The following is a 115,343-nucleotide window of genomic DNA, read 5'->3' on the forward strand; positions in this document are numbered from 1 at the left end:
TTAGAGAACTATTTACGCTTTGATAAAGACTTAATTGAAATTATTCCGATTAGCATCGTTCATGAAAAAGATTTAACGAAAATGATCGAGAACATAAAAAAAGAGCGTAATATCATTTGTATCGTCACGAATTTCGATATGCAAATACCTTGCTTAACATATCATTTCCAAGACATTGTGAACTACACAGCTATTCAACCAATTCAAGAATTGATTACGTATGAAGAAACATATGCAAAAATGGCTGATATTCTTGAACAACAAATGCAGCGTAACGATGGAGCATTACTTATTAAAACAATTCGTTATGCATTAAATACAATTCAAGAATTGATTTCTTTACAGCTAACTCCCGACAGTTTAATGGGTGTGATTTTGCATATGAGCTGTATGGTTGACCGTCTTCAAAAAGGCGAAAGTCTCCTCCCTCATCCTGATAAAGAGAAACGAAGACAAGATGAGTACTGGATGTATATGAAAGTGAAAAAAGCATTGCAACCTATTGAAAATACATTTGAAATACAAATCCCAGATGACGAAGTATTTTATATAATGGACTTCTTCATTAAAAATCAGCCTGTAAAAAATTAAACTAGGGGATATTGTAGCACTCTATATAATTAGAAAAGGCTGTTCCAAAATGTTTTTTGGACAGCCTTTTCGTTTACTTCTTTACTTCCCTTATTCTCCCCCTTATTTCTCCCTTTTTATTAGATTTCGTATTAACATTTACATATACATTTGCTTGCATTATCTCTTGAAACAAGCTGTCAAATGCTCTCCCCTGTAAAGGCCCTTCAAAATCCTCTACTCTAGCTACACCAGTAACGACTCCTTCATTCACACTAATTCCTTGCTCTAACGGACCAAACAAACTTAAAATAACTGGACCAATTTGATTCGCTTTTCCTAAATGAATTTGGCATGACGTGATTTTTTTTATATTTTTTAATATGACCCGATATTGCAACTTCTTTAAATCTTCACTAAAAATGAGCTCTGTTACACCGTAAGCTTCTGTATTTACAGGAGGTACTTCCCTCTTCCCTGTTAACCTAGCAAAGAAATGTGTTGTCATACGGGCATTCTCCTCATATAAATTTCCCAGCACTACTTCTACTACTTTATGGTTTAGACATAATCATTTATGACTTTTTCAAATTTTAATTACGAAGAAAAGATTCACACAATCTTTACATTGAAATCGTTTCTTTTGCTTTACTCCCTCTTGTATAATGCACTTAGAAAAACAGTCTAGGAGGAAATTTTGAAAAATAATAACTACTCTTTCCAATCATTAATAGAGATTTTTCTCGTATCATTTAAATTAGGACTTACTTCATTTGGTGGTCCCGTCGCCCATCTTGGTTATTTTCATCATGAATACGTGCAAAAAAGAAAATGGATGGATGAACGAAGTTACGGAGACTTAGTAGCACTATGTCAATTCCTTCCTGGCCCTGCTAGCAGCCAAGTCGGTATGGGAGTTGGCTTATTACGCGGCGGATTATTAGGAGCCATTATTTCATGGATCGGATTCACTCTCCCATCTGTGCTCGTTTTAGTTTTCTTCGCTTCATTTCTTAACCAATTCGAGCTTGGAAGTACTGGCTGGATTCACGGACTGAAACTTGTAGCGGTCGCAATTGTCGCTCATGCAATATGGGGAATGGCTCAAAAGTTAACACCAGACCGAAACCGTGCAACAATCGCAATTGCAACTGCCGCAATCGCCCTATTATGGCCAAGTAGCTGGACACAAGTAATTCTCATTATAGTATCTGGTTTCATCGGTTGGTTTTTATATCGTGGCCAGCCAGTTAGCCAAGCTCATAAAATAAACGTACCTATTTCAAAAATGGTAGCCATATCTTGTCTCGTCTTATTCTTCGGACTATTAATACTGTTACCGATGTTACGACCATACTCTTATTTCATCTCTTTATTTGACAGCTTCTATCGCTCTGGTGCACTTGTATTTGGCGGAGGGCATGTCGTACTTCCTCTTCTTGAAAGTGAGTTTGTACAAAACGGGATGATGACAAAAGAACAATTTCTTGCTGGATACGGATTAACACAAGCAGTGCCAGGGCCACTATTTACATTCGCTTCTTATATAGGAGCAGCGCTAAATGGAACCGCCGGAGCAGTTGTTGCAACGATCGCTATCTTTCTTCCTGCCTTCCTGCTCGTTGTTGGCGTTTTACCATTTTGGGACAGTGTAAGGAGAGTATCTTACATACAAGGTGCACTACTTGGAGTAAACGCAGCCGTTGTCGGCATTTTACTTGCAGCTTTTTATGATCCAATTTGGACGAGTACAATTATGAATTCTGTAGATTTCGTTTTTGCTTCTCTTCTATTTTGCTTACTCGCCTTTTGGAAAACACCACCTTGGGTTATCGTTATAATCGGGGCCTTCGGTGGATATGTTCTATCCATTTTGTAAGCACAAAAAACGACGGCCCCATTTAGCCGTCGTTTTTTCTATTAAAACTTCACAAGCTCCATTCCCTCAGGCAACTCGCTCTCCGTTAAAATACGCAACTCTTTCACTCGATCCATTACGTAAGAAGAACGCTTCACAAGCTCTGGGTCAATATAAGCTGGATGCACCATAATTTCTACCGTTTGCTCGTCCTGCACTCTTTCCTTTAACTTCACAAAGTAATCTTCCGTCACACCGTCAGCGTAAAAGTCACTGTAAAACACATCTGAAAATGGGCGCACCGCTCGCTCTTCTTCACAACGACGAATTGGAACATTATATTTACTTGCTAATCTCTCAAGAACGTCGTGTAAAAGCGGTAATCCATGCACGTGATGATGACTATCTAAATGAGTTGGTGTTAATCCGTAAGATAAAAACTTCTCAATTTGAGCAGTCCATTCTTTTTCTACCTCTTCTGGATTTATATTTCCTTCCCATACAACACTTTGTTTATGAAACAATCCATCGCTACTTACAAGTGATGGAACATCTTTAAGAAGGGGTTCTCCTGCCGTTAATACGAGATGAACTCCTATCCCTAACGTTTTATACTCTTTCGCTAAGCGTACGGCATGCTCTGTCCCTGGCATATTCATCATCATCGTCGTTGAATTTACAATCCCGTTTTTATGTCCATCAATAATTCCGTAATTTGTACCTTCCGTAAGACCGAAATCATCTGCATTTACAATTAGTTTAATCATCGCAATACCTCCTACTAGAATTAAAAAAAGCGGGCTAAACAGCGCCGCTTCTTATTTCTCTATCTTCTTAAAGAATTGTGGAAGATGTTCTTTATGTGCTTCCAACATTTCATCTAAAATTTGTTTTGCAACTTTATCTGATGGTACAAGTGGGTTAATTGTCATAGCAAGCAGCGCTTTATGATAATCCCCTGTAACAGCAGCTTCAATTGTTGTGCGCTCAAATGATTTAATTTGCTGTACTAAACCGCGAACTGGTACTGGAAGATCTCCGACCGCAATTGGTTTTGGACCTTCTTTCGTAATAATACAGTTCACTTCAACAGCCGAATCATGTGGCAAGCTTGCAATTGTTCCGTTGTTTCGTGTATTAACAGGCTGGATATCACCTTTATTATTGTAAATAGACGTAATTAAGCTACATGCTGCGTCACTATAATAAGCTCCACCGCGCTTTTCTAATTGTGGTGGCTTAATATCTAAATTTGGGTCTTTATATAGCTCGAATAAATCATCTTCTAATTGTTTTACTACTTCTGCACGTGTACCTTTTTCAATCGAAGCTGCTTTCTCTTCTTCCAACATTTCACGTGTTTTATAGTAGTAACGATGATATGGACACGGAATTGCACGAAGACCGCGAATAAAGTCTGGCTCCCAGTTAAGCGCAGCAATGTTTTCCATCGTAATTTGCTTTTCTGGATCTGTTACAAGTTCTAATACACGATCCATTACGCTTACGCCATCCAAGTATACATCTAATCCGTATACCATATGATTTAAACCAGCGAAATCAACGTGTACCCGGCTTGCATCTACTTCAAGTAATCTTGCAAGACCCATACGAATTCCGATTGGAACGTTACATAGACCAACTACTCGTTGAATGTTCGTGTAGCGAAGTACAGCTTCTGTTACCATACCTGCTGGGTTTGCGAAGTTAATAAGCCATGCATTTGGACATAGCTCCTCCATGTCCTTACAAATATCTAAAATAACAGGAATCGTTCTCAGCGCTTTGAACAAACCACCAGGACCATTCGTTTCCTGACCAATTACATCATATTTTAATGGAATTGCTTCATCTTTTGCACGTGCTTCTAACAAACCAACGCGAAGCTGCGTTGTTACGAAGTCAGCATCTTTTAATGCCTCACGGCGATCAAGTGTTAAATGAATATCAATTGGTAAACCTGATTTTTTCACCATACGTTTCGCTAAGTCACCAACGATTTCTAACTTCTCTTTTCCTGCCTCAATATCTACTAACCAAATTTCACGAACAGGAAGCTCGTCATAACGCTTAATAAACCCTTCAATTAACTCTGGTGTATAACTAGAGCCACCGCCGATTGTAGCAATTTTAATTCCAGTCATGTTTTATTCCCCTTTCGCTTCTAGCTTTTTATAAAGGTCAATAAATTCTGCTGCTAATTCTTTTACTGTAATAGAATTCATTAAATGATCTTGTGCATGAATTAAAAGAACACTAATCTCTGTTTTTTCCCCTCTTGCTTCTGATTGTATGAGCTCTGTTTGGAAATGATGCGCTTCATTAATCGCTTCTTTCGCCTTTACCATCGCTTCATCAGCTTCTGCCATTTTCCCCTGTTTGGCAAATTGAAGTGCCTCCATTGCAAAGCTTCGTGCATTACCACTATTTAAAATCAATTGGAATGGAATTTGTTCTGCTGTAGTCATCATAATTACCGTCCTCTCTATTATGGTTCAACCGATTTAAATACCCCTTCAGTTTGAACATTTCTATTAAATTATTATTTTATTAATGATAGTTTGGTGTTCTTGTAGATGGGTCTCATCTTTCTGAACATGATATAAAAGTTAGTTGTTCTGACGAGCTATAAAAACTCGTCAGAACAACACTTTTTAAAGTGATACTGAATTGTCGTTTCCTTTTGTTTCAGCTTTCGCAGCTTGTACATACGTACGGTCACACATTAATACGAATGGATAGTAAATAACTACCGCGATTGCAAAGTTTACTAGCTGCAATGCAGCACCAGCAATGCTTCCGCCTGCTACAAGATAACCACTAAAGATTGGTGGCATTGTCCACGGAACTAAAGCAACTGTTTTTGGCACCCATCCTAAGGAAATTGCTGTATAAGAAGTAATAACTAATACAACTGGTGTAAGTACGAACGGGATAATTAACGCTGGGTTTAATACAATTGGTGTACCGAAAATAACTGGTTCGTTAATATTGAAGAAACCAGGACCAATAGATACGCGACCTACACCGCGAAGCTGCGCACTTTTTGCAACAAGCATTACCGCTACTAAGAATGCTAATGTTGCACCTGATCCACCGATGTATACGTATACATCAAAGAATGGCTTTGTGAAAATGTGCGGTACATCATATGCAGACATACCATCGTTAAATAATTTAATGTTCTTTTCTAGTGCTGGTAAATAGATTGGGTCGATAATACCACCGATAATATTAGGACCATGTAATCCGAAGAACCATAATACGTGAATAAGTAATGCGATAATAATTGCACTTGGTAACGTACCTGCTAAACCTTGTAATGGTACTTGAATTGTTTCAAATACGAATTTATGAATACTTGTTCCTGCTAATTTCACTGCTAATTGAATACTTGCTGTTGCGATTAAAATAACAAATGCTGGTACTAATGCTGCAAAGGATTTCATTACTGCTGGTGGAACACCATCTGGCATCTTAATTGTAATATCCCTTTGAACAAAGAACCTGAATACCTCCGTTACAAGAAGAGCTACAATGATAGAAACGAATAAACCTTGTGATCCTGTCCAAGCTAAATCAATACCGCCTTCTTTTGGCGTTGTCGGAGATATAATAATTAATGCACCGAATGTAATAATTGCTGCTGACAACGCGTCTACACCATAAGATTTTGCTAAATTATAACTTATCCCAACTGCGGCTATGAGAGCCAATATTGCAAAGGATCCTGTCCACATACCACCGCCGACATCTTTCCAAACATCCCCAAATGCACCCTTCATAAGTTTTTGGAATGCATCAACTGGTAAATTATTTATAAGTACCGCAAACGATCCAACTAAAATAAGAGGCATAACTGCGATAAAGCCATCACGGATTGCAACTAAATGGCGCTGCGATCCGATTCTTCCTGCGACTGGAACTAAATATTTCTCCATAAATGCAATAAACTTTTGCATTTCGCTTCCCCCCTAATTATTTTTTAAGTGTTAATGCGTGATCTAAAACTGCTTCTCCATTCATCATGCCGTAGTGCATTGGATTAATAACATCGACTCCAACATTTTTCTCATCGGCAAGCGTTTTCATTGTAGAAAGCATGTAACGAACTTGTGGTCCTAATAATAGTACATCTGCTTCATCGATATTATTTTTTACTGCATCCCCAGATACAGCCCAAATCTTACCTTCTAGACCACGAGCTTTTGCAACCGCTTCCATTTTTGTAACTAGTAAACTTGTAGACATCCCTGCTGAACAACATAATAAAATATTCATTTATAAATCCCCCTTGTGTGGTATAAAAAATTTATGTTTTTTATTTTTCTTTACGCTATTTATTAATGCAATTACCGTGCCAACTTTTCAAAACGCCTAAAATCAGCGTTTTTTCGAGTGATTTCTTTGTGTGTTACCGCTTTCAATCAGTGTGTCCCCAAAAAAACACACAGTGTGTTATAAAACACCTCACTTTTAACACATAACTGTATGAAAATAGATTAGTGTTTAGTTGTCTAGTTGTGTTTAAAACAAAAAAACACTAATTTTTTTAAAAGTGCGAAAATATAGTACCAAAAAATATAATATTTCAACTCAAATCAAAACAAATACCTATTCAAGACACTCGTCTAGTTATTGTCCAGTCAAACTCTATTAAATTACATAGAATAGAATAGAATAAAATACAATAAAGTATTTTGAAAGGGGATTCCAATGCCAAAGCATAGAAAAAAGAAGAGAATGAAGATTTATAGAATACAGGTTCAAAATAAATGGTATAAACAAGAAGAGGATTCTGAATTAAATTCCAACACGGATACACTAGATCGACAGGACACTGAAGATAAACAAGACAGACCTGACAAACACGACAAACCAGATAAACACGACGAGGATGAAGACGATAAACAAGTACAATCGGAAAATGTAATTATAGTACCCACAGATTCACACAGCTTAGATGTGTGGGATGAAATTTCTCTAAAGGAAATACAAGCTGGTGAACATACGAATTTATTTGAAGAAAAGAGTAATTATCAAAATATTAATTTAGTCCAAGTAAACGATGTTCGCTTATACTTGGACAAGCAACTACAATTCAGCTCCGTTGATGAGCAAATTTATCATGAAGCGCTTGTACATCCGATTATGGCAAAAGTAATTGATCCAAAACGTGTTCTCATATTAGGTGGTGGCGATGGTCTTGCCTTACGAGAAGTTTTGAAATATGAAACTGTGCTACACGTAGACCTTGTTGATTTAGACGAGGCAATGATTAATATGGCACGTAATGTTCCAGAAATAGTATCTTTAAACAAAAACGCTTTTTTTGATAATCGCGTGAACGTGCACGTATGCGATGCAAAAGAATTTCTAAATTCACCTTCATCTTTATACGATGTAATCATCATTGATTTCCCTGATCCAGCGACAGAGTTATTAAGTGCTTTATATACAAGCGAACTTTTTGCTCGTATAGCTACGTTTTTAACAGAAGATGGTGCGTTCGTCTGCCAATCTAATTCACCTGCTGATGCACCTCTAGTATATTGGAGCATCGGTAACACTATTGAACATGCTGGATTAACTGTGAAAAGTTATCATACAATCGTTCCTTCTTTCGGAACTGACTGGGGATTTCATATTGCTGCTAATTCTGCCTATGTACTCGATCAAATTGAGCAATTATATGTAATACCAACTCCTCGAACATTACCTTCTCTTCTTTCTCCTTTGTTTCAATTTAAAGAAGAACATTTAGAACAACGTAATCTCGCTCTTTTAAACTCAGAATCGAATCTTATCCTACATCAATGTTACAAAAAGGAAATGGAGTTTTGACAATATTATAGTAAGGAGTGCTACCCTATGGAATATTCTACTTTTGGTAAGCATATAATAGTAGATTTATGGGGAGTGGACTTTCCCCTATTAGATGATGTTCACTTTTTAGAATATCATTTAGTTAACGCTGCAGATTGCTCTGGTGCCCATATTTTAAACGTAAGTACAAAAGAATTCGATCCGCATGGCGTTACTGTTTTAGTTTTACTATCCGAAAGCCACCTTTCAATTCACACTTATCCAGAAAAAAACTTTGCAGCCATCGACTGTTATACGTGCGGTACGACCGTTGAACCGCAAATAGCGATTGATTATATCGTAAGTATATTAAGACCAAACGAGATGCATATAAAAAAACTAATTCGTGGTACAGGAGAGATTATTACTGCCGATTAATTATCACTCTTACTCATCCGTAAAAAGGAGGATTGTAAATACCATCAGTGGAACAAACACTCCACTGATGGTACGGACACATACATAAAAAAACCTCGCATAAGCAAGGTTCATTCATCCACCGACATCTTCCTATATAATTCTACAAACTCACTCGCCAATTCCTTCACTGTAATTGCGTTCATTAAATGATCTTGTGCATGCACCATCAGAAGGGTAACTTCGTTTTTTTCCCCGGCAGCCTCTTTCTGTATGAGCTCTGTTTGTAAGCGATGCGCCTCTTGCAATTCATTTAAAGCTTCTTGTAGTTTCGCTTCTGCCTCCTGAAATTCACCGCGCTTTGCGCAATCAATTGCTTCCATTGAGCAGCTTCTCGCATTACCACCATGCAAAATTAAGTGAAAAGCTTTCGTCTCTATCGTATCCATTTTAGTTATTTACTCCCCCTTTTCTTCCGCTACTTTTTGTTTATCCCATATTTTTAAGAACGGTAAGTAAATAAAGAATGCAAGTGCAAAGTTAACAAGTTGTAAAACAACACCTGAAATTTTCCCGCCTGATCCTAAATATCCACTAAAAAGAATAGGTGTCGTCCAAGGTACAGCCGCTCCGCTCGGACGTGCGACCCATCCCCATTCCATTGCAAAGTAAGAAACAACCGTTAACACAACTGGAACCAATATAAATGGAATAAGTAAAATTGGATTCATTACAATCGGCATACCGAAAGTTACCATTTCATTAATATTAAATATACCAGGCGCAATTGACAATCGCCCTAAACTTTTTAATTGCTGACTTCGCGCAAATAGTAACATTCCTACAACTAAAGCGAGTGTTGCACCAGAACCACCCATATAAATCCATAAATCAAAAAACTGTGCGGTAATCGTATTCGGTACATCTTGCCCTGCTTGGAAAGCAATTCGGTTTTGATCCATTAACGACAACCAAACGGGGCTCATTACACCACCAACAATAGTAGCACCATGAATTCCACACGACCAAAGAACATGAACGAGAATAACTGCTATTATTGCGCCCCAAAGACTAGCACCAAGTACACTAAGTGGTTCCTGTAAAATTTGCCCCACAATATTATGGATACTGCCAAAAGAAGTATTTTCTATAATTAAGCGCAAAATCCAAATAACCGTTACAACAATAAAACCTGGAACAAGTGCCGCAAATGAACGTGTCACAGCTGGCGGAACTGTCTCCGGCATCTTTATAATCATCTTTTTTTGTACAATAAACCGATAAAGTTCAGTAGATATAATTGCAATAATCATCGCTACAAATAAACCTTGGCTTCCCATTAGCGCCGCTGGGATTGCTCCATCTACAATCACACTTTCCTTCGTGCTTGGTATAATATATGCAACTTGAAATGGAGTTGCAAGTAAAAACGTCACAAGCGACAATGCTCCGGATGCTAAAGCGTCCACTTTATAATATTCTCCAAGTCTGTAAGCGATTCCAAAAACAGCTATTAAAGCCATTATATTAAAAGTTGCACTAACTGGATACCCTAAAGCCCTCTGCCAATTCTCACCAAATAAACCTGCCATAAAATCATTATATCCTGTTATTGGTAATGCACTAATAATAAGGAAAAATGATCCAATAATCAAGAAAGGCATCGTCAAAATAATTCCATCACGAATCGCTTGCAAATGCCTCTGCTCTGCAACCTTCCCTGCCACTGGCATCACATATTTCTCTAAAAACTTTATCATCTATCCCACTCTCCTCATGGTTTCATGGACAAAGCTGCTTGTAAGATAGCCTCTCCATTACAAAGTCCGTAATGGACGGATTGAATGACATCAACAGGTATTCGCTTCTCCTTACATAATTCTTTCATTTTCGGTAATAAATAACGTACTTGCGGTCCAAGTAAAAGTACATCTGCAGTATCAATATGATTTCGCACTTCTGAACCTGATACTGCCCAAATCTTTACCTGTATCCCTTTTGCCTCTGCTGCTTTCTCCATTTTTGTAACAATCAAACTGGAAGACATTCCCGCTGCACAGCAAAGTAAAATATTCATCTCGCTCCCCTCCCCCTTTTTCCAAACCTAAGTTATGGTGTAGCCCTTGCCACCACTAGGTTACAAATATATATGTCTAGATTTCTAACTGTATGCCGAGCTTAAAAACAAAAATTTCTCGGTTTTCACGCTATTCCATCTATCCGTATTTTCCTAGTAAAGAAGTCTCTAACTCGCTATAATGATTCAGTATGATTTTTTATAATCGATAGGAGGATATATTTATGAAGGCATATCGCTTTCCGCTTATTTTATTATCTTCTATCCTAATTGGTGGTTTCATTGGTTATTTCATGGGTGCCGATGCAGTTGCTTTAAAGCCGCTTGGTGACATTTTCTTAAACTTAATGTTTACGATTGTTGTACCGTTAGTGTTCTTTAGCATCGCGTCATCTATTGCTAATATGGATGGATTAAAACGTTTCGGTAAAATTATGTCTAGTATGGCTGGAACTTTCTTATTTACAAGTATTTTAGCTGCTATTTTTATGATTATTATCGTGAAAGTATTCCCGCCAGCACAAGGTGTTGTATTAGAACTAACGCAGCCTGATAAAGCTGAAAAAGCAGTTAGTGTTGCTGATCAAATTGTCGGTATCATAACAGTATCAGACTTTTCAAAGTTACTATCTCGCGAGAACATGCTAGCTCTTATTTTCTTCTCTATCTTAATGGGGGTTGCAACTTCAGCAGTTGGTGAAAAAGGGAAACCATTCGCTACATTCTTACAAGCTGGTGCAGAAATTTCAATGAAAGTCGTATCTTTCATTATGTACTACGCTCCAATCGGACTAGCTGCCTACTTCGCAGCATTAGTTGGTGAATTCGGACCACAACTTCTTGGAACTTACTTCCGAGCAGCAATGGTATACTATCCAGCTTCTCTTATTTACTTCTTTGTATTCTTTACATTCTATGCGTACCTTGCAGGTCGCAAACAAGGTGTACAAATATTTTGGAAGAACATGGTCTCTCCTACAGTTACATCACTTGCAACTTGTAGTAGTGCCGCAAGTATTCCAGCGAACTTAGAAGCAACGAAGAAAATGGGTATTTCTTCTGACGTTCGTGAAACAGTTGTCCTTCTTGGATCTACACTTCATAAAGACGGATCTGTTTTAGGCGGGGTATTGAAAATTGCTTTCTTATTCGGTATTTTCAACATGGAATTCGAAGGACCGAAAACATTAGCAATTGCACTTGTTGTTTCTCTATTAGTAGGAACAGTAATGGGTGCTATTCCGGGCGGGGGTATGATTGGTGAAATGTTAATCGTTTCTCTATACGGATTCCCACCAGAAGCATTGCCAATTATCGCAGCAATTAGTACAATCATCGACCCTCCTGCAACAGTGTTAAACGTAACAGGAGATAACGCTTGTGCCGTAATGACAGCTCGCCTTGTAGAAGGTAAAAACTGGATCAAAAATAAATTTGCTTAATATATAGAAAGAGGATGCTCGTTTTGAGCATCCTCTTTTTGTTGTCATTTGTCAGTGAATCGATATATTTGAAGTTGTGATAGATATATTAGCAAAAGCGTTAATATAATCCCATCCCGCCACAAATTTGTTATAATCTTCACAAACATTCCACACCTTTCATCCTTTCTCCGTACTATAATCATGTATGGAAAAGGAGATGGACACGATGACACAAAGCGCACCAGAATTTAAAGTTTTGCAAAGCATTGCATTTCTTGCTGTCGTTTTGCAAAGTTCCTTATTATATACAATGAATCAAGGAAATGTCTTACTCGAGCAATCCCTAATTATGGGCATACTATTTAATCTTGCAAAATTTTCAGCACCTGCATTCATATTTATCGTCGGCTTCCATTTAATTCGGCTATATACGAAGCAACTCGTTTACAGAGAATATATTTATGAAAAAGCCGCACATTTACTCATTCCTTATTTCTTCTGGTCTATTCTTTACCTATTAACAACAAACGATGTCATTACACTACAAGGCGGAATAAAAAGTTTATTACTCGGAACAGCTGCACCTCATCTTTGGTACGTTATTATGATGTTCCAAATTCACTTATTGTTCCCGTTACTATGCACACTATTTTATTGGTTTCAAAAACGAACAGAAAATAAAAAAGACATATATAAATATATGACCATTTTCGCTTGTCTATATTTCTTCTTAATGTGGTACTCTTCTCACTACATTTTTAATGGAGAGAAACTGACTAGTTCAACCATTTTACATTATACAGATCGTTCCTTCTTCTTCTACTCATTCTATTTCGTCATGGGAGGAATAGCTGCTGTATCATTAAAAACTTGGCGTATATTTGTCATGAAACATATTCCGCTTATAACAATCTTATTTTTCATCTTATTTTTATTCATCAATTATGAGTTATTTAGTTTTTACGGCGCCAATTCTATTCATTTAACGGTTTCTACTTATTTAAAACCGTCCATGTTTTTATATATTGTTTGTGAAATTATGATACTGTACGTGTTATCTATTACAATTGTACAGCGACGTGGTTTCTTATATAAAGCTCTACGTTTTATCGGGAATTACACGTATGGCGCTTATTTAGCTCATTTTTTCTTCTTGCAACTATGTACAAAATTTCTTTCTTTATTCACACTGCAAGAAAACACAATATTATATAGCGTATTATTATTTACAATAACGGCCACAATCTCGATTTCAGCAATGGTCATTTGCAGTACACTACCATTTCATACATGGATTACAGGACCTTCTCCTACAACAAATATGAAATGGGCTAAGATTGTACTTCGAAAAAATCACGAAAAGGTATTCAAACCATATCTTTGATATAATAGAATTCCATATAAGAAAAGAAAGTAGGACACACCTATGATTAATCAAATTGGGCAAATTATGTTATATGTAAATAACCAGGATGAATCAGTACAATTTTGGACAGAAACAGTAGGATTCCAAATCGTTGCGGAAGAAAATAACGGTCAAGGATTTCGCTGGATTGAAATTGCGCCGGCAAAAGAAGCTGGAACAAGCATCGTCCTTCACGATAAGGCGTTAATTGCGAAGATGCAACCTGAATTAAACTTAAATACCCCTTCACTTATGTTCTTCTCTAATAACTTAGATCAACTGTATAAAGATCTTTCTGAGAAAAATGTTACAGTTGGACAAGTTGTAGATTTACCTACAGGTAGAGCTTTTAACTTCGCTGATAATGAAAGTAATTACTTTGCGGTTATGGAAAAGAAATAAGAAAAAGCTATCCGGAAAAATCGGATAGCTTTTTTCATTTTAAGAAACTTGCTCTGCATTCGTCTCCTTATGCTGTATATGACTCGTAACCCATGTGATTCCGCCAGCAACAACGAGATAGCATAATAAAATTAAAATTTGCATTCGCAATTGCGACCAATCTCCTAAAGAGATAACATCTTGTAATCCTCTAAGAGAATGAGACATTGGGAGAAACTGTCCAATTTTGCTAAGCACAGCTATATTTAACTCTCCTGGGAAAGTACCTCCGCTCGTCGCTAATTGAAGAACGAGAAGCGTTACCGCTGCGAACTTCCCAACAATGCCGAATACCGTTACTAACATAAGAATAAATGTCATGAACGTAAAGGAAATAACAATACTTGATAAAACAAAGAGTGATACACTTGCAACTTCTAATTTCATAACTCCTAACACTACCACATCTACAAGTAGTGCTTGAATGAGTCCAATTAAATATACTAATCCTAGTTTATTAATAAAATGTACTGTTCCGCTTACCTTCATATTTTGTCTACGGCCAAGAGGTAAAATATTCGATGCCATAATTCCGCCAACATAAAATGCCAGTGATAAAAAGTATGGTGCAATACCTGAACCGTAGTTAGGCACATCAGAAACTGTCGACTTCACTAATTGAACCGGCTCTGAGAACATCGTATTGCGTGCATCATCATTGCGAACATCCGCTATCTTCTCTGCGCCCTCTCCCAATTTCGTAGAAAGTTCTTTCGCACCATCGTCAAGTTTAACAAGTCCGTTCGTTAACTTATCAGCACCATGATTCAGCTCTGTTCCGCCACTCGCAAGGTGATTTACACCTTCTTGTAATGATGTAAATCCATTTCCCCACTTCGTAAATCCATCAGCTACATTCTCAGCACCATCTGCTATCTTTTTCGTTCCAGCGGTAGCTTCGTTTAACTTAACTCCGAATGTATTCATGCCTTCCTCAATCTTATGCTGACCATCAGTAAGCTTCCGCGCACCTTGTGTCAATTGTTGTTGGCTATTATTTAAAGTGTTTGTTGCTTTAGCTAATCCGTTAGAAGTAGCAATGATCTTTTGAAAAGCAGGATCTTGCTGCACTTCTGGATGACTTTTCACGTACTCTTCTAATTGTTGTTTTACACTATTTGCTGCATTGTCCGCTTTCACTTGCCCTTCAGCAAGTTTCTCACTTCCGTTCACCCATTCATTTGTACCAGCACTTAATTCACTAACTCCTGATTGTAAAGACTTCTCACCCTGTGCTAGCAGCTCCATACCATTATGAAGTGATGTCGCTCCTTGACTAAGCTCATTTGCTCCCCCAGTTAAGGCCGATTGACTAGAGGCAAGCTTATCACTTCCTTCTTTTAACTTCACTGTTCCATCATTTAAACGATGAATACCATCTGTAAGCTGATTCGCCCCATTTTTTGCATCCGTCGTTCCTTCATGTAACTTCTCAGCGCCATTACTTGCATCACTCAACCCTTGTGCCAAATCTTGAAACTTTGAAAAGACACCTTCTGTATAAGATTTCGTAATACTATTTGAAATTTTTGTTTTCATATTTTCAACAGCTGTCGTTCCAATTTGAGCTGCTACAAAGTTTTTACCTGGATTTACTTTATACTGCAATTGTGCCGGCTCTGGTTTCTCATCCATTAGTGTACTTACCTTTTTAGAGAACTCCTCCGGAATCGTAACCACCATATAATACTTATCTTCTTTTAGCCCTTCATCAGCATCTTTTTCTGATACGAAATGAAACGCCAATTCCTTATTCTCTTTTAAATTTTTAACAAAATCGTCTCCAGCCTGGATTTTTTTTTCATCCATCACAGCACCCTTATCTAAATTAACAACTGCAACAGGTAATTTATCTAATTTTCCGTACGGATCCCAATATCCAGCTAAGAAGAATCCTGAATAAATTAAAGGAACGATTAATAAAAAAATTAAAGCGATACGTCCATGTTTATGGTTCCACATCGCCTTCCAATCTTTAAATATAAGTTGAATTCCCTTCATGAAACATACTCCTTCTCCTAATTTAACACCCTTCGAATGGTTTAACAGATTTACTATACACGTCACTTTCCATACTGTATAATACATCTTTAATTATCAATTCATTCCTTTTGGTCTATAGAAAGGAGATTCGAAGTGGAACTTCTTCAATTAAAATACTTTCAGACAGTCGCACGACTAGAACATATGACAAAAGCAGCTGAAGAATTGCATATTGCGCAGCCTTCACTCAGTAAAACAATCGCTAGACTAGAAAAGGACTTAGGCGTCCCCTTATTTGATCGCCAAGGTCGACAGATTACATTAAACTCTTTCGGCAAAGTATTTTTAAAACGAGTGGAACGCATTTTTCATGAATTAAGTGAAGGGGAACGTGAAATTAAAGATTTAGCTGAATTACAACAAGGCTCTATTACACTTGCAGTTTCTATTCCAAGAATATTACCCGAGCTACTCGGTTCTTTTTTACTAGAACACCCTAACGTTCGATTCCAACAATTTCTCGCATCTACTCCTTCTATGAAACGGCAACTAGATAATATGGAAATTGATTTTTGTATCTCCTCTATACCAATTGAAGGCGAGGAAATGGTTTGGGAACCACTTATCACAGAAGAAATTTTCTTAGCTGTTCCTTCAGGACATCGGTTATCAAACCGCGAAAGTATCTATTTGCATGAAGTAAAAGACGAATCGTTTATTAGTATGAACACTGGTTACGGATTTCGGCACTTAACAGATGAATTTTGTAAAAAAGCTGGTTTCACTCCACATATCGCTTTTGAAGTAGATGAACCAACCGTGATTAGCGATCTCATTAAGCAAGGTCTTGGCATCGCCTTTGTCCCAAGTTTAACTTTATTAAAAAACTCTACTTTAGCATCAAATAAGTTACGTATTATTGAACCTAATTGCGAACGAACTATCGGCTTAAGTTGGTCGAAGAAGCGCTATTTATCAAACACCGCCCAGCAATTTCGTGAATTCGTGATTGATTACTTCTCCAATATTAGGGCGTAAAATTATATCGCTTTACAAACAAATAACGACACAAATAAAAGGTACCATCCCCATAGGGTGGCACCTTCTATTTTTTACTCTTATCCAATTCCATTTCCGCTAAAAGCGGCAATACGTTATCGAAAATATGTGTATTATTATTCTCACCTGTTACATATCCACCATAATATCTACTAAATACATTATCATTTCGGAATGTAGTCATCCGCTCATACAATTCCTTCGCAAACTTTGTATCACCTGTTTGTAGTACGTACAAAATTGTTAATCCGTAAGATGCTGGTGATTCATAGTTCACAGCTTGTTTTCCCGTTTCTAAGTTATAACGACCATATAACTTTTCGTCTTCGCGAAATTTCTTCTTTATAAATTCCAAATAAGCATCTGATGAAAGACCGCCTAAACTACGATGATAAGCAACGTATGATTGATCAATAAGATTCACTTCTTTATCGTACGTAAATGTCCCATCATCTTTATACTCTTTCGGGAATGCCCAACCCTGCCTTGGATAATCCGCTAAAAACTGAACAACTTCCTGATACTGCTGTGCAGAAATTTTTCCATACTTTTTCATATAAGAGAATGCATGCGGATTTATGTAAGATGTTGTTGCAAAGTTATTTTGTTTTCCTGTATCTGCATCGTAATAATCAACGTAATAATTACCTTTTTTATTATAACGAAGTACAGAATCACTCAATTGATCTGCAAGGTTTTTATAGCGATCTTCCTTGTACATTTCATAAGCACGATATAATTGTTCTATAATACGAAGATCATCGATAAGTGCATTAGTAGCTGACTGCATTTCTCCCTTTTCAGAGATTTTCCATATAACGATGCGATCCTTGTGTACAAAGTTATTTTGAATAACCTTCACTTGTTCATCAAATAAAGCTTGATCATCTTTATCAAGTGTATATTGTAGCCATAACCCTGCAGATTCTGATAAAGCTTCACGGCCCTTCGCTTCACCCTTACCTGCCTTTGTATCCTCTAAGCGATACGTTGCAAGTGTTCCATTTTCATTCACCATATGTCGTAAAATAAAATGCTCGGTACGATTTCCTTGTAAAGCTGACCAAAATACAACTCCACCTAAAGCGATTAAGAGAATAACCCCAATCCCTATATATAAACGTTTTCGCAAGCTTTTCACCTCCTTTTAAGGCTAACCTTAATTTTACCAGAGCATACGCAAATATAAAAAAGACAATCCTTTAGATTGTCTCTCTCACCTTATCCTTCGCAAGCCTCTTTAGAAGGTCTATATAGCGATTCCACAAGTCGATCATATTCACGACGCGTAATTTCTTTATTATACAACTTTAATAATAAATCTCTATGCTCTCTTGAAAATGCCATCTTTTTAATGACTTCAGGATACATAAAACACCCTCTCCATTTCACATAAACTTCTTCATCCCAGAAATAGAACTTACGTTCGCATAAAAGATTATAAAAGATTCAGCCCTAAAAAACAAATAAAATATTACCAAATATCATTTTCTTTCTCTTTAGAATATTTAAACACTATATTACCGTACTCATTTTTTAAATACATATATATTTTTGGTAGTTTTTTGAATAAATTTTCCAATTCAATCAGAAAATAATGGCAAAAAGAAGGGGAGTATACATATGGATACCGTAACATTAGCAAGGGCATTTTTTGGTTCTTCATTAGCATTCCACATTATCTTCGCAACGCTTGGAGTCGGGCTTTCTTTAATGATTTTTATAAGTGAAATACTCTATCACTGGAAGAAAGATTCCGACTATGCCATTATGGCAAAAAGATGGACAAAGGCTTTTGCTATCCTTCTCGGTGTAGCAATTCCAACTGGAACAATTGTTGGTGTACAAATTTCACTTCTTTGGCCTGGTTTCGCCAAAATTGTTGGGCAAGTTATTTCCGTTCCGTTTCAAATTGAGATTTTCGCCTTCTTTTTAGAGGCTTTATTCATGTCTATTTACGTATATGCGGCTGATAAACTGCCTCCAGTTATGAGATTAATCTCGCTATTTTTCGTTATGATTGGCGCCACTGCATCTGCCGTGCTTATTACATCGGCAAACACATGGATGAATACACCTGCGGGCTTTTCAATGAATCCAGATGGCTCAGTTTTTAACGTTGATCCGTGGAAAGCTTTCTTTAATCCGAGCTTTGGCACAAGTGCATTCCACGTCGTTATTACGGCCTATACAACTGGAGCAGCTGTTATTGCTTCTATCGCTGGATTTAAATTATTAAAGAAAAATTTAAGTGCTCGTGAAATTGCTTACCATAAAAAAGGATTACTGTTAGGGCTTGTCGTTACATTTATCACAGGTGCTACGATGTGGCTTTCAGGACATGAATCTGCTATTGCCTTACATAAACATTCACCTGAAAAACTAGCATCTGCTGAAGCTTTGTTTGAAACGACATCACACGCGCCTTTATCGATTGGCGGGGTTGTGGACCCTAACACACTTGAACTAAACTATGCCCTTGAAATTCCGAACATGCTTAGCTTATTAGTGGGACTAGACCCTAACACCGTTGTAAAAGGTCTAAAGGAATTCCCGCAAGAAACATGGCCACCATTTTACACACATACACTGTTCAATTTAATGGTCGGCACCGCTGCCTTTACCTTTGCAGTTGCAGCTATTGCCCTCTTATATTGGTACTTTGTTTACCGAAAAAAAGGAGTAGAGTTACCGAAGTGGCTTCTTTGGGGAGCTGCCGCCTGTGGACCCGTTATGTTGCTCGGTATTGAATTCGGATGGATTTTTAGTTGTAGTGGTCGTCAGCCATGGACAATTTATGGCATGCAACGCACGGTAGATGCTTCTACGCGCGCTGATTTCGTCGGTCCTTTATTTGTTTTATTCATCATTTTATATATCGGACTCGGTATTTTAACAGTCTTTGTACTACGGACATTCTTTAAGAAACATCCGTTAAAGAATGATTTACATCACGAAGGAGGCGATTCTCGTGCATGAGGAAAGCATTGCAATCATCATCTTATGGGCTCTTATTTTCGTATATAGCATACTAGGGTCTATTGATTTTGGAGCTGGTTTTTGGGGCATGGTATACGCTAAACACCCGACGCTTGCTGCCAAGCTTGCTAATCGGTACTTATCACCAACTTGGGAAGTAACGAATACGTTTCTTGTCTTTGTCGTCGTTGCTTTTCTCGGTTTCTTCCCAAAAGCGGCCTTTACCCTTGCAACCGTTATGTTTGTACCAGTTATGTTAATTTTAGTACTCGTTGCGATTCGTAGTACATTTATGGTATTTGCTTACTCCCTGCCAAAATACCAACACCTTCTTCGGATTATTTCAGGTATTACCGGGCTCTTAATCCCAGCTCTATTAATTACCGTTCTACCAGTTACAGAAGGTGCCTATATTACGATGTCTGAAGGAAAAGAAGTGCTCCTTTACGGAAAACTTCTTTCTAGTCCCGTTATTTATTGTTATATGCTCTTCGGACTAACTTCGGAACTATTTCTATCATCTCTCTTTCTTGCTGATTTTGCTAGGGAACAAGGTTCTGAAGATACGTACCGAATTTATAGAAGAAATGCCATCATACTTGGTCCTGCAACGCTCGTGACTGCTATTATCGCTCTCGTTGTAATGGACCCTGAAACACACTGGCTTATGCAAGGACTAATAAAGCAATTCCCATGGTTTACAGTCTCTATCATTTTATTTGTTATCGGATACTCTTCTCTTTGGTGGACAAATAAGAAATATGGCACACTAGGCTTTCCTCGCATTGCAGTTTTAGCTGTCGTCGCTCAATATGCATTTGCAAGCTACGCTTACGGCGTCGCCCATTTACCTTATATCATTTACCCGGACGTAACTGTATTTACAAGCTTTACGACGGTCGAAACATTCTATGCACTTCTTATTCTTTACGCAATCGGGATTGCAATTTTACTACCAGGATTTATTTTCTTCTGGAATTTATTCTTAAAAGATCGAACATTTTTAAAGGAAAAATAGTAAATTAGGGGCATTCACACATAGAATGCCCCTAATTTATTAGACTCCTCTCCTAATAGTTATTACACTACCCCTTATACTTGCCTTGTTGCTCAAAATACACATATTCACTAGATTAAGGTAGATGCCTAGTTCTTCTTATTTTCTTTTGAATATAATGCTATATAAACTTGAGACAAGCTACATTTGTTCAAGGGAAAATAGAAAGGTAGGTTAAATATGAGCATTGAAATATGGATTACTATTATTGTATTCTTCTTAACGATGATTGTTATCTTTTGGCGACCTCGCGGTTTAAATGAGGCGTGGCCGGCAGCAGTCGGCGCTAGCATTATCCTCATTACTGGACTTGTATCAAAACCAGACGTCATGGACATTATAAGTAAAATCGGCGGTGCCTCTATAACGATATTAGCGACCATCGTTATGGCGGTTATATTAGAAAGCTTCGGCTTCTTCCACTGGTCTGCAGCGAAGCTCGCAAATTTAGCGAAAGGTTCCGGACGACGCCTATACTGGTACATTCAATTACTATGTTTTCTTATGACTCTTTTATTTAATAATGACGGTAGTATTTTAATTACAACACCGATTTTGATTTTACTTCTGAAAAACCTTCAATTAAAACCTCATCAACAAATCCCTTATTTATTAAGCGGTGCTTTAATTGCCACTGCATCTAGTGCACCAATCGGTGTAAGTAATATCGTAAACTTAATCGCATTAAATATTGTTAATATGACTCTTTATATGCATACAGCTATGATGTTTGTACCTGCAACACTAGGACTACTGTTTATGTCATGGCTCATGTATACAGTTTTAAAGAAAAAACTTCCAGAAAGATTACCTGTTTCTTCATATGATATTGAAGAAATTTTCTTCACGAAAAACTTCCATCCGTTAAAAGGACAAAATTCTGTTAATACGAAACAAAAACGTACGAAATTCATGTTAAAAGTATTAGGCTTCGTTTTCCTTATGCGCTGTCTTCTATTCGTTGCATCCTTCTTATCGATTCCAATCGAAATCGTTGCCGTACTCGGTTCACTCGTTCTTCTCATCTGGAGATGGTACTACTTACGAACAAACCCAGTCGATATTTTGAAAAAGACACCGTGGCACATTTTAATTTTCGCTTTCTCTATGTATGTAATTATTTACGGGCTTCATAACGCAGGGTTAACAGCGGCACTTGTAAGTTGGCTCGAACCAGTTGTAAGTCAGCATCTACTCTATGCCAGCTTTGCAATGGGCGGACTCGTTTCCCTCCTCTCTAACATCTTCAATAACCACCCTGCACTTATGATTGGTACAATCACATTAACAGAAATGGGACTAGATCCAGTCACATTAAAAACTATCTATCTCGCAAATATCATCGGTAGTGACATCGGTTCACTATTATTACCAATCGGTACACTAGCTTCCCTCATTTGGATGTATATCTTAAGACAAAACAAAATTAAAGTGAAATGGAAAGATTATTTAAGCGTATCTCTCATCGTAATCCCACTCACAACAGTCGTCACATTATTCCTCTTATACTACTGGGTACAATTATTCTTCACCTTATAGACAGCAGAAGCCCCCTTTGCTACCGTCTTAGCAAAGGGGGCTTCTTCTATATTTAAGTTAGGTACTACAGTGTGATCAATCAAGTAAAGAGGTGTAACGTATTATTGGTATAAATGACTACCAGTGTCTTTAAATTCTTTCGCTTTCGCTTTCATCCCTTTTTCAATTGCTTCTGTCGTTTCTAAATCATTGTCTTTCGCATATTCACGAATATCATGTGAAATTCTCATACTACAAAACTTCGGTCCACACATTGAACAGAAATGAGCCGTTTTCGCACCTTCTGCTGGCAGTGTTTCATCGTGATATTCCATCGCACGTTCAGGATCTAAAGATAAATTAAATTGATCGCGCCAACGGAATTCAAAGCGAGCTTTTGAAAGTGCATCATCACGCTGATGAGCCGTTTTGTGCCCTTTCGCAAGATCAGCTGCATGTGCAGCGATTTTGTACGTAATAACCCCCGTGCGAACATCATCTTTGTTCGGTAAACCTAAATGTTCTTTCGGGGTTACATAACAAAGCATCGCCGTTCCAAACCAACCGATCATCGCAGCACCAATCGCTGAAGTAATATGATCATAACCTGGTGCAATATCTGTCGTTAACGGCCCAAGTGTATAGAACGGCGCACCCTGACAAATATCAAGTTCTTTCTCCATATTTTCTTTAATTAAATGCATCGGTACATGCCCAGGTCCTTCAATCATAACTTGCACATCATGTTTCCAAGCGATTTTTGTTAATTCACCAAGTGTCTCAAGCTCAGAAAACTGCGCTTCGTCATTTGCATCTGCAATAGAACCTGGACGTAATCCATCTCCAAGAGAAAACGAAACATCGTACTGCTTCATAATTTCACAAATCTCTTCAAAGTGAGTATATAGGAAGTTTTCTTTATGATGGAATAAACACCACTGCGCCATAATCGAACCACCGCGCGAAACAATACCTGTCATACGCTTTGCAGTAATTGGAATGTAACGAAGTAATACACCAGCGTGAATCGTGAAGTAATCAACGCCTTGCTCCGCCTGCTCAATTAACGTATCACGATATACTTCCCACGTTAAATCTTCTGCAATTCCGTTTACTTTTTCAAGCGCTTGATAAATTGGCACAGTTCCAACTGGTACCGGAGCATTACGAATAATCCACTCACGTGTTGTATGAATGTTTTTACCTGTAGATAAATCCATAATCGTATCTGCACCCCAGCGAGTCGCCCACGTCATCTTCTCTACTTCTTCTGCAATAGAAGACGATACAGCAGAGTTTCCGATATTTGCATTTACCTTCACGTGAAAATTACGTCCAATTATCATCGGTTCCGCTTCAGGATGGTTAATGTTCGCCGGCAAAATCGCACGACCTTCTGCAATCTCCTTACGAACAAATTCAGGCTCTACCCCTTCACGAATCGCAACATATTCCATCTCAGACGTAATAATGCCATTACGCGCATAATGCATTTGCGAAACATTTGCACCTTGCTTCGCTCTAAGCGGCTTACGATCCATTTGCGGGAAAACAGGTGTATGTTTTGAAGCCACTTTCACACCGTCATCCTCAGGTTTAATTTCGCGTCCTTCATAAGCTTCCACATCACCACGCCCCAAGGTCCAAGAGTGGCGCGGCGCCTGCAACCCTTTTTCCAGCTCCACTTTATACTCTGGATCTGTATAAGGTCCACTCGTATCATACACACGGATTGGCGGATTTTGAACACCGTTCGTATCGCTTTGTTCAATCTCGCGCATTGGTACTTTCATACCTTCACGTGTTCCATCCACATACACTTTCTTACTTCCTGGTAAACTCGATTTCAATTCAATTTGCTCAGCTGAAACAGAATGTTTCATAACCTTTGTTGCCCCCCTGTTCGTGACAAGGACGAGATATGGCCAGCGCATGCCAAAATAAAAAGAGCCAGGTCCATAAAAGAATAAGGACCTGGCTCATAAAGGCATAATTATGTAAAGCCGTTAACTTCCCTACGCTGGTACGAGCCAGATCAGGTCCAAAGGGTTAAGAAGTTCACACGCTTCTCTCTCAGCCTACGCATACGTTAGGCACCCCTAGTTTATCACTGATTTAATTTTCAATACTTTCCCATCATACACTATAATCTGAAAAATGCAAAGTTTATTTCTTTTGTTGCTTATGGAATCATCCAAGTTAAATAATAAGCCTGCACATACGTCATAATCCCAACAATAGTAACGAAGAATAAACTATGCTTCAATGTAAAGCGGAACAAATCTGACTCTTTCCCAGCAAGTCCAACTGCCGCACAAGCAATCGCAATTGATTGCGGAGAAATCATTTTACCTGTTACACCGCCCGTTGTATTTGCTGCAACAAGAAGCACTTCAGATACACCGACTTGCTGCGCTGTAATTGCTTGTAAATTCGAGAACAGTGCGTTCGCTGACGTATCTGATCCTGTTAAGAATACGCCAATCCATCCTAAGAATGGTGAGAAGAACGGGAATAATCCGCCAGTTCCTGCAAGTGCTAACGCTAATGTAGAAGATAGACCAGAATAATTTGCGATAAATGCGAATCCTAATACGAATCCAATAGATAAAATTGGCATTTTTAGTTCGTTTAACGTTTCTTTAAATGTTGCTACTGCATCTTTTGCACTCATTTTCAAAATAAAGATAGAAATGATACAAGCAATTAAAATTGCTGTTCCAGTCGCTGATAAAATATCTAATTTCAAGATTGCTTCATAAGGTGTTGGTTTATTTACAATTGGCTCTGCTTTCATTACTAAATTGTGCAAGCTTGGAACTTCAAATTTAAATACGAGACTTTCTAAAGCGCCGCCCGGAGCGAATAACGCTTTAAAGAAACTCTGGCTCCAGATGACTACCATCACAGTCAAAATAATGAACGGAGACCACGCTTTTACTACTTTTCCTACCGTTAGTTTCGGCATAGATGTCGCCGTCGTCGTTGCTGCTACTTCACTATTCGCTTGCTTAGTTTGATAAATTTCTTTCGGCTGCCAAACTTTTAAGAATAGCGATAAACTTACTAAACTTACAAGCGCTGACGTAATATCCGGAAGTTCTGGTCCTAAAAACGTCGCTGTAATAAACTGTGTAATTGCAAATGAACTACCCGCTACAAATAAAGCAGGCCACGTTTGTTTTACTCCTTTAAAGCCATCCATTAAAAATACGATAAAGAACGGAACAAATAAAGATAAGAACGGTAATTGATGCCCAGCCATTTGTCCAATTTTATGCGGATCAATGCCTGTTACTTGTCCAGCAACTGTAATCGGAATCCCCATCGCTCCGAACGCTACTGGTGCAGTATTTGCGATTAAACAAAGACCTGCTGCATATAAAGGATTTAGCCCAAGACCTGCCAGAAGCGCTGCCGTAATCGCTACTGGTGCACCAAATCCTGCTGCCCCTTCCAAAAATGCTCCAAATGAAAATCCGATTAAAATAACGAGTAAACGATGGTCATTCGTAATGGATAATACAGATGCACGAATGACATCAAATTGACCTGTTTTCACAGAAATTTTATATAAAAATACTGACATAATGATAATCCACGCAATTGGCCATAATCCGTATAAGAAACCGTATCCGGTCGCTGCCATTGCCATTGTGAATGGCATTTTATACGCAAATAACGCCACCAAAATCGTTAATACAACTGTAATAAATCCTGCCACATACCCCTTCATGCGGAAAACCGCTAAAGCTAAGAAAAAAAAGATGATTGGAATAAGTGCGACTGCTGCCGAAATCCAAATGTTACCGAACGGATCGTAAACTTGTGTCCATGTGTTCATTGTTCTCTCCCCCTAAAGAATCCCCTTTTAAATAAGATATAACCTTATCAATAGACTACCAGGTCATCATACCTTTAAGTCTAAAAAATACAAAACGTTCAAGAAAACGTTTTCAATAATTTTATCACAACAATTTTCATTTAAAAAGATTTTTTTGAAAATTTCATTATTTAAAAAGGAAATCTTACAAAAGCGTCACGTTTTTGTAATGTTAATCGATAGGAAGGTTGCCAAATTTATCGCATACTAAAAGTATAACAACGGACATTACTTATGAGGTGATATATATGAACGGAAACAAAATATTAGCAGCTTTATCATACTTTAGTGTATTATTTGCACCTATCTTATTCCCTATTATCGTGTGGATTGTGGGCGATTCTGAAACGAAACCACATGCGAAACGTGCTCTATGGACACATATCGTTCCAAGCATCGCTTCATTTATTGGATTAGTTATTTTAGGAATTATGGGCATCGGATCTGATCAACCAGACGTAACACTTGGAATTGGAGCAATCATCGTCTTATGCATTTGCGGAATCATTAGCTTATACTACTTCATTTGGAATATCGTGAAAGGTATTAAAGTACTGAAAGCTTAGTTTTAAACAAACGTTTAATTAAAAAGGAACTGTTCAAAAATTGATGTCGCATGATCGTAAATGAAATTTTATCGGCGGTTCAACAAGAGTAACCTACCTATTAATAAGAAAAAAACCGTCCCAAAATACCTTTTGGGACGGTTTCTTTATCTTCTGCGTTTCTTCTTTTTTCTCATCATTTTCTTTCGGCGCGTATTCGCTTTATCCGCTATAATGTGAAGCGTACTCGCCACAACAATCCCCATTACAAACGTTACAATTTCAACCTCGTGTTCCTTCGCAATTTCTATTAAATTTCCACCGAATGCGATTATATTTAATAGGAATAAAAACGGAGAAAACACGATTAACATGTATGCAATACGAATAATATCACCAATTATAATCGTATGTGTGAAGAAGGAACGATGGGGCATTACGCTCCTATATGGATACCAAAAAATGCGGAGGAATCCCCATTTATTATACGCATTACTGTACGTATCTAAATCCGGTGTTAAAAATGAAGTACCTACTAAAAAGCCAATTGCAAAAGTTAATAAAAAATCAAAACTTGTTAATCCATACGAAAAGAGCATAAACAAAACAACCGGAAGGGATATTAAGTTTATTTTCGTATGCGTTCTTCCTGATGGCATAATGCACTTCCTCGCTTACGTTCGCCCTGTCATCCTATGACAGTTCTCACCTATTGATCTAATTTTTGATCGATAAATGATGTGTCTATATCCGAACCAAACCATTCTGCCAACTTCACTCGTGCCTTATCTTTCACATCTTCATTTACGTATATCGATGCTTGTAATAGTGCGGCCATTAACGCACCTAAATCATCCGTATAACCGACTCCAGCAATGAAATCTGGAATGGCATCAATCGGTGCAATGAAATAAGCAAGTGCTCCGATTACAATAATTTTCACTCGTTTTGGAACATCCGGTCTTTGCAACACGTAAAACAACAATAAACTCGCATAGATTACCGACTGCCCTGCCTGCTTCGCAACATGTTTTATTTTCTTCCAAAACGCTTCAACTGAAAATTTTTGTTTCATTCAAAAGCCTCCCTATTTTCAAAAGAAATAAGCTACAATATGTTATGTTATCAGTAAAAGTTCATCAAAATTACACATAATCTATCAATGAAATTTCATTGTAACAAACAAAGCCAAAAAGAACAAGTGTTCGTTAATTTTTTCGTATTTTCCTTCATATAATAGTTTTCTAGACAACCACTTAAAGATTTCTATTCCATATTTCTCAACCAAAAAACTTTCAATTCCGCTTAACATTCTTTTCTATTTTTGTTATATTTTCTAGTTGACGAGCCTATAAACGAATGTTAAAGTTTTCTCTGGTAGTGACAAATCACATACAAAAAATGTAAAATGTTATAGTGTTTCTCAGAAATGAATTTTGTTGTATAATACAGAAATGACGTTATGCTTATGAGCAGCACAAGAAACCAAAAAGGGTATGCATAGTTAAAGTCGTATATGGGTGAATATAGAAACTCTAATTATGACCAAGAAAACTATGTATTTTTTATTTTAACATTTTTCGCTCCAAAATCGACCAAGCCTGATAGAGAAAGGGTGGAAATGAATGAAAGAAACCATGAAATCACAATTTCAAAATGTGCGTTTCACTTTATTCGTAGCTTTGGCCGTATGGCTAAAAACCTACATCATTACACGCACTAGCTTCGATTTAAAACTTGAATCTTTCATGCAAGAATTCATTTTATTCATTAGTCCATTAGCAGCATCATTACTGTTTGTGGGTCTTGCATTATTTGCAAAAGGGAAAAAACGTAACTATATAGCACTAGGAATTAACTTTATCTTAACGTTCATTCTTGTTGGTAACGTAATGTTCTACGGATTCTACAATGACTTCGTTACTTTACCAGTACTAGGACAAACGTCTAATTTCGGAAGTTTAGGTTCTAGTGTGAAAGAATTATTTAACTACAAAATCATCCTTGCATTTGCGGATATTATCGTATTCTTCGTTCTATTGAAGAAGAAGAAAGATTTTGCACCGACAGAACGTGTAGCACGTCCGATGCGTTCTCTATACTTCGTGTCAACGGTTGCTATTTTCTGCGTAAACCTAGGATTTGCAGAAGCTGAGCGTCCAGAACTATTAACACGTTCATTCGACCGCGTTATGCTTGTTAAAAACCTAGGATTATATGTACACCAAGCATACGATCTTGGCTTACAAGCAAAATCAAGTTCACAAAAAGCGTTTGCTGATAGTAGTAAATTGCAAGAAGCAGAAAACTATGTGAAAACAACACAAAGTAAACCAGATCCAAATATGTTTGGTACTGCAAAAGGGAAAAACGTAATTGTTGTCTCTCTTGAATCATTACAAACATTCTTAATTGGTGCGCAAGTTAACGGACAAGAAGTTACACCATTCCTAAACCAATTTGCGAAAGAAAGTTATTACTTCGATAACTTCTTCCATCAAACTGGGCAAGGTAAAACGTCTGATGCTGAATTCTTAGTAGATACTTCAATGTATCCACTAGACCGTGGTGCTGTATTCTTCACACACGGTAATAACGAATATACAGCAACTCCAGAAATTTTGCGTCAGCAAGGATATCACACATCAGTATTCCACGCGAATAACGCAACGTTCTGGAACCGTAACATTATGTATCCGGCACTTGGTTATGATCGTTACTACAACGAGCTTGACTACAAAATTACGCCAGAAACAAAATTAAATTGGGGATTAAAAGATATCGAATACTTCGATCAATCTATCGATATGTTAAAAGAAGTGAAGCAACCGTTCTATACTCGCTTCCTTACTTTAACAAACCATTACCCATTCACTTATGATGACAGTACGAAATTAATCGATGAATACAATTCTGGTGATGGCGTATTTGACCGTTACATGGTAACTGCTCGCTATTTAGACGAAGCAATGAAACACTTTATTGAGCGTCTAAAAGCAGAAGGTATTTACGACAACTCAGTTATCGTATTCTACGGTGATCACTATGGTATTTCTGAAAACCATAACCGTGCAATGGCACAGTTCTTAGGAAAAGAAGAAATCACTACATTTGACCATATGAACTTACAAAAAACACCGATGTTTATTCACGTTCCAGGTCAAAAAGAAGGTAAAACAATTTCAAAACCAACTGGTGAAATTGACATTAAGCCAACAATTCTAAACTTACTTGGTGTAGATTCTACGAATCAAATTCAATTCGGTCATGATGTATTCTCACCAGAAAATAAAGGATTCGTTGTTCTTCGTGACGGTAGCTTCGTTACAGATAAGTACATGTACACGAACAGTACATTCTACGACCGTACTACTGGCGAAGTTGTGCAATTACCGAAAGAAGAATCTCAACCACTAATTGATCGTGCCCAAAATGAATTGAACATGTCTGACAAAATCATTGAAGGTGACTTACTTCGCTTCTCTGAAAGTAACAAGATCAAAACTGGTGAAGTAAAGACAGCTATTAAAGAAGAAAAGAAGAGCGCTGAGTAATAATCTGTACCCTTTGTAAAGGACATTTTGAAAAAAGTTAGGCAACATCAAGGAGATGATTTCTGTATCCAACAGGAGTCATCTTTTTTAAATTCCATTGATATCTATAGTGATTATAGTACGTCATATATTTCTTAATCTCTTGTTTCAACTCAGTAAAAGACTCGCAAGGTTTTATATGTGCTTCATCTTTCAGATGACCAAAAAATGATTCCTGTGGAGCGTTATCCCAACAGTTTCCTCTTCTTGACATAGATTGTCCGAGCTTTAGCTTTTTGACTAATTTTTGGTAGGTAGGGCTTGTGTAGTGGGCTCCTTGATCTGAATGAATATATGCACCGTTAGTCAATCGAATCCTCTTATTCCGTTTTAGTTTATGAAGAGTTGTTGTTACGAGGTCTAATGTCATCTGTTCTGAAACATGGTAAGCTAAAATTTCATTGGTTGAGCTATCTAAAATTGTAGATAAATAAGCTCTTTTATTCTTACCATAAACTAAATAAGTGATATCTGTAAGAAGTGTTTTTCCTGGGGTGTTTTGTTTAAATTCTCGATTTAATTGATTCGGCACTACTCGATGTTCTTTTGAAGCTTTCAGCATTCTTTTATAAGGGTTTGCTTTCCGAATCGGACAGACAATCTCATATTTCTTCATGATTCTACGGATACGCTTTAAATTGTAGACAACTTGAAAATGACCCGCCAATGTCATTTTTATTTGACGAGCCCCTTTCTTTCGATTTCTAAATCGAAGTGCTTTTAATATGATTTCTTTCACGATTTCATCTTGATCGTTCTTTTGTTTCCGTTGTTCTTGAGATGAAATGGAAAAATAATTATAGTATCCCGAACGGGATACACCAGCTACTTTACACAAGTAACTCACCATATTTCTTAAGTTATATTTTATGATAACAGAACGAATCAGGATATATTTCTGACTAGGTGATAACGTTATTTCCTTCTCATCCTCCCTTCCATAAGTTTGATCTTTTTTAACAATTCATTTTCTGCCTTTAGTAAGTTCCGTTCGGCTTCTAAACGAGCATACTTCTCTTCTAACGTAAGCTCTCTCTCAAGAGTTCTTCCCGCGTTTTCGGTGCGTGTATCTCGTAAACCAAATACACCATTTTTTCTGTAAGCAGCACGCCATCTACTTCCTGATGACATAATTCGTTTCATTCCAATCATATCTATATCAAAACCACATTCTTCAAAAATATTTCGGGGTAGTTTTCCTTTCGCATTCTCCTCAATAAAAATACGCTTAAATTCATCTGTATAAGTGATACCTTTCTGACTTACAGATTTTATATATGGGTTATTTGATAGAATTTGAATGTCTCTTTCTGTAAATAGCTTTTTTGTCATTTTAAACCTTCTCCGATTCCAATTTTCTCTCATTATACAAGAAATACCCTATAGAATAGACTTTTTTTCAGTGTCTATTCTATAGGGTACATTTTATAATCTCAGCCTCTTTTTTTATTTTCTGCTATCCTTCCTCTCCTATTCATTAACTTTAAAATTACATAACCTTCACCTAATATTTACACCACATTAACGAAACATCTTTATAATAAAATATGTAAACAAGGTTCCACATATTTCTTATCTCTCATCTTCAATAGGATCCCTTAGAGAAATGTGTGCATCATTTGTTTTCAACTTTCTTATAATTGTCTTTCCAAGTGTTTTGTTTGCATAAATGAAACCTTTAAAGACGATGTCCCTATGAATGATAGCTACCCTCCTTGTGCAGCATTCCATACGAATGTTGCTTTTTTTTTTCAAAAAGCAGGATTCTTATTTCTCATTTCCGAATTTGTATATACAAAATGCTATAAAGTGAAACTTTAATCAGTGGGGGTTTTGTTCATCCCCCACTGATTATTAGCCCTCACCAATCGGGCGTTTACGAGCAGTTAATGCAGGATAAATCGCCACTACTTCTCTGTGATTTACAAATACATATACGTCATATGTAGAGAATTGCTTACATAAAAATTACTATAGTGATTTTTATTCATGTACTAACGAAAGGATGGGACGAAAATTGGCATACGAAAGATTTGTACTATGGAATGATGCAGTTATTGATACAACAAAACATCGCGCGTACATAGAACTTGAAGAAAGAGGTTTACAATTTGGCGATGGCGTCTATGAAGTTATTCGCCTTTATAACGGAAACTTTCACTTATTAGACCCACATTTAACAAGATTATATCGATCCCTTGAAGAAATAGAATTATCACTTCCTTTCTCAAAAGCCGAACTCATCATCTTACTCTACAAATTAATTGAAAACAATAATTTCCACGAAGACGGAACAATTTACTTACAAGTATCTCGTGGTGTACAAGCTCGAGCACATGCATTTTCATATGACATATCTCCGACAATCTATGCTTATATTTCAAAAAAAGAAAGACCATCTTTATGGATTGAATACGGTGTACGTGCTATATCAGAACCTGATACACGCTGGCTCCGCTGTGATATTAAATCGTTAAATTTATTACCAAATGTATTAGCTTATACGAAAGCTGAACGCAAAGGTTGTAAAGAAGCACTTCTCGTACGAAATGGTATTGTAACTGAAGGTAGCCACTCTAACTTCTTTCTTATAAAAAACGGAACACTGTATACGCATCCAGCCAATCACCTTATTTTAAACGGCATTATTCGTCAGTACGTCATTTCTTTAGCTAACACTCTTCAACTTCCTGTAAAGGAAGAGCTTTTCAGCGTTCGCGATGTTTATCAAGCAGATGAATGCTTCTTTACGGGAACGACTATTGAAATTTTACCGATGACCCATCTCGATGGAACTGCGATTCAAGATGGTCAAGTTGGCCCTATCACCAAATTACTACAAAGGTCATTTTCTCAAAGCCTTTTAAAATCCAACAGCACATCTTCCTAAATACGAATAATCTTCTCATTTTCCACATCAAATATATGTATTTAAATGGAAATCAAGGTGCAGATTTATACCTTGATTTTTTTTTTGTAACCTTTTTGTCATATTCAGATTACCACATAAGTCTTGACAGTAATCGACATGCTCTTTAGAATTTTTAACAGTTGGTAAATATTTCTTCACTACATTACAGACAGAAAGGAATCGACAAATTATGAAAAAATACCTTGCCGGTCTTGCGGCAGTGTCTGTAGCAGGAGGAGCAGCCCCTACACTTGATAGCGTTCAAGCTGCCCCTGAACAAAAAGCTGCTACACAAACTGTCCAAGCTTCCGCATCAAACAGTTCATCATATACGGTGAATGCTAGCGTACTACATGTTCGTGCAGGATCAAGTACTTCTCACGACGTTATCTCTCGCGTTTATAATGGTCAATCATTAAACGTAATTGGAGAAGAAAATGGTTGGTTCAAAATTAACCATAATGGACAAACAGGCTATGTTAGCGGCGAATTTGTATCAAAAAATGGTGCAAAACCAAATAACAATGTAAGTACAGGTGGAAACAATAAAGTTACTGCTGATGTATTACGTGTTCGTACAGCTCCTAACACTTCTAGTTCTGTTTCAGGACGTGTATATGAAGGACAAACTTTAAACGTAATTGGAGAAGAAAATGGTTGGGTGAAAATCAACCATAACGGACAAACTGGTTATGTTAGTAGCCAATTTGTATCAGGCGCTTCTTCAAATACTGGCTCTACAAGCAATAACAACAATAGTAACAATGAAGCAACTGTTCAACCAGCAAGTGGAAACTATACAGTAAATGTATCTTCCCTTCGCGTTCGTACAGGCCCTAGCACTTCTCATCCAACTGTAGGTTCTGTTAAACAAGGACAAGTAGTACAAGTTGTAGGCGAAGTTCAAGATTGGTTCAAAATCAATTACGCAGGACAAACAGCTTACTTAAGCAAGGACTACGTAACAAAAGGCGGTTCTAACGAAAACGTCAATCAAGGTAACAACCAAGAGCAAAATAATAATGGAACTATTCAAACTGGTGGTACTTACGTTGTTAACGCAACATCTCTACGTGTTCGTACAGGCCCTGCTGCTTACCATAGTGTAATTGGCGGCGTGTTAAATGGCACAACATTAAACGTAGTCGGATCTGAAAACGGCTGGTTTAAAGTAAACTACCAAGGAAAAACAGGCTATGTTAGTAGCGAATTTGTAAAATTCGTCAAAGGTGGCACTGCTACTCCTGAACAACCGAAACAACCTGAACAAGGTGCAATTGGTGACTACTACATTAATGCTTCTGCACTAAATGTACGTAGCGGCGAAGGTACAAATTATAGAATCATAGGCGCACTTCCACAAGGACAGAAGGTTCAAGTAATCTCTGAAAACTCTGGATGGAGCAAAATTAACTACAATGGTCAAACTGGTTACATCGGAACACGTTACCTTTCTAAAACACCAGTTGGTGGCGCAGTAGATAATAAGCCTAACGACAACCAAAATAACAATCAAAACAATAACAACAATAACAACAATAATACAGGCAATAATAGCGGTGACAGTTCTTCCATACTTGCATATGCAAAATCAATGCAAGGCGTACCATACGTTTGGGGCGGTACTTCTGCTAACGGTGTTGACTGCAGTGGTTATATCTACCACGTATTTAAGAAATTTGGTCATAACATTAGCCGCCAAAGTGTTGCTGGATATTGGAGCAGCTTACCACAAACTTCAAGTCCACAACCTGGAGACTTAATTTATTTCAAAGATACTTATAAAGCAGGTCCTTCTCACATGGGTATCTACCTTGGCGGGGGATCATTCATCCAATCTGGAGATAAAGGTGTAGCAATCGCTTCATTAAACAACTCTTATTGGAAAAGCCATTTCTTAGGGTATACGAAAGCACCTTAAGTTATAGTTTCAGAGCCTTCTAGTTTACTAGAAGGCTCTTTTTAAAAGACTCAACATAGTAATCCCCTTTCATTCTCTCTACGAAAAAATTATGCGTTCATTCTCCTATTTCATACACTATATTCTATAAAAATTGTCCAAAACGTTATCATAATGAATATATTTCAACAAAAAACATAACATATTTCATGTCTATTCATTTTATATGTGTTTTTTCAAAGAATTTTCTTTTTATTTAAACTTTTCGTTAGACGTTTGACCTCCGATGTCCATTATGATAAGTTACTTAAGATGTTATATTCGCAAAAGTATAGACAACTGGTTTATACACTTTTTTACTATGAGGAAGGAGCATACACTGCATGAATGTTTTATGGGGAATTGGCGGTGTGATTGGAGTATTAGCAATTGCTTTCTTACTATCTTCCAACCGCAAAGCTATTAATTGGCGCACAATTTTAATCGCGCTAGCATTACAAATGTCATTTTCATTTATCGTATTACGATGGGATGCCGGAAAAGCAGGTTTAAAATACGCTGCTGATGGTGTTCAAGGATTAATTAATTTTTCTTACGAGGGAATTAAGTTCGTTGCTGGGGATTTAGTCAACGCAAAAGGCCCTTGGGGATTTGTCTTCTTTATTCAAGCACTACTTCCAATTGTATTTATTAGTTCATTAGTAGCAATCTTATATCATTTCGGTATTATGCAGAAATTTGTTAGTGTCGTTGGTGGTGCATTAAGTAAACTTCTTGGAACTTCAAAAGCAGAAAGTTTAAACTCAGTAACAACTGTATTTTTAGGACAAACTGAGGCACCAATTTTAATTAAACCATACTTAGCACGTTTAACTAACAGTGAATTCTTCACTATTATGGTAAGTGGTATGACAGCTGTTGCCGGGTCAGTTCTTGTCGGCTATGCAGCGATGGGAATTCCGTTAGAACACTTATTAGCAGCAGCAATTATGGCAGCTCCATCAAGTTTATTAATTGCAAAACTAATTATGCCAGAAACAGAAGAAGTAGATAATAACGTTGAGCTTTCTACAGAACGTGAAGACGCAAACGTTATTGATGCAGCTGCACGTGGTGCATCTGAAGGTATGCAACTTGTTATTAACGTAGCAGCAATGTTAATGGCTTTCATCGCATTAATCGCTTTATTAAATGGATTACTAGGATTGGTTGGTTCTTGGTTCGATATTAAACTTAGCCTAGATTTAATCTTCGGTTACTTATTATCACCATTTGCAATCTTAATCGGGGTTTCTCCAGGTGAAGCTATACAAGCAGCAAGCTTTATCGGTCAAAAACTTGCAATCAACGAATTCGTTGCATATGCAAACTTAGGACCACATATGGCAGAGTTCTCTGCAAAAACAAATCTGATTTTAACATTCGCAATCTGTGGATTCGCAAACTTCTCTTCTATTGCAATTCAATTAGGTGTAACTGGAACGTTAGCTCCTACTCGCCGTAAACAAATTGCACAATTAGGGATTAAAGCAGTTATCGCTGGTACACTAGCGAACTTCTTAAACGCAGCAGTCGCAGGTATGATGTTCCTATAGACTCATGTAAAGTCTCCTCTTTTAAAGAGGAGGCTTTTTTATATAACATAAATATAATTTTTATATATATTAAATACTTTATGTATAGATGTATAGACGCTATGTTACAATAATTAGTATGTATGTCTGTTTATTTTTTCTTGTACAAGAGGGATACTACCTGATGTCGCTCACTAAAAAAAGACTTCCAGCTACATGGTCCATTTCTTAATAATTGTGCATACTACAAATATCCAGCACGAATTAGCTTTAAGGAGGAACGTTTCGTGAAAGATAAGTCCTATAAAGTCCTCTCTATGTGGATTTTACAAATTTTATTTTATTTTACTACTGTACATGTGACGAAATATGAGCACGCGCTCATTTTTACAATTATATATGTCATCATAAATGTACTATTCCTATTTTTAGCTGATAAAACAGCATTTATTTTCTTCATACTAGGAACAATCATTTCAGTATTCTATTTATTTTATCAAGCATGGCTTCACTTATGGAGTACATCAGATCAATGGGAATATATTATTACCCACTTCCTGATGGCAGCTAACTTCTTCATTGTTTATATTTCAGCCCACCTATTAAAAAAGGTTATCCTTAAAAATAAAGAGTTAACTGAACGAGTGAGAGTGCTTGAGCAATACATTGGAGAATCAAAATTATTAACAAGACAAGAATTCGAAAGACGACAAGCATTATTAACAACTGCGATGAATCGTCGTAATGAAACAGGCATTATCATTTTCTTCGATTTCACTTCCTTTAGTAAATATACGAAGGAAAGTGTCATGGATCGTGTAGCTTCATTATTAGTTAATACAATCAGAACTGACTTTGACCTTGCTGCTGAATATGACAGCAACACATTAGTCATTTTATTACAAAATACAAATGAAGCCGGTGCTGACATTGTAATGAACCGTCTACATCCAAAAATGGAGCAATGGCTTGCTGCTGAAGCAATTCAAGACATTAAAATAAAACGAGAACAAATCACGACAAAAGGACAGACATTATTATGATGACACTCGTTATACTCCTTTTATTCCTTCTGTTTTGCGTACTCGTATTTTGGATTAGCATCACATTTTCAATCAAATATGTACTTATTTTTACTGCCTTTCTATTCTCAGGCCTACTCGTTTACTACTCTCTCTTAACACTCGCAGGCTTAATTCATCGAAATAGTAAGCGAAAAGATCGTACGCTAGAACATTATCCAAGTGTAGATATTTTAATACCTGCCCATAATGAAGGGGTGGTTATTAAAGATACATTAGAAGCAATGGCAAAGATTGAATACCCAGGCAAACTAAACGTTTATTTATTAAACGATAACTCTCAAGATGAAACACCTGAAATTGGCGATGATTTCGACAAAGCTTATGCTCATATTCATCACATTCGTGTACCACCTGGCGAACCGAAAGGAAAATCGCGTGTATTAAACTACGGCCTTAGCATTTCGGATGGTGAATATTTCTGTGTTTACGATGCAGATAATCAACCTGAACCACATGCACTGCGAATGCTCGTAGAACATGCTGAAACAACAAAGGATGCCGTTGGAGCAGTTGGACACGTTCGTACAGTAAATGAGAAAAGAAACTGGCTTACACGAATGATTTCATTAGAATTTCAGATTTTCCAGCTCCTTATGCAATCTGGACGCTGGCTATTATTCCAAACAGGTTCACTAACCGGAACAAACATGCTTCTTCGTCGTTCCGCATTAGAAGAACTTGGCGGCTATGATCCTTATGCAATTGCAGAGGATGCTGAATTAACATTAAGAATTACCCAAAAGGGCTATCTCTTACCAATCGTCCCGGAATCGATTACATGGGAACAAGAACCTGAACATTTAAAAATTCTTATAAAACAGCGGACACGTTGGCTTCAAGGAAACTTATACATTTTAGAAAAAATGTTTTCTTCATTAAGCTTTTTTAAAGGGAAACTTCTCGTCCATTCCTTACAACAAGTTTTAGTGTATGTCGTATTTTGGCTATTCCTAATCATTTCAAACGTTTGGTTTATAATTGGACTGCTCGGCATATTCCAAATTCAATATAGCATTCCATTACTATTTATGTGGTATGTCGCATATATTACATATGTTTCTCAATTATTTAGTGCTCAGAGCGTCGAACGAACCTTTACACCGACCAATATTTTCATAAGCGTCATTATGTACTTTACGTACGCACAGCTCTTTACGTATTTGTTTATTCGCAGTCTCATTCTTTACTTACGTGCAAAGAGCAAGAAACAAGTAATTGGTTGGGATAAAACAGTACGATTTAAAAAAGAAAAATAGATTTCATTAAAAAATAAGCACAGAGCGCCGTATGCTCTGTGCTTATTTTTTACCGTAATACTATATATATCAGACAATACCCCTTAGCTGAAAGTTATTTCACGTCCATCCCCCAACGAACGATCGACCTTCATTTATATACGAAAAAGTGATTGCTATTTTTGTAGAACCAATTGCTTCTCTTGATGCTCTTTACGAGTTTCAGTCTTTGGTTCCGTGCTTTCTTGGGCATTTCGATGTGCCACACGTTTCAAACAAATATGCTTCCACTTTCTTTCGTAACGTTTCATTATTCTAGTTGTCCCCCTTGAATGCGCTTTAAAACTATTTGAAATCGCTTACAGGAAATAATATAGCACATATACATAAAAGTGACAACACATTTCCGACATATTTTTGTCAAAAATATGAATATAATGTGTAAAACATCGGATAATGTCGAACTATATCGATTTTTCTTTTTAAATTACCGATATCTATAGTATTCCGCAACAAAGTAATGCTTTTCCTACAATAGTATAGAACAGTGAAAAAGGACTGCCGAATGTCGGCAGTCCTAATACTATTTATATATACATAATTTTTTTCTTCTATTATTAATGTTGTTTCATACGTCCTTCTTTTTGCAACTCTTTAAATAGTGCTGCAATCATAAAGAAAATAACAAATACGAACGGGAAGGCCGCAATAATCGAAGCAGTTTGCAGCGCCTCTAATCCTCCGACATACAATAAGATCGAAGCTAACGCCGCTAGAACAATACCCCAAACCATTTTAATACGATTTGGTGGGTTTAAGCTACCATCTGTCGTTAACATCGCTAGAACAAACGTAGCAGAGTCTGCCGATGTAATAAAGAATGTTGAAATAAGTAAAATAGCTAACACACATAAACCCGGTCCCATACTACCCATCTGGTCTAACATAGCAAACAATCCTACTTCTGTGCCCATTTCTTTAATTTGTCCATATATATTTGCACCATCAAATAGCTCCATGTGAATACCTGTTCCTCCGAAAACAGAGAACCAAAGCGCACCAATTACTGTTGGTACGAGTAACACACCAACAACAAATTCACGAATTGTACGCCCGCGTGACACACGAGCAATAAACGTACCTACGAATGGTGACCATGCAATCCACCATGCCCAGTAGAAAATTGTCCATGACTGAATCCATTGATTTCCGCCTTCATTTAATGGACTTAAACGGAAACTCATACTCGGCAATTCTTGAATGTAGGAACCGATTGTTGAAGTGAAATAATTCATAATAAAGTTTGTTGGACCTGCAAATAATACAATTATCATAAGTGCAAACGCTAAAATAATATTCGCATTACTTAAATATTTAATTCCTTTATCGAGTCCCGTTTGCGCAGATAGCATATAAAGAACAGTTACAATTCCGATGATTACTAGCTGTGTCGATAATGAGTTTGGAATGGATGTTAAATAACTAACACCACCCGCAATTTGCTTTGCCCCAAGTCCTAATGATGTCGCCACACCAAATACTGTCGCAAATACAGCTAGAACATCAAACATATGGGCAATACGGCCATGTTCACCGCCTTTAAATAGCGGACCCACTGTCGCACTAATTGTACTTGCTCTTCCTTTTCTAAATGTAAAATACGCAATACATAATGCTACAAGTGCATATAATCCCCACGGATGTAATCCCCAATGGAAAAATGAGAAACGAAGTGCAAGGCGTGCACTCTCTTCAGTCGCACTCTCTCCAAACGGAGGTGTGTATAAATGGTTCATCGGTTCTGCGACACCCCAGAAAACCAAACCGATTCCCATACCGGCACTAAATAACATAGCAAACCATGTCATATAACTATAATCAGGTTCATCATCATCTTTACCTAAACGAATCGAACCGTACTTAGAAACAATTAAGAAAATAGCAATTCCTAAGAAAATAGAAACGGAAATAATATAGAACCATCCAAACTTACTAACTAACGCAGCTTGAATTACAGTCGTTACATTTCCTAAGCTACCTTTTCCAATAATAGATTCGGGAATAATCCCCCAAAGTGTAAATGCAATACATAATGTTAATGAGACAATAAATGTTTTCGTCAGTTTCCTCATCAAATCCCCCTTCGTATGTTTCATTTCTTGTAAAAATCATAAATTCCGATATGTTAAATCGGATAGAAAACCATAGTTTTTTGTGGTGATTTTCTTTCGGCTCTCTCAAGTTTGCCTTCACCAATTAGAGTTCTTATGGACAGCCTTACCTTCCGTACAACCTTTCCACTCTGCAAGAGCTACAAGATTGGAATACTACTGTCAAATTGTGTGAGAAAAATGCGGATGGGAAGAGATTTTCCCAAAAAAGGATGTGTTACAGTTTTAAAAAAGGGCAGATTTATTCTTTACAACCCTCTCTTCTTGTAACAATTATGCGGTTTTTTGCTAGTATATAGCGCGTGTTTATAACTTCACAAACGAGATGTTTATGTTTATATAACTATATTACCCATAAAACGGGAAAATACTCAAGGAATGTAACTGTATAGTAATCATTATGTAACACCCCTGTAATATTTTTATTTACACCGAAAAAAATATGTTGTATTAAATATTTTGAATATAACTAGAAACCTACTAATTATATGGAATGAAAAACGCTTTCCTCTCATTCTAGCTATATTACAAAGTGTTAACGACTTATTACGAATGGTTTGTAATTGTGTGTTTTCCCAAAATCCGAAAAAATCTGTTGCTATAATGAGGACACGAAAACAAACGCAATGGAGGCTATCATGAAAAAATTAATTGGAATAGCAACAGCAGCAGTTTTTGGTCTTGGGATTTTCACCGCATCTGCTAATGCAGAAACTGTTGTAACAACAGACGTACTAAACGTACGAGAAAACCCTACTACTGAATCAAAAGTTGTCGGTAAATTACAGAATGGTCATAAATTAGATGTTCTAAATACAGAAAACGGATGGTCACAAATCAAATTAGATGGTAAAGACGCATTCGTAAGTGCAGAGTTTACAAAGAACTCTTACTATGTAACAGCTAACGTATTAAATGTACGTGCTGAAGCGAACACAAACTCAGAAATTCTTGGAACGCTTAAGAAAGACGATATGATCGAAACAACGAACCAAGTACAAAATGAGTGGTTACAATTTGAATATAACGGGAAAACGGCTTATGTTCATGTTCCTTTCTTAACAGGTACAGCACCTGTTATTGAGAAACAAGAAACGCCTGCTCCTGCTCAAGCACCAGCTAAGGCACAAGCACCTGCACCAGTAAAAACAGCTGCTAAGCCTGCTGTGAAAGCTGCTGAAACTAGCGAACCTTCTAATGGTCGTGAGTTAACAGTTGTAGCTACAGCATATACAGCTCATCCGAGCGAAAACGGTGGCACATACGGCGGCCGTGTATTAACTGCAATGGGTCATGACCTAACAGCGAACCCAAACATGAAAATGATCGCTGTTGACCCAAAAGTAATCCCATTAGGATCTAAAGTATGGGTAGAAGGTTATGGAGAAGCTATCGCTGGTGATACTGGCGGTGCAATTAAAGGTAACCGTATCGACATTCTACTTGGATCAGATAGCGCTGCTCAAAAATGGGGACGCAAAACTGTTAAAGTGAAAATTTTAAAATAACCAATGACTGCTAAATTACAGCCGGTTCTCTTTATTGAGAGCTGGCTTTTATTTTTTATATAATACATATAAGGAGGTGACGTCCATGAATTTACAAGCTAAGGTAGACTGGGTCGGTACACCAAAACCGTACATATATAAAGATGATATAACATATGATGCAATCGCAATTGACTTCTCACTAACAAACGATGACAATCGCTATAAATTAATTGTGCTCAAGTCTGAAGAAAATACACATTACAAACTCGTACAATACGGAATAAAACCAGGCTCTCAAAAGCCATTCCCTATTGATATTCCATTCGAGCAAGAAATGCTACCGCTCATAAAGCAAATATTAAATGATCCATATGTACAAGCGATATTAAAGGAAGCCCGCTTCTAATTGCAAAAAAGGATATCATCTAGTAGAATTTTCCAACTAGGTGATATCCTTTTTACTTTCCCTTCATGAACACGAGTAGAGAAAATTATATCAACGGTTCAACATGGAATATCGATTTACCGACAAAGATTGACAATAACGGCAAGCTACCTAAAGAAAGAGGCTGTTCAAAATTGAACAGCCTCTTTCTTATATTAACGAGTCGGACCAGATACTTCCTCTGATTTCAGCGTATTATTCGCTCCAAGAGAATGGTACAATATCTTTCCATTTCCATTAACAGTAACGATATGGTCATTATTAAAGCTCTTGAATTTTACAGAGCCGTCACCGTAACGAATATGATATTCTTCATATGTCGTTACTTTATATTTCGTTGCACTTTGACGTTCTACATTGCGAATATTCATTGTCAATAAATCTTCTGTAATTCCTTTTTTGTGTAGATATTGTAAGTAATCACGGTCTTCCTTATACGATTTCCCGCTCTTATCATAATCATTTTCAATTAAACTAAAATCGTTTAATGCAATTGCACGCACGTTATTATAAATATGATTTTGTACAAAATCTCCAACCGCTGAACTAGAAGCTTCTTTTGGGAACTTTAAGTAATATGTACTTTGATCTCCAACTTTAATAATTTCAGATTTCATCACACCAAATTCAGCGTTTTTCTCTAAATGTACTTCTACCGTTTCATCCGTTGGTACAGGACCAAGTTTATAACTTCCGTAATTTAACTTTCCACGTTTCTTGCCATTAACAAATACAGTTGCATCATTTTCATCAGATGAAATGGTTACATAATTTCCTTCAAGTGATAAATTCACTTCTACTGTCCCATTCTTTTCATCTGCTAAATCCACTTCTTTTTCTGTCTCTAATTCAGCAAGTTCCGTCTTCGCCTTTGCCTTTACAACATAAGCACCCGGGAAGTATGGACCTAATTCTTTCGAAGTTTTATCACTAGAAAGCTCTGTTTCTTTTTTATCATTCACATATATTTCAGCATTCTTTGCAGTTGTGCTAACATTCATGTAATACGACTTCATGCTGAACTTATACTTCGGATACAAGAACCATTCTTTCCCGTCTTCTATAATTTTCCCATCTTTAAAAGATGCTTTATCACTTGCTAACTTTTGATCTACTGTCTCTCTTTGCAAATATGATAACAGTTCTTTATTATAAGAAGGATTCTCTTTTAAATAACGGATATACGCCTTAATATCTTCTGTCTTAACCTTTAAGGTTGGATCGTCTACTTTCAAAATCTCATCGATTGCATTCACATCTTTATTTTGGAATGCTTCAATCATTGCATTTACTTGCTTTTCCTTCGAAAACTTGCTCGCACCGAATTTATATGCGCCAAACAAAATAGCAAAAACAATGACAAAACCTATAAGTAAAAACATGTTCTTCTTACTTTTCACTGACTTTGTTTCTCTACGCATTTCTGAGTGAGAAGAAGCTGTTTGATCAGCAATTTCTTCTACTTTACTTCCGCAATCAGGACAAAAGTTCAAATGATCCGCAACTTGTTTATTGCATGTTCCACAAAACTTCAAGTATTTCTCCCCCTTATTTTTTCACTAATTTCATACCCGCGAATGTTAATACGTAAGAAATAAGAAAACTACCTACTATTAAATATAGCGTGTTACTTTGAATAGATAATATCGGTCCAGAAATCCCAGCGAACTCCTTCATAATTTCCTTACTTCCTGAAGCTGTAATATGAATTTTTGCTAATCCATTTACACAAAGCATCATCACTGTATAAACAGCACTAAACACTGCTATAGTTACGTACATATTTCGCATACGATATTGAGCCAATTTCATTCCAGCCCTAACTAGTAGAATACATGGTAGAAGAATTAATAATCCCCACCAATGTAAATACGAATTAAAATCATCAATATCTTTTATACGATCAGCACTAGCACCATTAGCGATTTCCAGGTCTTTTAAAGATGTACCCTGTATTGATATGCCTGACATATACGATACATGCAGTGGCCCTTTTTCGACTGAATATCTATGCATTTCTCTCTCCATATTTCCCCACTCAATTTCAGTTGGAGAAAGGTGGGCCATATTCCACATGAAAGGTGTTGCTTCTAAAGAAAGTAATACTTTATACGCCTTCTCTGGAAAATCAATTGGACCCATTGATTTTGAACTACTAAATAAAATCGTAATAAGTATAATACCAAATGTAATAAGTAGTCCTTTCAAAACAGTCACTATACTATAATAAATAGACGTTACATACGGGACAAACTGACTAGTAGAAGAAAGCATACGATGTGGTCCTGCTTCAATACTCATACCAATAAAGCTGAATAATAGGCCAAATATAATACCAAACAATAAACTAACAACATGAGAATATACAACATCAATAGTCATCGTTTGATAGAAATAAGAAATAGATGTAGAAGAACTTGCCATAAAGCTTACAATACATAAGAAAATACCGTATATCATGCCAATTACACATGATGTCATGAACTTCTCTCGCCAACTAATTGAAGGTTTTTTTCTTTCAACAAAAAATCCACTTCCACCTAATATAAGTGCCGGAATAGTTACCAAGATGAATAATGGCATATGAAGAAGGAATGACATCGTGTATGCCCCGCTCCCGCTAATTTCAATACCTATTAAATGACACATTAAAATTAATGGTGCTATACCAATAAATGATTGATTAATGGTAGTCATATTCAACATACCATCCGTATTTCTAACCGCTGTCTCCACTACATCATTTATAGCAGAATCTATTATTAAACTGCCAATGAAGCCTGCAATGAACATACATACAATTGCAAAAGCACCACCGAATAATCCTTTTTTCAGCATACTTCCTGATGCATTTACATGTAATTGTGCTCCTGCATTTGGTAATTTCATGTTCGATTCTTTTTGGGCGACTCCTAATAAAGAATCACCGCATTTCTCACAATATGTAGCATATTCTTTACTTTCCTGTCCACATGTTCGGCAATACTTCGAAGATTGCGGGACTAACATAACATGGCTATCTATACTATCCGTACTTGAGCCGTCATGTGTACAATAGTTTACTGCCTCCGGCTGTTCTAAACCGCAAATTTTACAATACATGTTCCTCACTCCTTACTTTGCTTCATACCACATGCTGGACAGAATGTAGCTTCCGTTGCAATTTGTTCACCACATGAAGAACATGCTTCTTTTTCAATATTTTTTGATTGAAGGAGTAACTCATTTTCTTTACCGCACTGCCCGCAAAATTTATCATTTAATGATAATGGACCACCGCAACTACACTGTCCTTTTTGTTCTTGTCTCTGTAAATTAGAAATTTGTCTGCGCGTGTTATAAATAGCAACATCAAGCTCTTGCACTGGTGCTACAATAGCTTTCAACAAATCTATTCGAACTTCATCATCACGAAGTTGCATATATACCGTTTGACCAAGTTCAAGTAAAATTTCAGTTTTTTCTTGTAACTTCTCTTGTGTAATCTTCTTTAATTGTGCCATTTCCTGTGCTACTTGCAACTTCATCTTGCCTTGCTCAATTCCCTCTTGCAACTTATTCATGCCATTACCAAACTTCGATTGTAAATCTGACAAACAAATTCTCTCCTTTTAATTACATAGTAATATACAAAATTAACATTATATATATTACCATGATTTTCTAATTGTGTAATTAGAATTTCATTTTTTCTGTTTTGAGCATTTTTTGTTTATAATGGTAAAGGAAAGAAATCTGTGTACGGAGGAATATTATGCTGCAAGACTCAATTACGAAAGATGAAATTATGATGATTGCGAATGAGTTCGTTCAAGGACTTGATCCACAGCAAGTTGCTGATCAAGAGCATGTCGCTACAGCTCGGCAACTATATCGTAGTGGTGTTGTCTATAACGTTGACTTTGATGGCTATACGCTATCCGGAACTGTAAATGCTGAAGGCAGTGTATATAGCGTTCACATCCCGATTCGTAATGTCACTGAAAGCTATTGCGATTGCTTCGCGCCGACGCAATGTCAGCATATGCTTGCTGTGTTACTATCTGCAGCTTCTAGTTTTGGGCAAGTAGGAGATGTATTAACTTTATTCAAAAATAATACAAAACCTTCTCTTCCTCCTATTCGAACTGCACGACAAGTATTGCAATCATCAGCTTTTGAAGAAATGGATTATAAAAGTTGGCAAACATACTTTGAAAATGAATATGAATCATTTAAAAAAGAACAAGCGCGGCTCACTTATAAACAAATGTATTTTCTTATGAGTCTTTTTACAGACTTCTATACAAAATTAGAACGGAAAGCTCCGCGCATCGTTGCTATTCATGAATTATTTAAGTTGCACGCGGCACTTTATTGCTTTCAAAAATTATTAGAAGAAATTCAAGAATTTGAAGCAAACAAACTATATTCTTATCACCAACCAGTTAACGTCGTTCGCCTATTCGTTGATAAAGTTGAATCTACCGTTAGGGACCTAAAAACAGAGGCGATTCCAGAAGAATCCAAACCGATTTTAGAAGAAACAGCGCGGCTCATACATGAATCATTCTTCTCTACCGATGCCTATACACAAGAGCGATTCTTCATTTATCGTCACGTATGGGGTGAACTGTTAAGAACAGAGGAGCAGCTACAAGAAGAAAAAAAACGAATCGATACTAAAATCAATCCACTTTCCAAAGCATTAGCATCTTCTCACCTGCTCTTTTTAAACGGTGAAGATGTATCGGCAATGGAATTACTGGAAAAACAGCCTTCTTCTGTTGTGAGCCTTTACTTCTATTGGTTAGAAGAGTTATTAAGTGCGATGGAGTGGGACCGCGGGAAAGATTGGCTTTCCTTTACTTATAAACAAGTAAAGGAAACGATAACGGAACAAGAAAATACCGTCTTCATACAAGATATCGTTCGATTATTTGTGATGATGTATGAGACATATGCAACACATACGAATGAACAAGCGGGATTAGAAATGATTTTACAAGAACTATTACCGTATAGTTTCACAAATTATGAACAATATGTACTTGCGAAGAAACAATACCATGCATGGACGGAACTTCAGCTCTTATATGGATTCGAAGTAATCGAACTTTTGAAAGAACCATTGAAAGATATTGAAAAAGAAGCGCCCGAAGCAGCACTTCCTCTTTATCACCATGCTGCAATGGAAGCAATTGAAGAGCGAAATCGCAAATCATATAAACGTGCCGTTCGTTACTTAAAGAAATTACGTATGCTTTATAAACGACTGAAGCGAACTGATGAATGGGATGCTTTCATTATTCATATCGCTAACTTACATTCACGTCTGCGTGCACTACAAGAGGAATTACGGAGAGGAAAATTAATCGATGATCATACAAACTGAAGTAACAATTAGGCTCCAGCACGTTAGTCAAGGTTGGTTCCTTTGGGGAGAAGATGATAGCGGTACGCTCTTATCCGTAGCAACTTGGAAAAAAAATGCATTCGCATGGCACTCTACTTCTTTCTACGGAACGTTTTTAAAAGAAGCAACGTATGAGGGAAAACAAGGCGTTATGTTAACGAATGCACAGGCATTTGAATACATCGCAAATAAACCGATGAATTCATTTGCAAATATGCAAATGAACGGTCCTATTACGGCACTTACAAAGGACGCAAGTGAATTATGGGACGCTTTCGTCAGCGGCAGCTTCGCACCTGACATGAAGCATTGGTCTCAGCAGCCATCTTGGAAAGTTCAGAATACTTCAATTGAAGATGACATGTTAGCATCTCTTTTCTCTGCCGCTGTGAACGAAAGTATTTTGCAAGATGCTCGCTCAAATGACGGATGGGAAGATGCAAAGAGACTATACGAACATTACGACTTTACGAAAAGGCAATTGGAAGCAGCACTACATGAAGAGGATTGGCTTCGAAAAATTGGTTACATTGAAGATGATCTTCCATTTACAGTCGGCTTAAGACTACAAGAACCACAAGAAGAACTTGAAATGTGGAAGCTTGAAACAATCGTTACACCAAAACGTGGTGCACATCGCATATATGTATATGAAAGTATCGATTCCTTACCAAAACGATGGCACGATTACGAAGAACGTATCCTTGAAACACAAGAAGGATTCAGTAAGCTCGTACCGTGGCTAAAAGAGGACGACAAGTTCCGAGAAGAACTCTTTGAAACGGAAGCTTGGAACTTCTTAACCGAAGCAAGTAATGAATTACTGGCAGCAGGCATTACAATTTTACTACCATCATGGTGGCAAAATTTAAAAGCAACAAAACCGAGGTTGCGTGTACAGCTGAAGCAAAGTACAGCACAAACACAGTCTTTCTTCGGCATGAATACGCTCGTTAATTTCGACTGGCGCATTTCAACGGACGGAATTGATTTATCAGAAAGCGAATTTTTCGAACTCGTTGAACAAAACAAACGTCTTTTCAATTTAAATGGTCAATGGATGAGACTTGATCCTGCCTTTATTGAAGAAGTAAAAAAACTAATGCACCGTGCCGATAAATATGGACTTGAAATGAAAGATGTGTTGCAGCAACATTTATCTAATACGGCAGAAACAGAAATTGTAGAAGACGATAGTCCGTTTACCGATATTGAAATCGAGCTAGATGGATATTACGAAGAGCTTTTCCAAAAACTTCTACACATTGGAGATATTCCAAAAGTAGATGTACCATCTTCGCTACAAGCAACACTCCGCCCATATCAACAACACGGTGTTGAGTGGTTACTATACTTACGAAAGCTTGGATTTGGAGCGTTATTAGCCGATGATATGGGACTCGGAAAAAGTATTCAAACGATAACTTACTTACTATACGCTAAAGAAAACAATCTCCAAACAGGTCCTGCATTAATTGTGGCACCAACATCAGTCCTTGGAAATTGGCAAAAAGAATTTGAGCGTTTCGCACCAAGCTTACGTGTTCAGTTACACTATGGAAGTAACCGATCTAAGGATGAGTCATTTAAAGATTTTCTTCAATCAGCAGATGTTATATTAACTTCTTATGCATTAGCTCAGCTTGATGAAGAAGAACTTAGTACGTTATGCTGGGACGCTGTTATTTTAGACGAAGCACAAAATATAAAAAACCCACATACGAAACAGTCGAAAGCAGTAAGAAACCTACAAGCAAATCACAAAATTGCTTTAACCGGTACACCGATGGAAAACCGACTTGCTGAGCTTTGGTCTATTTTCGACTTTATCAATCATGGGTATCTCGGAAGCTTAGGACAATTCCAGCGTCGCTTCGTCACACCGATTGAAAAGGACCGCGATGAAGGAAAAATCCAGCAAGTTCAGCGGTTTATCTCGCCGTTTTTACTGCGTCGTACGAAGAAAGATCAAACGGTCGCATTAAACTTACCAGATAAACAAGAACAGAAAGCTTATTGTCCACTAACTGGCGAACAAGCTTCCTTATATGAACAACTTGTTCAAGATACATTACAAAATGTAGAAGGATTAAGCGGAATTGAAAGACGCGGATTTATATTACTTATGCTGAACAAGCTAAAACAAATTTGTAATCACCCAGCCCTTTATTTGAAAGAAGAAGAACCACAAAATATCGTCGAGCGCTCTATGAAAACAAAAACGGTAATGGAGCTCATCGAAAATATAAAAGACCAAAATGAAAGTTGCTTAATCTTCACTCAGTACATTGGCATGGGGAACATGCTAAAAAGTATGTTAGAAGAAACATTCGGTCAGCGCGTCCTCTTCTTAAACGGGAGCGTACCGAAGAAAGAGCGTGACAAGATGATTGAGCAGTTCCAAAACGGAACGTATGACATCTTCATCTTATCGTTAAAGGCCGGCGGAACAGGATTAAACTTAACTGCCGCCAACCATGTCATTCACTATGACCGTTGGTGGAATCCAGCTGTAGAAAACCAAGCAACAGACCGTGCTTATCGCATCGGTCAAAAACGCTTCGTTCACGTTCATAAGCTTATTACAACGGGAACACTTGAAGAGAAGATTGATGAAATGTTAGAACGAAAACAATCATTAAACAACGCCGTCATTACAAGCGATAGTTGGATGACCGAACTATCAACCGACGAACTAAAAGAATTACTTGGCGTATAAAGTGAAACTTTAATCAGTGGGGTTTTGTTCATCCCCCACTGATTATTAGCCTTCACCAATCAGGCTTTTACGGGCAGTCAATGCGGGATAAGATGGATGTTTCTATTCCCACAAATAGCGGGATAAATGAAAAAGGAGCAAATCTCTAACTGAGATTAGCTCCTTTTTCTATTCCAAAACCAATTGCTTATTATAATTCCTGTTAACCCGCCGCACGTATCAAGCAATGAATCTTGCCACATCGGTGTACGGTCTCCCGTAAACCATTGATGAATTTCATCAAATGTTGCATACCCCGCAACGAAAAGGAGGGCGTATGCAAAGCACCTTTTTCTCGAATAACCCGATCGATGAAAAGCATAATACGTCAATGAACCGAGCATAAAGAACACCATAAAATGAGCACCTTTACGAAGGAAAAACTCAACAAATCCACCTACACCTTTATTTGCGATACTAACAGGTGTACCTCCCCCATAATCGATAGATACCCATGAAAAATGCTCTTTCACAAACTCAACATTTATATATTGCTCAATATCCGAGCGCATATCCTGTTTTTTATATGGCTGTGCTGAAGAATAGAAAATAATCCCCATCCATAGTAATACAGGAATCCAAAATAACCATTTACGATTCATTCTCCCGAAAACCCCTCTCTTAGTCTTTTAAGAGTACCAAAAAAAAGAAAAAATTTCACGCCAAAACATGACATTTACACCCTATTTATAAAGTGAAAGGGGGTGATAAACATGGCAGTTGAAACAATCGTAATGGATTTAACTTTACGCCTTGTATTAAACGGAGGATTAGACAAAAACGGTAAAACAGTTTTTAAGAACAAACAATTCAAACGTGTGAAAACAAATGCAGATTTAGGAAAAGTACATGAAGTAGCACGTGCTCTTGCTTCACTACAACAATCATCACTTCACGCTGTACAACTTGTAAGCACGTCAGATCTTTCTAATCTATAATTAAAAAGGAGGGAATAAAGCATGCAAGTACTAGGGTTAATTTTCGTGAAAGAAGATGGAAAAACAGTTGCCTTTTCAATCGAAAATCCCATCACACCAGTAAATGAACTAGTCGTAAATCAAGTAATGGATACCATTCTTTCTTCATCTGTATTTTCGTCAATTAGTGAAAATACTCGTAAAAAAGGGGCTCGCCTCATAGAAAAAAACGTATCTGAAGTTCAGATTACTCCGTAAATCAAAAAGACGAATCTGCATTATTTTGCAGATTCGTCTTTTTTCTTCGGCATTTCAATTGGAATAAAGATGTTTGAAAAACCAACACAAACATACTTATAATTCTCTCCGCCTAAATCAAACTCTGTCGTATATGTTGAGAAGAAAATATAATCATTTCGCTTTGTATAATGCTCAATTAATAATCCAACTTGTGGTTCAACATACTTATTTGCCAATTTTTTTCCCGCCGATGCTAAGTCGCCAAGTATACCCTCTTTGTTTTCTTTCTCAACCTCTTCTAGCTTCTTACTCACATCATTACGCTTCATAAATTGTTTTGCTGCCCAATCCGTATATTCTCCCTTACCCGGATTACTGTTTGCTAAATAAACTAAGAGAACAACAGCTAGAGCCATAATAATATACTTTTTTTTCATGCTATATCACCGCCTACTCTTTTCTATTTTCATATATATGTACAAGCGATGCAAATTAGAAAGACTATCATCTATTGATTGTAAACGAACCGTAAAAATTTACAATACGAAACAAAAGGTTAATAATGATTTTACATAATTCGTATATAATTATATTCGGAATAATAATTTTTATAAGGGAGGATTTTAGAATCATGGATAATGAGAATGATATTTTTATTTCTAGTTCTACAATGATGCTCGAACCTTGCAAACACCCTTATTACCGGACAAAAATTATCGACAGTAGCGGAAACCCTCTGTACTCTTGCCAAACAGCTATCCAACTCATAAAGAAATCTTGTCTAACACATGTTCATTCTACTTATCAAGGTAGACGTCATGCAGTCCAAATAAACTTTAAGCTCAAACAAAATGTTCCAATTCCGATTAATCACAAAGAATATATTTGCGTTTTCCCAACAGAATCTCCTTCTTCTCCAAGCTGCATTTGGTTGTTCTATAACCATATAGATGAGATAGAGTTTCCAAAAAAAACTAACAAAGCTAACATTCGTTTTTTTAACGGAACTACCATAACAATACAAATAGGTTCTCATAAGTTACAGCAACAATTTTTCAAATCTGGACATGTATTATCCCGAATGAACATGAAAGATTCATTACCTTAAAAAACCTCTTGCCACATTTACTGCCTTAATGTAAATAGAATGGAACGCAATATTTCCTTTGCCTTCCATTCTACTTATTATTCTTATCCCCTTACACTATCTCTCATTTTCTCAAGTGCTTGTCGATATACCCATCTCACTTGATAGTACGTCATCCCCATTTCAATAGCTATCTCCCCCATCTTTTTACCTACAAAAAATCGTTCTGAAATGATGTGCCTCTCCCTCCCATCTAACACACTCATAAAGTCCTTCGCTCTCGTTCCCGCATCTTCACACTCAAATCGTTCCTCATACTCGCCCGTGCATACATACCTCTCTTGCACTACGCATTCTTTCTTCAACCTCTCCAATATATAACCACGTACTGTTACGACAGCATAAGCAGGAAAACTTCCTTTCTCTTCCTCATACCTTTCATAAGCATGCCAAAGACCAATCAAGCCACATTGGTAATACTCTTCATAATCTTGATAAATATTTAACCTCTTTATTTGATTTACAATCATACCTTCATACAAAACAACCGTATCTGCAAAAGTCTCTGGCTTCACACAGTGCCCGTTTCTAAAAGGTATACCTCTTTAGTATTCCGCGGTACCTCTACAATATAAAATGAGAAAGGAAATTTCATTGTGGGTAATTTCAAGTACTACTGCCGGAATTTGAAATTACACTAGGCAGTATTTGAAATTCTGCTGGGGGTATTTGAAGTAAGGGTAAAAATAAAAAAGGTGACTCTAGGAAGAGTCACCTTTTCAAAACAACATGTTATGCGCCAAAATCAGAGAACATACCGCCTAACATACTAAAGCCAATTGTAAGGATAAAGAATATAGAAATTAAAATTATTGCTTGTTTTTTACTTAAACCAGCAACGATATGCAAGCCTAAGCCAGTTAAAATTAAGCTCCAAATATTAAAAACTTCAAATGCAGAACCAATGCCATATGCAATTGTTCCTTGTTCAAATAAAGGCCCTAAACTTGTATATTTATCAGCGCCATTCCCACCAAGAATATATCCTAAAGCCACATTGAGAAGACTACCAACATAAAAGACAACATTGGCATATATATAAATAGATAATATCTTCATATATGGAGTATCATTGCTCATAAACATCATAATAACTTTATAAAATCCTGCTACCACAAAAAGACCAACAGCTGTTCCAACTAGACCTCCAAAAGCCCCAAATCCAAGTGTAGTCCATTTCATTATCCCCGTCGTATCATCCTTAACCAGCTTCGCCAGCTCCGGAGTATTAAGTAATCCTAAATAAGCTACCGCTGCTGATAAGATTGTCCCCATTAAAAGAAATAAGAAAAATCCTCCCCAGACTGGGCTTTTCGTCTTCATTCTCTCAAACTGTAAGCCTGGAGAAGTAACCATTCCAAATAATGACGGCTTCTTCGCACCTTCATCTTGCATATTAATATTCGCTTCCATCATAACGCCTCCTTCTATTTATATAACCCGTTCTAACGGGCGGTTCACATCCTCATGCAAGAGGATACGAACCGCCCACTAGAACGGTAATGTGTATTAGAGAGTTTTCTCTCTAATACACTAGTAAATTACTCATAACGAAGTGCTTCAATTGGATCTAATTTCGCAGCTTTGTTCGCTGGAATTAATCCGAAGATAATACCTAGTGTCATAGAGAACAATACGCCCCCAACGACAACTTCCCATGAAACGAGCGGTGGCCACTTCGCAAATGTGGAAACGATATATGCCCCGCCATACCCAAGACCAATTCCAATTAAACCACCTAGAAGCGTTAGCATAACTGCTTCAATTAAAAACTGTAATAAAATTTTACTACGTGTTGCTCCAAGCGCTTTACGCACTCCGATTTCACGCGTACGCTCCGTTACAGATACGAGCATGATGTTCATTACACCAATACCACCAACGACTAATGAAATACCAGCGATACCGCCGATGATCATCGTCATAATATTAGTCATTTTTGAAATACCTTCTTGAAGTTCTTTTAAATTCATAACCTCGTATTTACCAGTTGCATCAGTCGGTTTACGACTATTTAAGACATCTGCAGCTTTTTTACCTGCTTTTTCTAAATTATCTACATTTTTTGCTTGAACAGAAATATTTTGAATTTCATCTTTTCCATACAGTGTCGGCCATAATGAAATTGGAACTAGTGCTTCTGATGGTCCCATTCCCATAAACTCGTTATCTGATTTGTAGACACCAATAATTTGCATCGGTTGACCTTTCATTTCAATAATTTTACCGACTGGATTGGCATCCTTAAACACCTTTTCTTCCATTTGTTTACTAATCATGACAACATTATTACCTTGATCCACATCTGATTCTTGTAAAGAACGTCCCTTTAACAACTTTACTTTATTTACTGCAAAGTACTCACTGTCTAATCCAGTAATATTCACCATTTCTATTTTATCTTCAATATCAATTGGTTCCATACTTGAATTTGTTGTTACAACATGTGCGATATCTGGAATTTTTTTAATTTCAAAAATATCTTCTTCAGTTATCTTCGGTGCTTCTACCATCGCCATACCAAAAGGATCATTCATATCGGCACTATAATGAATCGGTACCGTTTGATTACCTGATCCAACAAATTGGGATTTCAGTGCAGCTTCCCCGCCTTGCCCAATCGCAACGACGGTAATAATAGAGCCTACACCGATAATAATCCCTAGCATCGTCAAAGCTGAGCGTAGTTTATGAGCTAAAATAGACGATAAGGCAATTTTCATACTATCTAGTAAACTCATACTGCACACCTTCTATCTTCTGTAACTTTCCCATCTCGCAGTACAATGCGGCGGGAAGAATACGCTGCTACCTCTTCTTCATGCGTAACCATAACAATCGTCGTACCTTCTGCATTTAGCTTCGTGAAAATATCCATAACTTGTGCACCAGACTTCGTATCAAGTGCACCTGTCGGCTCATCGGCCATAATAAACGTTGGATTATTTGCAATCGATCTCGCAATCGCTACACGTTGCTTCTGTCCACCTGATAACTCACTAGGTAAATGATGGACTCTATCTGATAATCCAACTTTTCCAAGCGCTTCAAGGGCTCTCTGACGACGCTCTGCTTTCTTCACCCCACCATAGATGAGCGGAAGTTCAACGTTTTCCACTGCGGAAAGACGCGGCAGCAAATTAAAGTGCTGGAACACAAAGCCGATATATTCATTACGAATTAAAGCTAGTTTTGACTCGTCTGCTGTTAAGATATTCACATCATTCAACATATATTCACCTTCTGTTGGACGATCTAAACAACCGATAATATTCATAAGCGTTGATTTACCAGAACCAGACGGTCCCATAATAGAAACGAACTCACCGCTTTGAATTGTTAAACTAATACCATGTAAAATCGGCACTGCCAATTTTCCTTGATAATATGTTTTAGCAATATTATTTAACGTAATCATTTCTCTTTCACTTCCATTCCGTCATACACGTCGTCGGAAGGATTTTTAACCACCTTTTGCCCCACTGTTGCGCCTTCAACAATCTCTGTCCAGTCTCCATCAGTAGAACCTTTTTTCACATTTTGTTTACGAAGCTTCCCTTTCTCTTCAATATAAACAAATGCATCTTCGCCTTTTTCTACAATGCTCTTACTTGGAACAGCAATCATCGTCTTATTCTCTAAATTTACTTGCAGAGAAACGTGATAACCTGGAGATAAACCATCTTGGCTATCAAGACTTGCTTTATATGTATATTGAGACATATTTTGAGTTCCCTCACCAGCAGCTTGAGCCATCTCTGCACTCGTTGGGAATTCACTTACTTCCGTAATCTTACCTGTCCACTTCTTCTTATTATTTGCTTTCGCAGTTACAGTGAACGTTTGATCTTTTTGAATTTGTGACTTTTGAAGCTCTGTTAAAGTCCCTTGAACTTGGAACGGGTCTTTAGAAGCAACTTGTAAAAATGCTTTCCCTTGACCACCTAATGCCTGAGATGAACTTTGCGCTGCATCCTTATCTAACTTCTGTACAACACCAGTAAAATTACTATAAATCGTAAGTTCTTTTTGTTTTTTACTTAACTCTTCTTTTTGTAACTTCCCTTTTTCTTTCTCAAGGTCAGTTGTTTTCTGAGCCATTTCTAACTCACTTACTTGCTCTTCCATTGGGTCTGTTACTTCTTTCCCAGCCCCACTATCTTTTACCTTCTTAATTTCTTTCTTCAATGAATCAATCTTCTTTTTCCCTTGATCGTAACGCATATCAGCCATCTTCTGATCAAGATCAGCTTGCTTCATTTGAAGATTAATTTCTTCATTATCATAAGAGAATAGTTTCGTTCCTTTTTCTACCTCTTGTCCTTCTTTCACTTCAATATCTTTCACTTTTCCTTTAGTCGGATCCGCATAGAAACTTTCAATATTTCCTGGCTTCACTTGACCAGAAATTAACTTCGTATTATTAAGCTTTCGCTCTGTCACTTTCTCAAAGCTCACAGCATCAGTCGTTGTTGCTGCGCCTTTCTTCTTGCCTTGCATTACAAAAATATTAACTGCTGCTACAATAACAATTAGTGCAATAACTCCGATGATAATCCATTTCTTCTTCTTGTTTGGAGTACGAACCGTATTTGGTAACATATTCTCTCTCCTTTTATATCTTAATAGTTTAATAGCTATTTAATTGTATAAAACTTTCGGAAAATTGCATCCCCACTTACATTGTTACACTCATTTTACAAAGTTTTACACAATCATTTATATTGTAACAAAAATTCCAATGATTAGAAATATGACATCTTGTCTTTTAAGATAGATTTAAGGAAAGATTATATTAATATAAGAAAAGCTATCCTTTATTAATCAACTCCTTACCAAGATAAATTATTAAAATCATTTTCCTAATTGCACCATTATCATTTTTGTCACATATATTTGACATTTCATTTATTCAATTATAAAATGTCATATATAAATGACATTTCTGATGCACGAGGTCTACAATTATTAATAGGAGGTTTATATTTGAATAACGTTAAACAATATCGAAAATCTGAAGGTCTATCGCAGCTAGAATTAGCTAAAAAAGTTAATGTAGCGAGACAGACAATAAACTTAATTGAAAACAATAAATATAACCCCTCTTTAGCCTTATGTATCGAATTAGCAAAAGCACTAAAAACAGATTTAAACAGTCTATTTTGGGAGGGAGATTAAATGATGAAAATTGAATGGAAAGAAAAAGTTTATAATAATTTTATTGGAACAATTAGTGAAAGAGATGAGTATCAAAAACAAGAAATCAATAAAGAATTAGCTATAGCTGGAATTGGTTTATGGTGGTTAAATATGTTGGTAATGCTTATTATGTTACTCGTCGATACTATGAACCATACAATATCTATAGGCACTATATTTATTTTTCTTATTAATATGATTTATGCTAATTGCTTGACTTTTAAATTCAAAAAGAAAGGTCTAAATGATACTGAGTGCGCAACAGAAGAAGAGTATTTACAACATAAAAAAACATTAAGAAAAGCTGGCTTAAAAGCAGGTGTACTTTGGGGCTTCCAAATGTTTGTTTTTATGAATTATATCCTTCCCTATTTAGGTTCAGAAGAAATCTCGGTTTCTTTATTTAATGTTGTGCTTTACTGCTGTGGTGGCGGATTTTTTGGTCTATCCATGTATATAGTCGGTTTATTAAATCTAAAAAAATTATATTAAATCACTAGCCCCTCAGTAACTGAAAGTACTATTTAATATATAAACGATTTACACATAAAACTTTAATTTTACATATGATCGTCCTTTCAATTATTAAAAAAGCGATCCAAAATAATGATTGGATCGCTTTTCTGGATAAAGTGAAACTTTAATCAGTGGGGGGGTTTCATCCCCCACTGATTATTAGTTGAACCAATCGGGCATTTACGGGCAGTTGATTCCCCAGCCTAACTTCTTTGCATTACATTCGAATTTTAAACCGGGAATCTTACTGCCCGTTAATGCGGGATAAACTATTACGCCACTTTAGGACCTTTTCTCTCATGTCCACGTTGAACGATAAATAAGAATACTGTTGATAAAATACCGCCTGCTAATAGTAAGATGAAGCAGCCATCCCAGCCAGAACGATCAACAATAACACCAATTGCTGCGTTTGCTACAAGACTTCCGCCTACATAACCGAACAGACCACACATACCAACTGTTGTACCTACTGCAAATTTCGGTACTAATTCCATCGCACTTAAACCGATTAAAAACTGTGGTACGTAAATTAAACAACCAATAATAGAAACTGCAATACTTACAACAAGTACGCTAGATGCTTGCCAATATACAACCGTACCAACAACAACTCCGGCCATACTCATAATACATAATGGCATACGTTTTCCTTTAAATAACTTATCACTTAAAAGACCAACGATTAATGAACTTGGAATTGCCATACCTTCAAAAATTGCGTATGCAGCATGTGCTTCTGCTTTTGAAAAACCTTTAACTGTCGTTAAATAAAGCGGAACCCAGTTAATAACACCGAAACGAATTAAGTAAACAAATGCATTTGCAATACATAAATACCAAACGAACTTATTTGTCACTACATATTTCATTAAAATTTCTTTTGGTGACATCTTATTAGCATTATCTGCTTTTTCAAGATTTTCATAATCATTACGATACTCATCAATTGGAGGAAGACCTTCAGATTCTGGTGTATCCTTCGCATTAATCCAAACAAGAACTGCAATTACCATTGCGATAATCGCTGGGAAAATAAATACCCCGCCCTGCCAATGATTTTCACCGAAAATACCTACACCAATTCCGACAAGGGGCGGCACTAGCATTCCACCAACGTTATGTGAAATATTCCAAATACCTGTTTTCGTACCACGTTCTTTCTTCGAGAACCATTTCGTCATAACGATACTACAAGGTGGTGCTCCCATACCTTGTACAATACCATTTAAGACAAGTAATGTAACAATCATCCCAAATGAAGATGCAAAACCGAAACAAATATTTACAAGCCCCGATAAGAATAATCCGACTGCGATAAAGCGCTGGGCGAAAGCTTTATCGGATAAATTCCCCATAAAGAACTTACTAAATCCATAAACAATTGCCATTACTGAACCTAGCAATCCAATTTCAGCTGTACTAAAACCATATTCTTGTACTAAATACGTACTTGATAACGTAAAGTTACTGCGCACTAAATAATAAGCAGCATACCCAACTGAAATTCCCATTAGCACACGAATACGTAATAATTTGTATACCCTGTCAATCATATCCGCCGGCAATCTCTCAATTGCAGGTGCTGGCTTAAGCCATTTAAACATATTCTTTCGTCTCCTTTTCTCACTGCTGAGAGAGACGCTGTCTATTCCATATCTCGATTATTCCACTATTTGATATATTTTTGTTCGTCCTTCTAACCGGCTGACCTTCTATCTCTTTCTGATTCTTCTCAAACATCGTTGGTACGCCAAACGAAACTTTTTCTAAAATGTGCCCCGCTTCTTCTGATAAACAATAATCAATAAATAAGTCCGCAATAATACCACTCGGCGCACGCTTTAGTTTCGAAATCGCATTAACAGACAACCCTGTTTGCTCAGGTTCGTTACTTACAATAGGAAAGCCTTGTTTTTGAAGCATTCTCTGATCTCCCGCAAAATTAATGCCTATCATATATTCACCGCTCGCCACAAGTTCTACTGGCATATAACCATTCACCGTTACTTCACCAACTTGCCTTGCAAGATTCTTAACATACTCTTTCGCTTCTTCTTCACCTAAAGTATCAATAAGTGATTGAAACAAAGTATATGCTGTGCCGGAAACATTTGGATCAGGCATTGCAATCTTACCCGTATATACCGGATCTAATAAATCTTGCCACCTTGATGGATATGGAAGACCGAGCGGCGCTATTTCTTCATTCCACCGCTCTTTATTAATCGCGATTGCCAGTTTCTCCACTTCATAACCGTACCAATAACCGTCTTTATCTTTAACAGTCTTTGAAATACGATTCGCATGCTGGGTCGTAACAGGAATAGAAAGGTTCTTTTGCTTCATCATTTGATGCGCATCTACTGTACCGCCAATAATAATATCCGCCTTCGGATTTCCAGCTTCCTCTTCTACTCTCCGAAGAAGTTCTTCTGTCGATAGACGAATAAATTCATATGTACACCCGCGTTGTTTACAAAATGACGAAAGCAAAGCTTCACCAACTTCCTCGCGGGCCGCTACATACGCAACGAGATGACGATCATCCAAAATAGGGAGACCACTTTTATTATATTTAATAGAGGTTGTATCTCGAGAGCAACTAGACATCGCTCCTCCGATTACTAGCAAAAAGAAGAAAAAGGCTATCTTTCTCATGACACACTCTCCTTTACAAGGAATTCTGCTAGGGAGCCCTTCATATACATGACATTCCCGTTATTATCACCGAGATATTGCACAACAAAGTACGATGGATACACAGAAATAGTTAGAATATCCTCCCGCTCATTCTTTACACGTTTGCCTGTTTTATAGGCAGTAATATAAGCAATCGGCTCATTCTGTGATTGTAATAATTTCTGAATTTCTCCGTAATCTGTAATTTGCTTTGCGTATCGAATAGAATCAAATATTTGCGTAAGATCTATAGTACGTATTACATCCCCTTGCCTCACTACAACTTCCTTTGCCTCCGCAAAGAAATTACTAATGCGCTCTGGTGTATAATACAGACTTAACAAATACGTTTGAAATGCTGAGATCATCGGATCCGTGCCATTCTTTCCGTATACATTAGCCTCGTACTGGAACAAGTCACCTACTGCAAAAGTACGTTTATGTCCATTCAAGTACGTTACTTCTCCAGTAAATACTTGTTCTTGATTCCTCGCTTCTCTCGGTTCTATTCGAATTCGGTCAAAGAATGAAACAATCGTATGCAAACGAACTTCATCCGTTACAATAATTTCTCCCCACTTCTCATGCCTTACTTTCACTTCAGTAGGAAGGGATTCATTCACTCTTTGTAAAACGGCTTGTTTGTCATCCACAATTGTGATTCGATTATATATTTGCTTCTCAATAACATAAAACAAAATAAGAGAAACGATCATACAAAAGACAAACATAAGAATTTGAAATGATAGCCTTTTCATTTCTGCCTACCTCCAAGATAAAAAAACGTTGTTTCGAAAATACCGCATAATTGTTTCATAAATGTATCATTTAACCGCTTTCAAGTTTTTTATGTCTTCCATCCGTCTCGGAAGTAAAAATGTAATGCATATTGTAGTCCCCATCTCTTCACTACTCTCAATTCGCATACTTCCGCCTTGCTTCTTCATAATCTCCTGACAAATGTATAAGCCATAGCCATTCCCGTAACTTGAAGGAAGCACCTTACCTTCCGGAGACTCATTCCATTCTGCAAGCACACCTTCATCCATACCAATACCATCATCATGAACAAAAACTTTCGCTTCCTGCTCATTTATAATTACATTCATACGAACTTGCGTAGCATCACTATATTTAATCGCATTATCAAGCACATTCAAGAAAATTTGCTTCGTCTTATCAAAATCCGCAACGACGTGTACTTCTGTTAACTCATTCATAACTTCAATTTCAAACTGCTGCAACCTAAGTTTCACAATCGAAACCGCTTCTTCTGCCAATTCTTTAATATTCACGACTGTAGGTGACACTTCAAACGTACTCTTCCCGTACTTTGAAGACTTAAGTAATTCCTCTACAAGTGATAATAGACGCTCACTTTCTACAGACACATAACGGAAGCTCTCCTGCACATCCTCCTTCGACTGCAACTTCGGAATTAAATCCACATAACCGATAATCGCTGTTAGCGGTGTTTTCAGCTCATGCGTAATGCGGTCCAAGAAATCTTTCTGTTTCTCTTTCTCTTCCTTCAGCTGCTTAATATGCAGTTCAATCCCATCAGCCATCGCATTAAAGGACGCTGAAAGCTGCGCAATTTCCACATACTCATTCAGCTCAATCTTACTTTCATAATCTCCATTCGCAAGCCGATATGCCATTTGCCTTAACTGATCAATTGGTTTATGAAGAGACTTCGCCAAACGAATCGCAAAGAAAATACCAGCAGCTACTAAACAAAGAGAAGTCATTAAAAACGTCCAACTTACATTTGTTAAAACTTCCTTCTCATCCGTTAACTCATTTATAAAACGAATACTTCCAATGACATCGTTTCCATAATAAACCGGACTTGAAAACAAAAGAATTGGAGCTGGGTCTCCCTCCTCGAAAACATAAGATTTCTTTCCCTTCAAAGAACTCTCAATGTCAATATTCCGATGAAGTAACGCTCCTTTTTGTGTATCTGCAACAACATCACCATTCTTCCCAATCATCTGCACCCGGACATCCATTCGCTTCGCTAAATACGAAGCAATTAAAAGTGAATTAGGCCCTAACGTCTCAACTTCTGCTTCCTTCTCTAAATAATTCATCGTATAAATTTGCGCTTCCACACTTAACTTTTCTAAGGAATCTGCCGCATTATGATACACATTCTTCTCCAGTGCAATATAAACAACCGCATACAAAAGAACAAGAATTGGAATCAACAATCCAACTATCCCAAACACCATATTTCGTTTTAAAGACATATCATCACCTTTTAGCAATCAAGCTTATACCCCACACCATAAATTGTCTTAATATACTCTCCGCTCTTCCCGAGTTTCTTCCGAAGCCTTTGCACCATAATATCAACCGCTCTCGTATTTCCGATATACTCAAACCCCCATACCTTCTCAAGCAATTCATCTCTCATGAATACACGCTGCGGATTCGAAACAAACAACTGACATAAATTAAACTCTCGGTACGTTAACTGAATCTCCTGCCCACTCACATGAAGCTTTCGTTCCTTTGGACAAATAAGTAAATCACCAGCCCCAATCACCTCATGATTTAAAGGAACCTCCTTCTTCGTCACGCGCCGCGCCATATTCTTCACCCGAAGAATAAGCTCCGCATAATTAAAAGGCTTCGTCACATAATCATCAGCTCCAAGCTGAAGACCAAGTAACTTATCATTCATCTGACTCTTCGCTGTCAACATAAGCACCGGAATATCACGCTCCTTCTCTCTGAATAAACGTAATAACTCATACCCATCCGTATCAGGAAGCATCACATCTAAAATAAGTACATCTGGCTGCTCATTCCATCTCTCTAAAGCTTCTCTCCCATCAGCCGCCGTCAATACTTCATACCCTTCCATCTCTAACTGCATCCGAATCAAATTACGAATACTCGATTCATCATCTACTACAAGTATTTTCATCATTCTCCTCCTTCCATCCTGTATTATAGTACAGTTTAGTATAGCAAAAATCATACAAAAAAAGAGAGGGTATTGTCGAACATATGTTGAACGACAGTACCCTCTCTCATTTATTAAACTTATTTCTCATATCCATTAGGTTTCTTCTGATGCCAATCCCACGCATGCTCAATAATTGTTTTCACATTTACGTACTCAGGATTCCATCCTAACTTCTCTTTCGCCTTTTGAGAAGAAGCTACTAAGCGTGCTGGATCTCCTGCACGACGTGGTGCTATCTCAGCAGGGATCTCATGATTCGTAACTTCACGAACTGCATCAACGATTTCTTTTACACTAAAGCCATTACCATTTCCTAAGTTGTAGAAATCACTTTCTCCGCCATTTTGTAGGTCCTTAAGCCCTAAGAAATGAGCTGCCACTAAATCTTCAACATGAATATAATCACGGATACAAGTACCATCTGGTGTATTATAATCATCACCAAACATCATAATCTTCTCACGTTGACCTAACGCCACTTGTAAAACAAGAGGAATTAAATGAGTCTCTGGACGGTGATCTTCCCCAATAATACCACTTGGAGTAGCACCAGCCACGTTAAAGTATCTGAAAATCTTATAACGTAAATTAGAAGCTTGGCTATACCAATGAAGCATCTTCTCAATCGCTAACTTCGTCTCTCCGTACGTATTCGTCGGATTTGTCATCGTTTCCTCAGTAATAAGGTCTACATCTACCTCACCATACGTTGCCGCAGTAGAAGAGAAAATAAACTTATCTACCTTAAACTCATCCATTACTTCTAGCAAGCAAAGTGCACCATACACATTGTTATTATAATATTGAAGAGGCTTCTCCATACTAACTCCAACTAAAGAATCAGCTGCAAAATGCATAACCGCCTCAATATTTTCTTGTGTAAAAACATCTCTTAAAAATGCTTTATCACGAAGGTCACCGTTATAAAACTTCGCACCTTCCGTAATTGCATCCTCATGACCAGTTTGTAAGTTATCTACTACTACTACAGATAAACCTTCATCCACTAATTTTTTAACAGCGTGAGAACCGATATAGCCGGCTCCGCCGCAGATTAAGATTGAGTTCATTGTTTTCCTCCTACATATATATTAGGATTTCTTAATTACTTTCTTATTATAAAAGGTATACGATTGCTCGTATACCTTTTATATATCCTTCATTACTTAGCCACAAAATAATCCGTTACATATTGTGCCCAAACTTCATGCCCCTTAGCACTTGGGAAACCGAACTCTGTTTGTAAGTACGGTAAAATTGCTTTCGTTGTTGCATCAGGCCATGCTCCCCAATGATCCACATATGTATAACCATTTTGCGTCGCAAATTGTTTTAATGCTTCAATCGCTTTCGGATAATTCTTCGCACCATACACTGGGTTTGATGGTTGAATCATAATTGTAGCGCCTTTTGCACTAGTAGAAAGTGCTTGCACAAACTTCTGTGTACTCGCTACAGAATTTCCATTACCAGTTTTTCCGTTATCAGTAATAAATGGTGGCTCAAATAAAATTACATCTGGATTTTCTTTAGCAATCTCTTTATCACGTTTATTCGTGATTAATTCCTCTGTACTTTCACCCTTATATTCCTTTACCGTCACATTCCATAAACCTTTACCGTAAGAAGCCTCTAAATTAGCAGTGAACTTAGCTACCCAAGCATCTTTTTCAGATGAAGAAGCTTCATCACCAACAATAACAAGATTTACTGCCTTCTTATCCTGAGCAGCTTTCTTTAACTTCTCTTTCACTGCATCTGGCAAGTTCTTTGCGTATGCTTCATTAAAAGATGACTTTGCATCTTGTTTTTTCTCTTCTTTCTTCGCTCCGCTATCTTTCACTTCAGCCTTTGTTTTCGTTACTTCACTCGTTTGTCCTGTTGCATTCGCAATCTTCTTATTCCAATATAGTTTACCGCTTACAACCGAAGCAATAAACACTACAAAAATAAATAGGACAAGTACTGCTTTCTTATTCATCGATTCACCTCATCTATTAATCTCACAATATATAATACTAATATAAACCTACGCAAAAATAAACCCAACTCCTTCCAAAGGAGTTGGGTTCATTACATATTACTTAGCCAATTCAAGATGTGCTTTTAACTTATTCGTTAAATCTTGTTTTGCTGCATCTGGAACGTAGTAGTACCAAATACCGTCAGCGGCTTTGTGGCCGTCTCCTGGGATTTGTATTTCTTCACTATTTTGCATACAATCTTTATAGTTCTTTTGAATATCAAACATTTGGTCTTGAGTTAAACTAGTTTTTACGTTTTTCTCAATTGCTTTTAATACGTCACCATAGCTTGCTAGAGAAGAAACACTCGCACCTTTTTTAATTACCGCTTGGATTACTTGACGTTGACGCATTTGACGGCCGAAATCACCGCGTGGGTCCGCATAACGCATACGAGAATATACTAAAGCTTTTTTTCCATCCAAATGTAAATCTCCCTTTGGATAATCAAATCCATCCATTTTAAAGCTCATATCGTTATTAATATCAACACCACCAACAGCATCTACAATATCCTTGAACCCTTCCATATTTACTTCAATATAATGATCCACTGGAATATCAAGAAAATTCTCAACTGTCTTCACTGTCATATCGATTCCACCGAATGCATAGGCATGATTTATTTTATCTTTCTTTCCCTTTCCAACAATTTCTGTATAAGAATCACGCGGAATACTAATAATTTTCATTGAATTAGATTTAGGATTTAACGTAAATAACATTAAAGAATCTGAGCGACCTTGATCTTCTCCTCGTTGATCTACACCCATTAATAAAATCGAAATAGGTTTTCTACCAGCAATATCTACCTTTCCATCTCTTTTATCTGATTTTTCACGATCTAATGGTTTATGTACTGCATTTAATGTATTAGATACATTTGAATAAACATTATATGCATAAATTCCTATGCCAACTAGGATAACGCCCATAATACTTAAAGCCCAAAGAAATATTTTTTTCTTCAAGATATTCACCGCTCTCTTTAAATATAATTTCTATCTAACATAATACTTAACGAGTTACATTATCTACTAGTTTTTTGTATTCTTCAATAATTTTCCCATTCATAATATCACTAGTAAACTTTTCTTCATATATACTTCTACCTCGTTTTCCCATTTCTTTCAATTCTACTTTATCAAGTCTTAATAATATTTCTACTAACTCATTTGTTTTTTCTAAATCAAATATATATCCATTAACCTCCTGGCTAACCAATTCTGGTAATGCTCCTCTATTACTTACTATAACAGGTTTTCTATTTTTCATTGCTTCAATCGCAACCAAACCAAACCCTTCCCAACGTGAAGGCATTATAATCGCATCCATATCAGCATAATAACTATCTAATAATTTATTGTCAATCCATCCTAAATTTATAACATTTTTAGGGAATTGAAATTCAACCTGACTTACAACAGGTTCACCAATAATATATAAATTAATCTTCGGCAAACTATTATTTTTAAAAATATCTATTAAAATATCTAGACCTTTTTGCTCATCAAACCTTCCGACAAAAAGTAAATTTATGCAATCCTTTTCTATATCTAATGGTATTTTTTTATCATTAGTCCTGTTGGAAATTCCATTATATATAACCGTAGACTTCTTTTTAGGCAAATTATATTTAAGTGAGTTCATGTACTCGTATAAAGAAATATTAACTATAGTATCGGTTTTAAGGGCTAACACTCTCTCTATCAAGGAATAAATTCTTTTTTTTAGCCTAGAGGTGTCCATTAAAAACGACCAGCCATGCGAACAATAAACAATCTTGACATTTCTCTTTTTAATAAAATAAAGTAATCTAACATATAGTCCTGCAAATGAACTATGCACATGAATAATATCTGGTTGTATCAAATTTATATACGCATTAATTTCCTTTATAGCTTTTATTATGTATCGGGGACTTCTTTTATAAGAATAGCCATATATATTCTCATGATTAATATTCTTTAACTCCCCCGAATGTACATCTCCATAGAGTAAAAAAACATCGTCAATGTTTTCACACTGTTCCTGATATTCCATTACCTCCTGAAGATATGTAGCAATTCCTCCCTTTACATATTCAGCTATATGTAAAACTTTCATTTAATCCACTCCTAAAATTATTAAATCTAGAAGCTACTTTAAAACCCTTTCTTGTACACCTTCCATATAAAAGTTAGCAATATATAATTTATATACAAAGAATAATAGTTTTAAACTAAACTTAGCTTCATTCTTTATAATGCGCTTAAAAATAAAATTACAATTTTTAACTAAAAACTGTATACAATATTTTTTATATTTGGGAACAGCATCCCTATTTTTCACTGGCTCTAAATATTTAAAATTCCCAAAGAAGTTAATTATCTCAGGATGTTTTTCTAATAATATAGGCATATTATATTGAGCCAAGCTTTTTATTCTTTTACAATATACTGGTAAACTTATTCTTTCATCAAAATGATGTACATCCCCATCCTTATTTATTAAACTAATCTCATAACCATTTCTAAATAATCTATAGCCAAACTCAATATCTTCGGATCCCCAATACTTAAAATCTTCATCAAATCCTTGCGATTCTTTTAAATTCTCCATGCGGATACTTAAATTAGCCGTAGTTACATATACAAATTCCAAGTTTATTGTATCTTCCCCATATCTTAGTCTAATATTTTCCCTCTGTTCTCTAAACTGATCAAAGGAATTATTAGATTTGCTAGGGAAATAGATCGCTCCTATTCCCAATCCCTTCTTATTATTCATATGAAATTTAACATGTCTATTAATAAATTGATTGGTAATAGGTACACAATCTGAATCAAGCATTATGACTAATTCATTCGAGCTATTCTCAATTGCTTTATTTCTAGTTTTACTTCGACCGCTATTTTTATCATTGACAAATAATTTTATATTCTCATAGTTATCAACAAACCCTTGAATTACACTAACACTTCCATCAGTAGATGCATCATCAACTAAAATAATCTCATACTTATTTTTATCGTAATCTTGCTCAATTAAAGAGTTAAGCACTTGTTCAATTATACTCTCAGAATTAAAAACTGGTATAACAATACTTACAGATAACATTTAAAATATTTCACTCCTTTTTAAACCATACTAAATCGTACTATTTAAACGTGTTCTATTATTTTGATAATTCCAATCTATAAAAGCAAAGAATAACCAAATCTCATACTTAATTTCTAAATTTATAAAACTAAATACTGATATAAGAACAAAAATCAGGCAAAATCTTAGCATCTTATCATTTTTTGTTATTTGATTAGCCACTTTACAAGAATAAAAGAAGTACAGTAAAGCTCCTATTCCCCCCTGTACTAACCAGTTAAAAAAACTAGATTTAATAGCTAATCCTTTGGTTGTACCCATTAATCTTTGTAATTCATCTAAATTAGGTGAAACATTAAATAATGTAAGAAATATCTCTCTTAACAATTCAGTTATCCCCTGAATACTCTCTGCTAATAAAACGATATAAACACCTGTACCAACGCCTAAAGGGTTCGTAATAAATACTTTTATTGCTACCATAAATAAACCTAGTCTCGTAGAAACTGATGTGTATTTTTCAATATCACTCATAAGAGAAGAATAAAAATCATCCTTTAAAATCATAAAAACTAAAGCTGTACAGCATAACAACAAGAAGCTGAAAATAACATTTTTCATACTAATTCTAAATATATTAATAGAATTGAATACAAAAAAGATTAGACTCATTACAAAAACAATAAAAAAGCCTTTTGAACCGGTGAGAAATACATAGGCAAGTAATGACATTATTATGGTTATCGTATATAATCTAGCTTTAAAATTATTAAAGAGTTTTTTTACTAAATATAAAGTGAGAATACTATATATAAGATAAATTGTTCCAGTCCAACTACTCTCCACTGTCAATAACCTAATTCTATAGTATGGCTCATCAGATGAATGAAGCCACATCCACGCATTTGGCATACTAAAATATTCTAAGGCCATAATAATATTTAACATCATTAAAGTCACAAAAAATGCTCTAAAAATGATCCTAATCTTAATTATTGAAAAAAGTAAATAACAATGCCTATAAAAAAGAAATATTATTATGAAATAAATTTGTCCCTTTATAAATTTCAAGAAAATATCTTCATTTAAGTATACGTATACTCCCTTTAAAGAGTATACAAAAACATATATAATTCCTACACAAAACACATAAATAATATACATAAATAAGTATTTTTGTAGTTTAGTTATATTTATCTTCTTACACTTAATATTTAATATTTCTCCCATAATGAAGAAAGGTAATAATAAAAAGATAGGGGAGCGACCTACCTCCCCTATCTTATTAACCAAGAAAAAATCTTGATATGTTACTAAAAATAATAGAAATGTTAGATATATAAAACTAAAAAATCTTAAGATCAACATAATCCCAGCCTTTTAAATAAAACTTATTTACACAATGTCTCAATAAATTCAGTAACCCTCTTACAATTCTCATCAGTGTATTTATTAAAATCCTGTAATTTTTTATATTCCTTACTCTTATTAAAATACTTTTGACTCCAAACAAGATTTAATAGTTCATTCCAGTTATCCGCTTTTGGATATTCAGAAAGTAAACCATCATAATCATAATAAAAATCTTTAAAGTTCTTTTTATATTCATGATAATCAAAGGGTGCAAAAATTATATCCCTTTTAGTTAAATAGAAATCAAAGAATACACTCGAATAGTCCGTTATTAAAACATCGGTAAATGTTAATAAGGGATATGGGTCCGCCTCTTCGTAGACAACTATATTACTATGCCCTTTTAATATATCTTTTATAATACCCAGTTCTATAAAATGTGGTTTGATAATTAATATACTATTCTCCTGCTTTAATCGTTGATTAACCTTAATAGCATCAAATTCATAATCATCCAGCAAATTAACTATATTTTTGTTAGTTCCATGCCTATGCGTAGGTAACCAACTAATCACCTTTTCATAATTGGATAATTCATGTAAAAACTTTTTATTATTTGTATACTTCTCGTTAAGTAATTCTGGGTGTAATAATATGTCATTTCTAGGTTGTCCTAAAGGGATCACCTTACTTTTCTCTAACTTAAATGCCGTACTAAAATTATTAATTAAACATTCTGCAGATACTACTATATAGTCAGTTCGCATATAAAATAAATATGGAAAAATAAAATAAAATATTGATTTTAATCTATTTTTCGAAGGCGAATTCAATTCTGCATCCCTATCAAATCCTAATTTCTTCAATGGTGTCCCATGCCACAACTGAATTATTTCCTTCCCACCATGCAATGGTGGGAACATATCATTAATTTGATGTGATAAAACTAAATATTCAGATCGCAATAATATATAAATACCTTTAAAAGTATAAAGATATAAAAAATTATTAGCACTCATTTCTCTATACAATTCTTTATTTTTAGTTATCCAATAATATTGAAAGTTAGGTTTATTTTGATTGAGATATAAGAATAGATATTTAGGATTATCTGCAAAATGCTTCCCTAGTGATCCACCTATTACAACTAGATTTTTCTTTTTTGGAAAAAGTATTGATAATAAATATATAGGAAAAAGTAAAATGTATATTAATGTCAAAAGTTTAGTTTGCATGTTATACCTCAATTCTTTTACTTTTGTTATTTCTAAGTATTATTTTTCTAACCCCATAATACCTAATTGATAATATAACTAGCTGTGTCACTATTAAAATACTGGCAACCACATAAATATTTCCTAACTGTATTAAAAGTAATAATAATACAATGTGCACTAGTGAGCCAGCTAATACACTATAATTGGGATACGTAGAATTTCCAAATGCCGCTAATAAAGGGTAACCAATTAGCATACTAGGAATAGAAATAAAACAACTTACTAACATAATATTAAATAGTGTTACACTAACCTGATAATTCGCTCCGAAAATAATACTAATAGCTTGCTCACTAATAATAAAGGCTACTAAGCATCCTACCACACCTAAAACCATTACAATTTTAAATATTTTATTAAACATTTTTAAATCTCTAGTTTTTGCCATAAAGGGATATATAGCATCCACTACTGTCGATATAACCATAGCAATAACATTAATTAATTTTTCTGCAATTGCATAATAACCAGCAGCTGCTTTTCCTAAGAAGATTCCTATCAAAAATGTATTTGTTATCGTATATAGACTTACTGATGCTCTTGATACGAAGAATTGAGCACTATCTTTCAATGCTAATATCACTTCATCTCTTTGAGGTAATTGAAAACGCATATTAAACTTTCTGAATGCCACAGATATACCTAATATCCCTGAAACTATAAAACCTATGGAATTTAGGATTGGCACAATATATAAATCATTTGCATCCTTAACTAGTATAAAGGTAAACAAAGTAAAAATTAATTTTGAAATAACATTTAATAGAGTAGAGTACTGCATTACCTCTAAGCCTTGAAATAACCATAGTGGAAATAGTGCGTTACCAATTACAATTCCAAAATTATATAGATATACATACCAGTATTCACTAAAACTATGGTTCAACATTACTATACTTACCAATACAACAAAAGAAATTATAACCAATGCTAACTTTATAATTAAAACTGAATTAAATATTTGCTTTAACTTCTCTGGATCTTCTCTGTATATAGATACTTGTCTCGTTGCGGATAAATTAAAACCAAAATCCGTCAGAATAACAAAATATTGTATAAAAGACTGTGCGAATACAATTAGGCCAAAACCTTCCGGCTGTAATACTCTACTTAAGTAAGGAAGGCTTATTAATGGCAGTAGTAAATTAGCCATTTGCATTAGAAATAAAAAAATAAAATTTTTAGTTAGTTTATTATGCATATTTATCATACTCTCGTATCATTATTAGTTTGTAAATTGTAATTCTGTTTTAATTTGCGTAGTTGAGACCCCTTCAGTTCTTGGCAAATATACCACCTTACAGTATTCCTTTAAAAAATCAAATTCTCCCTGCCAATCATCACCCATAACAAATATGTCTATATCATGATTTATTACATCTGTTTTTTTTTGCTCCCAATTCTCTTCTGGTATTACTTCGTCTACATATTTAATTGATTCCAACATTAATCTTCTTTTATCATAGGAAAAATAAGATTTCTTACCTTTCAACTCATTAAATTGATCTGTAGATATTGCTACGACCAGATGTTCCCCTAATTCTTTTGCTCTCTTAAGTATATTTATGTGTCCATAATGCAACAAGTCAAAGGTACCATAGGTAATTATTTTTCTTTTCATTTTTTTAAACAATCTCCTTTGTTTCATAATTATAAAGCTTTACTATCCTCAAACATCTATCTTTTAAAAGGCATCTTTTGACCCTAACAAAACCTTTACAGTCTTTAACAAAATCTTAACATCAAAAATCAAATTCCTATGTATAATATAATATAGGTCTAGCTCAACCATTTGTTCAAAACTTAAATTGCTTCTTCCACTTACTTGCCATAAACCAGTGCAACCAGGCGTTACCATAAGCCTTTGCTTATCATAGGTCGTGTATTCTTTGACTTCTCGTAATAAAGGTGGCCTCGGGCCAACGAGACTCATATCTCCTTTTAATACATTTATGAGTTGTGGAAGTTCATCTATACTTGTTTTCCGTATAAACCTACCTATATTAGTAACTCTTGGATCTTCTTTCATTTTAAACATAGCGCCAGAAACTTCATTTTGATTTAATAAATCCTTTAATTTTTCTTCTGCATTAACTACCATAGATCTAAACTTGTACATATGAAATTCTTTCCCATTTTTACCGACTCTAATTTGCTTAAACACTATCGGTCCCTTAGGATCTTCAATTTTAATCATTATTGCTATAATACAAAAAATTGGAGCTAATAATATTAGTCCTACTAGAGAACCGATAATATCCATAAATCTTTTAATTATCAAATATCCTTTACGGGAATTTAGCTGCTCCGAATCAATTCCCTGAGAATTTTCTTTCATCGAATTTTCGTTTGATATTTTTGCTAACCTCAAGCCCTCCCACCTCACTTTTATAAATATACATCTTCTTTTTTTACAACTTCATTCATGTATTTCATTAATTCTTTTTTAAGTTCTTCGTGTTGCAGTGCCATCTCAATAGTCGTCTTAATAAACCCAAATTTCTCTCCAACATCATAACGAGTTCCTTCAAAATCATAAGCAAACACACGTTGAATTTCATTTAACCGTTGAATCGCATCTGTTAACTGAATCTCTCCACCAGCACCTGTTTGTTGGTTCTCAAGAAACATAAAAATTTCCGGTGTTAATATATAACGACCCATAATTGCTAGATTAGATGGTGCTGTACCTTCTGCTGGCTTCTCTACAAATTGACGTACTTGATAGCTGCGGCCATTCTGCTCAATTGGATCGATAATACCATAACGATGTGTCTCATTCTCTGGCACCATTTGTACACCAATAACTGACGACTGTGTACCTTCATATTGATCCATTAGTTGGCGCAAACATGGTGTTTCCGCTTGGACAATATCATCCCCAAGTAATACCGCAAATGGTTCATTTCCGATAAATTTACGTGCGCACCATACCGCATGACCCAATCCTTTAGGTTCTTTTTGTCTTATGTAGTGGATATTAATTTTTGAAGAAGCTTGTACTTTTTCAAGTACTTCATGCTTTCCTTTTTCTAAAAGGTTTTGTTCTAGTTCAAAAGAGTGATCAAAATGATCTTCAATTGCACGCTTTCCTTTTCCAGTAACAATAATAATGTCTTCAATTCCTGATTCTATCGCTTCTTCTACTATGTATTGAATTGTCGGTTTATCGACGATTGGTAACATTTCTTTCGGCATCGCTTTCGTCGCTGGTAAAAATCTTGTCCCAAGACCAGCGGCGGGTATAATCGCTTTTCTTACTTTTTTCAAATCTAGTCCCCCCAAAAAAACATTATTTTATCTATATGTAGCAATAACAAAAAAACCCTACCTATAGAGTCATATTTATAACTCCATAGGTAGAGTTTCTAAGTATAAATAAATTATGGGCATCTAACCCATCCTCACGTCACACTCCCGACGACAAGCATCTAAGGTAGGTTGAAATATAATTTCTACCCACAGCACAACCGAGTGCCCCCGTTGATAACGGTTAGGAGACATCACCTGTTCTTTATTTAAAAAATACCGAACAATTTTTTACGACGAATTTGTTCTGGATCTTCTTTATAAATTGCTTTTCCGCTAATTAATAAATACGGATTTTCTTTTAAATCGCTCATAACGTTCATTCCAAATTCTTTTCCGATTAATTCATAGCTTCCTGCTAAATGAAATCCTCTTGATGTTGTGTTATGTGCATCAGATGCAATCATATGTGTTAAATTATGTTCCACAAGTTGGAGTGAGAATTTTTTTATCTTTTTACCGAACTTTCCAAGTAAACTACCTGCCGTTACTTGTGTTAATGCACCTTTACTTACAAGGTTATATAACTTATCTGGCCGCTCGATTAACTCGGCATTACGTTCTGGGTGAACGATAATTGGAATCATTCCTTTTACACGTAGTTCATATAATAGTTGTTCTGTATAACGAGGTACATGATTAGATGGAAACTCAATTAATATGTATTTATTCGTTTCGTTTAAGGTAACGATTTTACTAGCTTCATAGTCTTCTAATAAATTACCATATAACCTGACCTCTTGTCCTGGTAAAATTTTCAGTGGAATTTCATTTTGTTGTAGTTCATCATTTAGTTGTTTTACTTGATGAATAATTGAAGTACGTTCATTTGTATATTTCCCGTTTTGATGATGTGGTGTTGCAACAATTGTATGAATACCTTCTTCAACTGCTTGTTGCGCCATTGCTAAACTATCTGTTACTGTTTGTGCACCGTCATCGATGCCAGGTAAAATGTGACAATGTAAATCAATCATTTGCTTCATCCTCCCTATCTCATATAAAAATCTTTTTTCCCTTGAATATGAGACAACTCATATTCAAGGGAAAAAAGGAGATATGTTTCTATCATATCTCGCTTCTCTAATTAGTTTGCACCATAATAATAATATAAGCCTTGTTCACGTTCACGATCGTTCAGAACAACGCCTAACAATTTACCTTTTGCAGATTCTAATAATCCTTTTGCTTTTACCGCAGTTTCCTTTTCTGTCGATTCACTACGAACAACAAGAATGGATGCATCACATACATTTGCCATAATTTGCGCGTCTGTTACAGCTAAAATTGGCGGTAAATCAAAAATAACTAAATCATACATACTATACGCTTGAGCAAGAAGTTCTTGCATTGATTTCGAACCTAATAATTCTGCGGGATTCGGCGGGATTGGGCCACACGCTAAAAAGTGTAAATTATCTACATTTGTCGTTTGTATACACTTCTCTAAACGTTGACTATGCGTTAATACATTCGTTAATCCGACGATATTATCTACTTGGAACATTTGATGCATCGCTGGTTTACGCATATCCGCATCAATTAACAATACTTTCTTTCCTTGTTGAGCGAAAACAACTGCCATATTTGCTGTCGTTGTTGTTTTCCCTTCACTTGGGTTAGCAGACGTTACCATTAACGAATGTAAATTCGTATCAACAGATGCAAATTCGATATTCGTTCGAATATTACGATATTGTTCTGAAATTGGTGATTTCGGTTGTTGATGAGCAATTAATTGACGACGTTGACGATGATTTTTTTTCTTTTTAAATAAACTATTAAGAGCCAATTGTTTGTCCCCTCACTTTTCTTGATGATGGAGCATGCGATTTCACGCTTGCTGTTTCTTCATCCATACGTGCTACAATACCTAACACCGGTAAGCCAAGTAAGCTTTCTACATCTTCTTCTTTTTTCACTGTGTTATCTAAGTATTCTAGTAAGAATGCAAGACCAACTGAAGCCATTAATCCAACAACGAAAGCAATTGCTACGTTTAACATCGGGCGTGGTTTAATTGGAGATTGATTTTCCGCAACTTCTGCTTTTGACAATACAGTTACGTTATCAACATTCATAATTTTTGCAACTTCACCTTTAAATACATCTGCTGTTGCATTTGCAATATCACGAGCTAACTTCGGATCTTTATCCTCCGCTGTAACAGAAATGACCTGTGAGTCTTTTTCGTTTGCAACATTAATCTTTTCTGTTAAAGCTTGTGCAGTCATATTTAAATGTAATTTTTCATTCACTTGGTCTAAGACTACTGGACTTTTAATAATGACCTTATATGTATTCGTTAATTGAATATTTGTTTGAATTTCACCAGCTTGAATCATTGCACCCTCTTGCTTTTTCTGGTTAACAAGAATTTGCGTTGAAGATTGGTAGATTGGTGTCATGAAGAAGAAGCTAATGATAGCACTTACAATAGCTGCACCAAAGGCGATTACGAGGATCATTGCTAAACGTTTTTTTAAGATATAAAATAACTCTTTTAAACTAATTGTTTCTTCCATAAGTTCCTCCAACTTTCTAAAATTTGCACATAAGAAAAATTATAACATATAATCTTATATTTTTTTATTTTAGTAATATCTATGTACGATTGTTATTTGAAAACATATATAATCTTACAAAATAATCTTAAATATGACAACACATTCCATCAAATTTCCAAAATTCCTATTATATCATTTTTTTTATATAATCCAATATATAACTTTAAAATAATTCAAAAAAACTGGTAAAAACACTTACCAGTTTTAAAAATTACTATTTTACACATTATTTTCTAATAATATCCATATTGTTTTTGTTCTTCTTTTTTATCATTTAAAACGACGCCAAGTAGTTTTCCAGATGCTTTATCTAATATTTGTTTCGCCTTTATCAGTTTATCTTTTTCTGTTTTTTCACTACGAGCTACTAATACAATTCCGTCGCATTTATTTGCGAGTATTTGTGCATCTGTAACGGCTAGTACAGGTGGTGTATCGATTAAAATGACATCAAACATCTTATATGCCTCTAGAAGCATTTCATCCATTTTACGGTATCCTAGTAGTTCTGCTGGGTTTGGCGGGATTGGGCCTGCTGGCATGACATATACATTATCTATATCTGTTTTTTGAATACATTGCATAAACGAAGCCTGTCCTGATAATAAATTTGTTAAACCATTTGGATTGTGAACCGCAAATAAGTTTTGTAATGTCGGCTTACGTAAGTCCGCCCCAATTAACAATACTTTTTTCCCTTGTTGACCAAAAACAACTGCTAGATTAGAAATAGTCGTTGTTTTCCCGTCTCCTGGATCTGCTGAAGTGACAATAATAGAACGAATATGGTTATCTACAGATGTAAATTCAATGTTCGTACGAATGTTACGGTATTGTTCTGTAATACGTGATTTAGGCTCTTTATGTGTAATTAATTGTCGTAATGGTTTTCTTTTCTTTCTTCCGAACATGTTCTAGTCTCCTTTTTCAAAATGCGACCTTTTCCCTTTTTCTCTTTTATGCTCGATATGCTACGCCTATTTTTCATTTACTTCTACCGTTAAATTTCCCCATTACTTTCCTCTACAGTTCATCATAACGAATCATAATAACCTTTGTCCTATCTCATAACCTCTATAATGTGACAACGGCATCTCTATCTTTATCGCGCTATCATTCATCTTGATTCCAAGATATTTATAGCGTCATTATATACAAACTCCCATTAATTTACAATTAAATTTCTGATTACTCTGCATTTTAATATTTCAAACAAAAAATATAGTAATTAAAAAAATCCGTCTGCATATTACAGAAGGATTTTTTTAATTACTATCTATTCTTTCTTATCACCAATTGCAAATGTAATTTCAGCTTCACACGCAACTTCACCATCCACAGTTGCGATTGCTTTTCCTTTTCCGATTGGGCCACGTACGCGCGTCATTTCTACTTCTAAACGAAGTTGATCACCTGGGCGTACTTGTTTTTTGAAGCGACAGTTGTCGATACCTGCGAAGAAAGCAAGTCTCCCGCGGTTTTCTTCTTTCTTTAATACAGCAACTGCACCAACTTGCGCTAATGCTTCTACAATAAGTACACCAGGCATAACTGCATAATCAGGAAAGTGTCCATTAAAGAACTCCTCGTTTGCAGATACATTTTTAATTCCAACCGCTCTTTTTCCTTCATCCACTTCTAATATTTTATCAACAAGTAAAAATGGATAGCGGTGTGGAATGATTTCTTTAATTTGTTCTATATTTAGCATGTAACAATCGCCCCTTTTGTAATATTGGTCTTACCACTTGGACATATTGTTATTATCCCATTTTGTTTATTATTTGTCATTATAAAGTAACACTTTACTCTCTATTATAAAAAAATGCATACACTCTATTCCATTAAAATAGTTGCACTTCCCAGCAACTGACACGGAGGTAGAAAAGAGTGTATGCCCAAATTAGGGAAAGGCAATATGTATTTAAACATTTTTTGCCTTAATGTCGTATTCCGAATCATTATATTACATACGTTTTCAAATAAGAAAACATTAAATTTAACTGTATATACGGATATATCACCTTATTTCTTTATTTTCCTCTATTTTTCTTCCGTTTTCGTAAAAAATTAGAATTAAAAAAATCAAAAAAAAGAACTAAGGTTTTCCCTTAGCTCTTTCTCGCTTTATTTCAATGCACGACGTGGTAATTTATCGATATTCTCTAACATAATACCTGTACCAATAGCAACACATTGCATTGGGTTTTCAGCGATTAATACTGGTACCTTTAATTCTTCTGCTAGAAGCATGTCGATACCGTGTAATAAAGCTCCACCGCCTGTTAGAATAACACCACGGTCGATAATGTCCGCAGATAGTTCTGGTGGTGTACGCTCTAGTACGCCTTTTGCAGCTTGTACAATGATAGCTGCGTCTTCTTTTAGTGCTTCTGTAATCTCTTCAGAGCATACTGTAATTGTACGCGGTAAACCTGTTACCATGTCACGTCCGCGAATTTCAAGCTCTTCACTACGTGCACCTGGGAATACTGTACCAACTTTAATTTTAATATTTTCTGAAGTACGTTCTCCAATTAATAGCTTATACTTACGTTTAACGTAGTTTAAGATTTCCATATCAAACTTATCGCCAGCCATTTTGATAGAGGAAGAGGTAACAATATCACCCATAGAAAGTACGGCAATATCTGTTGTACCTCCTCCAATATCAACAACCATGTTTCCGCTTGGCTGGAAGATTTCCATACCAGCACCAACTGCGGCTACTTTTGGTTCTTCTTCTAAAAATACTGTTTTACCACCTGAACGTTCAGCAGCCTCACGAATTGCTTTTTGTTCTACAGATGTGATATTTGTTGGACAGCAAATTAAAATGCGAGGTTTTGAAAAGAAGCTCTTCACGTCCAATTTGTTAATGAAATACTTTAACATTGCTTCTGTAATTTCGAAATCTGCGATTACACCATCTTTAAGCGGACGAATTGCTACAATATTACCAGGTGTACGTCCCACCATACTTCTTGCTTCTTCACCTACTGCTAATACTTTTCCACTATTACGATCAATTGCCACAACAGATGGCTCATTTAATACAATACCCTTACCTTTAACATGAATTAATACGTTAGCCGTACCTAGGTCAATTCCGATATCTCGCGCAAACATTCCCGTCATTTCCTCCTCGATATTCAAAATCAGGTTACACCCGAATTCTTTTACACCTAATTTCTGATTTTATCATAAATTTAACAGAAACGTAATATTCGCAAAAAGAATTCTTCTGAAAAATATTACCGAATTCACAAGGAATGTTTGCTATTTTAGATTTATTGGCGCACAGGGTTTTCTATATCTTCTTTTCGGTACTTTTGCTTTGTTGCTTCTCCACCTCTTAAATGACGAATAGACTTATGATAATCAAGAATTTCTTTCACTTCATTTGCCAGCTCTGGATTTATTTCTGGCAAACGTTCTGTTAAATCTTTATGGACTGTACTCTTTGATACCCCAAACTCCTTTGCGATTACACGCACTGTCTTTCTTGTCTCCACGATATACTTGCCAATCTTGATAGTTCTCTCTTTGATGTAATCGTGCACACCACTCGCCTCCCTAAATTGGATGTGAGAAGTGTGAAATGAGACTCGCTGCATACGACTATGAAGTAAATGTGAGTGCTGTTTGTAAGCGTTAAACATTCTTGGATTTATAATGAAATGATTCACGATTTCTCACCTCAAACACTCTCTTTGCATTGGTTTATACCATTGTATTGCCCGCACTACTGATATATGCTACATGTTCACTATTTTTGCGGACTAAGTTAAGAAAAATTACGTTTTTTTGTGAGAAATACGTTAACGATGACAATTATGGCGAAAAAAAGTGACACCTCTTTATAAAAGGTGTCACTCTTCTCTTTCATATTCTTCTTCTAACAACTGATGGTGGGGGACTTCTTTCTTACCGGCAATATAATAATATAAAGCGAATAAAACAAACAATAAAATGATAGCAATCGACAGAACAGATAAAAATGACACAGTATCCCCTCCCTTTTGTAATATATATTCGAGAATCTCGTCATTTTTCCTTGTTATTGCAAATTTTTTCCCGAAATTGATTATTTTTATATAAAAATAAAGTGAAACTTTAATCAGTGGGAGACGGTTCATCTCCCACTGATTATTAGCCTTCACCAATCGGGCGTTTACGGGCAGTTGATTCCCACCTAACCGCTTTACTCCGGCTTAATTTTGAGGCGGGAGTCTTACTGCCCACAAATAGCGGGATAAAAAAATCAGCTCTCCTAATGAGAACTGATTTTTTCACTTTATTATTCTTGTGAAGAAGAACCGTTAGATGATTCTGTAGAACCATTCGTTGATTTTTCTTCTTTTTGAGATTTGTCATCTTGTTTGCCGTTCGTCTCTTTATCACTAGTCGACCCGCTTGTTGATTTCTCTTCTTTTTGAGATTTCTCATCTTGTTTGCCGTTCGTCTCTTTATCACTAGTCGAACCACTTGTTGATTTCTCTTCTTTTTGAGACTTATCTTCTGGTTTCGTGCTTGTTGACTTTTCTTCTTTTTGAGATTTGTCATCAGCTTTTTTACCAGAAGCATTTGTCGCCTTTGCAGCACCTGCATCAGCTTTAATTTCTGCTACTGATTTATTTAAATAACGCTCAGGGTTCACAGCCACATTGTCTTTACGTACTTCAAAGTGAACGTAAGAACCTGCATCTTTATTCATTGCATTTAGACCTGATTTTCCTAACACTTCACCTTGCGCGACTCTTGCACCTTTTTCTACTTTCACACTGCCTAAGCTTTGATAAGATGCTGCTACACCATTTCCACTATCTACTGTTACAACATAACCAAGAAGTGAATCTTTTTCAGCTTTCGTTACTGTACCACTTAAAGCAGCTGTAACATCAAATTCTTTTCCGTTTTTCGCAGCAATGTCAATTCCTTTATTCGGGGAATATGTGTTGTTATAAAAGACAAGTGCTTTTTCTTGTTCCGCCTCTGATGCTGCATCTTCATAGAATTTCTTCTGTACTACTACTTCTGCATTTACTGCAGCTGGCATTTTCACTACTTCTGAAGATTTTGTTACCGGTACTGCCGGATCTTCCGTTTGTGTATACGGCGTTGCTTGATCTTGGTTCGGAGCTTTCTTTGGATTAGCTCCCTGGAACCATAGCGCAACCATTAAGATTACCGCTGCACAAGCAATGTATAGTGCCGGAAACACCCATCTTTTTTGAAATAAATGTACTACTTTTTGCGACTTTTTACTATTTCTTCCTCGCATTCCATCATCACCTCAGCAATCATTTTGAACAATATTCACTCATCCTATACAACCTATAACTAATTACTTTTCGACAAAATCTGTAAAAACATGTATAGGAATTGCAAAATTTCCGAGGAAATGATAGAAAAAGGAAAAAACTGAGCGTTTGAGCTCAGTTTTTAGTCCATTTGTTTCTTTTTATATACGATCAAACATGCAATAAGCGAAATGATAAGCCAAACTGCAATATTTAATACATGCCCACCAATACTAATAAATCCTGCCCCACCTACTAAGCTGTTAATTGCTTTTACAATATGAGATGTTGGAAGATATTCAATCATCGTCTTAATTGTTTTATTTTCAACTAGTGACTCAAATTGTACAGCTAAATACATCGTCATTAAAATAGGCATTCCAATTAATGATGTTTGTGGTACAGAAGATGCAAGTAATCCGATCATTGTTCCAAGCACGATAAATAAAATAGTTCCACATAGGAATATCAATCCTACCAATGGAAGATTGATATTTAACTGATCTAAAATGAATAAATTTGCAATACAAATGACCATCGTCAGACCCGCTGTTAATAAACTCTTTCCAAGAAGAACTTCAACAGATGATGCTGGGGATAACATTAACACACGTAGTGTATGTTTTTCTTTTTCTTCTGCAATTACCATAGATTGAACAAAGCCTGCGACAAATAGGAAAGCCGTTATAGTAGTAGTGCCTAACATTTCCTTTCCCACTCCAAATCTGCTAAATAAAAATGAAAATATAATTGGTAAAAATGCCATTAACAACACTTGTGAATTCGTCTTAAAATCTTGTACTTCTTTTCTAAAAATAGCTGATACACGTCTCATTGAAAATGTCATTATAATCCCCTCCCAGTAACTTCAATAAAGATATCACCTAAAGTTGGTTCGTGTGAATGAATGGATAGTAATTCTCCTTTGTTCATCCATTCTGAAATACGTTTTGCACCTAATTCGTCTTTTTTCACTGTTTCTTTTTGTTTATCTTTTAACACAACTTGTATTTGATCTTTCGCGTACTTTAATCGCAAGTTTTCTGGTGTATCAAGCGCTACAATTTCTCCGCCGCACAGAAAGGCAATACGGTTACAAAGCGTCTCTGCTTCGTCCATGTTGTGCGTTGTTAAAAAAATCGTTGTTCCTTCTTTATTTAAGTCTTTTAAGATTTTATGAATGTTTTGCACATTTACTGGATCAAGTGCAGATGTTGGTTCATCTAAGAAGAGGATATCTGGTTTGTGAAGAATCGCTCTCGCTAGTGTGACGCGCTGCTTCATTCCTTTTGACAATTTTTTCACTTGTGTTTTTTTATCATCCAATAAGTTCACTTGTGCTAACACTTCATCAATTCGTTCTTTTTTGCAATCGTATAAGTCACAAAATAATAGTAAGTTATCATAAATGCTAAGTCTTTCGTATAAGCCGCTATTGTCTGTTAAAATGCCGATTCGTTTGTAATCGATGCTGCTTGGTCCTGTAATGTCTTTCCCCAACACTCGTACCGTTCCAATACTATGAAGCAATTGAGATGTTAATATTTTTACGGTTGTCGTTTTTCCAGATCCACTCGGTCCGAGGAATCCAAAGATTTCTCCTTGCTTTACCTCAATATTTACATTTCGAAGGGCCGTTTTTCCATCGAAACTTTTCATTACATCTTTCATTTCAATTGCCAATGTCATTTCGTCATCCCCTTTGTTTTTCTTTTATAGATGAAATTTACTTTCGCAAGTTTCGATTTGATTATTTCGCTTTTCTTGACTCAATCATATGAAAAACAAAGGGTTTACGCAGTAAAATACCAGTAAAAGGAGTATTTTTACTGTTGAATGAATCGTATTTTGAGCTTATCGGAGCATTTTTATATCCCAATTACACCTTTTAATTCATCCATTCTTCCTTTTGAAAGCGGAATTGAACTTTTTCTTTCGTCATCCAAAATTAAACTAAAACTATTACGTGTCCACGTAATGACTTCTCGTACTCTTTGTAAATTAACGAGGTACGAGCGATGACATCTAAAAAATCCGAATCCTGTTAATCTCGTTTCTAATTCACTTAATGTTAATGCACATACGAAATCCCCTTCGCGCACATGAATATGTGTCACTCCGTTTTGCGTTTCAATGAAATGAATCTCCATCGGATCCAGTAAAATGATTTTATCGTTCACTTTCGCTGGGATTCGTTCAAGTTTCATTTGCGGAATCATTTGAACTACTTTTTCTTCATCGACTTCTTCAACTTCCTCTTGCTCTATTTCTATCTTTTTCACACCATCGTTGTTTAATATGTACACATCTTCTGTCAGCGAAAGGGCATCTGATAAAAAGGAGGACGTAATAAAGATTGCCTTTCCTTGCTCTTTCATTTTCATAATCGCTTTTCGAATAATGATCGTACTCTCTGTATCGACATTTTGCTCTGGCTCTTCTAAAATAACTAAATCCGGATTATGAATCATAACTCGCCCAAGATGAAGACGGCGTTTCTCTGAAAATGATAGTTTTTCTATTTTAACGTTCAACTTATCTAGGAGACCGACATATTGTACAACTTCTTCTATACCCATATGTGACTCATAAAGCCCTAATAAGAACTTGAAGTACTCCTTCACCTTCAAACGGTCGTATGCTTCATCTTTCAAAAAACAAAAGCCGATGCGGGAATAATTTTTCTTTCCAATCGCTTCTCCTTCAAATAGCACGTTTCCAGTTGAAGCTTCTTCCTCACCAATAATAATGCGATGCAACACTTTAGCTGTATGATTATTACACTGCAAAACAACACATTGTCCTTTTTCAACCTCCAGTTCAATTGCCGGCAACTGGTTCGTCTTCCGATACGATAAACTTAACTAAATCTATACAATTCAATCAAATTTACACAAGTTAGTGCTTCATCGTGTTCTCGCAGCCCCAAAGGGACGAGGGGTATAACACTCCACACGAGGCAGTATCGTTACCTCCTATTATCAAGCATTTATTTTACCCATCTTGATAAATTTATCGAAGCATTTACATCCCTATCGTGATGGCTATTGCACCCAACACAACACCACTCACGTATTTTTAAACTCCACTGTCCTTCTGGTTGAACTGAATGGTCGTATTTTACTCCGCAACATGAGCAAATCTTGCTGGAAGCGAACCATTTATCAGCTTTTACATACTCAATGCCATACTTCTCGCACTTGTATGATAAACATTGAAAGAAGAAGTTTAATTTTTGAAATGAAAATGCTTTCGATAGTTTTTTGTTTTTTAACAGGTTTGAGATAGGTAAGTCTTCCACAACGATCCTCATTGGTTTGGTTTTCACCAATTTAGCTGTCGCTTGATGGATATGGTTATTTCGGATATTCGTAATTTTCCTAGATAACCGCAGGTGCTCAGTTTTAGCTTTTTCATATCCGGCAGATTGAATTTTTACACCTTTTTTAAATCTCCTAGACATATCTCTTTGCGCTGACTTTTTCCTTTTCAAAAGTTTTTTAACCTTAGCATCTTTGTTTATATTTCGTTCTTTCATACCATTAGAAGCTACAAACAGCTCTTTTAAACCAACATCCACACCAATCGACTCATTGGTTAGTTCTTGGGATTCAAAATCTTCTTGGAACCCTACACTAATCCACCAGTGGCGACCATCAAAGGTAACTCTTGGATTTGATGGTTTTTTGTTTCTTGGTAGTTGTTGGCTTGTTTTCACTTCTCCAATGGACTGAATATGAACTACTTTCTTTCCAATAATCAGTCTTTCATAATTGGCATAAAATCCTTGAATTAAATCTTTTTTGGATTTATAAGAAGTGTGATAACCATTTTTGTACTTTTTGAACGAATTTTTTCTCGCCTTGTCAAAATCTTTTGAAGCCTGTTTGGGAACTTGTGCGTTGATGTCATTTAACCACTCATATCTCTTTCGCTTCTTGATCTTTGTAAATCGTTTCTGTAAAGCTAACTGTGAAACAGATTTTCCAAATAGCTTATAATATCTATCACTCATTCTTTTACAATAGTTATAAGCGAATCTTGCAGCACCAGCATGGTTTCTAAGCACTTTTTCTTGTTCAGGCGTTGGAATCAGTCTGACTTTCTTCGCCAATATCATCAGAATTTAACTCCTTTACTGTGCGATTATTCGGGCACTCACCTTTCAGATAATGAAAGATTGGTTCTTCTGAATAGTAGCGTGTTCCACCAGCATTCTCCTGAGACTGCTCGGATGCAAACCTGTTAATTCCGATACTTGACTAACTCGTGAAAATTTCATTATTATTCTCACCTCATTGAATCGACCATAACACATACGTTCGATAGATTCGATGAGGTTTGATAGATTTAATTAGATTTATCTCGTTCAACTAAGGGCGCAATTCCTTAGCCAGTTCTCTTATGAACTTCTCATGTTTTCACATGAGCGCAGACTATATGTTTATCTACTTAGAGATAGAGGATTTTTCCACCACCATAGGCTTGTGATGTACTCTCGTCAGTTATACGAGATAGTCGTTGAACGTTCATCTTATCAATTTTGACTTAGATGATTCGAGGCGGAAGACCCATTGTTCTAGTGTTTAGGATTTAACCTTGCACGATCTGATTGATTTTTTCTGCTTTCGCGACATTCACGCTCACCATTTCTAGCCACGTTGTAGTTCAATCAGCTTTAGGGATTCCCCGCAGTTAACCCTCACTACTAGCCAATCACTTGACTAGCAGGGCTTACTGATATATTTAATTAACTTTCGTTATAATTGGTTAAATAAATCGTAACAGTTAATTACCCTAATTGTTTCAACTCCAATAACGCCATTCTGTCTCCCCCAAAATAGTTTTTATTTTATTATAACAAAAAATTAATGGAAAATTATGATATTTCAAAGACTGTTTTCATGTATTACATAACTACGGAAACATAAAAGGGGAATTCTTAATGATTCGTAATGCAATTATTGAAGGAAATCATCGCTATAGTTTGACGAAAGAGTGGGATATTACAAAAAAGCATACTCTAAAGCACCGTTCACGCCTGAAAGATTGAAAAAGAATTTGTCATGAAGGCTGTCCAAATAAAAAGATAGCCTTCATAACAAAAACGGTTGTCGATCAGGCGACACCCCCTTTATATTTCCCCCTCACTGAACATTGACGATTTTTCGAATATATCTATCACAACTCTGAATATATCAGCGATTCGACAAGGAATATCGACTTAACTACAAAATGCGACATGAAAAACCGTCCCAACACACCTTTTGGGACGGTCTTCTTTTGTACTCTACTTCTTCACCATCAATTTTCCTTCATAATCATTCAGCGTCTTTATTTCAATGCCTTTATAGTAATGAGCGACTATCTCTGTATATTTCTTACCTTCCGCTGCCATACCATTCGCACCGTACTGGCTCATACCGACGCCGTGACCGAATCCTTTCGTTGTAACGGTGATGTTATCCCCTTCTTGTTTCCACGTAAAGTCTGAGGAGCGTAAATCTAACTTTTCACGAACTTGTTTTCCTGTTAATGTTTTCCCTTGGAACTCTACATCCTTTACTCGCTTTCCTTCCGTAAGGTCTTTAATATTACCAACCTTTCCGTTTGCTAGTACTTTCACACCGAGACGTTTTTGAAAATCAGCCACTGTGAATTTTTGCTCACTCGTAAATTTTGGAGAGGCTTGATCCCACGGACTATCTACGCTTTTCAAGTACGGATAATCATTCCCCCAATAATCAGCTGCATTTTCTGTTCGTCCGTTACTCGTTGAGAAGAAGGATGCTGAAATTGGTTTTCCATCATACGTTAAAACTTGTCCTGCGGTTTTCGAAACGGCTTCCTCAATTTTCTTTAAATTATTTTCGTAGTTATTACCCCATTGTTTCTTCAATTCCTCTTTGCTTTTGTACACTTGATCTTTCACTGTATCTATCACATCCGCGTTGTTTTTCTTACCTCCGCTTAGCATACGCTGCACTACAAATGTTCTTGCTGCTAATGCCTGCGCCTTTAGCGCCTCTATTTCAAAGCTGGCATTCATCTCAGAAGCTACTACACCGGCCACATACTCCTCCATAGGTAATGTTTCTACCTTCTTCTGCTGATCACGATATACAGCAACTTGAACCGCTGTATCCACTTTCCCTGGAGCTGGTATACTTTCTATCGCTGGAGGAGTTTTAGAAGCTGCTTCTTCCCCTACTTTTGCTTTCGCAAACGGAATAACAAGAGCAGCAGGTACAATGATAACGAGCGCTATTAAGAGCGCTACTGTAATGAAAAGTGGCTTTGAAAATTTCATCCTATTCCCCCAATATAAAGTTGGATTCTTTTCATTCTTATGGAAATACGGGATCTTTTAGAACATACTTGGCGGTATCGGTATAAAGTGAAACTTTAATGAGGCGAAGTTCCCATGACCGCAAATAGCAAAATAAAACTCGAATTTTCTAATTTTTTTTACTGGTACGTGCATAAGTATAGAATTTATTGACTATAACAGTAATAACCCAAAAAAAATAGCCTCTACGTCAAAAGACATAGAGACTACTTCAATTAAGCGTGAAGATCAGAAACTTCTTGTTCTTTCACTTCTTCTACTTTTTCGTTTACACGTTCAATAGTTGCACCTAATGCAGCTAATTTCTTATGGAAGTCTACATAACCGCGGTCAAGATGTTTTAACTCTGTTACACGAGTATAACCTTCTGATACTAAACCAGCTAAGATTAATGCTGCTGCAGCACGTAAATCAGTTGCGCCAACTTCAGCTCCTTGCAAGCTACTTGGACCGTTCATAATTACAGAACGACCTTCGATTTTAATATCAGCATTCATACGACGGAATTCTTCAACGTGCATAAAGCGGTTTTCGAATACCGTTTCTGTAATCATACTTGTTCCATCAGCATGTAGTAATAATGCCATCATTTGTGATTGCATGTCTGTTGGGAAACCTGGATGAGGCATAGTTTTAATATCAACCGCTTTTAACTTATCTGGGCCGATAACACGTACACCTTCATTTTCCTCAATAATTTTAACACCCATTTCTTCCATTTTCGCTGTAATTGAGCGTAAATGTTCAGGCACAGCATTTTCAATTAAGATGTCTCCACCTGTAATTGCCGCTGCAACCATGAATGTTCCTGCTTCAATACGGTCAGGAATAATAGGGTGGTTTGCACCATATAATTTTTCAACGCCTTCAATACGAATCGTTCCAGTTCCAGCTCCGCGTACTTTCGCTCCCATTGCATTTAAGAAGTTAGCTAAGTCAACGATTTCTGGCTCTTTCGCTGCGTTTTCAAGGACTGTTGTCCCTTTTGCTAATGTAGCTGCAGACATAATGTTTTCTGTCGCGCCTACGCTTGGGAAGTCTAAATAAATTTTAGCTCCTTTTAGTTCGCCCTCTACGTGTGCCTCAACAAATCCGTTACCAACTTTTACTTTCGCTCCCATTGCTTCGAAGCCTTTTAAATGTTGGTCAATTGGACGTGAACCAATTGCACATCCACCAGGAAGTGCAATACGAGCACGACCGTTACGTGCTAATAATGGTCCCATTACTTGAACAGATGCACGCATCTTACGTACATACTCAAATGGTGCTTCAATGTTTAATTCTTTAGAAGAATCGATTGTTACTTGGTTATTTTCAAATACGACTTCAGCATTTAAATGACGTAATACCTCGTTAATTGTGTATACATCAGATAATACTGGTACTTCAGATAGTACATTCTTTCCGTCACTCGCTAATAGGGCTGCAGCGATTATAGGTAATACAGCATTTTTTGCGCCCTCAACACGCACTGTGCCGCTTAACCGCTTTCCGCCACGGACGATGATCTTTTCCAAATTATTCCCCTCCGTGTCCTTTTTTCAGTATCTATTCACTCAATACTCAGAAGTTATGATCGGTGTGCCAACCACAATTGTATCTTTGTTGTTTGTAGAACGTATTGCTATTTGCACATTTATTTTCTCTCTATTTGTTGAAAGAGCGTCATTCCACTTTTTATTATATGCGGAGACTGATACAAATGCTCTTTCTTCTATCTGTTCGATCGCTCTTGCTGAAAGATCTTTCAAAACCTGATTGGTTTTATTTTGCAAAACACCTTCAATCTTATCATTCAGTACACCTTGAACACAAGTGTAAATTATAGGTTTTTCACTAAAAATTTTATCCATGTTCTGAACGTACTTCGGGTCCCATTTCGCCCCGCTCACTTCAAAAATAATAAAAGTGTTTTCTTTAGTATTTTCCTTACTCCAAGTTACTACTATTCGTTCTTCATGTGAAGAAGATTTTTTATAGGATGTAGCCTTATATCCATCTGGAGATTGTTCTAATTCCCAACTTTCGATGTTTGCCTCTTCCTTCACATCGTTTAACAGTTTTTGAAACGTATGTATATTAGAAATTGTTTTCGTTTCTCGCGCTAACCATGACCACCGCTCTACTTTTGCATCGTTCTTCTCTAAAGCTGCAATCATGCTCTCCATTTTCTGTTCATCGCTTATAGGTTTCATCTCTTTATATCCAACCAAAAATAAAACAACACTTACGATAACGATAAGAATGGCTTTAAACTTCAATTTCATCCCCTCCTATCCCCATTGTTAACGGAGATATGAGGTTCTATACACTTACTTTACTAAATACGTTAAACTCTTTGAATAGCCTAAATAATCAAGGAAAAAGTTACTTACAGATGTCCCAATTGCAATTGTAATTAGGATAAGTAATACTCTCGTCTGCATCACTTTTCCAGACTTCATTAAGCGCTCAATGTGAATACCTTGTAAGGCCCACCACGTAATGGTAATAAACAATAAATGCGAAACAATGGCAATCAGTGCTTGTTGCCCTAAAAGATGTGCCAAAAAATCGACCCCTTTTTTTGCTTGGCTACTACTTACGCAAAATGTAAAAAACGATACCATAAATAAGTAGAAGCCACACTTTTTCACACGCAAATAAGCATCTTACATTTTACATCATAATTTTCTGTTAAAAAACATATACCTATAGGTGTTTTCATTTGCTGTTACTCCAAAATAAAAAGCGTAGAGTACGGACTCTACACCTTTTATTTTTACTATTGTACCACGTTCCCTAAGAAGAAGAAATCTTTCATTAATGGAAAATATTCATAGAAGAAATTGTAACCAATCATCGGCATAATCCCTAGTATTACAATCGAAATTGCGCAAAGACTCATGACAATCTTTATATTTAACGGTAACCGAAGCTTTTCTTCTGTCTCTCCCGTGCGGAAAAACATTTGCTGTAATATCCGGAAGTAATATACGAATGAAACAACTGTTGTCCCCATCATAATAGAAGCTAATACGTAATGAGCAGGTTCAACATGAAGTGCTCCTAAAAAGATGTTAATTTTTCCGATAAAACCTGCTGTCCCCGGTATTCCAGCTAACGATAAAATAAAGATCGTCATCACTATAGCTGTAAAGGGGGATCGCTTATATAACCCTGTGAAAATCTTCATATTTTCCTTATCATTTTGTAAGATTAATCCGTGGATGATTGCAAATGCTCCTATATTCATAAGCATATATGCAAGCATATAAAACCACATACTATCCATCGTAAACTGTGATAGCGCTACAAGGGGGACTAGCAAATACCCAGCATGCGCGATACCTGAATAGGCAAATAGACGTTTTACGTTGTATTGCTTTAATGCTACTACATTCCCAACAATCATCGTAATACTAGCTAGTACAGCAATGTATATACTCATACGCCCGTACAAAGATTGTGCGTCTCCTTGGACTGCCACGCCTGCAAACACCATAAGAAACAAACGCGTAATGAGTAGAAATCCAGCAATTTTAGAAATCGTTCCGAGGAAAGCTGTGACAGGTGTAGCCGCTCCCTCATACACATCTGGTGCCCACATATGAAACGGCACTGTTGCAATTTTGAACGAGAGCCCAACGAGCAGTAGTAGAAATGCGAGAGCTAACAATAATTGAATGCCACCAGCCAACTCTTGCGTAAATACCTTTTGCATTTCCACTATGTTGGTCGACCCTGTAATACCGTATAAATAACTCATTCCAAAGAGTGTAATTGCTGTTCCAATTCCTCCGTTAATGACGTATTTCATCGCTGCCTCATTTGATGCGCGGTTTCTCTTTCGGATTCCTACTAGAATATACGAAGAAAGCGAAAGTAGTTCTAAACCAACGAACAATGTAATGAAATCAACACTTGAAGCCATGAACATCGCTCCAAGAAGCGCCATTAAAATTAAATAATAATATTCTCCCTTATCTTGAATAGGCTCCTTCTCATCATCGCTCATTGCCATACATAAAATGAGAGCTGCTCCGCCTAATAACAACGTTTTAAATCCTTTTGAAAACCCATCTAACACAAACGACCCATTTAAAATATCTCCTGCCGGTTCGCTGTATAGCATAATTAATGACACTATCGCTAACAAGACAGCGGCAATTGCACCAAGCGCAACATACCTATGGTTCAGCTTAAAAAATAAATCACATATGGAAAGAAGGATGGCAGCCCCGAGAATAATGAATTCTGGTACCATGAGATGCCATGATAAGCTAAGTAATGTGTTCATATCCACCCTACTTCACCCCCAATGTTTTCAATGTAGTTTGAAGTGGATCCCCTAGTAGTTCTGGCATTACGCCAATTGCAATAATACAAACGATAAGCACTATAACAGGAACGTATTCCCATCCGTGTATATCAGATTTCACTTCCCATTCTTTCTTACCAAATGTCACTTGAAGTGTCGCTCTTAATACGTATACAGCGGTTAAAATAATTCCGAGTACACCGGCGGCGGCAATGACTGGTTTCCCTTGGAATAAACCGAGAAAGGCAAGGAATTCGCTAACAAATCCAGACATCCCTGGCATTCCAAGCGATGCCATACCGCCCGCTAGGAAGAAACCGCTAAGCACCGGAACACTTTTTGCAAGTCCACCAAGTGCTGTAATATCCGAAGTCCCGAAACGCTCTTCAATAATGCCAAGCAAGAAGAAGAGTAAGGCCGCAATTAAACCGTGAGACACAACTTGGAACAGCGCCCCTTGTGTACCTGGTGCATTTAACGCCGCAAGACCCATTAATACAATGCCCATATGCGAAATACTAGAGTAAGCAAGTACCTTTCTAAAGTCCGTTTGGATGAGTGCTAGAAAGGCCCCATACAATAAATTAATTACCCCTAAAATCGCGATTAGCGTTGCAAAATCACGAAAATATTCTGGGAATAATCCTTTCCCGAAGCGAACAATACCGTATGCGCCAATCTTCAGCAAAACCCCCGCATGAAGCATAACTACAGCAGGATGCGCTTCTATGTGTACATTGACCATCCAGCGATGCAAAGGGAAAACAGGGAGTTTAATCGCAAAAGCAATCATTATGGCAAGAAACAAGCCGAACTGTAAGCTACTTGAGACGGCCATTCCTCCCCCAGCACCTACACTCGTTAATATTTCTTTAAGCTCCGTAATATTTGTCGTACCTGTTTTCGCAAATAAAACCGAGAAAACGATAAGTAAAATAGCTGATCCAATACCGTTATATATTAAATAACTATATGCAGCCTTTTCACTCGACAATTTCCCCCACTTGCCAATTAATAAAAACATTGGCGGCAACGTAATTTCAAAGAAGATGAAGAACAGTATTAAATTTTGAGCACCGAAGACACCAAGCATGCCTATTTCTAACATGAGTAACAGCATGTAGAATGCTTTCAAATTTCTTTTAATAGAAAATGCCGCAATAGCTGCAAGCATCGCTAGAAGGGCTGTGAGCACCATCATTACAAGCGATAAACCATCAATACCAAGCTCGTAATAAATTGAAAACCACCTTTTGTCCACTGCTGTGAAATCCCCAAATTTAATCCATTTCACTTTTTCATCAAATATCGATAAACTCTTTCCTGAAGCGTATGTACAAGCGAGGACGATAGCAATTCCAAATGGAAGCGCCGTTCCGAATAAACCAAGCGCCTGTACTGTACGCGATTCTCGTTTCGGCGTTAATAAAAGCAAGAGAATTCCTAAAAGTGGGGAAAAAATGAAGAACGTTAATAGCAATCCATTCACCGTAAATCCCCTCCCGTATATAACAAAATAATTAGGAGCACTGCGAGCGAAACTGCTGTTACAGTTCCATACACTTGTACATTCCCGTTTTGAAGCCGTGACCCTAGGCCACTCATACCTTTAACGAGTCCAGCAATTAAAACTGCGATTCCTTCTACAACGTATACTTCAAATAAGCGAAGCACATGAGCGATTCCTTTCGTAATAGGAAGTACTGCCGCATTGTATAGTTCATCCACATAATATTTTTCTTTCAAAAGGTTATAAAGAAACGTCCCTTCTCCGCCGGCCCAATCTCTAGAGATAGATTTCTTGCCATATATGAAATATGCGAGGGCAATTCCCGCAAATGAAACGAGCGTCGCAACAACCATAATCCAAGCTGGTCCATGCACGTCTTTCACTTTGAAGCCCACATCTTTCGTAAGCCAATCCCCAAGGAACGTTCCGAACCATGGTGTATTTATATAACCGGCCACTACCGCAAGAACACCAAGGACAATCATCGGATACGTCATGGTGCGAGGTGATTCATGCACCTCTTCCTTCGTCTTCGTTTCCCCTGTAAAGACCAGAAAGTATAAACGGAACATATAAAATGCTGTTAGAAATGCCGCAATTACTGCTAAAACGAATAGAAAGTAATTGCCATTCATCCAAGCCGCCGCTAAAATTTCATCTTTACTAAAAAATCCGGAAAGAAGAGGAACACCACTAATTGCAAGTGTGCCTATTAAAAATAGTGCACCGGTTACTTTCATCTTTTTCTGTAAACCGCCCATTTTATTAATGTTTTGCGTATGGACTGCATGAATTACACTTCCTGCTGCCAGGAACAATAATGCTTTAAAAAAGGCGTGTGTCGTTAAGTGAAAGATACCAGCTACATAACCAGCCGAGCCTAGTGCAAGCATCATATACCCGAGCTGACTAACTGTAGAGTAAGCAAGAACCCTCTTAATATCAGTTTGCACTAGACCAATAGAGGCCGCAAAGATTGCGGTGAAAGCCCCAACGATTGCCACAGTTTGCATCGCTACCGCACTTGCTGAAAATAGCGGGAACATCGTCGCTACTAAATATACGCCGGCTGCAACCATCGTTGCCGCGTGAATAAGCGCCGAAACAGGCGTCGGTCCTTCCATTGCATCTGGCAACCATGTATGAAGCGGGAACTGACCCGATTTCCCCATCGCACCGATAAAAATTAATATCGCCGTTATTGTAATCATAGAAGGAGAGAGGTCACCCGTATGAATCGCTTTAAAAATCGCGTCATATTCAAAACTACCTGCGTGCCAAAAAATTAATATCATCCCAATAAATAGCCCAACATCCCCAATGCGTGTCATAATAAAAGCCTTTTTCGCAGCAGCCTTCGCTTCTTCTTTAAAGAAATAAAAACCGATAAGTAAAAACGAACCAAGGCCGACTAACTCCCAAAATATATAAAGCTGTAATAAATTCGTCGATATAACTAGCCCAAGCATCGCAAAGGTAAAGAGCCCTAAATATGCATAAAAGGTTGGTAATCTAGTGTCACCTTTCATATAACCTTTTGAGTACACATGTACAAGAAAACTCACAAGCGTAACGATAAACAACATTAAAGCCCCTAATGCGGTAACTTCAAAACCAAATGATATATCTATATCTCCTACCCTAAGCCATACCCACTTATGCTTCACTGCCTCGGATGAAAACCGTTCTATTAGTACCACTACCGCGGATATAAAGGAGAGAAAGGTAAAGAAAATACCTAGTACACTACTTCCCTCTCTAATTTTCTTCCCGAACACAATAAGTAACAAAAACGAAACAAGCGGGAAAAGCGGTATGAGCCATGCATAATCGATCATTGTTTCCTTCCCCCTTTTCGGTCACAATGCTATCCTTTGAGCGTATCCATCTCATCTACATGAACTGTCGGGCGATTACGGTACAAAGCAATCAAAATTGCAAGACCTACCGCTGCCTCCGCTGCCGCTACAGACATCGTAAACAGCGAAAAAATTTGTCCTGTTAAATTCGGAAACAAGCCTAATTTACTAAACGCTACTAGATTTAAATTGGCGGCGTTTAACATCAATTCGATACAAACTAGTACAATTACTGTATTTCGCTTTGTTAAAGCTCCAAATAAGCCGATGCAAAACAAAATAATCGCAAGTGTTAAATACGCAGAAGCCGGAACGCTACTCATGGGAATCCTCCTCTCCCTCATCCTTCTTCGCAAGGATAATCGCTCCTACAAGTGCTACAAGTAAAATAACTGAGGTTAATTCGAATGGAATAATATATTTTGAATAGAGAAGTGTACCGATTTGAAGTGTGTTATTTTCATGGAGAGGTAAACTTCCTTGTGTGCTTTGATTTGAAAAATCGATACTATTAACAGCGAAATACATAACTGCTCCAAATGCTACAACCGCAAAGAAGATAATCCATTTTCGAAGAGTAAGGCGCGATTCATTTTCCGCGTTATGTTTCGTTAACATAATGCCAAAAATCATAATAATAGTGATTGCACCAGAGTAAAGTAAAATTTGTGCCACTCCGATAAATTCGGCTGATAAGAGAAAGTACAAACCCGCAATGCTAAGGAACGTAAGCACAAGGGCCAGCATCATATGCATTACTTTCGTTAAATTCAGCATAAGAACGCCGCCGATAATCGCAGACAAGGATAATATAAAGAAAGCTACAAACTCGCCGTTCATGCTTTATTCTCCTTCCTGATGTTCTCGTCGTTCTCGTCAAGCCACTGCAAATTTTTAAATAAATCATCACGTGAATACTCTGCAAGTTCAAAGTTATTTGTCATTACAATCGCCTCTGTCGGGCAAACTTCTGTACATAAATCGCAAAGAATACAAATTTCAAAATTAATATCATACGTGTCGATAATTTTCCCTTTTTTCGTAGGATCAGGATGTTTTTTTCCTGTTAATTGAATGCAATCTGTCGGACAAATGTTGGAACACTGATTACAAACAATACATTTCTCTGGATAAAACTTTTGAATACCTCGAAATCGGTCTGGTAATGGCAACGGTTGATTTGGATAATCATACGTCACCTTTTTCTTACTCAAATTACTAAGCGTATATTTTAACCCTTTAAATAGTCCTTTCATCTCTTACTGGCACCCCCTTTATAGATTAGAAGAATAGCTCCTTAATCAATGCCGTTAAGAAAATATTTGCAAGTGCGATTGGTAATAATACTTTCCAGCCAAACTCCATTAACTGGTCACCTCTTATGCGCGGGAACGTAACGCGGAACCAAATTAATAGAAAGACCACACTGCTGAATTTCAAAGCAAACCATACGGCTCCTGGAATAAACCCAAGGAACATAACTGGATTCCAGCCTCCTAAAAAGAGTACTGTAATTAAAGATGACATCCCGAAGAAATACACATACTCTGAAAGCATGAAAAACGCCCAGCGAAAACCTGAGTATTCCGTATGGTATCCTGAAACAAGTTCTGACTCCGCTTCGGGTAAATCAAACGGTGTCCTATTTAACTCTGCAACTGCCGCGATTAAGAAAATGACGAAACCGATTGGCTGTGCGAAAATGTACCATACCTTTTCCTGCGCCGCTACAATTTCATTCAAGTTAAGACTACCAGCTAACAAAACGACGCCAATTACACTCATCACAAGTGGAATCTCATAAGAAATCATTTGCGCTGCCGCACGCATCCCTCCTAAAAGGGAATATTTATTATTTGATGCCCATCCCCCAGTTACAACTCCGATCGTCGTAATCCCAGAAACAGCAATGTAATACAGCAATCCTACGCCAATATCCGCGAACTGAAATTTATCAGTAAACGGGATAACCGCAAGCACCATAAATGCTGGTGCGAATGCAATAACGGGTGCTAATATAAACAACGGTTTATCAGCAGCTTTCGGAATGCTATCTTCTTTTAATAATAGTTTCAAAACATCAGCTACCGTTTGGAGTAAACCGAACCGGCCCCCAACTTGGTTTGGTCCAATCCGCCCTTGCATAAATCCCATCACTTTCCGTTCTGCCAAAATACCGTATGTAACGAAGCCAAGGACTGCAAATAATAGAAGCACCGCTAATCCGAAAAAAATGAAGAAATTCGTCCAGCTTGAAGGTGATTGTAAGAGCGTCTCAATCATTAGCCGTCAACCTCCCCAAGTACAATATCAACCCCACCTAAAATCGTAATTAAATTGGCGATGTTTTCACCTTTCAATAACTTCGGTAAGATTTGCAAATTATAAAAAGACGGTCTGCGAAATTTCAAGCGGTACGGCTCTTTCTTTCCATCACTAGCAATATAACAGCCAATCTCTCCCCGCGGTGACTCTATACGGACGAACGCTTCTCCCTTAGGTGCTTTAATAATTTTCGGCACTTTCGCCAGCACAGCGCCGTCTTTCGGGAACTGCTCGGCTGCTTGCTCAATAATTTTTAATGACTCCTCAATTTCCTTCATCCGGCAAACGTAGCGGTCCCAAGCATCTCCCGTGCTCCCAACAGGGATATCAAAATCAAAACGATCATAAATAGAATACGGCTCATCTTTGCGAAGATCCCAGTGGACTCCCGTGCACCGCAAATTTGCGCCGCTTAAAGAATACGAGATTGCCTCTTCCGCGCTATATACGCCAACGCCTTTCACACGATTTAAGAAAATTTCATTTCCGCTAACAAGGTCGTGGTAACCTGCCAATTGCTCTCTCATATACGGAACAAACTCTTTCACCTTTTCGATCCAGCCGTCTGGCGCATCCCACTTCACGCCGCCGACTCTCATATAGTTGAAAGTAAGCCTTGCACCGCACAATTCACTTAATAAATTTATAATCATCTCTCGTTCACGAAAGGCATATAAAAATGGACTAACCGCTCCTATATCAAGCAGGTTCGTTCCCCACCAGACGAGATGGCTCGCAACTCTCCCAAGCTCCATCGCAAGCACCCGTAAATATTCAGCACGCTCTGGAATCTCAAGATCCATCATCGTCTCTACAGCGTGGCAAAGGACGTAATTATTCGTCATTGCTGATAAATAGTCCATTCGATCTGTATACGGGATAATTTGTGTATATTGCAAGCTCTCAGCGATCTTTTCTGTTCCGCGATGCAAATATCCGATAACCGGTGTAGCCTCTTTAATAATTTCCCCGTCAATCTTAATTACAAGCCGAAACACACCATGTGTACTCGGATGCTGCGGCCCTACATTTAAGAGCATCTCTTCCGTACGGATCACAAGCTACACCTCCACATCATACGGTTCATAATCCTTCCTAAGCGGATACCCCACCCAATCATCCGGCATTAAAATGCGAGATAAATTAGGATGACCTTCAAATACAATACCGAGCAAATCATACGTTTCACGCTCCGGCCAATCTGCCCCTTTCCAAAGCGGCGTCACCGATTGTACTTGCGGCGCTTCCCTATCCAGCTTTAACTTCACTGCTACTGACTGTTTCTTTCCATATGAAAATAAATGAACGTATACTTCCATATGTGTCACAAAATCTGTCGCATGTAGCTCTGACATATAATCAAAAGCAAGTCCCTCATGGAATCTTAGCAATTCCATCACTTCATAATATTTCGAAGGCTCCGCCACAAGCGTTGGAACATCTTTTGAAAGCTTATTAATATAGGAATCTACTAATGCATATTCTCCTACCCTCTCCTTAACAACCTCCACATAGCGATTTAAATATGGTTGGTTAACTGATGGTTCTTCCTGCTGCAGTTCGTCTTCTATCTTATTTACAGATCCCTTTGCCCTTGCCGCAGCAGCGGCTTTCGCTTTCGCGGCTGCAATTGCCTTTGCTTTCTCATCTCCAGAATCCCCCTCACCTTGTGAGGCTTTCTGCTTCGCTAACGCTGCTGCTTTTGCTTTTGCAGCTGCTACGGCCTTCGCTTTGGCTTTTTCTTCGTCCGTTACTTCTTCTGATCCTTCTCGCTTTTGCTTCGCTAATACCGCTGCTTTTGCTTTTGCAGCTGCTGCAGCTTTCGCCTTCGCTTTGGCTTTTTCTTCGTCCGTTACTTCTTCTGATCCTTCTCGCTTCTGCTTCGCTAGTGCCGCTGCTTTTGCTTTTGCAGCTGCTGCGGCTTTCGCCTTTGCTTTAACTTTTTCCTCGTCCGTTACTTCTTCTGATCCTTCTCGCTTTTGCTTCGCTAATGCAGCTGCTTTGGCTTTTGCGGCTGCTGCAGCTTTCGCCTTCGCTTCTTCTACATTAATCTCCTTATCTTTTGGTAGCGCTTTCTCTTTTTCTCGATATTCTCCTTCAAGTTTAGACATTTCCGCCCCATGTTTCGCAGCAAGACGTTTTCGCGCTTCCTCTTTCGCATGACGGGCTGCTTCTCTTTTCATACTTTCTAAGTCTTTATTTGGATCACTCATTTATTCGTCACCTGCTTCCCGGTCCTCGCCTCGTAACGAATTTTTTCTTTTAATTTATTAATTCCATAAATTAAAGCAGCAGGATTTGGAGGGCATCCAGGAATATACACATCAACTGGTACAATTTGATCTACACCTTTCACAACAGCATACGAATTCACATACGGACCACCGGCCGTTGCACAAGATCCCATCGCAATTACCCACTTCGGTTCAGGCATTTGATCATATAGGCGCCGAACAATAGGTGCCATTTTCTTCGTTACCGTTCCTGACACAATCATGACGTCCGATTGTCTTGGTGAAGTCCGAAAAAATGACCCAAATCGATCTAAATCGTAATGTGATGAGCCTACTCCCATCATTTCAATCGCACAGCATGCCAGTCCAAATGTCATCGGCCATAAAGAATTGCTCCGCGCCCATCCCTTCAACTGTTCCAATGTAGAAAAAAAGATATTTCTTTCTAATTCCGCTCGCTCCTGTGGGTGTAATTCCTCAAAATTTATAACCATTGTAACACCTTCTTTTTCCAAGCATACGCTAATCCAACTAGCAACATCACAACAAAAATGAGCATTTCAATCAGTGCAAATAAACCAAGCTTGTCATATGCAACAGCCCATGGGTATAAAAATAAAGTTTCTACATCAAAGATGACGAACAATAAAGCGAAAATGTAATAACGAGCATGAAACCGAATATTTGCATCATGAAAAGGCTCAATTCCACTCTCATACGTCGTCGCTTTCGCTGCACTCGGTTTGTTTGGACGCAGCATTTTCCCTAATGTAAGAGCCACTACCGGCAGCAATATACCTAATAGCAAGAAAATCAAAACGATCATATAACTATTTTCATATACACTTGCCATTGTGAAACCCTCCCCCCTGAATTAAGAACAAGTTCACATAGTAAACAATATGTCTTACTTGCATTATTTATTATTTTTAAATTTTTCTAAATAATGCAACTATTTAATTCATTATAGCAAACTTCAAATTCCTATGTCGATATATTGGGAACAGAAACAACAATTAATACTTGCTGAGCAAATCTATTTTTACAACTCATTATAAATGTGTAAAATAAATATAGAAATTCTATATGCTTTCAAGCAATCATAAAAAACATAAACTACAAAAAGGTGGTTCTTATGTATATACAGTGGGTGATATAAATGAAAAAACAAACACATGTAAGTATTCTTATAAGCATTTCATTGTTGTATATAGCTATTCATTACGTATCAATGTCCTTTTTATATGAGTACGCACTCCCATTTCAAATATTAACTGGAATAAGTACCATATTAATTGATATTACAATTTGCAGTTATATATTTTATTTTTCAAATATAAAACAAGGGTTATCTCGTTTGTTTTGGATAACATTAACTATCGGATCCTTCTCTTATTTCATCGGCGATATAGTAGTTGCTTATCAACGCTTAATTCTGCATGACTACTATACATTCGTTGATCCATCAGACTTTTTTTACTTATTATTTTTAATTAGCTTTGCATTTGCCTTTCTATATGAAATTATTTATGGCCGAGATTTATTGGAACAGCTTTTTACGATATGTGATATTTGTATTATTGTTACTGCTCAATTTACTTTAAGCTACTATTTACTTATTGAAAGAACCATTCATATTTTTACAACATCATATATCGACATGTTTGTTCAACTCACGTATCCAATGGCTGATCTACTCTTTCTTTTAATAGGAATCAACCTTTTATTCAGACCATTATCCTTACTACCAAAGCAAGTTGGTGCTCTTCTTGGCAGTGCTTTAATTTTGTATGCTACTACGGATTCTATTTATGCTTATATAAAATACTTCCAGCCTGAGCACTCTATGTTCACAGTTGCTCCATTATATCAAGTAACCTTATTATTGGTAGCAATCGCTTGTATACTTCACACAAAAGAGCCCGAAAAACAAGAACAAATATTACTAACGCCTCAATTTGGTGAATCAATCCGATTATCATTACCGTATATTTCTGTCGTGATGCTTATTGTTTTTATATTGGTCGAAAATGTTTTTGCACCTATCGTAGTAATTGGACTTATGGTAACTTTCGCCTTCGTTCTCATACGCCATACGTTAGTTCGAAGACAAAATAAAATATTATTGCTAGCACAAATGCAATTCAGCTTAGAACTCGAGAAACAAATCGAACTACGTACAGAAGATTTAGTAGAACAAAAAAATGAGTTATATCATAACCAACAAATGTTTAAATCTTTATATGAGCATCATCCAGATCCAATTTTCACATTAGATTTGTACGGTAATTTTCTCAATGTGAACAACGCTGGAACTACTTTACTCGGTTATCAAACGAATGAATTATTAAACCAACCATACTATTCACTTATGTATGAAGAAGATTTAGAAGAAATCATTACTGCCTTTCATCACGTGAAAAAAGGGAAATCTATTTCTTTAGAAATACGGGCATATCATAAAAATAGAGATATTTACTACTTACATGTTACAGCTGTTCCCATCTTTTTAAAGGAACATATTTCTGGGGCCTATTTAATGATTAAAGATATTACAGAAAGCAAGCAGCAACAAGAGCAAATTAATTTCCTAGCATATCACGATACTTTAACGGAACTTGCGAATCGCCGTTCATTTCATCAACAGTTAGAAAAGGCAATTGCACGAGCAAAAATATCGAAAAGACCTTTTGCTGTTATGTTTCTCGATTTAGACCGTTTTAAAGTTATTAACGATACTCTCGGTCACCGGGTAGGAGATCTTCTTTTAATTGCTGTAGCAAAAAGACTAGAACGAATATCGACGTCAAATATGAAACTTGCTCGGTTAGCTGGGGATGAGTTCACAATTCTTATAGAAGATTATAAAGAAGATAGAGATGTACAAAAAATAGCTGATATGATTGTACTATCTATGAATGAGCCATTCGAAATTGAAAATCAACATTTACAAATCTCGCCAAGTATCGGGATTGCAATATACCCAGAAGCAGGCGAAGATCCGTTATCTATTTTACAACATGCTGATATGGCCATGTACGAAACCAAAAATAAAGGAAAGAATGGTAGCTCACTTTATACGAAAGAGTTATATAAAAAAATGGAGCGAAAAGCTCGAATTGAAAAAGATTTACCACTTGCTTTAGTAAATAAAGAATTCTTTCTCGTCTATCAACCACAAGTTGACATTACAACGAATAAAATCATCGGTGCCGAAGCTTTAATCCGTTGGAAACATCCACTATTAGGTGACATTTCACCATGTGAGTTCATTCCAATTGTGGAAGAGACTCCGCAGGTCATCCCACTTGGGCATTGGGTGCTACGAGAGTCTTGTCGTCAACTAAAAATATGGCAAAGTTTTGGATACACAAACTTAAAAATGAGTGTCAATTTATCAGCGAAAGAATTTCAACAAAATCAATTAATCGAAAATATTTCACAAATACTAAAGGACGTTAAAATTGACCCGAAAGATGTAACACTTGAACTAACAGAACGAATTGCGATGATTGATGAAAAAGAAACATTATCGAGACTAAAGCAATTAAAAGAATATGGTATTCAAACGTCCATTGATGACTTCGGTACCGGCTACTCTTCTCTTGCTTATTTATCAATTTTCCCTATCGATACATTAAAAGTACCAAAAGAATTTACACAACTAGCCGATCATCGGCCTGAAGAAAGGGCCATCGTTTCCACTATCCTTTCCCTTGCAAATACTTTAAATCTCTCTGTCGTTGCTGAAGGAATTGAAACAGAAAAACAGCTTAAATTTCTGCAAAAAAACAACTGTAAATACATGCAAGGTTACTATTTCAGTAAACCTCTAACAAGTAAACAGTTTATAAAATTCCTACAAAAAACACCCAGTATGAACCAATAGTTCACACTGGGTGTTTTTTAAAGTGTCGGAATTCTTTTTTCGTAATATTCTTCTGCAATCTCTTCGTAAAAAGCTGCTTTTGTTGTATAAAAATATGGAGTTAACCATAAGAATCCAATTCCTAATGTAATCACGCTTAATATAAACCAACCAATAAAACTTAAACATAAAATGAAATACTCCATTTTATGTCCAGCCATCATATGACGGCTTTCTGTAATAGCTTGGTTCAATGAGTACTCAGGATGATCATTTAAAACATAATACGTCATCGCATAAGAAAATGATTTAATAATGCCTGGAATAATAAAAAGCAAGAACCATAAAAAAATATAAACATTTACTAGTATATATACTAAAAATGACTTTAGAAACTTTGTACCTTCTGTAAACCAGCTGAATAGATGCCCAATACGAACTTCTTTTTCCCGAATTATATGTAGCGCTAAACAATAGCCACCTAGCGTTAATGGACCCACTATAAAAATTGTAATAATCTCTATCGAAAGCGAACTATTCCATTCTCCCCAGTTCCATACTTGCGAAAAAATAAATTTAATACTAACACTAAAAGCTGACGTAAGAATCCAAATAAGTAATGTAGCCCCTACACCTAATCCCCATTTCCCTTCCAGTGAATCTAGCGCTTCTCCTTTTAAATCACTAATCATAATTAGCCTCCAATACGTAACAATTCTATTAGTATAGCACGTCCCTACTGCAATTCACCTTTTGCAATATAGCGATAAAAGTGCGCTGTCGTTGTACCTACATATGGACTAAGCCAAAGAAATCCTATTCCAAGAGTAAGAATTGCTAAAATAGCCCATCCTATGAAGCTAAGCCATAAAAGAAATAAATCTAGTTTATGCCCCTTCATAAAGTTCTTACTTTCTTTCATCGCCTGTGAAACGCTATAATCTGGATTTTCAACCATAACATAATACGTCATCGCATAAGAAAAATACATCACAATCATTACAACAATCGAAATAGCTAATAGTACAAAGAAAGCAATCGTTAATGATACATTCCCTTCCTCACCAAAAAATGCGAATACACCTAGTAACAACATCGGAATCCACGTACCTGTATATAACAAAATCGCAAGCATAGCCCACATTGTTTTCATCATTCTTTTAAAGCCACGAAATCCTTCAAATAAATAATCTACTCTAGCATCTTCTCGTTTACTAATTTGTAGCAACACATTCGTATAACCGTATGATGTAATACCATAAGATGCATTACTCAAAATGATCATTATGCAATAAAAAATTCCAAATGTAATACCTGCACCGAATGATATTGCTTCCTCTTCAATTGAACCCGCTAAACCAACAACTAAGAAAAATATAATAATTCCTGGAATTAAAAGTATAAGCATTGCAGCCATTGAAACAACATAACTTAAAATAATATGTAAAATCGTTGATCCAACACCTAGTCCCCATTTTCCTTTTAAAGAGTACAATGCTTCTCGTTTCATTTCACCGATCATTTGTTCATCTCCTTTATGAAATATAAATTGTTATATATTCTCTACTTATACAAACAACAATATAATTATACCAATTTTGTCAGTTCATTCTATCTAATAAATTGAGTTTCAGTTTCGACATTTAAATAAAACACAGCTATGCATAACAAAAAGATAACCTGCAGTTCTTTTTATTTCTCGATTTTCACTTGGCATCGGGCAGAAAAAGGCTCTGACCGCTTCTATGCATGGTTGGATGCTCTCTCCTACCTAAAAAAGAGGCGTTTTTTTCCTCTTTTAATTTATATCCATAACAAAAAATCCGTAAGGGTCAGAGCCCTTACGGATTTTTTTACTTCATATCAGAAACGTTTAAACGGTTCACAGCACGCTGCAAGGCCATTTCTGCACGTCTAAAGTCAACATGTGCTTGTTTATCTTGCATACGTTGCTCAGCGCGACGTTTCGATTCATTTGCACGATGGATATCGATATGGTTTGCTTCTTCAGCAGATGATGATAATACAGTTACTTTATCTGGACGAACTTCGATAAAGCCACCGCTTACTGCTACATAATCAGTGTGCCCACCATTTTTCAGACGAACTGCACTAATTTTTAACGGTGCAACAGTTGGAATGTGACCTGGTAAGATCCCCATTTCCCCACTCTCTGCTTTTACGCTTACCATTTCTACTTCTTTTTCGTAAACCGGTCCATCAGGAGTTACAATACTGACTGGAAATGTCTTCATAATTCGTCCCTCCTAAGGCCTTACGCCATCATTTTCTTCGCGTTTTCAATAACTTCTTCAATGCTACCAACAAGACGGAATGCATCTTCTGGAAGGTCATCATATTTTCCTTCTAGAATTTCTTTGAAGCCACTAACTGTATTTTTCACAGGTACGTAAGAACCTTTTTGACCTGTGAACTGCTCAGCTACGTGGAAGTTTTGAGATAAGAAGAATTGAATACGACGAGCACGATGCACAACTAACTTATCTTCTTCAGATAACTCATCCATACCTAAGATAGCGATGATATCTTGAAGCTCTTTATAACGCTGTAAAGTTTGCTGTACTTGACGAGCTACTTCATAATGCTCTTCTCCTACGATTTCTGGAGAAAGTGCACGAGACGTAGATGCTAATGGATCTACGGCTGGGTAAATACCCATTTGTGTTAAACGACGCTCTAAGTTTGTTGTTGCATCTAAGTGAGCGAACGTTGTAGCTGGTGCTGGGTCAGTATAGTCATCGGCTGGTACGTATACCGCTTGGATAGACGTGATAGACCCTTTATTTGTAGATGTAATACGCTCTTGTAATTGACCCATTTCTGTTGCAAGTGTTGGTTGGTAACCTACCGCAGATGGCATACGACCAAGAAGGGCAGATACTTCAGAACCTGCTTGCGTGAAACGGAAGATGTTATCGATGAACAATAGTACGTCTTGTCCTTGCTCATCACGGAAATGTTCAGCCATTGTTAAACCTGTTAATGCAACACGTTGACGTGCTCCAGGTGGCTCGTTCATTTGTCCAAATACCATCGCAGTTTTCTTAATTACGCCAGAATCGCTCATTTCGTGGTATAAGTCATTACCCTCACGAGTACGCTCACCTACACCAGCGAATACAGAGATACCACCGTGCTCTTGTGCGATGTTGTTAATTAATTCCTGAATTAATACCGTTTTACCTACACCGGCACCACCGAATAGACCGATCTTACCACCCTTAATGTAAGGAGCAAGTAAATCTACTACTTTAATACCAGTTTCAAGAATTTCTATTCTTGTAGATAGTTCTTCGAATGCAGGTGCTTGACGGTGAATTGGATCACGACGTACATCCGCAGGAACATCACCATCTAAGTCAATTGCATCACCTAATACGTTGAATACGCGACCAAGTGTTACATCACCAACTGGTACAGAGATTGCTTTACCAGTATCTTCTACTTCTGTGCCACGAACAAGTCCATCTGTGGAAGACATCGCAACTGTACGAACTGTGTCATCACCTAAATGAAGTGCAACTTCAAATGTTAAGTTGATGCTTGCTCCGTTTTCATTGCTTTGTTTTACCGTAAGGGCGTTGTAGATTGCTGGTAGCTTTCCGCCATCAAACTTAACGTCTACAACCGGACCCATGATTTGCGTAACGCGCCCTTTATTCATCGGGTTCCCTCCTAGCTTTCTTTTAATTAGCCAGCTTTCTAAGAGAAGTCGGCTTTTAATTTTTTATTACTATTCTAACGCTGCTGCTCCACCAACGATTTCCGTAATTTCTTGCGTAATCGCTGCTTGACGCGCACGGTTGAATGAAAGTGTAAGTGAATCGATAACTTCCATTGCGTTGTCTGTAGCACTCTTCATTGCTGTCATACGCGCCGCGTGCTCACTTGCTTTACCGTCTAGTAATGCACCGTACACTAAGCTTTCTGCGTATTGTGGCAATAATACTTTTAAAATTTCTTCTTCAGAAGGTTCGAATTCATAAGCTGTCGTCGGTTTATTAGACGCCACATCCGTAAGCGGTAAAATTTTATTTTCCGTTACTTCTTGTGAAATTTTACTTACATAATGGTTGTAGTAAATGTACAGCTCATCATAAGCACCGTCTGCGAACATCGCAATTGCTCGAGAAGCAAGATCTTTAATATCAGTAAATGATGGGTGGTCAGATAATCCAACTACTTCATCAATGATGTTAAAGCCGCGACGTTTTAAATAATCACGTCCTAGTCGTCCAAGCACAATAATTGAATATTGGTTTGAATCCATATTATGACGTTCACGAACTACGTTACTTACTGTACGTAATACGTTACTGTTATAACCACCTGCTAGTCCGCGATCAGATGTAATAACGATGTATCCTGTACGCTTTACAGGACGCGCATTTAGCATTGGATGATTAATTCCTTTACTTCCTTGCGCAATGCTCGCTACTACTTCTTGAATCTTTTCCATATACGGAACGAAAGATTTAGCATTTTGCTCTGCACGGTTTAACTTAGATGCAGATACCATCTCCATCGCTTTCGTAATTTGACTCGTTTTCTTTGTCGAGGTAATCTTCGCTTTTATATCGCGTAAAGATGCCACAGGTTTTCACCACCTTTTTTCCGGAAGTTGGCACGATTAGTAAGAATCCTCTTTCTAATCTACGTTGCAAGATATTCTTGCTCATGATTGAAGGAAAAGAATAGGTGCACCTACTCTTTTCCTTTACATAACCGTCAGCAATCTCAAAAGCTGAGATGCCTTTATATGATCTAGCTAAGCCACAGTCGGCTTCACTTTTTATTATTATTCAGAAGCTACGAATACTTTTTTAAATCCGTTAATTGCTGCTGCAAACTTGTCGTCATCCGCAAGTTTCTTAGTTGTGCGGATTTCTTCTAATAAGTCAGTTGCATTTGAATCTAACCAAGCATGGAATTCTTCTTCGAAACGAGTGATATCTGCTACTGGGATATCATCTAGGAATCCACGTGTTAAAGCGTAAAGAATGATAACTTGTTTCTCTACACGTAACGGTTTGTGTAATCCTTGTTTTAATACCTCAACTGTACGAGCACCACGGTTTAATTTCGCTTGTGTTGCTTTATCAAGGTCAGAACCGAACTGAGCGAACGCTTCTAACTCACGGTAAGATGCAAGGTCAAGACGAAGTGTACCTGATACTTTACTCATTGCTTTAATCTGAGCAGATCCACCAACACGAGATACAGAAGTACCCGCATCGATCGCTGGACGTACGCCAGAGAAGAATAGGTCAGATTGTAAGAAGATTTGTCCATCCGTAATCGAAATTACGTTTGTTGGGATGTAAGCTGATACGTCCCCTGCTTGTGTTTCGATGAAAGGTAGTGCAGTTAAAGAACCGCCGCCTCTTGCATCACTTAATTTTGCTGCACGCTCTAATAAGCGAGAATGTAAGTAGAATACATCCCCTGGATATGCTTCACGACCTGGAGGACGACGTAATAGTAATGAAAGCTCACGGTAAGCCGCTGCTTGTTTTGATAAGTCATCATATACTACTAATACGTGTTTACCATTGTACATGAACTCTTCACCCATTGTTACACCAGCATAAGCAGCTAGGTATAATAATGGAGCTGGTTGAGAAGCTGATGCAGTTACAACGATTGTGTAATCTAATGCACCGTGCTTACGTAGTGTTTCTACTACGTTACGTACTGTTGATTCTTTTTGTCCGATAGCTACATAGATACAAATCATATCTTCATCTTTTTGGTTAATGATTGTATCAAGTGCAACTGCTGTTTTACCTGTTTGGCGGTCACCGATGATTAACTCACGTTGACCACGGCCAATTGGTACAAGAGCATCGATCGCTTTAATACCTGTTTGAAGTGGTTCATGAACAGATTTACGATCCATTACACCTGGTGCTGGACTTTCGATTGGACGAGTGTTTTTTGTATTGATTGGGCCTAAACCATCAACTGGTTGACCTAATGGGTTTACAACACGACCGATTAGTTCTTTTCCTACTGGTACTTGCATGATGCGACCAGTACGACGAACTTCGTCACCTTCACGGATTTCTGTGTAAGGTCCTAAAATAATGATACCTACGTTGTTTTCCTCTAAGTTTTGTGCTAGTCCCATAACGCCGTTAGAGAACTCTACAAGTTCACCAGCCATAACGTTATCAAGACCATGAGCACGCGCAATACCGTCACCGACTTGGATAACTGTACCAACATCACTAACTTCGATTTCAGACTGATAGTTCTCGATTTGTTGCTTTATCAGTGCGCTAATTTCTTCAGCTCTGATGCTCATGTGCTTCACCCCTATCTATTCTTCATTAATTCACGCTGAATACGTGCTAATTTTCCTTGTAAGCTTCCGTCGTAAATGCGATTTCCAATACGTACTTTAATGCCGCCTAGTAAATCTTCATCCACAACATTTTTCACGCGAATTGCATCTTTTCCTGTTTTTTTTGCAAATGCTTCTGCAATGTTAAGTTTTTCTTCTTCCGATAGAAGACGAATAGAATATACAGTTGCATCCGCTACGTTACGTTCTTCATTAGCAAGAACAACATATTCATTTGCAATTTCAGGTAGGATATCAATACGCTTGTTATCAATTAAAATATATAACGTATTTAAAATAGATTCAGAAACAGATGCGAATACGTTTGCAAGAAACGTTTTCTTCTGCTCTTTTGAAATGTTCGGTTGCGTTAAAAAGCTATGTAGTTCTCCGTTCTTTGTAAAAACGTTTTGTACAAGGCGTAATTCCTCTTCAAACATTTCTAATACGTGTTTTTCTTTTGCAATTTTAAAAAGAGCGACAGCATAACGTTTTGCTACAATCCCATTGCTCATCGCGCTTCTCCTACTTCTTTAATATAATCGCGAATTAACTTCACTTGATCTTCTTCTTTTAATTCTTTTTCAATTACTTTAGAAGCAATATGAACAGATAAAGAAGCAACTTGTTCTTGTAAAGCAGCAATCGCTTGCTCTTTTTCGCGTTGAATTTCTTGTACAGCAGATGTTTTAATTGATTCTGCTTCTTCTTTCGCAGCAGCAACAATAACATCCTTTTGATCTACAGCTTGTTTCTTCGCTCTTTCGATTAACTCTTGTGCTTCAACACGCGATTGTTTTAACATTTCACGTTGTTCTTCTACTAATTTCTTCGCTTCAGCATTACTTCTTTCTGCAGCGTCGATTTCATTAGTAACATGCTCTTCACGTTCTTTCATAATTCCCATTAAAGGACCCCACGCGAATTTGCGTAGCATTACTAATAGAAGTAAGAAAATGAACAATGTATAAGCAATCGTTCCAAATGGAATGGAAGCCCCTAATAATAAAGTTGGCACAAGGATTCACTCCCTTCAAAATATCTAAATTGATCATATGAAAAAAAAAGACATACGTTTCGTTCATAAAGCAATGGCGAAGAAAGTTCGGAAAAACACTCTTCGCCATCTATGTAAGGGGAGTCTCCCTTATTTGTTCATTACGATGAAAGCAATAACTACACCGATAATTGGAAGTGCCTCAACTAATGCAACCCCGATGAACATAATTGTTTGAAGTGCGCCTTTTAATTCTGGTTGACGAGCAACACCTTCGATTGTACGTGATACGATAAGACCGTTACCAATACCTGCACCTAATGCTGATAAACCAATTGCAATTGCAGCTGCGATTACACCTAAACTCATTTAATTTGTCCTCCTTTGTATTATAAAAAAATAAATTTTTTCTTACTTAAATTATATTAATGGTCATGACTTACTTTATGAGCCATATAAACCATCGTTAACATTACGAAAATAAATGACTGGATTGAACCAACGAATACGCTGAATCCCATCCATGCTAACATCGGTACAAGTGCACCTAATGCTCCTAAGAATGATGCCCCGCCTAACTTAGCAAGTAATCCTAATAAGATTTCACCTGCGTAAATGTTACCAAATAAACGAAGACCTAACGTTAATGTGTTAGCAAACTCCTCAATAACCTTTAATGGGAATAAGAATTTCATAGGTTGGAAATAACCTTTAACATATTCTTTCGTACCCTTCATCTTAATTCCATAATAATGGGTGAGGGTAACTACCATCACGGCTAATGTTAATGCAACTGCTGGATCAGACGTTGGTGATCTCCACCATGCAATATGTTCGCCAGCCTCAACTGTTGAATACATGAATGGTAAACCAAGGAAGTTCGATACGATGATAAACATGATGAGCGTAACGCCAAGCGTTAAGAAACGTCCACCTGTTTTCCAATCCATCGTACTATTGATAATCCCTTTCACGAAGTCAAACACCCATTCCATGAAATTTTGCATCCCGGTTGGGCGAAGCGCTAAGCTGCGAGTTCCGATAACAGCGATTAAGAAAACAATAACTGCTGCTACAGTAACCATCATAACTGATGACAAATCGAACGTTAAACCTAGAAATTCAACTAATTTACCGTGTTCCACTAGTAATTCACCTCTCTTCCCTGCTCGTATACTCTAAATAAAGAAAATCTATGATCATGACAAGGTATCCTGTCAGCAATCCTACACCTAAGCCCCACATCGCAATTAACTCTTGATATTTGGCTGCAAATAAAATTAATAACCCAATCGTGGCGAATCTTGAATATGTACTTACCGCTGTCGCCTTAAACTTCACGTTTTCTCCATTTGTTA

At 36.8% G+C, this 115,343-nt stretch carries 112 protein-coding genes and 1 riboswitch (2 of these 113 running past the window's edge); of the genes, 28 read left to right on the forward strand and 84 right to left on the reverse strand.

The genetic code is table 11. The features are described from left to right. Positions 1-591: the 3' portion of a sigma-54-dependent transcriptional regulator gene (locus QCI77_RS26360; protein WP_113770750.1), read on the forward strand. The gene continues 2,088 nt to the left of window position 1, outside the view; only the last 591 of its 2,679 coding nucleotides appear in the window; its start codon lies beyond the left edge, outside the window; it ends in the stop codon at positions 589-591. A gap of 73 nt (positions 592-664) precedes the next feature. Here the strand turns inward: QCI77_RS26360 and exsM are convergent, their stop codons facing one another. After that, positions 665-1,078, reverse strand: coding sequence for an exosporium regulatory protein ExsM (gene exsM / locus QCI77_RS26365; RefSeq protein WP_002166452.1), 414 nt, complete (start codon positions 1,076-1,078; stop codon positions 665-667). Positions 1,079-1,267: 189 nt separating this feature from the next. Here exsM and QCI77_RS26370 point away from each other — a divergent pair, with 189 nt between their 5' ends. Next, positions 1,268-2,449, forward strand: a complete 1,182-nt coding sequence (locus QCI77_RS26370; protein WP_002166451.1) for a chromate transporter — start codon at positions 1,268-1,270, stop codon at positions 2,447-2,449. A 41-nt stretch (positions 2,450-2,490) separates the two neighbouring features. Here the strand turns inward: QCI77_RS26370 and chbG are convergent, their stop codons facing one another. From chbG to QCI77_RS26395, 5 genes are all read right to left on the reverse strand, one after another. Next, on the reverse strand, positions 2,491-3,195 hold the full coding sequence (gene chbG / locus QCI77_RS26375; RefSeq protein ID WP_044439396.1) for a chitin disaccharide deacetylase: 705 nt from the start codon (positions 3,193-3,195) through the stop codon (positions 2,491-2,493). Positions 3,196-3,246: 51 nt separating this feature from the next. Further along, the gene (gene celF, locus QCI77_RS26380; RefSeq protein ID WP_002034744.1) at positions 3,247-4,572 is read right to left on the reverse strand and encodes a 6-phospho-beta-glucosidase; all 1,326 of its coding nucleotides are present in this window, start codon (positions 4,570-4,572) and stop codon (positions 3,247-3,249) included. A gap of 3 nt (positions 4,573-4,575) precedes the next feature. Beyond that, on the reverse strand, positions 4,576-4,899 hold the full coding sequence (locus QCI77_RS26385) for a PTS lactose/cellobiose transporter subunit IIA (protein ID WP_000989054.1): 324 nt from the start codon (positions 4,897-4,899) through the stop codon (positions 4,576-4,578). Between the two features lie 183 nt (positions 4,900-5,082). Then, positions 5,083-6,390 carry a PTS cellobiose transporter subunit IIC gene (gene celB / locus QCI77_RS26390; RefSeq protein WP_193652147.1) on the reverse strand — a complete coding sequence of 436 codons (1,308 nt, stop codon included), beginning with the start codon at positions 6,388-6,390 and terminating at the stop codon, positions 5,083-5,085. A 16-nt stretch (positions 6,391-6,406) separates the two neighbouring features. After that, the gene (locus QCI77_RS26395; RefSeq protein WP_353825672.1) at positions 6,407-6,709 is read right to left on the reverse strand and encodes a PTS sugar transporter subunit IIB; all 303 of its coding nucleotides are present in this window, start codon (positions 6,707-6,709) and stop codon (positions 6,407-6,409) included. Positions 6,710-7,144: 435 nt separating this feature from the next. Here QCI77_RS26395 and QCI77_RS26400 point away from each other — a divergent pair, with 435 nt between their 5' ends. Both QCI77_RS26400 and speD read left to right on the forward strand, forming a co-directional pair. Further along, a complete protein-coding gene (locus QCI77_RS26400; RefSeq protein WP_353825673.1) occupies positions 7,145-8,272 on the forward strand; it encodes a polyamine aminopropyltransferase in 1,128 nt (375 codons plus the stop codon). Between the two features lie 27 nt (positions 8,273-8,299). Beyond that, positions 8,300-8,671: an adenosylmethionine decarboxylase gene (gene speD, locus QCI77_RS26405; protein WP_353825674.1), complete on the forward strand. Its 372-nt coding sequence runs from the start codon at positions 8,300-8,302 to the stop codon at positions 8,669-8,671. Between the two features lie 110 nt (positions 8,672-8,781). On the opposite strand, the gene QCI77_RS26410 is transcribed toward speD, so the two are convergent. Genes QCI77_RS26410 through QCI77_RS26420 form a run of 3 tightly spaced genes read right to left on the reverse strand, consistent with a single transcriptional unit; the run spans position 8,782 to position 10,727 of the window. After that, the gene (locus QCI77_RS26410) at positions 8,782-9,099 is read right to left on the reverse strand and encodes a PTS sugar transporter subunit IIA (protein ID WP_044439402.1); all 318 of its coding nucleotides are present in this window, start codon (positions 9,097-9,099) and stop codon (positions 8,782-8,784) included. A gap of 9 nt (positions 9,100-9,108) precedes the next feature. Further along, positions 9,109-10,410 carry a PTS cellobiose transporter subunit IIC gene (gene celB / locus QCI77_RS26415; protein ID WP_193652149.1) on the reverse strand — a complete coding sequence of 434 codons (1,302 nt, stop codon included), beginning with the start codon at positions 10,408-10,410 and terminating at the stop codon, positions 9,109-9,111. Between the two features lie 14 nt (positions 10,411-10,424). After that, positions 10,425-10,727, reverse strand: coding sequence for a PTS sugar transporter subunit IIB (locus QCI77_RS26420; protein WP_193652150.1), 303 nt, complete (start codon positions 10,725-10,727; stop codon positions 10,425-10,427). Between the two features lie 224 nt (positions 10,728-10,951). Between QCI77_RS26420 and QCI77_RS26425 the strand changes: the two genes are divergently transcribed. The 3 genes from QCI77_RS26425 (at position 10,952) to QCI77_RS26435 (ending at position 13,958) form a co-directional block, all read left to right on the forward strand. Next, the gene (locus QCI77_RS26425) at positions 10,952-12,169 is read left to right on the forward strand and encodes a dicarboxylate/amino acid:cation symporter (RefSeq protein WP_002144835.1); all 1,218 of its coding nucleotides are present in this window, start codon (positions 10,952-10,954) and stop codon (positions 12,167-12,169) included. 208 nt (positions 12,170-12,377) lie between these two features. After that, positions 12,378-13,535 (forward strand): acyltransferase, encoded by a 1,158-nt coding sequence (locus QCI77_RS26430; protein WP_353825675.1) that lies wholly within the window; start codon positions 12,378-12,380, stop codon positions 13,533-13,535. Between the two features lie 42 nt (positions 13,536-13,577). Beyond that, positions 13,578-13,958, forward strand: coding sequence for a VOC family protein (locus tag QCI77_RS26435; RefSeq protein WP_002143773.1), 381 nt, complete (start codon positions 13,578-13,580; stop codon positions 13,956-13,958). Between the two features lie 39 nt (positions 13,959-13,997). Here the strand turns inward: QCI77_RS26435 and QCI77_RS26440 are convergent, their stop codons facing one another. Next, on the reverse strand, positions 13,998-15,998 hold the full coding sequence (locus QCI77_RS26440; RefSeq protein ID WP_353825676.1) for a YhgE/Pip family protein: 2,001 nt from the start codon (positions 15,996-15,998) through the stop codon (positions 13,998-14,000). A gap of 135 nt (positions 15,999-16,133) precedes the next feature. Here QCI77_RS26440 and QCI77_RS26445 point away from each other — a divergent pair, with 135 nt between their 5' ends. Beyond that, positions 16,134-17,018 (forward strand): LysR family transcriptional regulator, encoded by an 885-nt coding sequence (locus QCI77_RS26445; RefSeq protein WP_044439411.1) that lies wholly within the window; start codon positions 16,134-16,136, stop codon positions 17,016-17,018. Positions 17,019-17,085: 67 nt separating this feature from the next. Here QCI77_RS26445 and QCI77_RS26450 read toward each other — a convergent pair whose 3' ends face one another. Then, the gene (locus tag QCI77_RS26450; RefSeq protein WP_002089636.1) at positions 17,086-18,171 is read right to left on the reverse strand and encodes a hypothetical protein; all 1,086 of its coding nucleotides are present in this window, start codon (positions 18,169-18,171) and stop codon (positions 17,086-17,088) included. Between the two features lie 89 nt (positions 18,172-18,260). After that, positions 18,261-18,410, reverse strand: coding sequence for a hypothetical protein (locus QCI77_RS26455; protein WP_002016173.1), 150 nt, complete (start codon positions 18,408-18,410; stop codon positions 18,261-18,263). A gap of 252 nt (positions 18,411-18,662) precedes the next feature. Between QCI77_RS26455 and cydA the strand changes: the two genes are divergently transcribed. The 3 genes from cydA (at position 18,663) to QCI77_RS26470 (ending at position 22,614) form a co-directional block, all read left to right on the forward strand. Further along, positions 18,663-20,018, forward strand: a complete 1,356-nt coding sequence (cydA, locus tag QCI77_RS26460) for a cytochrome ubiquinol oxidase subunit I (protein WP_002034780.1) — start codon at positions 18,663-18,665, stop codon at positions 20,016-20,018. Further along, positions 20,011-21,036: a cytochrome d ubiquinol oxidase subunit II gene (locus QCI77_RS26465; RefSeq protein ID WP_002089640.1), complete on the forward strand. Its 1,026-nt coding sequence runs from the start codon at positions 20,011-20,013 to the stop codon at positions 21,034-21,036. The genes cydA and QCI77_RS26465 overlap by 8 nt, the downstream gene beginning before the upstream one ends. Positions 21,037-21,255: 219 nt before the next feature. Continuing rightward, positions 21,256-22,614 (forward strand): arsenic transporter, encoded by a 1,359-nt coding sequence (locus tag QCI77_RS26470; RefSeq protein ID WP_002143778.1) that lies wholly within the window; start codon positions 21,256-21,258, stop codon positions 22,612-22,614. Positions 22,615-22,715: 101 nt separating this feature from the next. Here the strand turns inward: QCI77_RS26470 and thiC are convergent, their stop codons facing one another. Further along, entirely contained in the window at positions 22,716-24,476 is a 1,761-nt protein-coding gene (gene thiC / locus QCI77_RS26475) for a phosphomethylpyrimidine synthase ThiC (protein WP_353825677.1), read from the reverse strand. A 112-nt stretch (positions 24,477-24,588) separates the two neighbouring features. Next, positions 24,589-24,704, reverse strand: a riboswitch (TPP riboswitch). 71 nt (positions 24,705-24,775) lie between these two features. Next, positions 24,776-26,437, reverse strand: coding sequence for an L-lactate permease (gene lldP, locus QCI77_RS26480; protein ID WP_002016180.1), 1,662 nt, complete (start codon positions 26,435-26,437; stop codon positions 24,776-24,778). Between the two features lie 287 nt (positions 26,438-26,724). On the opposite strand from lldP, the gene QCI77_RS26485 reads away from it, so the two are divergent. Next, entirely contained in the window at positions 26,725-27,042 is a 318-nt protein-coding gene (locus tag QCI77_RS26485) for a magnetosome magnetite crystal formation protein family (RefSeq protein WP_002191186.1), read from the forward strand. A 146-nt stretch (positions 27,043-27,188) separates the two neighbouring features. Here QCI77_RS26485 and QCI77_RS26490 read toward each other — a convergent pair whose 3' ends face one another. Further along, complete coding sequence (locus QCI77_RS26490; RefSeq protein WP_002089644.1) at positions 27,189-27,680, reverse strand: metal-binding protein; 492 nt, start codon at positions 27,678-27,680, stop codon at positions 27,189-27,191. 50 nt (positions 27,681-27,730) lie between these two features. Next, positions 27,731-28,096, reverse strand: coding sequence for a YkvA family protein (locus QCI77_RS26495; protein WP_002016186.1), 366 nt, complete (start codon positions 28,094-28,096; stop codon positions 27,731-27,733). Positions 28,097-28,646: 550 nt separating this feature from the next. Here QCI77_RS26495 and QCI77_RS26500 point away from each other — a divergent pair. Beyond that, positions 28,647-30,575 (forward strand): LTA synthase family protein, encoded by a 1,929-nt coding sequence (locus QCI77_RS26500; protein ID WP_012262002.1) that lies wholly within the window; start codon positions 28,647-28,649, stop codon positions 30,573-30,575. A 37-nt stretch (positions 30,576-30,612) separates the two neighbouring features. Here the strand turns inward: QCI77_RS26500 and QCI77_RS26505 are convergent. Further along, positions 30,613-31,946 (reverse strand): IS3 family transposase gene (locus tag QCI77_RS26505; protein ID WP_113770855.1). Its coding sequence is split into 2 segments (ribosomal slippage): positions 30,613-31,559 and positions 31,559-31,946, totalling 1,335 coding nucleotides; the frame shifts between segments, so codons are not numbered across the junction. A gap of 673 nt (positions 31,947-32,619) precedes the next feature. Here QCI77_RS26505 and QCI77_RS26510 point away from each other — a divergent pair. From QCI77_RS26510 to QCI77_RS26530, 5 genes are all read left to right on the forward strand, one after another. After that, on the forward strand, positions 32,620-33,504 hold the full coding sequence (locus QCI77_RS26510; RefSeq protein ID WP_289404983.1) for a D-amino-acid transaminase: 885 nt from the start codon (positions 32,620-32,622) through the stop codon (positions 33,502-33,504). A gap of 211 nt (positions 33,505-33,715) precedes the next feature. Next, complete coding sequence (locus QCI77_RS26515; RefSeq protein WP_353825678.1) at positions 33,716-35,446, forward strand: C40 family peptidase; 1,731 nt, start codon at positions 33,716-33,718, stop codon at positions 35,444-35,446. Positions 35,447-35,808: 362 nt separating this feature from the next. Further along, a complete protein-coding gene (locus tag QCI77_RS26520; protein WP_113770762.1) occupies positions 35,809-37,020 on the forward strand; it encodes a NupC/NupG family nucleoside CNT transporter in 1,212 nt (403 codons plus the stop codon). A gap of 266 nt (positions 37,021-37,286) precedes the next feature. Further along, positions 37,287-38,042 (forward strand): PleD family two-component system response regulator, encoded by a 756-nt coding sequence (locus QCI77_RS26525; protein WP_113770763.1) that lies wholly within the window; start codon positions 37,287-37,289, stop codon positions 38,040-38,042. Next, positions 38,039-39,340, forward strand: coding sequence for a glycosyltransferase family 2 protein (locus QCI77_RS26530; RefSeq protein ID WP_002129979.1), 1,302 nt, complete (start codon positions 38,039-38,041; stop codon positions 39,338-39,340). The genes QCI77_RS26525 and QCI77_RS26530 overlap by 4 nt, the downstream gene beginning before the upstream one ends. Before the next feature lie 155 nt (positions 39,341-39,495). On the opposite strand, the gene QCI77_RS26535 is transcribed toward QCI77_RS26530, so the two are convergent. Together QCI77_RS26535 and opuD are read right to left on the reverse strand one after the other, a co-directional pair. After that, entirely contained in the window at positions 39,496-39,630 is a 135-nt protein-coding gene (locus tag QCI77_RS26535) for a hypothetical protein (protein WP_002068447.1), read from the reverse strand. A 306-nt stretch (positions 39,631-39,936) separates the two neighbouring features. Beyond that, entirely contained in the window at positions 39,937-41,451 is a 1,515-nt protein-coding gene (gene opuD, locus QCI77_RS26540; protein ID WP_353825679.1) for a glycine betaine transporter OpuD, read from the reverse strand. 677 nt (positions 41,452-42,128) lie between these two features. On the opposite strand from opuD, the gene QCI77_RS26545 reads away from it, so the two are divergent. Together QCI77_RS26545 and QCI77_RS26550 are read left to right on the forward strand one after the other, a co-directional pair. Further along, positions 42,129-42,998, forward strand: coding sequence for a cell wall-binding protein EntA (locus QCI77_RS26545; RefSeq protein WP_237684693.1), 870 nt, complete (start codon positions 42,129-42,131; stop codon positions 42,996-42,998). An 85-nt stretch (positions 42,999-43,083) separates the two neighbouring features. Beyond that, positions 43,084-43,386: a DUF3910 family protein gene (locus tag QCI77_RS26550; protein ID WP_002089663.1), complete on the forward strand. Its 303-nt coding sequence runs from the start codon at positions 43,084-43,086 to the stop codon at positions 43,384-43,386. A gap of 194 nt (positions 43,387-43,580) precedes the next feature. Here QCI77_RS26550 and QCI77_RS26555 read toward each other — a convergent pair whose 3' ends face one another. The 3 genes from QCI77_RS26555 to QCI77_RS26565 are packed head-to-tail and all read right to left on the reverse strand — an operon-like array spanning position 43,581 to position 47,021. Then, complete coding sequence (locus QCI77_RS26555) at positions 43,581-44,960, reverse strand: zinc ribbon domain-containing protein (RefSeq protein WP_353825680.1); 1,380 nt, start codon at positions 44,958-44,960, stop codon at positions 43,581-43,583. 13 nt (positions 44,961-44,973) lie between these two features. Beyond that, positions 44,974-46,527: a hypothetical protein gene (locus QCI77_RS26560; RefSeq protein WP_353825681.1), complete on the reverse strand. Its 1,554-nt coding sequence runs from the start codon at positions 46,525-46,527 to the stop codon at positions 44,974-44,976. Between the two features lie 5 nt (positions 46,528-46,532). Continuing rightward, a complete protein-coding gene (locus tag QCI77_RS26565) occupies positions 46,533-47,021 on the reverse strand; it encodes a zinc ribbon domain-containing protein (protein WP_002034798.1) in 489 nt (162 codons plus the stop codon). 158 nt (positions 47,022-47,179) lie between these two features. Here QCI77_RS26565 and QCI77_RS26570 point away from each other — a divergent pair, with 158 nt between their 5' ends. After that, positions 47,180-48,799 carry an SWIM zinc finger family protein gene (locus QCI77_RS26570; protein ID WP_002129991.1) on the forward strand — a complete coding sequence of 540 codons (1,620 nt, stop codon included), beginning with the start codon at positions 47,180-47,182 and terminating at the stop codon, positions 48,797-48,799. Then, complete coding sequence (locus QCI77_RS26575; RefSeq protein WP_002129993.1) at positions 48,783-51,539, forward strand: DEAD/DEAH box helicase; 2,757 nt, start codon at positions 48,783-48,785, stop codon at positions 51,537-51,539. Before QCI77_RS26570 ends, QCI77_RS26575 begins: the two co-directional genes overlap by 17 nt. Positions 51,540-51,694: 155 nt before the next feature. Here the strand turns inward: QCI77_RS26575 and QCI77_RS26580 are convergent, their stop codons facing one another. After that, complete coding sequence (locus QCI77_RS26580) at positions 51,695-52,180, reverse strand: VanZ family protein (protein ID WP_002034802.1); 486 nt, start codon at positions 52,178-52,180, stop codon at positions 51,695-51,697. 111 nt (positions 52,181-52,291) lie between these two features. Between QCI77_RS26580 and QCI77_RS26585 the strand changes: the two genes are divergently transcribed. Next, positions 52,292-52,516: a DUF1659 domain-containing protein gene (locus QCI77_RS26585; RefSeq protein ID WP_002016256.1), complete on the forward strand. Its 225-nt coding sequence runs from the start codon at positions 52,292-52,294 to the stop codon at positions 52,514-52,516. Between the two features lie 21 nt (positions 52,517-52,537). Beyond that, positions 52,538-52,753, forward strand: a complete 216-nt coding sequence (locus QCI77_RS26590) for a DUF2922 domain-containing protein (RefSeq protein ID WP_353825682.1) — start codon at positions 52,538-52,540, stop codon at positions 52,751-52,753. A 20-nt stretch (positions 52,754-52,773) separates the two neighbouring features. On the opposite strand, the gene QCI77_RS26595 is transcribed toward QCI77_RS26590, so the two are convergent. Next, positions 52,774-53,172 carry a DUF4359 domain-containing protein gene (locus QCI77_RS26595; RefSeq protein ID WP_002034805.1) on the reverse strand — a complete coding sequence of 133 codons (399 nt, stop codon included), beginning with the start codon at positions 53,170-53,172 and terminating at the stop codon, positions 52,774-52,776. Between the two features lie 194 nt (positions 53,173-53,366). Between QCI77_RS26595 and QCI77_RS26600 the strand changes: the two genes are divergently transcribed. Further along, a complete protein-coding gene (locus tag QCI77_RS26600; RefSeq protein ID WP_016093596.1) occupies positions 53,367-53,843 on the forward strand; it encodes a competence protein ComK in 477 nt (158 codons plus the stop codon). 83 nt (positions 53,844-53,926) lie between these two features. On the opposite strand, the gene QCI77_RS26605 is transcribed toward QCI77_RS26600, so the two are convergent. The 5 genes from QCI77_RS26605 to QCI77_RS26625 all read right to left on the reverse strand — a co-directional run bounded on the left by QCI77_RS26605 (position 53,927) and on the right by QCI77_RS26625 (position 58,484). Continuing rightward, positions 53,927-54,397, reverse strand: coding sequence for a sigma-70 family RNA polymerase sigma factor (locus tag QCI77_RS26605; RefSeq protein WP_353825683.1), 471 nt, complete (start codon positions 54,395-54,397; stop codon positions 53,927-53,929). 217 nt (positions 54,398-54,614) lie between these two features. Continuing rightward, positions 54,615-55,295, reverse strand: coding sequence for a YknW family membrane protein (gene yknW / locus QCI77_RS26610; RefSeq protein WP_044738126.1), 681 nt, complete (start codon positions 55,293-55,295; stop codon positions 54,615-54,617). Positions 55,296-55,423: 128 nt separating this feature from the next. Beyond that, positions 55,424-56,623 (reverse strand): ABC transporter permease, encoded by a 1,200-nt coding sequence (locus QCI77_RS26615; RefSeq protein ID WP_061688704.1) that lies wholly within the window; start codon positions 56,621-56,623, stop codon positions 55,424-55,426. Beyond that, positions 56,620-57,300, reverse strand: a complete 681-nt coding sequence (locus QCI77_RS26620; protein ID WP_002130002.1) for an ABC transporter ATP-binding protein — start codon at positions 57,298-57,300, stop codon at positions 56,620-56,622. The genes QCI77_RS26615 and QCI77_RS26620 overlap by 4 nt, the downstream gene beginning before the upstream one ends. After that, complete coding sequence (locus QCI77_RS26625) at positions 57,297-58,484, reverse strand: efflux RND transporter periplasmic adaptor subunit (protein WP_353825684.1); 1,188 nt, start codon at positions 58,482-58,484, stop codon at positions 57,297-57,299. Before QCI77_RS26625 ends, QCI77_RS26620 begins: the two co-directional genes overlap by 4 nt. A gap of 384 nt (positions 58,485-58,868) precedes the next feature. On the opposite strand from QCI77_RS26625, the gene QCI77_RS26630 reads away from it, so the two are divergent. After that, on the forward strand, positions 58,869-59,060 hold the full coding sequence (locus QCI77_RS26630; RefSeq protein ID WP_001067016.1) for a helix-turn-helix transcriptional regulator: 192 nt from the start codon (positions 58,869-58,871) through the stop codon (positions 59,058-59,060). Then, positions 59,061-59,573, forward strand: coding sequence for a DUF3278 domain-containing protein (locus QCI77_RS26635; RefSeq protein WP_353825685.1), 513 nt, complete (start codon positions 59,061-59,063; stop codon positions 59,571-59,573). It abuts the gene before it with no gap. 296 nt (positions 59,574-59,869) lie between these two features. Here QCI77_RS26635 and pgtP read toward each other — a convergent pair whose 3' ends face one another. The 44 genes from pgtP to nuoA all read right to left on the reverse strand — a co-directional run bounded on the left by pgtP (position 59,870) and on the right by nuoA (position 103,606). After that, complete coding sequence (gene pgtP, locus QCI77_RS26640; protein WP_002184617.1) at positions 59,870-61,204, reverse strand: MFS transporter; 1,335 nt, start codon at positions 61,202-61,204, stop codon at positions 59,870-59,872. 19 nt (positions 61,205-61,223) lie between these two features. Further along, entirely contained in the window at positions 61,224-62,258 is a 1,035-nt protein-coding gene (locus QCI77_RS26645; RefSeq protein WP_353825686.1) for an ABC transporter substrate-binding protein, read from the reverse strand. Continuing rightward, positions 62,255-63,037 carry a DUF3919 family protein gene (locus QCI77_RS26650; RefSeq protein WP_353825687.1) on the reverse strand — a complete coding sequence of 261 codons (783 nt, stop codon included), beginning with the start codon at positions 63,035-63,037 and terminating at the stop codon, positions 62,255-62,257. Before QCI77_RS26650 ends, QCI77_RS26645 begins: the two co-directional genes overlap by 4 nt. Positions 63,038-63,103: 66 nt before the next feature. After that, positions 63,104-64,534, reverse strand: coding sequence for a HAMP domain-containing sensor histidine kinase (locus QCI77_RS26655; RefSeq protein WP_353825688.1), 1,431 nt, complete (start codon positions 64,532-64,534; stop codon positions 63,104-63,106). An 11-nt stretch (positions 64,535-64,545) separates the two neighbouring features. Next, a complete protein-coding gene (locus tag QCI77_RS26660; protein WP_353825689.1) occupies positions 64,546-65,217 on the reverse strand; it encodes a response regulator transcription factor in 672 nt (223 codons plus the stop codon). 119 nt (positions 65,218-65,336) lie between these two features. Next, positions 65,337-66,329: a UDP-glucose 4-epimerase GalE gene (gene galE / locus QCI77_RS26665; RefSeq protein ID WP_353825690.1), complete on the reverse strand. Its 993-nt coding sequence runs from the start codon at positions 66,327-66,329 to the stop codon at positions 65,337-65,339. A 92-nt stretch (positions 66,330-66,421) separates the two neighbouring features. Then, positions 66,422-67,240 carry an SGNH/GDSL hydrolase family protein gene (locus tag QCI77_RS26670; protein WP_353825691.1) on the reverse strand — a complete coding sequence of 273 codons (819 nt, stop codon included), beginning with the start codon at positions 67,238-67,240 and terminating at the stop codon, positions 66,422-66,424. 99 nt (positions 67,241-67,339) lie between these two features. Then, the gene (gene tagU / locus QCI77_RS26675; protein WP_353825692.1) at positions 67,340-68,254 is read right to left on the reverse strand and encodes a polyisoprenyl-teichoic acid--peptidoglycan teichoic acid transferase TagU; all 915 of its coding nucleotides are present in this window, start codon (positions 68,252-68,254) and stop codon (positions 67,340-67,342) included. A gap of 46 nt (positions 68,255-68,300) precedes the next feature. Further along, a complete protein-coding gene (locus QCI77_RS26680; protein WP_353825693.1) occupies positions 68,301-69,389 on the reverse strand; it encodes a glycosyltransferase in 1,089 nt (362 codons plus the stop codon). Positions 69,390-69,422: 33 nt separating this feature from the next. Further along, complete coding sequence (locus tag QCI77_RS26685; RefSeq protein ID WP_353825694.1) at positions 69,423-70,382, reverse strand: glycosyltransferase family 2 protein; 960 nt, start codon at positions 70,380-70,382, stop codon at positions 69,423-69,425. 30 nt (positions 70,383-70,412) lie between these two features. Then, on the reverse strand, positions 70,413-71,315 hold the full coding sequence (locus tag QCI77_RS26690; RefSeq protein ID WP_353825695.1) for an O-antigen ligase family protein: 903 nt from the start codon (positions 71,313-71,315) through the stop codon (positions 70,413-70,415). Positions 71,316-71,755: 440 nt separating this feature from the next. Further along, entirely contained in the window at positions 71,756-72,952 is a 1,197-nt protein-coding gene (locus QCI77_RS26695; protein WP_353825696.1) for a CDP-glycerol glycerophosphotransferase family protein, read from the reverse strand. A gap of 1 nt (position 72,953) precedes the next feature. Then, the gene (locus QCI77_RS26700; RefSeq protein ID WP_353825697.1) at positions 72,954-74,204 is read right to left on the reverse strand and encodes a flippase; all 1,251 of its coding nucleotides are present in this window, start codon (positions 74,202-74,204) and stop codon (positions 72,954-72,956) included. Positions 74,205-74,219: 15 nt separating this feature from the next. Next, positions 74,220-74,615, reverse strand: a complete 396-nt coding sequence (tagD, locus tag QCI77_RS26705) for a glycerol-3-phosphate cytidylyltransferase (protein ID WP_353825800.1) — start codon at positions 74,613-74,615, stop codon at positions 74,220-74,222. A gap of 63 nt (positions 74,616-74,678) precedes the next feature. Further along, complete coding sequence (locus tag QCI77_RS26710) at positions 74,679-75,365, reverse strand: sugar transferase (protein WP_353825698.1); 687 nt, start codon at positions 75,363-75,365, stop codon at positions 74,679-74,681. A 17-nt stretch (positions 75,366-75,382) separates the two neighbouring features. After that, a complete protein-coding gene (bpsC, locus tag QCI77_RS26715; RefSeq protein ID WP_353825699.1) occupies positions 75,383-76,264 on the reverse strand; it encodes a UTP--glucose-1-phosphate uridylyltransferase BpsC in 882 nt (293 codons plus the stop codon). Between the two features lie 248 nt (positions 76,265-76,512). Continuing rightward, entirely contained in the window at positions 76,513-77,280 is a 768-nt protein-coding gene (locus tag QCI77_RS26720) for a tyrosine-protein phosphatase (RefSeq protein WP_353825700.1), read from the reverse strand. 110 nt (positions 77,281-77,390) lie between these two features. Further along, positions 77,391-78,095, reverse strand: coding sequence for a CpsD/CapB family tyrosine-protein kinase (locus QCI77_RS26725; protein WP_341308148.1), 705 nt, complete (start codon positions 78,093-78,095; stop codon positions 77,391-77,393). Then, positions 78,085-78,828, reverse strand: a complete 744-nt coding sequence (locus QCI77_RS26730) for a YveK family protein (RefSeq protein WP_353825701.1) — start codon at positions 78,826-78,828, stop codon at positions 78,085-78,087. Before QCI77_RS26730 ends, QCI77_RS26725 begins: the two co-directional genes overlap by 11 nt. A 275-nt stretch (positions 78,829-79,103) precedes the next feature. After that, on the reverse strand, positions 79,104-79,781 hold the full coding sequence (locus QCI77_RS26735; RefSeq protein ID WP_353825702.1) for a CpsD/CapB family tyrosine-protein kinase: 678 nt from the start codon (positions 79,779-79,781) through the stop codon (positions 79,104-79,106). 365 nt (positions 79,782-80,146) lie between these two features. Further along, positions 80,147-80,581, reverse strand: coding sequence for a 3-hydroxyacyl-ACP dehydratase FabZ (gene fabZ, locus QCI77_RS26740; RefSeq protein WP_000931959.1), 435 nt, complete (start codon positions 80,579-80,581; stop codon positions 80,147-80,149). Between the two features lie 416 nt (positions 80,582-80,997). Beyond that, positions 80,998-81,999, reverse strand: a complete 1,002-nt coding sequence (mreB, locus tag QCI77_RS26745; protein WP_002130035.1) for a rod shape-determining protein — start codon at positions 81,997-81,999, stop codon at positions 80,998-81,000. 161 nt (positions 82,000-82,160) lie between these two features. Continuing rightward, positions 82,161-82,433, reverse strand: coding sequence for a sporulation transcriptional regulator SpoIIID (spoIIID, locus tag QCI77_RS26750; RefSeq protein WP_033709588.1), 273 nt, complete (start codon positions 82,431-82,433; stop codon positions 82,161-82,163). Between the two features lie 309 nt (positions 82,434-82,742). Beyond that, on the reverse strand, positions 82,743-82,877 hold the full coding sequence (locus QCI77_RS26755) for a hypothetical protein (protein ID WP_002016211.1): 135 nt from the start codon (positions 82,875-82,877) through the stop codon (positions 82,743-82,745). 293 nt (positions 82,878-83,170) lie between these two features. Beyond that, on the reverse strand, positions 83,171-84,154 hold the full coding sequence (gene spoIIQ, locus QCI77_RS26760; protein WP_002034849.1) for a stage II sporulation protein SpoIIQ: 984 nt from the start codon (positions 84,152-84,154) through the stop codon (positions 83,171-83,173). Positions 84,155-84,315: 161 nt separating this feature from the next. Further along, the gene (locus QCI77_RS26765; RefSeq protein ID WP_353825703.1) at positions 84,316-85,020 is read right to left on the reverse strand and encodes an ABC transporter permease; all 705 of its coding nucleotides are present in this window, start codon (positions 85,018-85,020) and stop codon (positions 84,316-84,318) included. Further along, entirely contained in the window at positions 85,020-85,862 is an 843-nt protein-coding gene (locus QCI77_RS26770) for an ABC transporter ATP-binding protein (protein ID WP_002143851.1), read from the reverse strand. Before QCI77_RS26770 ends, QCI77_RS26765 begins: the two co-directional genes overlap by 1 nt. A gap of 179 nt (positions 85,863-86,041) precedes the next feature. Continuing rightward, positions 86,042-87,007, reverse strand: a complete 966-nt coding sequence (locus tag QCI77_RS26775) for a LytTR family transcriptional regulator DNA-binding domain-containing protein (protein WP_353825704.1) — start codon at positions 87,005-87,007, stop codon at positions 86,042-86,044. A 155-nt stretch (positions 87,008-87,162) separates the two neighbouring features. Further along, complete coding sequence (locus QCI77_RS26780) at positions 87,163-88,293, reverse strand: RNA-guided endonuclease InsQ/TnpB family protein (RefSeq protein WP_353825705.1); 1,131 nt, start codon at positions 88,291-88,293, stop codon at positions 87,163-87,165. 1,170 nt (positions 88,294-89,463) lie between these two features. Beyond that, the gene (gene spoIID, locus QCI77_RS26785; protein WP_353825706.1) at positions 89,464-90,483 is read right to left on the reverse strand and encodes a stage II sporulation protein D; all 1,020 of its coding nucleotides are present in this window, start codon (positions 90,481-90,483) and stop codon (positions 89,464-89,466) included. 254 nt (positions 90,484-90,737) lie between these two features. Beyond that, positions 90,738-92,042 carry a UDP-N-acetylglucosamine 1-carboxyvinyltransferase gene (murA, locus tag QCI77_RS26790; protein WP_002068497.1) on the reverse strand — a complete coding sequence of 435 codons (1,305 nt, stop codon included), beginning with the start codon at positions 92,040-92,042 and terminating at the stop codon, positions 90,738-90,740. A gap of 39 nt (positions 92,043-92,081) precedes the next feature. After that, positions 92,082-92,786, reverse strand: a complete 705-nt coding sequence (locus QCI77_RS26795; protein ID WP_002139032.1) for a YwmB family TATA-box binding protein — start codon at positions 92,784-92,786, stop codon at positions 92,082-92,084. A 51-nt stretch (positions 92,787-92,837) separates the two neighbouring features. Beyond that, positions 92,838-93,074 (reverse strand): DUF1146 family protein, encoded by a 237-nt coding sequence (locus tag QCI77_RS26800; RefSeq protein WP_002016201.1) that lies wholly within the window; start codon positions 93,072-93,074, stop codon positions 92,838-92,840. Positions 93,075-93,289: 215 nt separating this feature from the next. Continuing rightward, positions 93,290-94,804: an NADH-quinone oxidoreductase subunit NuoN gene (gene nuoN / locus QCI77_RS26805; protein ID WP_353825801.1), complete on the reverse strand. Its 1,515-nt coding sequence runs from the start codon at positions 94,802-94,804 to the stop codon at positions 93,290-93,292. 7 nt (positions 94,805-94,811) lie between these two features. Further along, positions 94,812-96,314, reverse strand: a complete 1,503-nt coding sequence (locus QCI77_RS26810; protein WP_353825707.1) for an NADH-quinone oxidoreductase subunit M — start codon at positions 96,312-96,314, stop codon at positions 94,812-94,814. Further along, positions 96,311-98,173 carry an NADH-quinone oxidoreductase subunit L gene (nuoL, locus tag QCI77_RS26815; RefSeq protein ID WP_353825708.1) on the reverse strand — a complete coding sequence of 621 codons (1,863 nt, stop codon included), beginning with the start codon at positions 98,171-98,173 and terminating at the stop codon, positions 96,311-96,313. The genes QCI77_RS26810 and nuoL overlap by 4 nt, the downstream gene beginning before the upstream one ends. 29 nt (positions 98,174-98,202) lie before the next feature. Continuing rightward, positions 98,203-98,517 (reverse strand): NADH-quinone oxidoreductase subunit NuoK, encoded by a 315-nt coding sequence (gene nuoK / locus QCI77_RS26820; protein WP_000100081.1) that lies wholly within the window; start codon positions 98,515-98,517, stop codon positions 98,203-98,205. Further along, the gene (locus QCI77_RS26825; protein ID WP_001012819.1) at positions 98,510-99,034 is read right to left on the reverse strand and encodes an NADH-quinone oxidoreductase subunit J; all 525 of its coding nucleotides are present in this window, start codon (positions 99,032-99,034) and stop codon (positions 98,510-98,512) included. The genes nuoK and QCI77_RS26825 overlap by 8 nt, the downstream gene beginning before the upstream one ends. Beyond that, positions 99,031-99,450: an NADH-quinone oxidoreductase subunit NuoI gene (gene nuoI, locus QCI77_RS26830; RefSeq protein WP_002016193.1), complete on the reverse strand. Its 420-nt coding sequence runs from the start codon at positions 99,448-99,450 to the stop codon at positions 99,031-99,033. The genes QCI77_RS26825 and nuoI overlap by 4 nt, the downstream gene beginning before the upstream one ends. Before the next feature lie 25 nt (positions 99,451-99,475). Further along, complete coding sequence (gene nuoH / locus QCI77_RS26835) at positions 99,476-100,477, reverse strand: NADH-quinone oxidoreductase subunit NuoH (RefSeq protein ID WP_002068471.1); 1,002 nt, start codon at positions 100,475-100,477, stop codon at positions 99,476-99,478. Further along, a complete protein-coding gene (gene nuoD / locus QCI77_RS26840) occupies positions 100,477-101,577 on the reverse strand; it encodes an NADH-quinone oxidoreductase subunit NuoD (protein WP_353825710.1) in 1,101 nt (366 codons plus the stop codon). Before nuoD ends, nuoH begins: the two co-directional genes overlap by 1 nt. A gap of 3 nt (positions 101,578-101,580) precedes the next feature. After that, positions 101,581-102,732, reverse strand: a complete 1,152-nt coding sequence (locus QCI77_RS26845) for an NADH-quinone oxidoreductase subunit C (RefSeq protein ID WP_353825711.1) — start codon at positions 102,730-102,732, stop codon at positions 101,581-101,583. After that, positions 102,729-103,247, reverse strand: coding sequence for an NADH-quinone oxidoreductase subunit NuoB (gene nuoB / locus QCI77_RS26850; protein WP_002089729.1), 519 nt, complete (start codon positions 103,245-103,247; stop codon positions 102,729-102,731). Before nuoB ends, QCI77_RS26845 begins: the two co-directional genes overlap by 4 nt. Then, positions 103,238-103,606, reverse strand: a complete 369-nt coding sequence (gene nuoA, locus QCI77_RS26855; RefSeq protein WP_000179270.1) for an NADH-quinone oxidoreductase subunit NuoA — start codon at positions 103,604-103,606, stop codon at positions 103,238-103,240. The genes nuoB and nuoA overlap by 10 nt, the downstream gene beginning before the upstream one ends. A 306-nt stretch (positions 103,607-103,912) precedes the next feature. Here nuoA and QCI77_RS26860 point away from each other — a divergent pair, with 306 nt between their 5' ends. Beyond that, positions 103,913-106,642, forward strand: a complete 2,730-nt coding sequence (locus QCI77_RS26860) for an EAL domain-containing protein (RefSeq protein ID WP_353825713.1) — start codon at positions 103,913-103,915, stop codon at positions 106,640-106,642. A 17-nt stretch (positions 106,643-106,659) separates the two neighbouring features. Here QCI77_RS26860 and QCI77_RS26865 read toward each other — a convergent pair whose 3' ends face one another. The 11 genes from QCI77_RS26865 to QCI77_RS26915 form a co-directional block, all read right to left on the reverse strand. After that, positions 106,660-107,313, reverse strand: a complete 654-nt coding sequence (locus tag QCI77_RS26865; RefSeq protein ID WP_002191289.1) for a DUF975 family protein — start codon at positions 107,311-107,313, stop codon at positions 106,660-106,662. A gap of 44 nt (positions 107,314-107,357) precedes the next feature. Further along, a complete protein-coding gene (locus QCI77_RS26870) occupies positions 107,358-108,143 on the reverse strand; it encodes a DUF975 family protein (RefSeq protein ID WP_113770396.1) in 786 nt (261 codons plus the stop codon). 331 nt (positions 108,144-108,474) lie between these two features. Continuing rightward, entirely contained in the window at positions 108,475-108,876 is a 402-nt protein-coding gene (gene atpC / locus QCI77_RS26875) for a F0F1 ATP synthase subunit epsilon (RefSeq protein WP_002016279.1), read from the reverse strand. 20 nt (positions 108,877-108,896) lie between these two features. Then, the gene (gene atpD, locus QCI77_RS26880; RefSeq protein WP_002034913.1) at positions 108,897-110,306 is read right to left on the reverse strand and encodes a F0F1 ATP synthase subunit beta; all 1,410 of its coding nucleotides are present in this window, start codon (positions 110,304-110,306) and stop codon (positions 108,897-108,899) included. Between the two features lie 69 nt (positions 110,307-110,375). Beyond that, complete coding sequence (gene atpG / locus QCI77_RS26885; RefSeq protein ID WP_002034912.1) at positions 110,376-111,236, reverse strand: F0F1 ATP synthase subunit gamma; 861 nt, start codon at positions 111,234-111,236, stop codon at positions 110,376-110,378. 204 nt (positions 111,237-111,440) lie between these two features. After that, positions 111,441-112,949 (reverse strand): F0F1 ATP synthase subunit alpha, encoded by a 1,509-nt coding sequence (gene atpA, locus QCI77_RS26890; protein WP_353825716.1) that lies wholly within the window; start codon positions 112,947-112,949, stop codon positions 111,441-111,443. An 11-nt stretch (positions 112,950-112,960) separates the two neighbouring features. Continuing rightward, positions 112,961-113,503 (reverse strand): F0F1 ATP synthase subunit delta, encoded by a 543-nt coding sequence (gene atpH, locus QCI77_RS26895; RefSeq protein WP_002130060.1) that lies wholly within the window; start codon positions 113,501-113,503, stop codon positions 112,961-112,963. Then, positions 113,500-114,006: a F0F1 ATP synthase subunit B gene (gene atpF, locus QCI77_RS26900; RefSeq protein WP_002016287.1), complete on the reverse strand. Its 507-nt coding sequence runs from the start codon at positions 114,004-114,006 to the stop codon at positions 113,500-113,502. The genes atpH and atpF overlap by 4 nt, the downstream gene beginning before the upstream one ends. 129 nt (positions 114,007-114,135) lie before the next feature. After that, positions 114,136-114,354 carry a F0F1 ATP synthase subunit C gene (gene atpE, locus QCI77_RS26905; protein WP_000052064.1) on the reverse strand — a complete coding sequence of 73 codons (219 nt, stop codon included), beginning with the start codon at positions 114,352-114,354 and terminating at the stop codon, positions 114,136-114,138. A gap of 56 nt (positions 114,355-114,410) precedes the next feature. Beyond that, positions 114,411-115,130, reverse strand: coding sequence for a F0F1 ATP synthase subunit A (gene atpB / locus QCI77_RS26910; protein WP_000399874.1), 720 nt, complete (start codon positions 115,128-115,130; stop codon positions 114,411-114,413). Positions 115,131-115,137: 7 nt separating this feature from the next. Then, positions 115,138-115,343, reverse strand: the 3' portion of a protein-coding gene (locus QCI77_RS26915; RefSeq protein ID WP_002016288.1) for an ATP synthase subunit I. It continues 187 nt past the right edge of the window; only the last 206 of its 393 coding nucleotides appear in the window; the start codon falls outside the window, past its right edge; it ends in the stop codon at positions 115,138-115,140.

This window comes from Bacillus cereus group sp. MG9, from assembly GCF_040459995.1.
In the GTDB taxonomy this organism is placed as follows: Bacteria; Bacillota; Bacilli; order Bacillales; family Bacillaceae_G; genus Bacillus_A; species Bacillus_A mycoides.

What these genes read in the sequence shown, in the direction of transcription:
- QCI77_RS26500 (WP_012262002.1), top strand. Translation starts at nt 28,647, where the DNA reads ATGAAAGAAACCATGAAATCACAATTTCAAAATGTGCGTTTCACTTTA.
- QCI77_RS26600 (WP_016093596.1), top strand. Translation starts at nt 53,367, where the DNA reads ATGGATAATGAGAATGATATTTTTATTTCTAGTTCTACAATGATGCTC.
- QCI77_RS26550 (WP_002089663.1), top strand. Translation starts at nt 43,084, where the DNA reads ATGAATTTACAAGCTAAGGTAGACTGGGTCGGTACACCAAAACCGTAC.
- nuoH (WP_002068471.1), bottom strand. Translation starts at nt 100,477, where the DNA reads ATGATTGAGACGCTCTTACAATCACCTTCAAGCTGGACGAATTTCTTC.
- QCI77_RS26845 (WP_353825711.1), bottom strand. Translation starts at nt 102,732, where the DNA reads ATGAGTGATCCAAATAAAGACTTAGAAAGTATGAAAAGAGAAGCAGCC.
- QCI77_RS26625 (WP_353825684.1), bottom strand. Translation starts at nt 58,484, where the DNA reads ATGTTACCAAATACGGTTCGTACTCCAAACAAGAAGAAGAAATGGATT.
- fabZ (WP_000931959.1), bottom strand. Translation starts at nt 80,581, where the DNA reads ATGCTAAATATAGAACAAATTAAAGAAATCATTCCACACCGCTATCCA.
- thiC (WP_353825677.1), bottom strand. Translation starts at nt 24,476, where the DNA reads ATGAAACATTCTGTTTCAGCTGAGCAAATTGAATTGAAATCGAGTTTA.
- QCI77_RS26655 (WP_353825688.1), bottom strand. Translation starts at nt 64,534, where the DNA reads ATGTCTTTAAAACGAAATATGGTGTTTGGGATAGTTGGATTGTTGATT.
- QCI77_RS26590 (WP_353825682.1), top strand. Translation starts at nt 52,538, where the DNA reads ATGCAAGTACTAGGGTTAATTTTCGTGAAAGAAGATGGAAAAACAGTT.
- QCI77_RS26585 (WP_002016256.1), top strand. Translation starts at nt 52,292, where the DNA reads ATGGCAGTTGAAACAATCGTAATGGATTTAACTTTACGCCTTGTATTA.
- celB (WP_193652149.1), bottom strand. Translation starts at nt 10,410, where the DNA reads ATGATAAAGTTTTTAGAGAAATATGTGATGCCAGTGGCAGGGAAGGTT.
- QCI77_RS26860 (WP_353825713.1), top strand. Translation starts at nt 103,913, where the DNA reads ATGAAAAAACAAACACATGTAAGTATTCTTATAAGCATTTCATTGTTG.
- QCI77_RS26825 (WP_001012819.1), bottom strand. Translation starts at nt 99,034, where the DNA reads ATGAACGGCGAGTTTGTAGCTTTCTTTATATTATCCTTGTCTGCGATT.
- QCI77_RS26515 (WP_353825678.1), top strand. Translation starts at nt 33,716, where the DNA reads ATGAAAAAATACCTTGCCGGTCTTGCGGCAGTGTCTGTAGCAGGAGGA.
- QCI77_RS26420 (WP_193652150.1), bottom strand. Translation starts at nt 10,727, where the DNA reads ATGAATATTTTACTTTGCTGTGCAGCGGGAATGTCTTCCAGTTTGATT.
- QCI77_RS26545 (WP_237684693.1), top strand. Translation starts at nt 42,129, where the DNA reads ATGAAAAAATTAATTGGAATAGCAACAGCAGCAGTTTTTGGTCTTGGG.
- opuD (WP_353825679.1), bottom strand. Translation starts at nt 41,451, where the DNA reads ATGAGGAAACTGACGAAAACATTTATTGTCTCATTAACATTATGTATT.
- QCI77_RS26615 (WP_061688704.1), bottom strand. Translation starts at nt 56,623, where the DNA reads ATGAGTTTACTAGATAGTATGAAAATTGCCTTATCGTCTATTTTAGCT.
- QCI77_RS26690 (WP_353825695.1), bottom strand. Translation starts at nt 71,315, where the DNA reads ATGATGTTAAATATTATTATGGCCTTAGAATATTTTAGTATGCCAAAT.
- chbG (WP_044439396.1), bottom strand. Translation starts at nt 3,195, where the DNA reads ATGATTAAACTAATTGTAAATGCAGATGATTTCGGTCTTACGGAAGGT.
- QCI77_RS26430 (WP_353825675.1), top strand. Translation starts at nt 12,378, where the DNA reads ATGACACAAAGCGCACCAGAATTTAAAGTTTTGCAAAGCATTGCATTT.
- QCI77_RS26595 (WP_002034805.1), bottom strand. Translation starts at nt 53,172, where the DNA reads ATGAAAAAAAAGTATATTATTATGGCTCTAGCTGTTGTTCTCTTAGTT.
- atpA (WP_353825716.1), bottom strand. Translation starts at nt 112,949, where the DNA reads ATGAGCATCAGAGCTGAAGAAATTAGCGCACTGATAAAGCAACAAATC.
- QCI77_RS26635 (WP_353825685.1), top strand. Translation starts at nt 59,061, where the DNA reads ATGATGAAAATTGAATGGAAAGAAAAAGTTTATAATAATTTTATTGGA.
- nuoN (WP_353825801.1), bottom strand. Translation starts at nt 94,804, where the DNA reads ATGAACACATTACTTAGCTTATCATGGCATCTCATGGTACCAGAATTC.
- QCI77_RS26770 (WP_002143851.1), bottom strand. Translation starts at nt 85,862, where the DNA reads ATGACATTGGCAATTGAAATGAAAGATGTAATGAAAAGTTTCGATGGA.
- atpD (WP_002034913.1), bottom strand. Translation starts at nt 110,306, where the DNA reads ATGAATAAAGGGCGCGTTACGCAAATCATGGGTCCGGTTGTAGACGTT.
- mreB (WP_002130035.1), bottom strand. Translation starts at nt 81,999, where the DNA reads ATGTTTGCGCGAGATATCGGAATTGACCTAGGTACGGCTAACGTATTA.
- yknW (WP_044738126.1), bottom strand. Translation starts at nt 55,295, where the DNA reads ATGGAAGCGAATATTAATATGCAAGATGAAGGTGCGAAGAAGCCGTCA.
- QCI77_RS26410 (WP_044439402.1), bottom strand. Translation starts at nt 9,099, where the DNA reads ATGGATACGATAGAGACGAAAGCTTTTCACTTAATTTTGCATGGTGGT.
- QCI77_RS26620 (WP_002130002.1), bottom strand. Translation starts at nt 57,300, where the DNA reads ATGATTACGTTAAATAATATTGCTAAAACATATTATCAAGGAAAATTG.
- nuoL (WP_353825708.1), bottom strand. Translation starts at nt 98,173, where the DNA reads ATGATCGATTATGCATGGCTCATACCGCTTTTCCCGCTTGTTTCGTTT.
- nuoB (WP_002089729.1), bottom strand. Translation starts at nt 103,247, where the DNA reads ATGGTTATAAATTTTGAGGAATTACACCCACAGGAGCGAGCGGAATTA.
- QCI77_RS26730 (WP_353825701.1), bottom strand. Translation starts at nt 78,828, where the DNA reads ATGGAAGAAACAATTAGTTTAAAAGAGTTATTTTATATCTTAAAAAAA.
- tagD (WP_353825800.1), bottom strand. Translation starts at nt 74,615, where the DNA reads ATGAAAAGAAAAATAATTACCTATGGTACCTTTGACTTGTTGCATTAT.
- celB (WP_193652147.1), bottom strand. Translation starts at nt 6,390, where the DNA reads ATGCAAAAGTTTATTGCATTTATGGAGAAATATTTAGTTCCAGTCGCA.
- QCI77_RS26395 (WP_353825672.1), bottom strand. Translation starts at nt 6,709, where the DNA reads ATGAATATTTTATTATGTTGTTCAGCAGGGATGTCTACAAGTTTACTA.
- nuoK (WP_000100081.1), bottom strand. Translation starts at nt 98,517, where the DNA reads ATGAGTAGCGTTCCGGCTTCTGCGTATTTAACACTTGCGATTATTTTG.
- QCI77_RS26455 (WP_002016173.1), bottom strand. Translation starts at nt 18,410, where the DNA reads ATGTATCCTGAAGTCATTAAAAAGATGGCATTTTCAAGAGAGCATAGA.
- cydA (WP_002034780.1), top strand. Translation starts at nt 18,663, where the DNA reads ATGGATACCGTAACATTAGCAAGGGCATTTTTTGGTTCTTCATTAGCA.
- QCI77_RS26695 (WP_353825696.1), bottom strand. Translation starts at nt 72,952, where the DNA reads ATGCAAACTAAACTTTTGACATTAATATACATTTTACTTTTTCCTATA.
- QCI77_RS26400 (WP_353825673.1), top strand. Translation starts at nt 7,145, where the DNA reads ATGCCAAAGCATAGAAAAAAGAAGAGAATGAAGATTTATAGAATACAG.
- QCI77_RS26680 (WP_353825693.1), bottom strand. Translation starts at nt 69,389, where the DNA reads ATGAAAGTTTTACATATAGCTGAATATGTAAAGGGAGGAATTGCTACA.
- pgtP (WP_002184617.1), bottom strand. Translation starts at nt 61,204, where the DNA reads ATGTTTAAATGGCTTAAGCCAGCACCTGCAATTGAGAGATTGCCGGCG.
- QCI77_RS26440 (WP_353825676.1), bottom strand. Translation starts at nt 15,998, where the DNA reads ATGAAGGGAATTCAACTTATATTTAAAGATTGGAAGGCGATGTGGAAC.
- QCI77_RS26435 (WP_002143773.1), top strand. Translation starts at nt 13,578, where the DNA reads ATGATTAATCAAATTGGGCAAATTATGTTATATGTAAATAACCAGGAT.
- QCI77_RS26685 (WP_353825694.1), bottom strand. Translation starts at nt 70,382, where the DNA reads ATGTTATCTGTAAGTATTGTTATACCAGTTTTTAATTCTGAGAGTATA.
- QCI77_RS26645 (WP_353825686.1), bottom strand. Translation starts at nt 62,258, where the DNA reads ATGAGAAAGATAGCCTTTTTCTTCTTTTTGCTAGTAATCGGAGGAGCG.
- QCI77_RS26560 (WP_353825681.1), bottom strand. Translation starts at nt 46,527, where the DNA reads ATGTATTGTAAAATTTGCGGTTTAGAACAGCCGGAGGCAGTAAACTAT.
- atpE (WP_000052064.1), bottom strand. Translation starts at nt 114,354, where the DNA reads ATGAGTTTAGGTGTAATCGCAGCTGCAATTGCAATTGGTTTATCAGCA.
- nuoA (WP_000179270.1), bottom strand. Translation starts at nt 103,606, where the DNA reads ATGGCAAGTGTATATGAAAATAGTTATATGATCGTTTTGATTTTCTTG.
- atpH (WP_002130060.1), bottom strand. Translation starts at nt 113,503, where the DNA reads ATGAGCAATGGGATTGTAGCAAAACGTTATGCTGTCGCTCTTTTTAAA.
- QCI77_RS26385 (WP_000989054.1), bottom strand. Translation starts at nt 4,899, where the DNA reads ATGATGACTACAGCAGAACAAATTCCATTCCAATTGATTTTAAATAGT.
- QCI77_RS26570 (WP_002129991.1), top strand. Translation starts at nt 47,180, where the DNA reads ATGCTGCAAGACTCAATTACGAAAGATGAAATTATGATGATTGCGAAT.
- QCI77_RS26765 (WP_353825703.1), bottom strand. Translation starts at nt 85,020, where the DNA reads ATGACATTTTCAATGAGACGTGTATCAGCTATTTTTAGAAAAGAAGTA.
- QCI77_RS26735 (WP_353825702.1), bottom strand. Translation starts at nt 79,781, where the DNA reads ATGTTCGGAAGAAAGAAAAGAAAACCATTACGACAATTAATTACACAT.
- QCI77_RS26870 (WP_113770396.1), bottom strand. Translation starts at nt 108,143, where the DNA reads ATGATCGGTGAAATGAAACGAGAAGCATTGTACTCTTTAAAAGGAAAA.
- QCI77_RS26425 (WP_002144835.1), top strand. Translation starts at nt 10,952, where the DNA reads ATGAAGGCATATCGCTTTCCGCTTATTTTATTATCTTCTATCCTAATT.
- exsM (WP_002166452.1), bottom strand. Translation starts at nt 1,078, where the DNA reads ATGACAACACATTTCTTTGCTAGGTTAACAGGGAAGAGGGAAGTACCT.
- lldP (WP_002016180.1), bottom strand. Translation starts at nt 26,437, where the DNA reads ATGAACACATGGACACAAGTTTACGATCCGTTCGGTAACATTTGGATT.
- QCI77_RS26490 (WP_002089644.1), bottom strand. Translation starts at nt 27,680, where the DNA reads ATGCCATCAGGAAGAACGCATACGAAAATAAACTTAATATCCCTTCCG.
- spoIIQ (WP_002034849.1), bottom strand. Translation starts at nt 84,154, where the DNA reads ATGCGAGGAAGAAATAGTAAAAAGTCGCAAAAAGTAGTACATTTATTT.
- QCI77_RS26650 (WP_353825687.1), bottom strand. Translation starts at nt 63,037, where the DNA reads ATGAAAAGGCTATCATTTCAAATTCTTATGTTTGTCTTTTGTATGATC.
- atpC (WP_002016279.1), bottom strand. Translation starts at nt 108,876, where the DNA reads ATGAAGACATTTCCAGTCAGTATTGTAACTCCTGATGGACCGGTTTAC.
- QCI77_RS26530 (WP_002129979.1), top strand. Translation starts at nt 38,039, where the DNA reads ATGATGACACTCGTTATACTCCTTTTATTCCTTCTGTTTTGCGTACTC.
- QCI77_RS26575 (WP_002129993.1), top strand. Translation starts at nt 48,783, where the DNA reads ATGATCATACAAACTGAAGTAACAATTAGGCTCCAGCACGTTAGTCAA.
- QCI77_RS26700 (WP_353825697.1), bottom strand. Translation starts at nt 74,204, where the DNA reads ATGATAAATATGCATAATAAACTAACTAAAAATTTTATTTTTTTATTT.
- spoIID (WP_353825706.1), bottom strand. Translation starts at nt 90,483, where the DNA reads ATGAAATTTTCAAAGCCACTTTTCATTACAGTAGCGCTCTTAATAGCG.
- nuoI (WP_002016193.1), bottom strand. Translation starts at nt 99,450, where the DNA reads ATGAAAGGACTATTTAAAGGGTTAAAATATACGCTTAGTAATTTGAGT.
- speD (WP_353825674.1), top strand. Translation starts at nt 8,300, where the DNA reads ATGGAATATTCTACTTTTGGTAAGCATATAATAGTAGATTTATGGGGA.
- QCI77_RS26520 (WP_113770762.1), top strand. Translation starts at nt 35,809, where the DNA reads ATGAATGTTTTATGGGGAATTGGCGGTGTGATTGGAGTATTAGCAATT.
- QCI77_RS26510 (WP_289404983.1), top strand. Translation starts at nt 32,620, where the DNA reads ATGGGACGAAAATTGGCATACGAAAGATTTGTACTATGGAATGATGCA.
- QCI77_RS26495 (WP_002016186.1), bottom strand. Translation starts at nt 28,096, where the DNA reads ATGAAACAAAAATTTTCAGTTGAAGCGTTTTGGAAGAAAATAAAACAT.
- celF (WP_002034744.1), bottom strand. Translation starts at nt 4,572, where the DNA reads ATGACTGGAATTAAAATTGCTACAATCGGCGGTGGCTCTAGTTATACA.
- QCI77_RS26720 (WP_353825700.1), bottom strand. Translation starts at nt 77,280, where the DNA reads ATGATTGATTTACATTGTCACATTTTACCTGGCATCGATGACGGTGCA.
- QCI77_RS26470 (WP_002143778.1), top strand. Translation starts at nt 21,256, where the DNA reads ATGAGCATTGAAATATGGATTACTATTATTGTATTCTTCTTAACGATG.
- QCI77_RS26580 (WP_002034802.1), bottom strand. Translation starts at nt 52,180, where the DNA reads ATGAATCGTAAATGGTTATTTTGGATTCCTGTATTACTATGGATGGGG.
- galE (WP_353825690.1), bottom strand. Translation starts at nt 66,329, where the DNA reads ATGAACTCAATCTTAATCTGCGGCGGAGCCGGCTATATCGGTTCTCAC.
- QCI77_RS26865 (WP_002191289.1), bottom strand. Translation starts at nt 107,313, where the DNA reads ATGATTAGTGATTTAAAAGGAGAAGCGCTAGATTCACTGGAAGGGAAA.
- QCI77_RS26535 (WP_002068447.1), bottom strand. Translation starts at nt 39,630, where the DNA reads ATGAAACGTTACGAAAGAAAGTGGAAGCATATTTGTTTGAAACGTGTG.
- QCI77_RS26660 (WP_353825689.1), bottom strand. Translation starts at nt 65,217, where the DNA reads ATGAAAATACTTGTAGTAGATGATGAATCGAGTATTCGTAATTTGATT.
- QCI77_RS26485 (WP_002191186.1), top strand. Translation starts at nt 26,725, where the DNA reads ATGAACGGAAACAAAATATTAGCAGCTTTATCATACTTTAGTGTATTA.
- QCI77_RS26780 (WP_353825705.1), bottom strand. Translation starts at nt 88,293, where the DNA reads ATGATATTGGCGAAGAAAGTCAGACTGATTCCAACGCCTGAACAAGAA.
- QCI77_RS26670 (WP_353825691.1), bottom strand. Translation starts at nt 67,240, where the DNA reads ATGAATAAGAAAGCAGTACTTGTCCTATTTATTTTTGTAGTGTTTATT.